70 protein-coding genes, 1 tRNA gene, 1 pseudogene and 1 CRISPR repeat array (1 of these 73 running past the window's edge) are annotated in these 115,343 nt (G+C 69.8%); of the genes and pseudogenes, 34 read left to right on the top strand and 38 right to left on the bottom strand.

What is annotated here, in order from left to right:
* Window positions 1-531, bottom strand: the 5' portion of a protein-coding gene (locus D4740_RS09735) for a TetR/AcrR family transcriptional regulator (RefSeq protein WP_119836755.1). Its footprint begins 84 nt before the window's first position; only the first 531 of its 615 coding nucleotides appear in the window; the start codon lies at window positions 529-531; the stop codon falls past the left edge of the window.
* Between the two features lie 38 nt (window positions 532-569).
* On the opposite strand from D4740_RS09735, the gene D4740_RS09730 reads away from it, so the two are divergent.
* From D4740_RS09730 to D4740_RS09690, 9 genes are all read left to right on the top strand, one after another.
* A complete protein-coding gene (locus D4740_RS09730) occupies window positions 570-1,886 on the top strand; it encodes an alpha-amylase family protein (protein WP_119836754.1) in 1,317 nt (438 codons plus the stop codon).
* 362 nt (window positions 1,887-2,248) lie between these two features.
* On the top strand, window positions 2,249-2,830 hold the full coding sequence (locus D4740_RS09725; protein ID WP_119836753.1) for a hypothetical protein: 582 nt from the start codon (window positions 2,249-2,251) through the stop codon (window positions 2,828-2,830).
* Between the two features lie 260 nt (window positions 2,831-3,090).
* Window positions 3,091-4,518 carry a PfaD family polyunsaturated fatty acid/polyketide biosynthesis protein gene (locus D4740_RS09720; protein WP_119836752.1) on the top strand — a complete coding sequence of 476 codons (1,428 nt, stop codon included), beginning with the start codon at window positions 3,091-3,093 and terminating at the stop codon, window positions 4,516-4,518.
* Entirely contained in the window at window positions 4,515-5,393 is an 879-nt protein-coding gene (gene fabD / locus D4740_RS09715; RefSeq protein WP_119836751.1) for an ACP S-malonyltransferase, read from the top strand. The genes D4740_RS09720 and fabD overlap by 4 nt, the downstream gene beginning before the upstream one ends.
* Complete coding sequence (locus D4740_RS09710) at window positions 5,393-18,709, top strand: SDR family NAD(P)-dependent oxidoreductase (protein ID WP_119836750.1); 13,317 nt, start codon at window positions 5,393-5,395, stop codon at window positions 18,707-18,709. Before fabD ends, D4740_RS09710 begins: the two co-directional genes overlap by 1 nt.
* Window positions 18,710-18,749: 40 nt before the next feature.
* On the top strand, window positions 18,750-25,910 hold the full coding sequence (locus D4740_RS09705; RefSeq protein ID WP_182911391.1) for a beta-ketoacyl synthase N-terminal-like domain-containing protein: 7,161 nt from the start codon (window positions 18,750-18,752) through the stop codon (window positions 25,908-25,910).
* Complete coding sequence (locus tag D4740_RS09700; protein ID WP_119836748.1) at window positions 25,907-34,009, top strand: SDR family NAD(P)-dependent oxidoreductase; 8,103 nt, start codon at window positions 25,907-25,909, stop codon at window positions 34,007-34,009. The genes D4740_RS09705 and D4740_RS09700 overlap by 4 nt, the downstream gene beginning before the upstream one ends.
* Window positions 34,006-47,733, top strand: a complete 13,728-nt coding sequence (locus D4740_RS09695) for an SDR family NAD(P)-dependent oxidoreductase (RefSeq protein ID WP_119836747.1) — start codon at window positions 34,006-34,008, stop codon at window positions 47,731-47,733. Before D4740_RS09700 ends, D4740_RS09695 begins: the two co-directional genes overlap by 4 nt.
* Before the next feature lie 50 nt (window positions 47,734-47,783).
* The gene (locus tag D4740_RS09690; RefSeq protein ID WP_119836746.1) at window positions 47,784-48,890 is read left to right on the top strand and encodes a MupA/Atu3671 family FMN-dependent luciferase-like monooxygenase; all 1,107 of its coding nucleotides are present in this window, start codon (window positions 47,784-47,786) and stop codon (window positions 48,888-48,890) included.
* 24 nt (window positions 48,891-48,914) lie between these two features.
* Here D4740_RS09690 and D4740_RS09685 read toward each other — a convergent pair whose 3' ends face one another.
* The 3 genes from D4740_RS09685 to D4740_RS09675 are packed head-to-tail and all read right to left on the bottom strand — an operon-like array spanning window position 48,915 to window position 51,489.
* Window positions 48,915-49,703, bottom strand: coding sequence for a thioesterase II family protein (locus D4740_RS09685; protein WP_119836745.1), 789 nt, complete (start codon window positions 49,701-49,703; stop codon window positions 48,915-48,917).
* A 35-nt stretch (window positions 49,704-49,738) separates the two neighbouring features.
* On the bottom strand, window positions 49,739-50,569 hold the full coding sequence (locus tag D4740_RS09680; protein ID WP_119836744.1) for an ABC transporter permease subunit: 831 nt from the start codon (window positions 50,567-50,569) through the stop codon (window positions 49,739-49,741).
* Window positions 50,566-51,489 (bottom strand): ABC transporter ATP-binding protein, encoded by a 924-nt coding sequence (locus D4740_RS09675; RefSeq protein WP_119836743.1) that lies wholly within the window; start codon window positions 51,487-51,489, stop codon window positions 50,566-50,568. The genes D4740_RS09680 and D4740_RS09675 overlap by 4 nt, the downstream gene beginning before the upstream one ends.
* A gap of 473 nt (window positions 51,490-51,962) precedes the next feature.
* Between D4740_RS09675 and D4740_RS12920 the strand changes: the two genes are divergently transcribed.
* Complete coding sequence (locus tag D4740_RS12920) at window positions 51,963-52,112, top strand: hypothetical protein (RefSeq protein ID WP_182911390.1); 150 nt, start codon at window positions 51,963-51,965, stop codon at window positions 52,110-52,112.
* Between the two features lie 271 nt (window positions 52,113-52,383).
* Here D4740_RS12920 and D4740_RS09670 read toward each other — a convergent pair whose 3' ends face one another.
* Window positions 52,384-52,872: an NUDIX domain-containing protein gene (locus tag D4740_RS09670; RefSeq protein ID WP_119836742.1), complete on the bottom strand. Its 489-nt coding sequence runs from the start codon at window positions 52,870-52,872 to the stop codon at window positions 52,384-52,386.
* Between the two features lie 126 nt (window positions 52,873-52,998).
* Window positions 52,999-53,670, bottom strand: a complete 672-nt coding sequence (locus D4740_RS09665) for a TetR/AcrR family transcriptional regulator (protein ID WP_119836741.1) — start codon at window positions 53,668-53,670, stop codon at window positions 52,999-53,001.
* Window positions 53,671-53,833: 163 nt separating this feature from the next.
* On the opposite strand from D4740_RS09665, the gene D4740_RS09660 reads away from it, so the two are divergent.
* Window positions 53,834-54,721: an alpha/beta hydrolase gene (locus D4740_RS09660; RefSeq protein WP_119836740.1), complete on the top strand. Its 888-nt coding sequence runs from the start codon at window positions 53,834-53,836 to the stop codon at window positions 54,719-54,721.
* 308 nt (window positions 54,722-55,029) lie between these two features.
* Here D4740_RS09660 and D4740_RS13550 read toward each other — a convergent pair.
* The 15 genes and pseudogenes from D4740_RS13550 to cas3u all read right to left on the bottom strand — a co-directional run.
* Window positions 55,030-55,113, bottom strand: a pseudogene (locus D4740_RS13550) (PspC family transcriptional regulator); the annotation flags it as partial.
* 133 nt (window positions 55,114-55,246) lie between these two features.
* Complete coding sequence (locus tag D4740_RS09650; RefSeq protein ID WP_119836739.1) at window positions 55,247-55,771, bottom strand: NifU family protein; 525 nt, start codon at window positions 55,769-55,771, stop codon at window positions 55,247-55,249.
* 98 nt (window positions 55,772-55,869) lie between these two features.
* The gene (locus D4740_RS09645; protein ID WP_119836738.1) at window positions 55,870-57,960 is read right to left on the bottom strand and encodes a ferrous iron transporter B; all 2,091 of its coding nucleotides are present in this window, start codon (window positions 57,958-57,960) and stop codon (window positions 55,870-55,872) included.
* On the bottom strand, window positions 57,960-58,292 hold the full coding sequence (locus D4740_RS09640; protein WP_243106862.1) for a FeoA family protein: 333 nt from the start codon (window positions 58,290-58,292) through the stop codon (window positions 57,960-57,962). Before D4740_RS09640 ends, D4740_RS09645 begins: the two co-directional genes overlap by 1 nt.
* A gap of 294 nt (window positions 58,293-58,586) precedes the next feature.
* Entirely contained in the window at window positions 58,587-59,354 is a 768-nt protein-coding gene (locus D4740_RS09635; RefSeq protein WP_119836736.1) for a type 1 glutamine amidotransferase, read from the bottom strand.
* The gene (locus D4740_RS09630) at window positions 59,351-60,733 is read right to left on the bottom strand and encodes a Mur ligase family protein (RefSeq protein WP_119836735.1); all 1,383 of its coding nucleotides are present in this window, start codon (window positions 60,731-60,733) and stop codon (window positions 59,351-59,353) included. The genes D4740_RS09635 and D4740_RS09630 overlap by 4 nt, the downstream gene beginning before the upstream one ends.
* Before the next feature lie 317 nt (window positions 60,734-61,050).
* On the bottom strand, window positions 61,051-62,637 hold the full coding sequence (locus D4740_RS09625; protein ID WP_396027244.1) for a YegS/Rv2252/BmrU family lipid kinase: 1,587 nt from the start codon (window positions 62,635-62,637) through the stop codon (window positions 61,051-61,053).
* Window positions 62,638-62,891: 254 nt separating this feature from the next.
* Entirely contained in the window at window positions 62,892-63,278 is a 387-nt protein-coding gene (locus D4740_RS09620) for a hypothetical protein (protein WP_119836734.1), read from the bottom strand.
* Between the two features lie 27 nt (window positions 63,279-63,305).
* Window positions 63,306-63,578 (bottom strand): hypothetical protein, encoded by a 273-nt coding sequence (locus tag D4740_RS09615; RefSeq protein WP_119836733.1) that lies wholly within the window; start codon window positions 63,576-63,578, stop codon window positions 63,306-63,308.
* A gap of 80 nt (window positions 63,579-63,658) precedes the next feature.
* Entirely contained in the window at window positions 63,659-64,432 is a 774-nt protein-coding gene (locus D4740_RS09610; protein ID WP_119836732.1) for an Abi family protein, read from the bottom strand.
* Window positions 64,433-64,503: 71 nt separating this feature from the next.
* Window positions 64,504-65,202: direct repeats of the CRISPR family, unit length 28 nt; unit sequence CCTCTACCCCCGCGCACGCGGGGCTGGC.
* Between the two features lie 15 nt (window positions 65,203-65,217).
* The gene (csb2, locus tag D4740_RS09605) at window positions 65,218-66,573 is read right to left on the bottom strand and encodes a type I-U CRISPR-associated protein Csb2 (RefSeq protein ID WP_119836731.1); all 1,356 of its coding nucleotides are present in this window, start codon (window positions 66,571-66,573) and stop codon (window positions 65,218-65,220) included.
* On the bottom strand, window positions 66,570-67,826 hold the full coding sequence (cas7u, locus tag D4740_RS09600; protein ID WP_119836730.1) for a type I-U CRISPR-associated RAMP protein Csb1/Cas7u: 1,257 nt from the start codon (window positions 67,824-67,826) through the stop codon (window positions 66,570-66,572). Before cas7u ends, csb2 begins: the two co-directional genes overlap by 4 nt.
* 145 nt (window positions 67,827-67,971) lie before the next feature.
* The gene (locus tag D4740_RS09595) at window positions 67,972-68,544 is read right to left on the bottom strand and encodes a type I-E CRISPR-associated protein Cas6/Cse3/CasE (RefSeq protein ID WP_119836729.1); all 573 of its coding nucleotides are present in this window, start codon (window positions 68,542-68,544) and stop codon (window positions 67,972-67,974) included.
* Complete coding sequence (locus tag D4740_RS09590; protein ID WP_182911389.1) at window positions 68,537-69,562, bottom strand: hypothetical protein; 1,026 nt, start codon at window positions 69,560-69,562, stop codon at window positions 68,537-68,539. Before D4740_RS09590 ends, D4740_RS09595 begins: the two co-directional genes overlap by 8 nt.
* Window positions 69,552-72,482 (bottom strand): type I-U CRISPR-associated helicase/endonuclease Cas3, encoded by a 2,931-nt coding sequence (gene cas3u / locus D4740_RS09585; RefSeq protein WP_119836728.1) that lies wholly within the window; start codon window positions 72,480-72,482, stop codon window positions 69,552-69,554. The genes D4740_RS09590 and cas3u overlap by 11 nt, the downstream gene beginning before the upstream one ends.
* Window positions 72,483-72,941: 459 nt before the next feature.
* Between cas3u and D4740_RS09580 the strand changes: the two genes are divergently transcribed.
* Window positions 72,942-74,273 (top strand): ATP-binding protein, encoded by a 1,332-nt coding sequence (locus D4740_RS09580; protein WP_119836727.1) that lies wholly within the window; start codon window positions 72,942-72,944, stop codon window positions 74,271-74,273.
* Window positions 74,274-74,428: 155 nt separating this feature from the next.
* A complete protein-coding gene (locus tag D4740_RS09575; RefSeq protein WP_310732080.1) occupies window positions 74,429-74,770 on the top strand; it encodes a YdeI/OmpD-associated family protein in 342 nt (113 codons plus the stop codon).
* Window positions 74,771-75,196: 426 nt separating this feature from the next.
* Here the strand turns inward: D4740_RS09575 and D4740_RS09570 are convergent.
* Window positions 75,197-75,273 (bottom strand) — tRNA-Pro (locus D4740_RS09570).
* Window positions 75,274-76,120: 847 nt separating this feature from the next.
* Here D4740_RS09570 and D4740_RS09565 point away from each other — a divergent pair.
* From D4740_RS09565 to D4740_RS09535, 7 genes are all read left to right on the top strand, one after another.
* On the top strand, window positions 76,121-76,681 hold the full coding sequence (locus tag D4740_RS09565) for a DUF4242 domain-containing protein (RefSeq protein ID WP_119836726.1): 561 nt from the start codon (window positions 76,121-76,123) through the stop codon (window positions 76,679-76,681).
* Between the two features lies 1 nt (window position 76,682).
* Window positions 76,683-77,846 (top strand): acyl-CoA dehydrogenase family protein, encoded by a 1,164-nt coding sequence (locus tag D4740_RS09560; protein ID WP_119836725.1) that lies wholly within the window; start codon window positions 76,683-76,685, stop codon window positions 77,844-77,846.
* Complete coding sequence (locus D4740_RS09555; protein ID WP_119836724.1) at window positions 77,822-78,661, top strand: ATP-binding cassette domain-containing protein; 840 nt, start codon at window positions 77,822-77,824, stop codon at window positions 78,659-78,661. The genes D4740_RS09560 and D4740_RS09555 overlap by 25 nt, the downstream gene beginning before the upstream one ends.
* Window positions 78,648-79,790 carry an ABC transporter substrate-binding protein gene (locus tag D4740_RS09550; RefSeq protein WP_182911388.1) on the top strand — a complete coding sequence of 381 codons (1,143 nt, stop codon included), beginning with the start codon at window positions 78,648-78,650 and terminating at the stop codon, window positions 79,788-79,790. The genes D4740_RS09555 and D4740_RS09550 overlap by 14 nt, the downstream gene beginning before the upstream one ends.
* Window positions 79,787-80,578 (top strand): ABC transporter permease, encoded by a 792-nt coding sequence (locus D4740_RS09545; RefSeq protein WP_119836722.1) that lies wholly within the window; start codon window positions 79,787-79,789, stop codon window positions 80,576-80,578. The genes D4740_RS09550 and D4740_RS09545 overlap by 4 nt, the downstream gene beginning before the upstream one ends.
* Window positions 80,575-81,123 (top strand): NAD(P)H-dependent oxidoreductase, encoded by a 549-nt coding sequence (locus D4740_RS09540; RefSeq protein WP_119836721.1) that lies wholly within the window; start codon window positions 80,575-80,577, stop codon window positions 81,121-81,123. Before D4740_RS09545 ends, D4740_RS09540 begins: the two co-directional genes overlap by 4 nt.
* 61 nt (window positions 81,124-81,184) lie before the next feature.
* A complete protein-coding gene (locus tag D4740_RS09535) occupies window positions 81,185-82,144 on the top strand; it encodes an SDR family oxidoreductase (protein WP_243106864.1) in 960 nt (319 codons plus the stop codon).
* A 113-nt stretch (window positions 82,145-82,257) separates the two neighbouring features.
* On the opposite strand, the gene D4740_RS09530 is transcribed toward D4740_RS09535, so the two are convergent.
* The gene (locus D4740_RS09530) at window positions 82,258-83,301 is read right to left on the bottom strand and encodes a metallophosphoesterase (protein WP_220475030.1); all 1,044 of its coding nucleotides are present in this window, start codon (window positions 83,299-83,301) and stop codon (window positions 82,258-82,260) included.
* Between the two features lie 3 nt (window positions 83,302-83,304).
* Entirely contained in the window at window positions 83,305-85,416 is a 2,112-nt protein-coding gene (locus D4740_RS09525; protein WP_119836720.1) for a transglycosylase domain-containing protein, read from the bottom strand.
* 678 nt (window positions 85,417-86,094) lie between these two features.
* On the opposite strand from D4740_RS09525, the gene D4740_RS09520 reads away from it, so the two are divergent.
* Both D4740_RS09520 and D4740_RS09515 read left to right on the top strand, forming a co-directional pair.
* Window positions 86,095-86,430, top strand: a complete 336-nt coding sequence (locus D4740_RS09520) for a WhiB family transcriptional regulator (protein ID WP_119836719.1) — start codon at window positions 86,095-86,097, stop codon at window positions 86,428-86,430.
* Between the two features lie 157 nt (window positions 86,431-86,587).
* Window positions 86,588-86,752, top strand: coding sequence for a DUF4177 domain-containing protein (locus tag D4740_RS09515; protein WP_119836718.1), 165 nt, complete (start codon window positions 86,588-86,590; stop codon window positions 86,750-86,752).
* Window positions 86,753-86,845: 93 nt separating this feature from the next.
* On the opposite strand, the gene D4740_RS09510 is transcribed toward D4740_RS09515, so the two are convergent.
* The gene (locus D4740_RS09510; protein ID WP_119836717.1) at window positions 86,846-87,523 is read right to left on the bottom strand and encodes a Crp/Fnr family transcriptional regulator; all 678 of its coding nucleotides are present in this window, start codon (window positions 87,521-87,523) and stop codon (window positions 86,846-86,848) included.
* 284 nt (window positions 87,524-87,807) lie between these two features.
* On the opposite strand from D4740_RS09510, the gene nth reads away from it, so the two are divergent.
* Window positions 87,808-88,452, top strand: coding sequence for an endonuclease III (nth, locus tag D4740_RS09505; protein WP_396027243.1), 645 nt, complete (start codon window positions 87,808-87,810; stop codon window positions 88,450-88,452).
* Between the two features lie 96 nt (window positions 88,453-88,548).
* Here the strand turns inward: nth and D4740_RS09500 are convergent, their stop codons facing one another.
* Window positions 88,549-89,445, bottom strand: coding sequence for an alpha/beta fold hydrolase (locus D4740_RS09500; protein WP_119836716.1), 897 nt, complete (start codon window positions 89,443-89,445; stop codon window positions 88,549-88,551).
* 385 nt (window positions 89,446-89,830) lie between these two features.
* A complete protein-coding gene (locus D4740_RS12915; RefSeq protein WP_162933749.1) occupies window positions 89,831-90,382 on the bottom strand; it encodes a hypothetical protein in 552 nt (183 codons plus the stop codon).
* Between the two features lie 90 nt (window positions 90,383-90,472).
* Here D4740_RS12915 and D4740_RS12910 point away from each other — a divergent pair, with 90 nt between their 5' ends.
* The 3 genes from D4740_RS12910 to D4740_RS09485 all read left to right on the top strand — a co-directional run bounded on the left by D4740_RS12910 (window position 90,473) and on the right by D4740_RS09485 (window position 92,816).
* Window positions 90,473-90,862, top strand: a complete 390-nt coding sequence (locus D4740_RS12910; protein WP_182911386.1) for a hypothetical protein — start codon at window positions 90,473-90,475, stop codon at window positions 90,860-90,862.
* A 196-nt stretch (window positions 90,863-91,058) separates the two neighbouring features.
* Window positions 91,059-92,207 (top strand): hypothetical protein, encoded by a 1,149-nt coding sequence (locus D4740_RS09490; RefSeq protein WP_119836714.1) that lies wholly within the window; start codon window positions 91,059-91,061, stop codon window positions 92,205-92,207.
* 87 nt (window positions 92,208-92,294) lie between these two features.
* The gene (locus D4740_RS09485; protein ID WP_147392897.1) at window positions 92,295-92,816 is read left to right on the top strand and encodes a DUF6301 family protein; all 522 of its coding nucleotides are present in this window, start codon (window positions 92,295-92,297) and stop codon (window positions 92,814-92,816) included.
* 7 nt (window positions 92,817-92,823) lie between these two features.
* Here the strand turns inward: D4740_RS09485 and D4740_RS09480 are convergent, their stop codons facing one another.
* From D4740_RS09480 to D4740_RS09460, 5 genes are all read right to left on the bottom strand, one after another.
* Window positions 92,824-93,567 (bottom strand): Fic family protein, encoded by a 744-nt coding sequence (locus tag D4740_RS09480; RefSeq protein ID WP_259390771.1) that lies wholly within the window; start codon window positions 93,565-93,567, stop codon window positions 92,824-92,826.
* Between the two features lie 81 nt (window positions 93,568-93,648).
* Window positions 93,649-93,972 carry a branched-chain amino acid transporter permease gene (locus tag D4740_RS09475; RefSeq protein ID WP_119836712.1) on the bottom strand — a complete coding sequence of 108 codons (324 nt, stop codon included), beginning with the start codon at window positions 93,970-93,972 and terminating at the stop codon, window positions 93,649-93,651.
* Window positions 93,966-94,889, bottom strand: coding sequence for an AzlC family ABC transporter permease (locus D4740_RS09470; RefSeq protein ID WP_396027242.1), 924 nt, complete (start codon window positions 94,887-94,889; stop codon window positions 93,966-93,968). Before D4740_RS09470 ends, D4740_RS09475 begins: the two co-directional genes overlap by 7 nt.
* 14 nt (window positions 94,890-94,903) lie before the next feature.
* Window positions 94,904-97,372, bottom strand: a complete 2,469-nt coding sequence (locus D4740_RS09465; RefSeq protein WP_119836711.1) for a hypothetical protein — start codon at window positions 97,370-97,372, stop codon at window positions 94,904-94,906.
* Between the two features lie 257 nt (window positions 97,373-97,629).
* Window positions 97,630-99,171, bottom strand: a complete 1,542-nt coding sequence (locus D4740_RS09460) for a replication-associated recombination protein A (protein ID WP_119836710.1) — start codon at window positions 99,169-99,171, stop codon at window positions 97,630-97,632.
* A gap of 277 nt (window positions 99,172-99,448) precedes the next feature.
* Between D4740_RS09460 and pulA the strand changes: the two genes are divergently transcribed.
* From pulA to D4740_RS09445, 3 genes are all read left to right on the top strand, one after another.
* On the top strand, window positions 99,449-102,517 hold the full coding sequence (gene pulA / locus D4740_RS09455) for a pullulanase-type alpha-1,6-glucosidase (protein ID WP_119836709.1): 3,069 nt from the start codon (window positions 99,449-99,451) through the stop codon (window positions 102,515-102,517).
* 266 nt (window positions 102,518-102,783) lie between these two features.
* Window positions 102,784-103,188: a RelA/SpoT domain-containing protein gene (locus tag D4740_RS09450; protein WP_396027241.1), complete on the top strand. Its 405-nt coding sequence runs from the start codon at window positions 102,784-102,786 to the stop codon at window positions 103,186-103,188.
* The gene (locus tag D4740_RS09445) at window positions 103,172-103,441 is read left to right on the top strand and encodes a hypothetical protein (RefSeq protein ID WP_119836707.1); all 270 of its coding nucleotides are present in this window, start codon (window positions 103,172-103,174) and stop codon (window positions 103,439-103,441) included. The genes D4740_RS09450 and D4740_RS09445 overlap by 17 nt, the downstream gene beginning before the upstream one ends.
* A 122-nt stretch (window positions 103,442-103,563) precedes the next feature.
* Here D4740_RS09445 and mmsB read toward each other — a convergent pair whose 3' ends face one another.
* The 4 genes from mmsB to D4740_RS09425 form a co-directional block, all read right to left on the bottom strand.
* The gene (mmsB, locus tag D4740_RS09440) at window positions 103,564-104,733 is read right to left on the bottom strand and encodes a multiple monosaccharide ABC transporter permease (RefSeq protein WP_119836706.1); all 1,170 of its coding nucleotides are present in this window, start codon (window positions 104,731-104,733) and stop codon (window positions 103,564-103,566) included.
* Complete coding sequence (locus D4740_RS13345) at window positions 104,730-106,436, bottom strand: sugar ABC transporter ATP-binding protein (RefSeq protein WP_259390770.1); 1,707 nt, start codon at window positions 106,434-106,436, stop codon at window positions 104,730-104,732. Before D4740_RS13345 ends, mmsB begins: the two co-directional genes overlap by 4 nt.
* Before the next feature lie 66 nt (window positions 106,437-106,502).
* Window positions 106,503-107,738: a sugar-binding protein gene (locus D4740_RS09430; RefSeq protein WP_119836705.1), complete on the bottom strand. Its 1,236-nt coding sequence runs from the start codon at window positions 107,736-107,738 to the stop codon at window positions 106,503-106,505.
* Window positions 107,739-107,888: 150 nt separating this feature from the next.
* Window positions 107,889-110,378, bottom strand: a complete 2,490-nt coding sequence (locus D4740_RS09425) for a (Fe-S)-binding protein (protein ID WP_119836704.1) — start codon at window positions 110,376-110,378, stop codon at window positions 107,889-107,891.
* Window positions 110,379-110,810: 432 nt separating this feature from the next.
* Here D4740_RS09425 and D4740_RS09420 point away from each other — a divergent pair, with 432 nt between their 5' ends.
* On the top strand, window positions 110,811-112,352 hold the full coding sequence (locus D4740_RS09420; RefSeq protein WP_147392896.1) for a hypothetical protein: 1,542 nt from the start codon (window positions 110,811-110,813) through the stop codon (window positions 112,350-112,352).
* 134 nt (window positions 112,353-112,486) lie between these two features.
* Here D4740_RS09420 and D4740_RS09415 read toward each other — a convergent pair whose 3' ends face one another.
* Together D4740_RS09415 and D4740_RS09410 are read right to left on the bottom strand one after the other, a co-directional pair.
* Window positions 112,487-112,798 (bottom strand): DUF4235 domain-containing protein, encoded by a 312-nt coding sequence (locus D4740_RS09415; protein WP_119836702.1) that lies wholly within the window; start codon window positions 112,796-112,798, stop codon window positions 112,487-112,489.
* Between the two features lie 150 nt (window positions 112,799-112,948).
* Window positions 112,949-113,230, bottom strand: a complete 282-nt coding sequence (locus D4740_RS09410; protein WP_120203299.1) for a hypothetical protein — start codon at window positions 113,228-113,230, stop codon at window positions 112,949-112,951.
* Window positions 113,231-113,919: 689 nt separating this feature from the next.
* Here D4740_RS09410 and D4740_RS09405 point away from each other — a divergent pair.
* The 4 genes from D4740_RS09405 to D4740_RS09390 all read left to right on the top strand — a co-directional run.
* Window positions 113,920-114,252 carry a WXG100 family type VII secretion target gene (locus D4740_RS09405; protein WP_119836700.1) on the top strand — a complete coding sequence of 111 codons (333 nt, stop codon included), beginning with the start codon at window positions 113,920-113,922 and terminating at the stop codon, window positions 114,250-114,252.
* 113 nt (window positions 114,253-114,365) lie between these two features.
* Complete coding sequence (locus D4740_RS09400) at window positions 114,366-114,677, top strand: pore-forming ESAT-6 family protein (protein ID WP_119836699.1); 312 nt, start codon at window positions 114,366-114,368, stop codon at window positions 114,675-114,677.
* Window positions 114,678-114,689: 12 nt separating this feature from the next.
* Window positions 114,690-115,025, top strand: a complete 336-nt coding sequence (locus D4740_RS09395) for a DUF6507 family protein (RefSeq protein ID WP_119836698.1) — start codon at window positions 114,690-114,692, stop codon at window positions 115,023-115,025.
* A 92-nt stretch (window positions 115,026-115,117) separates the two neighbouring features.
* Window positions 115,118-115,343 (top strand): hypothetical protein (locus tag D4740_RS09390; protein ID WP_147392895.1); only part of this gene is annotated, 226 nt, incomplete at its 3' end.

Here is a 115,343-nt window from a genome sequence, read left to right as displayed (position 1 = left end):
TGCCTGCGCCCAGCGCAGGCAGGCCGTGTCGAGGAAGCTGAGGTAGCCGTGGAAGGCGAAGTCGTCACGAGGGCCGTGGCTGCCACCGACTACCTCGGCCAGGGCAGTTACGGCCTGCTCGCGCGCCTGCTGGCGGACCTCGGTGGCGAGACCGGGCTCATGGCCGGCCAGGAGCTGGTAGGTGGTCCACCCCGGGGTGCGCTTGATGATGAAGTCAAGGTAGGTCAGGATCGAGGTGCGCACTCGGTCCCGGGCTGAGGAGCCGGTGGGCAGCGCCTTGTCGGCCTGGATAATCTGCGCGGCGATCTCCTGGACAGCCTGGGATACTACCTCCGCGTACAGGCGTGCCTTGGAGGTAAAGTACTTGTGCACCAGGGCCTCGGAGGCCTCGACCTGGTGGGCTATGGAGCTCAGAGACACGTCGTCGTAGGGCTGTGCGGCGAAGGCCTGGGCGGCGGCTGCGAGGATGAGGTCGCGACGCTCCTGGGGGTCCATCCGCCGACGGGGCCGCAGGTCAGTGCGCGGAGACATGTTGACATGGTACCGGCGACTGCGGGTATCCTCGGACCATGTCTAGTGAGCAATCTAGAATAAGTGCTCCCGGGCTCCCGACCTGGACGTCCACCTGTGTGTGGTGGCAGGTCTACCCTCTGGGGGCTACCGGGGCGCCGGTGCGGCCTGAGCCTGGCGCCCCGCTGGTCGAGCCTGGTGCCGCCCCTCGGCTGGACCGCCTGGAGCCGTGGCTCGACTACGCCGTGGAGCTCGGTGCCAACGGCCTGTCCCTGGGGCCGATCTTTGCCTCCTCCACCCACGGCTACGACACGACCGACCACTTCCAAATCGACCCGCGCCTGGGCGACGACGCCGCGTTTGACCGACTGGCCCGCTCCTGCCGGGACAGGGGGCTGGCCCTCATGCTCGACGGGGTCCTCAACCACGTGGGCGCCCAGCACCCGCTGCTGCGCGCCGCCCTGGAGGGCGGGCGTGAGCGGGAGATGTTCCGCCTTGAGGGTGCTGGGCAGGATGCTGTCGGTCCCGGCGCTGCTGAAGGTCCTGGCTACGTGACTTTTGAGGGGCACGAGTCCCTGGCGGTGCTCAACCACGACTCCCAGCAGGTCGTAGATCTCGCGGTGCGGGTTCTGTCGCACTGGCTGGACCGGGGGGCGAGCGCCTGGCGGCTGGACGCCGCCTACGCCGTGCCGCCCGCCTTCTGGGCACGCGTGCTGCCCCGAGTGCGCGAGAACCACCCCCAGGCGTGGTTCATGGGGGAGGTCATCCACGGCGACTACCCGGAGTTTGTCTCCCAGTCCACGATGGACTCCGTGACCCAGTACGAGCTGTGGAAGGCGGTGTGGAGCTCCATCAACGACGCCAACTTCTACGAGCTGGACTGGTGCCTGCGCCGTCACAACGAGATGCTGGACTCCTTCACCCCAGCCACCTTCGTGGGCAACCACGACGTCACCCGTATCGCCAGCCGGGTGGGTGAGGGCGGTGCGGCCCTGGCCGCCGTCATCCTCATGACCGTGGGTGGGGTGCCCAGTGTCTACTACGGTGACGAGCAGGCCTTCCGTGGGGTCAAGACCGAGACCCTGGGCGGGGACGACGCCGTGCGCCCGGCGCTGCCGGAGCAGCCCTCCGGGCTGTCCGCTGCGGGGCAGTGGATGTACCGGCTGCACCAGGACCTCATCGGCGTGCGGCGGCGCCACCCCTGGCTGGTTCGGGCCCGCACCGAGGTCACCTCCCTGGACAACCCGGTTCTGGCCTACGACGCCGTCGGGCAGGACGGGCAGCGCCTGGGCGTGAGCCTCGCCCTGGAGCCGCGGCCGCGGGCCGAGGTCCGTGCCCCCGGGGAGGAGGTGCTCGTGGTCGAGGCGCCGAGGTAGGTGGATTGGGTGACAGCAGCAGATAGCAGCAGATAACGGCATGGGTGTGCTGCGAGCGATGACTATTGATGGTTCCATCATCTTGAAGGTTCTTGTTCCGCAGGTGCCACCTGATCAAATGTGGAGTCCCCTGTAGCCGGGTGAAGGGTTTTCCAGTCGCTTGTCTTCTGGTAACGTAGATTGTGCTCACATCGTGATGCCGTGGGTGGGGTTAAGGTGCCCGTGGGGTCGGTCGGGGTGGGGGCGCGCACATGGTTCGGTGCCGTCCCTATCGTCGGTTCCAGCGGGAGGGGCCTCGTTAGCACTGTGGTCTGCCAATGGAGGGTAACGTGAAAAAAGCACAGAGCATCAGGAATGCGGCCATGCGGGTCTATGGGTCCCAGGGGCTCGGGGCGAGCCTGGAGGACGTCGCCGCTGACGCCGACGTCACCACCGAGGAGATTCTTGCGGAGTTCGGTTCCGTCGAGGGACTGCAGTCGGCGTGCACGAGCTACGTCTTCGAGGTTGTCGAGGAGACGCACGGGTCACTCAACCCCCAGGACGACATGTTCAAGCACCTGGTGACTGCTGACGAGTACGAGCCGGTCGTCCGCTACCTGGTGATGTGCCTGCGCGCCGGCGGCGACCTCGCCCGCCACGTCATCGAGCAGATGACTGCTGACGCCGAGCAGAACCTGGCTCGGCAGGCGCAGCACGGAGTCGTCGTCGAGAGCGCCGATCCGAAGGCCCGCGCGCGCTACCTGACGCTGAGCCAGGCCGGTGCCCTCGTCATGGAGTTCGCCATAGCCGAGCCGGGGGCCACCAGCATGGAGGTCTGGCAGAACCACGTGGCGACTACGACGCTGCCGGCTCTCGAGCTGTACTCCCACGGCATGCTTACTGACGGCGGCGCTATGCTCGAAGAGTACAAGAAGTCCGTGGTTGGCCAGGGTGCTACGCCGTAGTGGCTAGCTGAAGCCTGCGTAAGGACTTGATGAGCCCTGCGGTGTGCGGGCACTACGCTCCGTCAGGGTCTGCAGGCCGGGCTCTTCAGGGTGCGCCGATACCTCGGAGGGTAGAACGAGCCGCGCTGGTCGACGTCAAGTCCTGGCGCCCTCCCCAGGGAGGAGCCTGCGGGTGTACTGGTCCTACTGTCACGAGGCGGCTGTCCTGGGCCTGGCGGTCGGGTGGCGCGGGCCTCAAGAGAACCAGGGAGTAGAACAGCATGGATGTAGCGGTTGACGCCCATGCCCTCGGGAGCGAGGGTTTCCGGCGCCGGTACGGTGTAAGGCTCGCTTATGTCGCAGGGTCCATGTATCGCGGGATCTCTTCACCGGACATGGTCGTGCGGATGGGAGAGGCTGGCCTCCTGGCCTTCCTCGGAACTGGAGGTCTGGCGTCGGCGCGCCTCACCCGCGCGGTGGATGATGTCTGTCAACGACTCGGGGGGCGTGGAGTGTTTGGCCTGAACCTCCTGGCCGCGCCCTCCCGGCCCGTTGACGAGGAGGCCGTGGTGGACCTGTGTCTAGCACGAGACATCAGCGCTGTCGAGACGTCAGCTTTTGTTACGGTTACGCCGCCGATGGTGCGGTACCGGCTCCAGGGAGTCAGGGAGGGGCGGGACGGTGAGGTAGTAGCCCCTCGGCGGATCATGGCTAAGGTCTCCCGGCCGGAGGTCGCACGACTGTTTCTCGGGCCACCGCCCGAGCCGATCGTGCGCCAGCTGCGTGAGACCGGGCGGATCACTGAAGACGAGGCGAGGCTCGCGCGTCGGGTGACGATGGCCGACAGCATCACAGTTGAGGCGGACTCCGGCGGGCACACCGACCAGCGGTCGGCGCTGACCCTGCTCCCCGACATTCTCCGGCTCCGGGACGAGACGCAGTCGCAGGTGCCCTCCGGTCGGCGGGTGAGCATCGGCGCGGCCGGTGGTCTCGGGACGCCGGAGTCCGTGGCGGCGGTCTTCCTGATCGGTGCAGACTACGTCCTCACCGGAAGCGTCAACCAGTGCACTGTCGAGGCTGGTACCAGCGAGCTCGTCAAGGAGATGCTCCAGGGCGTCGGGACCGCCGACACGGCGATGGCTCCGGCCGGGGACATGTTCCAGGAGGGTGCCAAGGTGCAGGTTGTCGGCCGAGGCACCCTGTTCGCCCCCCGGGGACGTAAGCTCTACGAACTGTACCACCAGCACGCGTCATGGGAGGAGCTGGTCCGCAGCGACCCACGCGTCGCGCGCCAGATTGAGGAGCGGTACTTCGGCCGGGGCTTCGAGGAGGTATGGCAGGAGACCCGCGCCTACTACGGGGCTCGTTACCCGGAGGAGGTCGAGCGTGCTGAACGGCAGCCGCGTCGGAAGCTGGCGCTCGTGTTCCGACGCTACTTCTCCCTGTCCAGCCGCTGGGCACAGGAGGGGAAGGAGTCCCAGCGCGTCAACTTCCAGATCCAGTGCGGTCCTGCTCTCGGGGCCTGGAACCGGTGCGTGCGGGGCACGGCGCTCGAGCCGTGGCGGTCCCGCCACGTGGACCAGGTCGCTGACGTGCTCATGGGCGGGGCGGCAGATCTGCTGAGCGCGACCGTGGGCCGCTACGCGAGCCGCACCAGCCCACTGCCAGCGACTGTCCCGGCAGGCTCCAGCACGGGGAGGCAGTCATGACTCTGGTCCACGTGTTCCCAGGTCAAGGAGCGCAGCGTGTCGGGATGGGGGGCGAGGTCCTTGCGCGGTTCCCGCACCTGGTGGCCCAGGCCGAGTCCCAGCTCGGGTGGTCCATCCGTGAGCTGTGTGCCCAGGGTCCTACGGAAAGGCTGTCTGATACGCGCTTCACGCAACCTGCCGTCTATGTGGTCAGTGCGCTGAGCTATCTTGCGCACGTCCGAGACTCCGGCGAGGTTCCCACCCTGTTCGCGGGGCACAGCCTCGGTGAGTACACGGCGCTCTTCGCCGGGGGAGCCTACGACTTCCTGACCGGTCTGGAGATCGTCGCGCAACGGGGGCGCCTCATGGCGGAGGCGCCCCCGGGGGCCATGGCCGCTGTCATCGGCCTCAGCCACGAGGCGGTGCGGACAGCGCTGCTGGAGGCTGATGAAGGCGGTGTCACGCTGGCGAACCTGAACCTCGCCGACCAGGTTGTCGTCGCGGGCAGTCCTGAGGCGCTGGACCGTGTCACACCACCCCTGAAGACGGCCGGAGCAACGGCGGTCACTCGGCTCCGGGTGAGCGGTGCATTCCACTCCAGCCTCATGGCCGAGCCAGCCGAGCGGTTCCGGGCGTTCCTGGACGGATACCGGTTCAATCGGCTGAGGATCGCGACGTTGTCGAACGTGACTGCGGCGCCGCACGAGCAGGAGACGCTCCACGAACTGCTCGGCCGCCAGATGGTCGAGCCGGTCAACTGGGTCGGCTGCATGGACTACATGCTCAGGAAGCCTGATCCCGAGGTCGTGGACGTCGGGCCGGGGGCCGTCCTTGCCCGACTGGTCGAGAGGCACCGGGCTGCCAGGGCCGCAGGTGGCGGGCTGGGGCGATCGTGATGGCTTCTGTGACATCCGTCCGCATTAGTGCGGAGCAGGTGCGACGGTTCGCGGAGCTCAGCGGTGACGTCAACCCGCTGCACACCGACCAGGTCTATGCGCGAGCCACCCCCTTCGGACAGCCGGTGGTCCACGGGATGCTTGCAGTGCTCACCTGCCTTGCTGCGCTGCCGGAGCGCCCGGGCTGTCTCTCCTGGCTCACGGTCTCATTCGACTCGCCGGTACTGCCGGGGACCACCTACTCACTTGAAACCACGGTCGGCATGGACGACTCCGCTGAGCTCGTCCTTCTTGATGGGCGTCGTCGAGTCCTGGTTATCACGTGCGGATTCAGCTCCCGGCCAGCGAGGTGCCCCTCCGTCTCTGAGCTGGCGACCACGAGGACCGGGCGCCGGTCGACCAGCAGGGAGACGGACCCCATGCAGATGCCCCCCGGGACGAGGCACGTGAGCCCCTACAGCTGTCTGGCGACGGAGGTCGGCGACCTGAGCGAGGCACTTGACCTGCTGGGGCGCGGCGTCAACGACTTTCAGATCCAGGTGCTGGCCTGGTGCAGCTACTCAGCTGGGATGGAGATCCCCGGAACCGCTGCCCTGCTCGCCCGGCTGTCCGTCACCTTCACTGAGGACGCCCCTGAGCACGCCGTGGAGGTTCTGGGCCGCTGGGAGGTTGCTGACCATTACGTCGAGCGTGGTGTTATCGACCTCCACGGCCGACTCACCAGCCCTGCCGGATCCGGCGTCTGGGCGGTGGCTGAGGCCAGGGCCTGGGTCAGACCCACGCTGGCCGAGCCTCGGCCCGACAGCCTCGTGGACCTCCTCGACGACTCGGCCGCTCTCTGTGGCAGTGTGGCTGCCGTCATCGGCGGAAGTCGCGGGCTGGGTGCGGCGATGGTCATGGCCCTGGTGCTCCAGGGGGCGACTGTCTACCTGGTGCACCAGCACAGCACCGGCGCGGTGGCGCGGCTGCGGGAGAGCCTCGGCGCACGCAGTGACCAGGTGGTGGTGATGCAGGGTGACTGCGCCGACCCCCAGTTCTGCCGGGATCTGGCGGCCCGGATCACGGCAGAGCACGACCGCCTTGACGTGCTGGTGCTCAACGCGGCCCCCGCACTGGGGGAGCAGGATCCTGACGTTGACGACGGGCAGCGCCTCGTCGCCTATGTGCAGCGGGCGCTCTCCATGGTGCATACCCCGCTGGCAGCGCTCGGGGACCTGGTCGACAAGGCGGTCGGCTCGATCGTCTGGGTGTCCAGTTCCGCCGTGTCAGCGCCGGTAGAGGGCTGGAGCCACTACGTCACCGCGAAGACGGCAGTCGAGGGCCTGGCTCGGTCCGTGCGCACCCGCTACCCGGCATCCCGCTCCCTTGTGGTCCGGCCTCCCCGCCTCCTGACGACCCTGACGTCGCTTGGTCTGCATGATGACCCCCTCCCTCCAGGCAAGGTAGCCGCTGCGGTTGTGCGGTGGTTGGCCGAGCGTGGGCAGGGCGGGGGGACGACTGCTGTTCTGGAGGAGTTCCCGGGACAGCCTCAGGTACCGGAGGACGGGGAGCGGACAGGTGCCGCCACCCTGCCCGAGCCGGACTCCGTGGACGTCCCGACGTTGCAGATCGTGGCGACCTTCACTGCGGACCCGGTGCTCCCTGCGCTCGGCTTCTGGGCGGGCAGGCTGAACCTGGGGCTCAGGCCACGGCTGAGCCCGTACGCGCAGGTGCTCCAGGAGCTCCTTGACCCCGGCAGCGCGATGGCGGGCAACAAGGGCGGGGTTAACGTCGTCCTCCTGCGTCCCTCGGACTGGGCTCCACAGAGCCGTACCGGGTTGACCCGTGACCTGGCGGAGGCTGTTAGTACCTCGGCCGGTCGCTCAGGCATCCCGCACGTCGTCATTGTCTGCCCCTCCCCGGAGGGATCGGACCCTGCGGACACGGAGAGCCAGCACGCGCTCCTCAAGCAGCTCCAGGACCAGCTGTCCGCAGTGCCTGGCGCACACGTCCTGTCAACCGACCACTTCGGACCGCAGTACGTAGGGCCGGAGCACCATGACCCGATCCGGGACCGCCTCGGCCACATCCCGTACACCCGTGAGGGCTTTGCCGGGCTGGCGACCGCTGTCGCGCGCAGTGTCCGGGCGGTGCTGAGGCCCCCGGCCAAGGTTCTCGTGCTCGACGCGGACAACACGCTGTGGGACGGCGTGTGCGGCGAGGACGGGCCCCAGGGCGTCCGCTTGGACGCAGCGCACCTAGATCTGCAGCGCTGGGCGCTGGATCTGCGCGGGCGCGGCGTGCTGTTGGGGTTGGTCAGCAAGAACCACGATGCTGATGTGCGTGCGGTGCTGCAGCGTCCAGACATGCTGGTCACGTCTGAGCACCTGGCTGCCAGGCGCGTCAGTTGGTCACCGAAGTCCACCGCTATTCGCGAGATGGTGGCTGAGCTCGACCTCAGCCTGGACTCCGTGGTCTTCGTCGACGACAGCCCGGTAGAGATCGGGGAGGTCGCGGCCCGCCTCCCACAGGTGCTTGGTATTCGACTGCCGAGCAGTACCGCAGGAATCCGGTCGGTTGTCGACCACACCTGGGCATTTGACCAGCTAGAGGTGACGATTGAGGACCGCAGGCGCGCCGAGCGCTACCAGGAGGCCCGGGAGCGTCAGAGGTTCCAGACCTCCGCTCCCGACCTCGCCTCCTTCGTCGCCGGGCTGGACCTGCGCGTCGACATGCGCGAGGTCGACGAGGAGGATCACGCACGGGTCTCGCAGATGACCTACCGCACCACGCAGTTCAACACCACGGGCCTACGACTCTCGACCGGGGAGGTCGCCCGGCTCGTGGAACGAGGTACGGCCTGCTGGGTGGCCTCGGTGGCAGACCGTTTCGGCGACCACGGGATCACGTGCCTGGCTGTCGTCTCCCACGACGACGAGACCATGTTTGTGGAGAACCTGCTCATGAGCTGCCGGGTGCTCGGCAAGGGGGCGGAGCACGCGGTATTTGCCCGGCTGGGCCGTATCGCCCTGGACCTCGGGCTCACCACCGTCGAGCTTCCCGTCATCCCTACGGAGCGCAACCAGCCGGTGCGCGACTTCCTGCAGGCTGTGACGGGCCCGGCTACGCAGGCACAGCAGGCGGACGGGACGACCGTCCTGGTGCACAGGATGTCGGCGGAGGCTGCGGCATCCGTGAAGTTCGATCCCGACGTCGCCAGCGCTGCGGCAGCCACGGCGCGGCGGTCGCCGCCACCTGCTACCTCGTCGAGGGACCGCTTCACGGGGCTGTCGGACATCCCGGCTGATCTTGCCACGCCAGCGCAGGTGGATCTTGCGGTCAACGAGCCGCCGGACCAGGTCCCGGTGGAGCCCCGGCACGGCGCGGGGACGGCCCGGGCACAGTCGGTGGTCGAGGTCTTCTCCAAGGTGCTGCGTCGACCGGCCGCTCAGCTGGGGCCGTGGACGCGGTTGGAGGATCTCGGTCTAAGCTCGATGCTGCGTGTCGAGCTCATGGCTGAGTTGGAGAGGCAGAGCGGGCGTCTGCCCTCTACGTTGCTCTATGAGAGCGAGACCCTTGCGGATGTTGCCAGGGTGATCAGCGCCGGGTCCTCGCCGTCCCCGCCGGATCTGCCAGATCTCGAGCCGGTGGAGACCAGGTCCCGGCCTGTGACCGAGGAGCCCCGGCCGCCCGCTGAGCCTATGAGGGTCGACGCCGCCCGCGGTAGTGCGGTGGCCGTCGTGGGCCTGGCGGGCCGCTACCCTGGTGCCAGGACGCCAGACGAGCTCTGGGACGTGCTGTCCAGCGGCAGCACCCAGGTGCGTGAGATGCCTGCGGCCCGGCAGACCCAGGCCTTCCGGGATGCCTCCCCCGGGGCAGAGGGCCTCAGGCCGTGGCGGGGGTGCTTCCTCGACGACGTCATGGCCTTCGACTCGTTGTACTTCAAGATCTCACCGCTCGAGGCCGCGGCGATGGATCCCCAGCAGCGTCTCTTCCTCGAGACAGCCACCGAGGCGCTCCAGGACGCTGGCTACACCTCGGCGGGCCTGGGGCGGCACGTCGGAGTCTACGTCGGGGCCATGGCCTGCGACTATGCTGTTGCCTCCGCGCACGCGGCCGTGGAGGGGACCGCAGCGCTCCCGCACTCCGCGCTGTACCAGATCGCCAACCGAGTCTCGTACGTCCATGACTTCCACGGCCCCAGCATCACCGTGGACACGGCCTGCTCGAGCTCCGGGGTGGCTGTACACCTGGCGTGCCAGGATCTCCGCAGCGGCAAGGTGGAGGCGGCCGTCGTCGGCGGGGTCAACCTCATCCTGCATCCGGCCCGTTTCATCCAGTACTCGCACATGGGCATGCTGTCGCTGACGGGTGCGTGCCGACCTTTCGGCGCTGGGGCTGACGGTATGGTGCTGGGAGAAGGAGCCGGTGCTGCTCTTCTCAAGCCGCTGGAGGCTGCTGAGCGGGACGGGGACCACATCTACGGGGTGCTACGGGGAAGCGCTGTCAACACTGCCGGCCACACCCAGGGATTCACTGTCCCGAGCCCCTCCCGGCAGTCGGAGCTGGTGCGTGACGCTCTTGAGGACGCGGGCCTGTCGGCTGAGCGAGTGTCTGTGGTCGAGGCGCACGGGACGGGGACCCCTCTCGGCGACCCTATTGAGATCCGCGGCCTCGCCGAGGCGCTCGCCTCGCGTAGGGCTGTCGGGAAGACCTGCCTGGTCTCCAGCGTCAAGTCCGTGATCGGCCACCTCGAGCCTGCGGCAGGGATCGCCGGTCTCACCAAGGTGCTCCTCCAGCTGAGGCACCAGACCGTCCTGCCCTCGCTGGGGGCGGAGGAGACGAGCCCGGAGATCGACTTCGCTACCACTCCCTTCTCTGTCCCCACCGTCTCCTGCCCGTGGCCCGACGAGGGGGAGCCGCGCGTCGTGGGAGTGAGCTCGTTCGGTGCAGGCGGGGTGAACGCTCACCTGGTTGTTGAGGAGTACCGATCCCAGGCCGTCCCGCAGGCGGAAAGGGACGGCGAGGAGCTGGTGGTGCTGTCCGCACGTGCTGACGACCAGCTTGTGGCTAGCGCGCAGCGACTGCACGACCATCTCTGCGGAGTCGGAGCCGATCTTGCTCTGGCCGACGTAGCGTACACGCTGCGGGTGGGACGTCGGCCGATGGAGCGTCGGCTGGCGCTCGTGGTCGCAGATCGGGAGAGCCTTATACGTGCACTTGAGGAGTACGTCGAGGATGGTCCCGATACGGTCAGCAGCGCCGTCTGCCTCGTGGGCCAGCGGCCCGGGGGCCAGCAGGCGGAGGGGCTGACCCACGTGCTGGGCACGGGTTACGGGGTCGAGTTCCTGGCTCGGCTGGGTGGGGACGGCGAGCTGTCCTCGCTGGCGACGCTGTGGGTCCAGGGCGTAGAGATCCCGTGGCCGGAGGTACTGCCAGCACGTGGTGCCCACCGGGTCTCGCTGCCGACCTACCCCTTCGCGTCGCCGGTGCACGCGCTAGCCGGCACCGGACCGCAGGAGCAGCCTGTGCAGACGGGTCCGGACAGGCAGCCTGACCGGTCCGACGACACAGCCGACGGGCTCCCGCTGGGCGGGGGAGGAGTGCCTGACAACCTCGACGATACCGGCATCCAGGTCCACCTGGACGGGGCCGAGCCCTGGCTCCGGGACCACGTCATCTCTGGTGAGTACCTGGTGCCCGGCGTGATATGCCTGGACCTTGTCCTACGTCTTGCCGTGCGTACGGCATCACCCGCTGGGTCGTGGGACCGGGGCCCCTACCTCGTCAGCAACGTTGTCTGGGCGACTCCCCTGGCCGTGTCCGGCAGCGGACTGACGGTCTCCGTCCGCAGTGAGGACACTGACACCTCCTCGCGAGCCCTGGGTCTCTACCGGGATGAACCTGGAGCGCCTGCCGCCGTGCGGGCTGTGGTGACGCGGGCCGCACGGGCTGAGGTCTGCGAGCTGGCGGCGCAGGGCCCCGAGGTGGGAACCACCTGGTCAACGGAGGAGGTCTACGCGAACCTGGCCGGGCGCGGCATGGCCTACGGTCCCTCCCTGCAGGGCCTGCGCTCGGTGGAGGCCTGGGCTGACGGTGCCCGTTCGGTTGTCGCGCTCCCCGCCACGTCCGCGGACCACTCCAACCAGTCCAAGGATCACGTCATGCACCCGGCGATCCTTGACGGCGCCCTGCAGACGGTGCTGGTGGGCAGTGGCAGGAGCGGTGCCTACCTGCCGTACTCCCTGTCAGAGTGCTGGGTCAGTGCCCGGGGAGTGCAGGAAGAGGCCACGGTGCAGGTGAGCTACCGGCGCCGGGACGCCACGATGCTTCGCTGCGACCTGGACGTGGTCGCGGCGGATGGAACCCTGCTTACGGCACTGCGGGACCTTGTCCTCCTGCCGGCTGCCGACGAGCCGGCCCGGTCCGGGAATATCCGGGCTCTCCGGCCGGTGTGGCAGGAGGGCGACTCGGGTGGGCTGCCACCTGAGGCTGACGGTGCTGCCGGTCCCACGCACGTCGTCGTGCTCTCGCAGGAGCGTACCGACCACGAGGCGTGGTGCCGGGCGCAGGCGTCAGGCGACTGGACCCTGGTGGGGCCGGAGGACCTGGACGGCCTGCTGGCCGACGGGTCCGCCAGCACGATGGTGGTTGACTACCGCGGACTGCGCGGCGGGCCGACCTCGGCGGCGGAGCGGCTGTCTCAGGTCCGTGACGTGACGACGGCTGTGCTGCGTGCGCAGGGGGTCGCGACCCACCTGCTGCTGACTCCCCCGGCGGAGAGCGACCCGGCGGCCGTCGCCGCCGCCGGGTTCTCGCTCGCGGCGACCCGTGAGTCTGCGGGCCTGCGGTCAGTCCGGGTGGAGGTGCCACGTGCCGATGATGTGCCCGCCCCGCAAGCCCTGCTGGCGGAGTGGCGTCACAGCGACGTCGAGGTCCGTGCCCCGCATCCAGGCGCCGGTCGCCAGGTCCGTGGTTTCGAGGAGGTCGCCCCGACGCTCCAGGCGTCGAGGTTGCGGCAGGGCGCACACTACGTGGTCACCGGCGGAGGCGGTGGGATCGGCCGGAGGCTGGGCCACTGGTTGGCGCGGACCCTCGGGGCCAGCGTCCTGCTCCTGGGGCGCTCGCCCCAGGAGCCCTGGGCTGGTGAGCGCCCGCAAACCGCCCCCGGCGAGGTGCGCTACATGTCCTGTGACGTCACGGACCGCGACGCCCTGGCAGACGTCCTGGCGCAGGAGCGGGCCGCGTACGGTCCCCTGCACGGAGTCATCCACGCGGCCGGCGTGATCGACGACGCCCCGGCTGTGCAGAAGTCCTATGAACGCTGTGCACGGGTCCTGGCCCCCAAGGCCACCGGGGCGGCTCTGCTGGACGTGCTGACCTCGGAGGACCCGCTGGAGCTCTTCGTCATGATGTCCTCCACGTCTGGCACTCTTGGCAGCGCTGGCCAGTGCAGCTACTCGATGGCAAACCGTTTTCTTGATGCCTTCGCCGAGCACCGCCAGGCGCAGGTGAGACGTGGTGCTCGTCTGGGCCACACCGTCTCCCTCATCTGGCCCCTGTGGTCGGACGGGGGCATGAAGCCAGATCCCACGGTGGATCAAGCGCTGCGACAGGCCACAGGCTTCACCCCGGTCTCTTCTGAGGAGGCGTTCACGTTCTTCGAGCAGGCGCTGGCCCTGGACGAGCCCGTTGTCATGGCTGCTCACGGAGACACGGCGCGGATTCGCAGCACGCTCCTGCGTCGTCCGGCTCCACGGCCGACCCGTGCCACCGCCCACCGACGGGTGGAGGCGCCCGGCCCCTCCCGCATCGCAGTGGCCGCCGTGCTGCGCGAGCTCGCCGTCGCTCTGCTGCATATTGACGAGCACGACCTGGAAGGCGACGTCGAGTTCAGCGAGGTCGGCTTCGACTCCGTGCTCTACGCCGAGTTCGCCACCATGATCAACGAGCGTCTCGGGACCGACGTCTCACCCGTGGTGTTCTTCGACCACGCGACCGTTGACCTCCTTGCCGACCACCTCCTGGTGGCGCACACCCCGCGCCTGCCGGACGAGGCGGGCGCATCCACCGTCAACCACCCTGGCGGCTCCAGGACTGCCGAGCCGCAGGTACGGCTGGGCCGGGCTGAGACGACCGGCCCTGGCACGGCTCCTGCCGGGCCGGGCGCCCGGCAGGAGGCGGGTGACCAGGGTGAGGAGGTCCCGGTCTGGGCGAATGACGTCGCCGTGGTGGGGATGGCCGGGCGCTTCCCCGGTGCGGACGATCTTGAGACCTTCTGGCAGAACCTGGTCAGGGGGGTCGACTCGGTGCGCGAGGTGCCGACGGATCGCTGGGACTGGCGAGAGCAGGAGCCGAAGCGCCCTGGCGAGCCCGGGGCGACCCGGTGCCGGTGGGGTGGCTTCCTTTCCGACATCGAGGCCTTCGACCACGAGCTCTTCCACATCTCGGGCTGGGAGGCCGGACTGATGGACCCCCAGCAGCGCCTCTTCCTCGAGTCCTCCTGGGCCGCCCTGGAGGACTCGGGCCGCGACCCCTGGTCGCTGCGCGGATCCCGGACAGGCGTCTTCGCTGGTGTGAGCCTGCACGACCACCTGCACCGGCTCCTGAGCAGCGGGGCCGTACCGGTGGGACACCTGGCGACCGGCAACGTGCACGCCATTGTTGCCAACCGCGTCTCCCACCTGCTCGATCTGCGAGGTCCCAGTGAGGTGGTCGACACTGCGTGCTCGAGCTCCCTCACCGCGCTGCACCGGGCCGTGACAGCGCTGCGTGCCGGTGAGTGCGACCTGGCGGTCGTCGGCGGCGTGAACGCGCTGCTGACCCCCTTCTGGTTCGCCGCCTTCGACAACGCGGGCATGCTCTCCCCGCAGGGGCGGTGCGCGACCTTTGACGCCTCGGCGGACGGCTACGTGCGGGGCGAGGGAGTCGGCGTCGTCGTCCTGCGACGCCTCCGTGACGCCCTGGAAGACGGTGACACGGTACACGGAGTCGTCACAGGTACGGCGGTCGCGCACGGAGGGCGTGCGCACTCTCTTACTGCGCCGCGTCCTGCAGCGCAGGCGGAGGTCGTCGCTGCAGCCCACCACCAGGCGGGCGACCGCGCACCGGTCAGCTATGTCGAGACCCACGGGACAGGCACCCCCCTCGGTGACCCGATCGAGGTCGAGGGCCTGAGGCTGGCGGGCATCGGCACCGACGCCACAGGGGCGCCCCGCGCGGACCGCGTGTACCTCGGCTCCCTCAAGTCGGCGATCGGGCACCTGGAGTCGGCTTCCGGGGTCGCCGGACTCATCAAGGTCCTCCTGGCGATGCGCCACCGCTGGCTCCCGGGGAACCTCCACTACGAGACCCCCAACCCGCACCTGGGACTTGCAGGTACGACGCTGTGCCCCCTGGACCGTGGGCGCGCGTGGGAGCCCGTCGACGCGGCTGGTGACCCGGTCCCGCTGAGGGCTGGGCTGTCGGCCTTTGGGTTCGGAGGAACCAACGCCCACGTCGTCCTCGACGAGCCGCCCGCTCCCGCACGCCGTTGTCCTGCGTCGGGCTCCGGGCCGCTCGTCGCGACGCTGTCGGCGCCCGACCCGGATCGTCTGCAGGATTACGCGAGGAGCGTGGCCAAGGTCCTGAGCGCCGGATCTGACTGCCTGGATGCCGCAGACGTCGCCTGGACCCTGCGTGACGGCCGCCCAGCACTGGAGCACCGGGTCGCTGTCGTGGCGGAGAGCGTGCCGGAGATGGCTCGCGGCCTCCGCGACTTCGCTGACCGTGTTGAGCGGGTCAACGTGTTCTCCAGTCGCGTCGCCCGCGAGGACGGTGCCAGTGCCAACGGTGACGAGGGACCCGTGCCCTCGGCCCGGGAGACCAGGGCCGAGGTGGCGCAGCGGCAGGCCCGGGAGTGGGTGCGCGGGGGGCCTCCGCCCGACTTGCCGAGCAGCGGCGGTCCCCGCCGCAGGGTGTCCCTGCCGACCCACCCCTTCGCGCGGGTTCCGATCCCCTTCGGCACCGCCCTGCCGGGGGCCGGTGCCGTCAACGACCCGGCTGGTGAGCGGCTGGTCCTGCTGCGTCCCTCGTGGGTCCCTGTGAAGGCCCCGCCTGCCGTGGTGCCGCAGACCAGGCCCACCGTGGTCGTCCTTGCCGGCTCCGGGGCCGCGCTGGACCTTGCCGCTGCTGCCCATGCGGTGCCGGGCGCGCGCTGGGTACTTCTTCGCGAGGACACCGGGCTCCCGCAGGTCGCGCGGGAGGAGTACGTCCTGGGAAAGACGGCGGCGGAGGCGGAGGCCACCCTCGAGTCTGTCCTCACCGACCACGAGATCGACGCGGTGATCGATCTGACCGGAGTGGACCCAGGCGGGGGACCGGTGCCGGAGGAGCGGCTTGAGGACCAGCTGCTGCCCCTGATCGGGCGGCGCCTGCGCTCGGCCCCTGATGCTCAGCTTCGCGTCCTGGTGGTCGGGAGGCAGACCTGGGAGCGCCCGGACCAGGCGCGCCGGATGGCAGTGGTGCGCGCGCTGGGCGCCGAGTACCAGCGAGTGGTTGCTGGCGCACTGGAGCTGGACCCAGTCCCGGATGATCCCGCCGAGCTCCTGACGCAGGCCCTCACGGAGCTCTGTCGGCTCGACGAGCAGGACCCGGGCTGGACGCTTCTTCAGGGGCAGGACCGCTGGGCCAGGTCCTTCGAGGAGATCTCGGCCCCGACGCCCGCGCTGGTGCCGGGTCGCTTCGGGCCCTTTGGCATCGACCCGGAGGACACCTATGTCATCACCGGCGGCACGAGCGGACTCGGGCTCGCGGTGGCCGAGCGCCTTGTCGAGCGTGGCGCCCGGCGCCTGGCGCTGCTCGGGCGACGTCCTCTCCCCGCTGCTGAGACCTGGGACAGCATCGGGCCCGACCACCCGAGGTCGGCGTCAGTGGCAGCCCTACGGAGGCTCCGTCACCGTGGCGCGGCGATCGCGACCCACACCGGGTCCCTGGCCGACCAGGCTGACGTGGCGGACTTCCTCAGGCGGTGCACCGGTGCCCGGGGACGGATCGCCGGCGTCGTCCACTGCGCCGGAGACGTCCCTCGGGCTCCCGTTCCCTTCCTCCACCAGTCGCCGGACGAGGTGCGCCAGAGTTGGCAGGCGAAGGACTCCGGGTGGGATGTAGTCGCTGGGTGCCTCCAGCAGGCGCGTCCTGACTTCATCGTGCTCTTCTCTTCGGTCTCCGCAGCCCTTCCAGCGCTGAGCGCGGGATGGGCCTCCTACGCCGGGGCCAACGCCTATCTGGACGCTGAGGCGATGCGGTGCTGGGGCCAGGACGGAGGCACGGCCCTTCGATCTATCGGCTGGGCGAGCTGGCAGGGCGCAGGTACCGGGGTCGTGACGACGCCGGAGGCGGAGAGGTCCGGCCTGCGGCCCCTGTCCGTGACCGAGGGCCTAGACCTCCTCGAGCGCGCGCTGATGGTGGACGAGCCGCATCTGCTCGCGGTGAAGATCGACCCGCAGCACTCGACGCCTGTCGCAGGTCCTGCCCAGAGCACCTCGCAGGAGCAGGGCCGGGCAGAGGCGGCCAGTACCCCGGCTCCGCCAGGCCTCGGAGCGCCGCTTCCTGCCGCTGCTGGTACCGAGGCTTTTCTCCTCGGCCTGTTCGAGGAGCACCTGAAGGTCTCGCGCGAGGCCCTGGCTGCTGGCGCGACCTTTGGCGAGCTGGGAGTCGACTCCATCTTCATTGCTGGGCTCGTCCCCATGCTTGAGCAGTACCTGGGCCGCCCGGTGCAGCCCACGACGGTCCTTGAGCACGACACGGTGCACGCTCTCGCGGCCGCGCTAGGAGCCCCGGAGGGTGCTGCCCCGACGTCGGGGCAGCACCCTCCGGGGCCTCCGGATCTGCTGGCCGCCCCACGGCCTGTCTCGTCCCAGGCTGAGGAGCCGGCAGCAGGCTGCGGGCCGGTCGCGATCATCGGCATGGCGGGACGCTACCCAGGCGCGCCGGACCTTGAGGCCTTCTGGGAGGTACTGTCCGCTGGCAGGTGCACGGTGAGGGAGGTTCCTCGTCGGCGATGGGACGTGGACGCCCTGTACCGTCGGGACTGGCAGCCTGGTGCCATCACAAGCCGTTGGGGCGGGTTCCTGGAGGACGTGGACCAGTTCGACCCGGAGTACTTCGGGATCGACCCTGAGGTAGCCACAGAGATGCACCCCAGTATCCGTGTCTTTCTGGAGGTCGGTGACGCGACCTTGCGCTCGGCTGGCTACGACCGCTCCGAGCTGGACGGACGGCGGGTCGGGGTCTACGTCGGCGGCGGGACGGAGGGGCACGGCAGCGTCGTGCGCGAGCCCGGACCCCACAGCGCTACCGCGCAGAACCAGAGCTTCTTGGCGGCCCAGCTTGCGCAGTGGCTGAACCTCCGCGGGCCCCACCTCGTGGTCGACACGGCCTGCTCGTCGTCTCTGGCCGCCCTCCACCTGGGTCTCCAGGCGGTGCGGGCAGGAGACTGCGACCTCTGCCTGGTCGGCGGGGTGGATCTGCTCCTGGACGAGATGCCCTACCTGAGGCTGAGCGCTGCTCGGGCGCTTTCCCCCGACGGCCTGTGCCGTGCCTTCGACGCCGGGGCCAACGGGCTGGTCCTGGGCGAGGGAGCGGGTGCGGTCCTGCTCAAGCCGCTCAAGAAGGCCGTGGCGGACGGGGACCAGGTCATGGCGGTGGTCGAGGGGACGGCCATGAACAACGACGGCCGGACGATGGGCCTGACGACCCCCAACCCGCAGGCGCAGCAGGAGGTCGTGGAGGAGGCGCTCTCGGCAGCAGGCGTTGCCGCGTCATCGGTCAGCTACGTGGAGGCGCACGGTACCGGCACGCTAATCGGCGACCCGATCGAGATGCAGGCGCTGTCCGCCGTCTTCGACGCAGCAACCGCCGTACACCGAAGTTGCGGTATCGGGAGCGTGAAGTCGAACATCGGCCACCTTCTTCGGGCTGCTGGTATGGCGTCCCTGCACAAGGTGCTGCTCGCGCTGGCGCATGGGCAGCTCCCCCCGACCCTGCACTGCCAGGAGCCGAACCCGCGCTTCAACCTTGCCGACTCTGCCCTTGAGCCGGTGACCTCGTTGACGCCGTGGCCTGAGCGGGACGGTGTCCGTCGCGCAGGTGTGAGCGCCTTCGGCTTCGGCGGCACCAATGTGCATGTTGTCCTCCGGGGTGCCCAGCCCAGTGAGCGTAGCGCCCAGGCCCGTCAGCCTCTTCCGGACGCGCCTGTCAGACGACGCAGCCTCTGGGCGGGCGGCACGGGCAGGCAGCGGTCTCGGCCTGCGACCCGGCGCCGGGAGCCGCTGCTCGTTCTCCAGGAAGGCGAGTGACGAGATGGACAAGCTGATGGGCGGCCCAGGGGAGCCAGACGTGACGGACCAGATTAGCAATCGGTGTTTCTCTGCCGTCCTGCCGTGCGACTCGGCACCGTTCCGGGACCACCAGGTGCACGGGGCCAGGGTGCTGCCAGGCGTCTTCCTCATCGACATGGTGCTGCGGTCCCTGCGTGGCTGCGGCGTGGACACCGCCCGGGTCGAGCTGCGCCGCTGCCGCTTCCGCAGTCCTGTGGTCGCCGAGGAGCGCGACACCCACCTCCGGGTCGAGCTCTTCGCCCTGGGGGCTGAGCCTGCGCGCGCTGTCGTGGCAACCCGTGACCTCCAGGACGGTACCTGGACTACGCGCATGGAGTGCGCCATCCTCCCAGCGTCCCCCTGGCCTGAGGCTGAGGGGGCCTGGAACGCCGAGGCGCCGAGCGGCACCGAGGACCTCGGCGAGGTGTACGCCTTCGCACGGAGCCTGGGAATCCAGCACGGTCCTTTTATGCGCCCCGGTGGGTGGGTAGCGGCGAACGGTAAGAGGGCCTGGGCAGAGCTTCGGCTCACGGGAGCGGCCGCGGACGCCCAGGAGGACTTCTACATCCACCCGGTGCTCCTGGACTCGGCTACTCTCATGCCCTTCTGGGCCCTGGGCCCGGCACGGCGCAGCGAGCTCTCGGAGCCGTTGGTCCCCCTCTTCGTCGACAGGGTCGTGGCGCGTGCTCCCCTGCCGGGCCGGGTACGCGTCCTCGTCCCCGAGGTCCGTAGCCCTGCGAAGGGTCTCGAGACGTTTGAGTCAAGCATCCTGCTGGGACCGCTGGCCGGGCAGGAGTGGAGCGTGGGCCTGTTCGGGTTTGTCGCCAAGCGCGTTCGTTCTGCCGCGCACCTGGGGCTGTCGCTAGGCGGGAGCCAGGCCGGGACGTGTCCGGCTTCTGCTACCGGGGACAGGGAGGGGGCGTTGTGCCAGGGTGAGGAGAAGGCCACCGCCCTCCGACTGGTTGAGCGCCTTGTCCAGGACCGGCTGGGTCCCGGGGACGGAGAGGTAGGGCCGGACCGAGGCTTCTACGAGCTGGGACTCGACTCTGGCGACCTGCTGTCCATGACCGACAGGCTCGAGGAGCTGCTGGGGCAGCAGCTGTACCCGACGCTGCTTTTCGACCACCCGACCCCTGCTGCGCTCGCCGCCCACCTGGAGTCCGAGCACGCTCAGGCCGTGGACAGCCTGCCAGCCGAGGTGACCGTGGACGATCCGGCGACCGGGCCGCAGAGGATCCTCTCCGGCGCCCTGGCTGCGCCAGGCACACGGACTGAGGCGCCCACGCTCGGGCCTGTCGCGATCGTAGGACTTGCTGGCAGGTTCCCGGGGGCGGAGACGGTCGAGGAGCTCTGGGAGGTGCTTGCATCAGGCGCAGACTGTGTGACGGAGGTGCCAGCCGACCGGTGGGACTGGCGTGACCACTTCGACGCTGCACCCGGTGCAGCGGGCAAGAGCTACAGCCGGTGGGGTGGATTCCTTGATCGGCCGGACTGCTTCGACCCGCTCTTCTTCGCGATCTCACCGCGCGACGCTGCACGGATGGACCCGCAGGAACGCCTGTTCCTGGAGACCTCCTGGGCGGTCCTGGAGGATGCGGGGTACTCGCCTGACCGTGTGCAGGACGAGCTGGGCGGCAGCGTGGGCGTGTTCGTCGGTGCGATGTGGAGCGACTACCAGCTCTTCGGGCTGGAGGAGTCCCTGCGCGGGAACCCCCAGGTGGCGGGGTCCTGGTTCTCCTCTATCCCCAACCGGGTCTCGTTCGCTCTAGACCTGCACGGACCGAGCGTGGCCGTGGACACGGCCTGCTCCTCATCTCTCCAGGCCATCCATCTCGCGTGCCAGAGCATCCGCTCAGGAGAGTGCCGGGCGGCCCTCGTCGGCGGCGTGAACCTCAGCCTGCACCCCTCAAAGTACGCCACGCTCAGTGAACTGAGAATGCTCTCCCCGACCGGCCGCTGCCGCGCCTTCGGTGACGAGGCCGACGGGTACGTCCCTGGTGAGGGCGTCGGCTGCGTCCTGCTGCGACCCCTGCAGGACGCCCTTCGTGCTGGTGACCAGATCCTGGCGGTCATCCGGGGGTCGGCCGTCCGGCACGGGGGGCATACCGGAGGGTTCTCCGTGCCCAGCGCCAGCTCGCAGGCGGCCCTCCTCCGCGACGCGCTTGCGGCATCGAGTACCGATGCGGGCTCAGTCGCAGCGATCGAGGCACACGGGACGGGGACCGCGCTTGGTGACCCTATCGAGGTCGCTGCGCTCACGGAGGTCTTCGGATCCGCTCGTGAGCCGGGAAGCTGCGTCCTGGGGAGCGTGAAGTCGAACATCGGCCACCTGGAGTCGGCGTCAGGGATCGCGGCCCTCACCAAGATGGTCCTCAGCCTCCGCCACCGAACGCATCTGCCTACCCTGCACGCTGAGCCGGCCAACCCACGCCTCGACCTGGCGAACACCCCGTTCCGGCTGCTCCGGCAGGCCGAGCCGTGGGAGGAGGCGGAGTACCCGCGACGGGCAGGGATCAGCTCTTTCGGTGCAGGCGGGAACAACGTGCACGTTATCCTGGAGGAGCATGCTGAGGCCGTCCCAAGAGTCCCCCGGCCAGCGGTGGAGGACCACCCGGTGGTCGTCCCGCTGTCCGCCCGCTCGCAGGACCGGCTGGGTGCTGTCGCGCGCAGGCTCCGGGCGCATCTTGAGAGCCACCCGGATGTCGCGCTGCCCGACGTCGCCCTCACCCTGCAGCGGGGACGTGAGGCCATGGAGCACCGCTGCGCCTTCGTGGTCCGCAGTGTTCTGGAGTTGGTGCGGCTCCTGCCCCGGCCAGAGGGGGAGGACGGCGCCGCAGAGCCGCCCCAGGGCATCCAGGGGCGTAGCCGGGAGCTGGAGCCACAAGCCCTGGAGCGTGTCGAGCGCTGGGTCGACGGGCAGCGGATCGAGTGGTCCCAGGTGTGGTACCCGGCGACGCAGGTTGAGCGTGCCAGGACCGTCACCCTGCCCACCTACCCCTTCCTCCGTCGACGCTGCTGGGTGGATGAGGCCCCGCCTGCCGTCACGTCCTCGGCCGGTCGTCGCCTCGACCGGCTGCGGATCCGTCTGGTCCCGCCACAGGAGGAGTCCCTGGCCCGTGTGCTCGTCCCCGTGGACGCGCCATGGCTCACTGACCACTCGTTCAAAGGCCAGCCTCTGGTCCCAGGCAGCGTGCTCCTGGGCATCCTCGACGACGCGGTCAGGTCTCTGGGCGAGGCGTCGAGGAGCGGACCAGGTCTCACAGGCCTCACAGGCCTCAGCCGGGTGACGCTGCTCGCGCCAGTGCGGACGACCGCCCCCGACCAGGACCTGCACCTGGAGGTGCGGAGGCAGGGGAGCGGCCCGGGTGCCGACTACGAGCTCGTGTGGGCGGACGACCTCAGCGGAGCGCCATTGGGCACCGCCGTGGTCGGAGACGTAGCGCCCCTGAAGGACGAGGACACTGCGACCGTGCGGGCTGGTCGCACTGTGCCTGCGGCCGAGGTCTACCGACGCCTCGGGCAGCAAGGGTGGGAGTACGGCGCCTGCCTGCGTCTCATCTCGTCGGTCGAGGTGGAGGAGGCACGGCTCAGCGTGCGCCTGGCCGACGCGGCAGGTCCCACGCCGGACGTGCTGCTCCTTGACGCGGCGCTGCAGTCTACCGTGCTGCTGCTCCCCGAGACCGGTGCTCCTCTCCCGAGCGTGTTCACCGGTGTCTACCTGTCCGGCCACCAGGCCGAGACCGCAGTCGCGACTGTGCGGCGACTGCGCACAGGCGGCGGCAGCCACACCTTCGCGGTGGTCGTCCGTGGGAGCGACGGCCAGGTCCTCGCCTCCGTCAGGGAGGTGACGTTGATGGAGCAGACCTCCTCAGAGGTGCACGTCTACGCCCCCCGCTGGGTCGCCGAGCCGCTTCACAAGGGCTCCGACCACGGGGAACGCGTGGCTGGCTGCGTCCTTCTTGTCGGCACCGAGGCGTGGCGAGCACGGCGAGAGGCAGTGACGGTGGCCCAGGAGCTCGGCACGCCGGTGGTCGTGGTACACGAGGGAGACACCTACCAGCGGCTGGGGACGACAGAGTTCACTGTGCGTCACAACCACCCGGAGGACCAGGAGGAGGTCTTGGAGAGCCTGGTCGCGGAGGGGGTGACCCTGCGGGGGATACTCTGCACGGTCTTCCTTGACACGGCCAGCGACGCAGAAGCGGGGATCGAGCAGGTCCTCGGCTTGTGCACCGTACTGGTGAGACGAGCCTATGAGCTGCGGACAGGGCTCCCGGTAGTGGTGGCGGTGCGCTCAGGTGCGGCTGCAGCCCTGGCTGGGCTCGCGCAGACGGTGCGGCTTGAGCAGCCGGCGGTACGGCTGCGCACGGTCAGGGTCGACGACGCGCCCCAGGCGGATCTGCTCCCGATGCTTGCTGCGGAGCTGGACAACGCTCGCGTCACGGATCATCGTGAGACGCGTCTCGAGCCTGAGCGGGGTCGGCAGGTGCGGGCCTACACGCCGGTCGCCCTCAGTACTGCCCCGGACAACGAGGTGCCACTCGTACGTGAGTCGGCCTCGTACCTGATCACCGGTGGCGCGGGGAGGCTCGGGCTCATTACGGCCCGGTGGCTGCTCGCCCAGCGTGCTGCAGGCAGCCCGATCGGCCTGGTCCTCGTCGGCCGGTCGGAGCTCGGTGCCAGGCGGCAGGCCGATCTTGACGGGCTGAGCACCGGTCCCGAGGTGCAGGTTCGCTACGTGCGCGGCGACGTTGCCGACCCTGCGGTAGCCCAGAAGGCGGTGCGCACCGCTGCCGGGCTGGGCACGCTGCGCGGTGTGATCCACGCCGCAGGAAGTGTTGAGGACGGCCTGATGGCCAGCAGGCCGAGCCCTGCTCTTGGCGCTGTCTGGCGTACTAAGGTGGGCGGGGCACTGGCACTGGTTGAGGCGGTTGGGGACTGTGACTTGGACTACTTCATCTGCTACGGCTCAGCCTCCTCGAGCCTCGGCAGCGTCGGTCAGGCGGAGTACGCCCTGGCCAACCGCTTCCTGACAGAGCTGGCGCTGCACGCACCCCGAGGCGCACGCCTCGGCCGGGTGCTGACAGTGGACTGGCCGCTGTGGCGCGATGGAGGGATGGAGATCCCCTCCGGGCGCGCCGAGAAGGTCCTGGCCTCGGCGGGCCTCCGCCTGCTGGAGACCCAGGAGGCCCTCGGCCTTCTCCCGCAGCTCATGGCCTGCGGGGAGAGCAGCGTGGCGGTGCTCCCCGGTGACGCGGTCCGCCTGGAGAAGCGTCTCGGCCTCGTCGTGTCAGAGGAGCGCCAGGCGGCCGTGGAGGACTCCCGCACTGAGCTGGGTACTGAGCCCGACCCTGCCGCCAGCCCCCCGCCAGCCCCTCGGCCGCAGGGCTGGGAGGACGAGTCGGGTGGCGTCCTCGCCGGGCTGAGGGTCGTGATGGCCCGTCTGCTCAAGATCGACGTGGACGAGCTCGAGCCAGACCTGCGGCTCGACCAGTTCGGCATCGACTCGGTGGTGGTCATGCAGGCTCTTGACGAGGTGGAGGCCCGCTTCGGGGTCACGGCGTCCCCCAGCACGATCCAGGCGCACATGACGCTGCTCGACGTGGCGCAGGAGCTGAGGGGTCTGGGGGCGACCGCCCCTGCGGGCCTGTCCGCGCCTGTGCCGGCACCGCCACCGGACGAGCCGCGGGAGGATCCGGCCGAGCGGCCCTCCTGGCAGACCAGCGGAGACAGCTCGCCCAGGGGGGAGGAGTGTGGGATCGCCGTGATTGCGGTGGCCGGCTGTGCTGGGAGGGCCGGGTCGGTGGCCCGGCTCTGGGACGCTCTGGTCAGTGGCAGCGACGTGCTGGCGCCGGCTCCTGCAGGACACTGGTCCAGGAGCGGCAGCACGAGTTCCTCAGTCGTGCCCGACGGACCAGTGCGTGGAGCGTTCCTGCAGGAGTCAGCGTTCCGCCGCCCGACTCCCTTCGTCGGGCTGCCGGCTGTGATCGACCCGCAGCAGGAGGTGCTGCTGGGGGTGCTGGCTGACCTTGTCGCAGCGTCCGGGTACACGGTGGAGGAGCTGCAGGGCGCACGTACCGGGGTGTTCGTCGGCGCCACGGGAAGCGGCTACGTACGTGAGCAGATACGTGCTGGGGCCACGGCCTCGGCTGACCTCCTTGCGAGTGCGCTGACCAGCATGACCGCCTCCCGGGTCAGCAAGGTGCTGGACCTGCACGGGCCGTGCCAGGTGGTGGACACTGCCTGCTCGTCCTCGCTGGTCGCCGTGCACCACGCCTGCCACAGCATCCTCGCCGGTGAGTGCGACTCGGCGGTGGCGGGAGGGGTGACCCTGCTGCCCGACCCGCTTACCTACGAGCTCATGGGCGCGGCGGGCCTGCTCTCGCGTGCAGGAAGGACGCGGGTCTTCGACCAGGCGGCAGACGGGTACACCCTGGGTGAGGGCGCCGGGCTGGTCATGCTCAAGCGTGCTGACCAGGCCTACGCCGAGGGGGACCAGGTCCTTGCCGTCATCCGCGGGACCGCAGTCAACCACGATGGTCGGTCGCTCGGAGTGAGCGCCCCGAACGCAGAGGTCCAGCGAGCACTCTTCGACCAGGCGCTGGTTGCGGCGTCGGTGAGCGGCGGCTCGATCGGGCACTTGGAGATCAGCGGCAGCGCCAACAGCTTCGCTGACCCCTTGGAGGTCCACGCCGCAGCGCAGGCGCTGGCTCGCACCGACAGCCGACAGCCCTCCTGCGCGATCAGCTGTCTGAAGTCCAGCACAGGGGCGCTGCTGCACGCCAGCGGGGTCCTGGCCCTGATCAAGACGGTGCTGGCGCTGCACACGACCTACCTGCCCGCGAGCATCGGTGTTGAGACGTCGCACCCTCGGTTCGTGTTCGACAGGACACCGTTCCGGCTGCTGACCGAGGGCGAGGACTGGGCGGCAGCGGAGTCCGGACCCCGGCGAGGTGCAGTGTCATCGTTCGGGATCGGTGGGACCAACGCGCTGGCCGTCGTCGAGGAGGCAGACCGGGGGCACCGCCCCCGGCGCGGAGACCCCTGGCTGACGTGGGCGGGGGACGACAGCCGGCCGACGGGCACCTCGGCAGGCCTGCTGGCACAGGTCCTCGACCGCCTTGACCGTGGAGAGCTCTCCGCCCTGCAGGCGGCGCGCGCACTGACGGAGGAACGATGAGCCCGGCACAGTCTTCCAGCAAGGCTCTGCAGTCGATCCTGTCGGCCTACCAGGACGGAGCCCTCGACCGCTCCACGGCCGAGCTGGTCCTCCGACGGCTGCTGGACGACGAGACAGCACGCGTTCCGGCCGGTCGTGGGGCGTCATCCGCAGAGCTCGCTGAGCGTGTCTGGTCTGCCCTCTCCCAGCTGTGTGATCTGCCTCTTATGACCAGTGAGGCCCTTGACGCCCGCTATACGGATCTCGGCGTCTCCTCTGGCGACCTGGTGCACCTGGTCGAGCGGCTGGAGGCGGAGCTGGGCGTGGCCCTGCCCCCTACCGTGCTGTTCGACCACCCGACACCGCGCCGGACAGCGGCCTTCCTCGCGGCCCAGCGAACCCCGCCTGCCGCACGGCAGGAGCCCGGCCAGGACCGTTGGCAGGCCCTGCCGCCGACGTCACTCCCGCCCGGGGCCCAGACCGCCCGGAGCGAGGGCCGAGGCGATGTCGCCGTCATCGGCATGGCGGGACGGTTCCCCGGGGCGGACTCCGTCGACGCGCTGTGGACGGCCCTGCTCTCGGGCACCGACCTCCTCTCGTCCGTGCCGACTGAGCGTTGGGACCACACACGGTTGTGTGAGCAGGCTGCGGCTCAGGGGCAGGCTATGAGCCCACGTGGAGGGTTTCTTCGTGACGTGGACCTGTTTGCGGCTCGTGAGTTCGCTATCTCTCCTCGAGAGGCTGCCACCATGGACCCGCAGGTCAGGCTGCTGCTGGAGGTGACTCGGGCAGCTGCCGAGGACGCTGGTGTCGAGCCCCGCCTCGAAGGGTCGGCCACCGGGATCTTCGCGGGGATTTCCTTCCACGACTACGAGGCGCTCATGGCTCAGGCAGCACGGCCCGTGGGCCCGCACGACGCGACGGGAACGGCGGCCACGATGGCGGCGAACCGTGTGTCCTTCGTGCTCGACCTGCACGGACCCAGCACGACGGTCGACACCGCCTGCTCCTCCTCGTTGGTCGCCGTGCACCACGCGGTCCAGGCCCTGCGGGCTGGCGAGTGCGAGATGGCCTTCGCCGCAGGTACGAACCTGATCCTTGCTCCCCGCCACTACGAGTACCTGGCGACCATGGGGGCGATGTCAGGGAGCGGACGCTGCGACGCGTTCGGGCCTCAGGCAGACGGCTATGTCCCTGCGGAGGCGGTGGCGGCCGTACTGCTCAAGCCTCTGGCTGCGGCGCTGGCTGACGGGGACCCGATCCACGCGGTCATCAAGGGCAGCGCAACCCTCCACGGCGGACGAACTACGTCCCTCACAGCCCCGGCCCCTCAGGCACAGGCTGACCTCCTCCTCCGTGCCTGGGACGACGCGGGGACCGGACCACGGCGGCTCGGCTTCATCGAGGCGCACGGGACAGGGACCGCGCTTGGGGACCCCGTCGAGGTGGACGGGATCCTGGCAGCCTTCGAGGCGCGCGGCGTGGCCGCCACCGACGAGGTGGAGCACACCGGACGTTGCGTGCTGAGCTCGGCCAAGGCGCACCTTGGGCACGCGGAGGCTGCGGCGGGGATCGTAGGCCTGGTCAAGGCGGTCCTGACTCTTGAGCGCGCGCACCTCCCTGCCATGCCCAGCTACCAGGAGGCCAACCCGCTGTGCCGTGTGGACTCCGGCCCCCTCCGTATTGACCGCAGAACCGAGCCCTGGCTCCGTACCGGCCCCAGGCCGAGGCAGGGCGCTGTCAGCGCCTTCGGCTTCGGAGGTACGGGTGCCCACGTCGTGCTCGAGGAGGCGCCCGACCGGCTCCGAGCGTCCGGAGACCGGCCATGGCCCGCTCCGCTCTCGGCTGAGGACCCCGGGACGCTGACTGCCTGGGCGGGCGCCATCCTTGAGCGGCTGGGAGGTGCGGCGGCACCGGTGCCGGTGGAGGAGGTGGCTGCCCAGCTGTGCCTCGGGTTCGAGCCACAGGCCCACCGTGCGGTGATCGTGGCGTCGGAGCCCGCAGAGCTTCTTGAAGGCCTTGAGCGCATCGCCTGCGGTGAGCTCGAGGCACCTGAGCCGGACGACCAGGTGCTGCGGGAGACTTGCCAGCAGTGGCTGTCAGGAGAGTCCCCCGACTGGGCGGCTCTGTGGCCAGGGCGGGTCCCGCCCCGGACAGCGCTGCCGGGAAGGCCGATGCGCCGTGAGCGGTACTGGTTCGAGCCTGTGCGCCCTGCTGGGCCTGCCGCCCTGGACGAGGCCGGGAGGCCCGCCGACACGGTGCCTGCAGCCGCTGCCACTGCCGCTGGTGCGAAGGCCCCGGTGAGGCTGCACCATCTCCCGACCTGGGCTGACGCCCCTGTCAGGGAGGACGCGGACCTGCCCGACGGCCTTGTGGTCCTGGCAGGCGGGAGGGCCTCGCTGGCGCAGGCTGACGCGCTGGCCGCCCGGAGCGTCGGGGGCAGGCGTGTTCTCTGGGACGACGGAGATGCTCGCGGGGAGGCGGCGCTGGCCGAGCTCAGGACGGTCCTGGGCTCGGCCAGCGTGGTCTGCCTGGCGGCGCCAGTGGGCACGGGCCTCCGGACGCCGCAGGAGGTCCGGGAGGCGCTGGGCCTGCACGGCGACTTTCTGGCGGGTGCTGTCACCGCCTGGCGGGCTGTGGCGTCGGCGCCGAGCAGCACCCTGCGCGTGGTCTCGCTCGCCGAGCCGCACGACCCGGTCGCTGCGGCGACGGCGGGGATGGCACGCTCCAGTGTTGCCTGGGACCACCGGATCGGCTGGTCCTGTGTCCGGCTCCCCGAGGACCTGGTGGACACTGCACTGCCCGGGCTGGTCGCGGCCGAGCTGGCGGCGGTGGACCTGGGGACCGTGCACGAGGTGCGGCACGGCCTCAACGGTCGGCAGCGTCTGACGTGGGCGCTCTCTGCGGCCTCCGACAACGTCCAGGGCTTCCGCGTCGGCGGCCGGTACCTGGTCACCGGGGGGGCGGGCAGGATCGGCCGAGCCCTGGGCGAGCACCTCGCGGCTCGTTACGGTGCCCGACTGGTCCTCACTGGACGCAGCGCCAAGTCAGCGGGGCTGGAGGAGCACCTGCGTGCCGTCGAACGGTGCGGAGGAGAAGCCGTCTACCTGCGTGCCGACGTGGCGAGCCGAGAGGACATGACAGGAGCCGTGGCGCTGGCCCGGGCACGGTTCGGCGGCCTTGACGGTGTCATCCACCTGGCTGGTGGGCTTGTTGAGGCCTCGCTTGATCGGCGAGCGGAGCACGATCTCGACCCTGTGGTCCTTCCCAAGGTCGTCGGTGTCATGGTCCTCGACGAGGTGACCCGGGAGGAGCCGCTCGAGCTCTTCGTGGCGGCAGGCTCGATGGCTGGTGTGATCGGTACCCCGCTGCTCGCCGACTACTCCACGGCTAACAGGTTCCTGGACGCCTTCATGGACGAGCGCTGCCAGCAGGTGGCCACCGGCACGCGCTCGGGCGCGTCACTGGTTCTTGACCTGCCCTTCTGGCGCGACGGCGGGCTGCCGATGCCAGCATCGACAGCCCGGACGATCATGGACGCCACGGGGATGGTTCCTCTCAGTCGTGCCGACGGGGCGGAGTTGTTCGACGAGGCGGTCGGTGTCGCGGCAGCAGCCGGGGCGAACCGGGTTGCCAGCGCGCTGGGGGACCCGGTGAGGACTCCCGTGGCGATCGGGGCAGAGCCTGCTGACGGACTAGCGAGGGTGCCAGAGGCCTTAGGTACGGGTCCCGACGACCCCACCGGGTTCCTGATGGCTGGTCTTCGCCAACGAGTGGCCTCCGTGCTGTGTCTTCCGGTCCCTCCGGGCCCCGACGAGAACCTGACCCTGCTCGGGTTTGACTCCGTCACGGTGCACGAGCTGGTCCGTGACGTGGGCACATGGCTGGGGGTCGAGCTCGATACTGCGACCTTCTTCGAGCACCAGACCCTCGGCTCGCTCGTAGAGCACCTGGAGGAGGCATATCCGGCCAAGGTCAGCCAGGTGGCCGAGGAGCTGCTCACGCCGGTGGCTGCGTCCTCGCCCGCGCAGGCACCGTCACAGGCGCCGGGCGCCGAGAGCCCCACCAGCCAGGTGGTCCCGCCCAGCGGGTCCGCCACGCACGTGACTGATGCTGCGGCCACGCTGGCCCCGGCAGCGATTATCGGCATGGCGGGCCACCTGCCTGGCGCGGACTCGTTGCAGGAGTTCTGGGACGGCCTGCTCCTCGGCCGCGACGCGGTGGGAAGTTTTCCCACGGATCGACTGCCCTGGCCTGAGGAGTTCGGTCCGGCGCCGCAAGGCGCGTTCCTACGGTCGGTGAGCGACTTCGACCCAGACTTCTTCCAGGTGACGCGGCATGAGGCTGCAGTGATGGACCCGCAGCAGCGGCTCGTGCTGATGACTGCCCACGAGGCGCTCGTTGACGCCGCAGTACCGTACGGTGCCCTGGCAGGGACCCGCACCGGGGTGTTCGTCGGAATGTCAAACGTGGACCACGCTGACGTGCTGCGTGAGGCGGGCCTTGCTGGGGACGCGCAGTCCGTGGCCGGTCTTGCACATGGCATGTTGGCTAACCGACTCTCCTATCACCTGGACCTGTGCGGTCCGAGCGAGACGGTTGACACCGCCTGCTCGAGCTCGCTTGTCGCCCTGCACCGCGCGGTCCAGGCGCTGCGCGTCGGCGAGTGCGACACGGCGATCGTAGCCGGTGTCAACGTCCTGACGAGCCCGTTTCCCTTCCGGGCCTGCGCGCAGGCGGGGATGCTCTCGCCCACCGGCCACTGCCACACGTTCGGCGCTGACGCTGACGGCTATGTGCGTGGTGAGGGCGTGGTGGTCATGGTCCTGCGGCTCCAGGACTTCGCTGCTGCGGCAGGTGACCCGGTCCGTGCCCTGATCCGGCAGGTCGAGACCCGCCATCACGGGCACTCCCACGGTCTTACCGTGCCGGACCCCGTCTCCCAGGCCGAGCTCATCACCTCGGTGTACCGCAGCGCAGGGGTCGATCCACGCACGGTAGGACTGGTGGAGGCGCACGGGACGGGAACACCGGTTGGGGATCCCATTGAGGTCAACGGGCTGCTGCGTGCCTTTGCCGAGCTGGGTGCGTCCGAGGGAGCACCATGGTGCGGGCTGGGGTCGGTTAAGTCAGCCATCGGTCACCTGGAGGCGGCCGCTGGCCTGGTCGGGGTGGCCAAGGCTGTGCTGGCGACAGAGGCAGGGGTGCGACCAGCCACGCTGCACGCTGACCCGCTGAACCAGCAGGTGCACCTGGACAGCTCGCCGTTCTTCCTCCTGCGCGAGGCCTCTCCGTGGCCCCGGCCGGTTGTCGGTAGCGGCTCTGCGCCGCGCCGGGCGGCTGTGAGCGCCTTTGGGTTCGGCGGTGTCAACGCCCACGTCCTGGTGGAGGAGGCGGCACCTTGTGCTGAGGCGGCGGTCCCGGCTGCCGGGCAGCCTTCGGCTCTGCTCGTCTCCGCCCGCTCGGTGGCGAGGCTCAAGGCCTACGCCGAGCGGCTGGCGAGGTGTCTCGAGGGGCGCCCTGAGACCAGCCTCCTGGATGTGGCTGCCACCCTGGCCGCTGGGCGGACCCACGAGGCGCAGCGACGCGTGGTGCTGGCGACGAGCCTGGCCCAGGCCTGCACCAGGCTGCGCGAGCTGGCCGCCAGCGGGGAGCAGCACGAGCTCGACGGCCCGGAGGAGCTTCTTCGGGACCTGCGTCGCTGGGAGGCCGGGGGGCCAGCCGCTGACAGGATCGCAGGGCCTGGTAGACGTGTCGCTCTGCCTGGCTGCCCGTTCGAGCTGGAGCGGTGCTGGCCCGAGACTGCGACCCCGCCGTCTTCGGACAGGTCCCTCGTAGTGCCAGGCGGGCAGCCAGGAGCGGTGTCCTGCGAGCGCCGTGACCGGGTGCGCCAGGCTCTGCGCGCCCTGTTTGCGGGCTACCTCCGGCTGCCGGTCACGCGTGTGGCGACCGACCGGCAGTTCGACCACCTGAATCTGGACTCACTCGGAGTACGGCAGGTGACGAGGCTCCTGGAGCACCACCTAGGGCCACTGCCGTCCACTCTGCTGTATGAGCGGGGGACCATTGACGCCCTGGCGGAGGCCCTGAGCGAGCTTCGCCCCCAGGAGGTCGACGTGTGGGCCAGCCAGCAGGAGGCGTCTCCTGCTGCCGACACGCTCACGCCCATGGAGGTGGAGCCCGACATGACTCCGCCTCCGGTCTCAGACGGTCCTGGGTGCGCGAGCGGTCGGGAGCCGGTCGCCGTCGTGGGAATGGCAGGTATGTTTCCGGGAGCGCCGGATACCAGTGCCCTCTGGCAGCGCCTTATGGAGGGGGCGGACCTGGTGACGCGTCGCTCCACCCCGCTGGACCGGTCCGAGCCGGGTCTGGTGGAGGGGAAGGCGACTCGAGGCGGCGGGTTCGTCGACGACATCGACGCCTTCGATGCCAGGTACTTTGGCATCAGCCCGCTTGAGGCTGAGCTGATGGACCCCCAGCACCGCCTCTTCCTGCAGGTGGCGGCGAGCAGCATCGAGGACGCCGGGTACGCGCTGTCTGCCCTTCGTGGCTCACGGACAGGGGTGTTTGCCGGTGTCTCTGTCGCGGAGTACCACGCTCTGGTCGTTCAGGCCGGGAGGAGCCACGACCCCTACGCCGCGACCGGCAGCTCCCACGCGGTACTGGCTAACCGTGTATCCTTCCTGCTGGACCTCCACGGACCCAGCGAGTCCGTGGACACCGCGTGCTCGAGCTCACTGACGGCTGTCCACCGAGCGGTCCGGTGCCTGCAGGCGGGGGACTGCGACGCGGCGATCGCAGGAGGCGTGAACCTCCTCCTCTCCGATGACCTCTTTGCGGCGTTCGAGAACAGCGGGTTTCTCTCGCCGACCGCCCGCTGCCAGTCCTTCGGCGCTGGTGCAGACGGCTATGTGCGCAGCGAGGGGGCGGTGGCCGTCCTGCTCAAGAGACTGTGCCGCGCCGAACAGGATGGTGACAACATCGTCGGTGTGATCCGAGGCTCCGGGGTCAACCACGGAGGGCGCGTTCGGTCCCTCTCCGTGCCGAGTCCCCGTGCGCAGGCGGCACTGATTACTGAGGTGTACCAGCGGGCTGACGTCTCGCCCAGTACCGTCACCTACGTCGAGGCGCACGGAACGGGGACCCAGATGGGTGACCCGATCGAGTTGGCGGGACTGCGGGAGGCCTTTGCCCGAGGAGCTGGCGGGGAGGAGGAGAAAGGCGTGCCCTGGTGCGGTCTCGGCTCTGTGAAGTCCAACCTCGGTCACATGGAGTCGGCTGCTGGGGCCGCCGGGCTGGTCAAGGTGCTGCTGGCCATGCGCCACGGAGTCCTCCCCGCGTCGCTGCACCTGTCGGAGGTCAACCCGCAGCTGGACCTGGAGGGAGGCCCGTTCTGGCTGGTAGATCGCCGCCGACCGTGGACCCGTCTGGTCGACTCCTCGGGACATCTGCTTCCACGGCGCGCAGGGCTGAGCTCCTTCGGGTTCGGCGGATCGAACGCGCACCTCCTGCTTGAGGAGTACATGACGCAGTCCAGGTGCGAGCCAGGCCCGGACGATCCCCATGACCTGCGGGACGAGCTGCTTGTCCTGTCGGCAGCATCCGAGGAGCAGCTCCAGCGCCTGGTGACCGCGCTGCTGGACCGGCTTGACGCAATGATGGCCAACCCGGAGGAGAAAGGGGTCCCGTTGAGGGACGTCGCCTACACCCTCCAGGTCGGCCGGGACGCGCACCGGCACCGGCTGGCGCTGAGGGCGAGCGACGTTCGTGCGGGGGCGGACCTGCTCAGGGCCTATCTCACCGGCGACGCAGAAGGGCTTCCAGTCTGGTCTGGGACAGCGGCGCCCGGCTCAGGCCCGGTTATCGGCCCCGATGAGAGTGTGGCCGCTGTGGCCCGCGGATGGGTGGCGGGTGCTGAGGTCTCCTGGGAGCGCCCGCAGGGCACGGTACGGCGCCGTGTCTCCCTGCCGACCTATCCCTTCGCCAGGGACCGCTACTGGGTGTCCGTGGACGAGGACGACGACGAGGTCGTGCAGCTGCTGGCACGGCTCGAGTCGGGCGAGATGAGCATCGCCGAGGTCGAGGAACAGCTCGAGCAGGGGCAGGAGGACGGACGATGACTGGAGAAGCAGTGGCAGACACAGCAGGAGTCGGGAGACAGCGGCAGATCCTGCAGGCGGTGCGAGACGGCAGGATGTCCAGCCGTGCGGCCGCAGCCGCTCTGAAGGCGCTCTACTCGGACGCGCCAGCACGACAGGACGTGTTGCACAGCACGACGTCGGTGGGATGGTTCTCGCCCCGGTGGCAGGCCAGCCCGCCAGCCCCTGCTGCCCCGGGGAACCGGACCAGCGTGATCGTTGCCGGGCTCGACCACCGCCCGGAGAGGCTGGGGGGTGGGTACCACGTTGTGGATCCTCCCCTGCTGGACACGGGGTCGGGCGGAGGCTACGGCGTCCTGGCCTGGGCCCGGTGGTGGTCCGAGGCGCTTGGCGCGGCGCCGCTCACGGACCCCGGGCACCGGTGCCTGGTTGTGCTGGATGGTAGTCGCCTGCACGGGAGCGAGAGCATTGCCTGTGCTGCTGGACTGGTCCGCACGCTCTGCGTAGACGGAGGGCAGGCTGACAACCAGGTGGTCTGGGTCTGCTCAGGGCCGGGCTGGTCGGTGCGTGCGTGCGCGGTGGCCGCCTACGGGCAGATCGCCCGGGCGGAGGAGGGTCGACTGTCCTGGACCTCAGTCGGCGTGGGTGAGCACGTGGGGGACGACGAGGCGGTGCGAGTCGCGGAGCGCGAGCTCGGCACAGCCTCTCCGGGCAGTGCCGAGGTCCGCTACGTCGACGGCCACCGAACTGTGAAGGTACTGGAGGAGACTGCCTGCCCTGAGCCGCGTCCTGCCGAGGAGGTGTTCCGCGATGAGAGCACCTGGCTGGTCTCCGGGGGCGCAGGAGGCCTGGGACGCTTGGTGTCCGCCGACCTGGCACGCCGGTGCCGAGCACGTCTGGTGCTGGTAGGACGGCGGCCGGCTGACCAGGGCGTCCTGGACTTCTGCCAGGATCTGGAGGCACTCGGCGGGCGGGCCTTCTATGCCCGCGCGGACATGACTGACCCGGACGCCGTGCGTTGCGCTGTCGAGGAGGCGGTCCAGCGGTTCGGGCCGCTGCGCAACGTGCTCCACCTGGCAGGAAGTTCGTCGGCCAGCCTCGTCCGCAGCGTGGATGACGACGTGCTCCGGAGGAGCTGGGCGGCCAAGGCCGAGGGCGCGGTCACGCTCGACGAGGCGACGCGGGACCAGCCCCTTGAGCGGTTCGTGCTCTTCTCCTCCTCGAGCGCCTACCTTGGCGCACCAGGCCAGGCGCCCTACGCTGCCGTGAGTCGGGCGCTGGGTGAACTCGCCCACCTGCGGGAGGAGGAGGTGCGTGCCGGGCGCCGCCAGGGCAGGACGCAGTCCCTCATCTGGCCCTTCTGGGAGGACGGCGGGATGCCCCTTGACGACTGGAACCGCGACCACCTCCGGGAGGTTACCGGGCTGGTCCCGCTGAGGACGCAGAGCGGGCTGGACGCCATGGAGGCCGCTCTCGCCTCACCCGTGGTGGAGCCCTGCCCTGTGGTGGGGGACCTGACACGTTTCCGCGAGTTCCTGCACACCCACCTGGGGACGGCGGTGACGACGGCCCCCAGCCCCAGGGGCAGTGGTGTTCCCCAGGAAGGGGCTGGCAGTGGCGATGCGGTCTCCTGGCTGGTGGGGCTCGTCGAGCAGACTGGGCGGTTCCCCAAGGGTGCGGTGGACCCGGACACGCCATTTGAGCTACTGGGAGTCGACTCGCTCATGGTGCGCCGCCTCGGGGCGGCCATGGAACCACGCCTGGGGCCCCAGCCTGCCTCCCTGTTCTACGAGCACCGGAGCATCAGGTCGCTGGCGGAGCAGCTGTCCGCAGACCATCCGGATGCCTTCGGCGGTGTCTCCTCTCCGGGCACGCTCGCCGACACGGCGACGGTACAGGAGCAGAGGCACGGGGCCAGTGAGGAGGGCATCGCAATCATCGGTATGGCCGGTCGTTTTCCCGGTGCTCAGGATATCGACGAGCTGTGGGCGCACCTGCTGGCTGGGAGCGACCTTGTCACGGAAGTGCCTGATGACAGGTGGGACGCCGACCGATGGTACTCACCGCGACCGGGGACCCCTGGCAGGACTAATAGCAGGTGGGGCGGGTTCCTGGAGGGCGTGGCTGACTTCGACCCACTGTTCTTCGGGATGTCGCCGCGTGAGGCCACGCTCATCGACCCGCAGGAGCGTCTCTTTCTTGAGACTGCCTGGCACGCCCTTGAGGACGCCGCCTGCTCACCGAGCATGCTGCGGAGCTGCTCCCGCGTGGAGGGCGAGCACCGGGTCGGGGTCTTCGCCGCAGTCACGTCGGGACAGTACCAGCTGCTCGGGATCGAGCAGTGGGGCCGGGGACAGATGACCTCACCGACGTCGTCCTACTGGTCGGTGGCCAACCGGGTCTCCTACCTGCTGGACCTGCACGGGCCGAGCATGACTATCGACACCGCGTGCTCCTCCTCGCTGGTCGCGCTGCACGAGGCCTGCGAGAGCATCCGTCGTGGAGAGTCCATGGTGGCTATCACGGGTGGCGTCAACCTGTCGCTGCACCCGGCGAAGTATGTCGCCCTGGCCCAGCACAGGTTCCTGTCCTCCGACGGACGGTGCCGGGCCTTCGGTGAGGGCGGGGACGGGTACGTGCCCGGGGAGGGGGCCGTGGTCCTGGTTCTCAAGCCGCTCGCCGCCGCACGGCGTGACGGCGACCCCGTCCGGGCGGTCATCAGGTCGACTGCGGTTAACCACGGCGGTCGGACCAACGGTTACACCGTGCCGGGGCCCGGGGCGCAGAGCGCTGTGGTGTCGCAGGCGCTCGACCGTGCGGGGGTCGACCGGGCGGCCGTGTCGTACGTGGAGGCTCACGGCACGGGAACTGCCCTCGGCGATCCCATCGAGATCGAGGGCCTGGAACGAGCCTTCGCTCGCGAGGCTGGTCCCCACGGCTGTGCCATCGGGTCTGTCAAGTCGAATATCGGGCACCTTGAGGCGGCTGCGGGGGTGGCCGGGGTTGTCAAGTGTGTGCTCCAGATGCAGCACTGCACGCTGGTGCCCACGCTCCACTGCGAGCCAGCCAGCACCAGCATCGACTGGGCCCGCTCACCGTTCCGCCCGCAGCGCGGTGTGGAGCCATGGCGCTCGCCCGACGATGGGCCGCTCCTGGCCACTGTGAGTTCTTTCGGCGCTGGCGGAACGAACGCCTGCCTGGTCCTGGAGTCCCCCGAGGAGGACGCTGAACCTGGGAGTGAGTCGCCGCAGGGTGCGGAGGTGGTCCTGCTATCGGCCCGCACCGAGACTGACCTGCGGCGCCTGGCCCTCAGGCTGCGCGACAACCTGGCCGGACGAGCGGCACGGCTACGCCTTCCGGACGTCGCCTGGACCCTGGGTGCCGGGCGGGAGTCTCTTGCGGTACGGGCTGCTGTCCGGGCGGAGACGATCAGTGTGCTCCTTGACCGGCTCGCCCAGCTGGCTGACGGCGCTGAGCTAGGCAGGGAGCACCAGGTACGTGCACTGGCAGGCGACCCCAGGGCGGCTGCCGTGGACTCCTGGCTGGGCGGCGCCACGCCGGACCTGAGCTCCTTGTTCGATGACGGTGCCCGTGCCCGCCGGATCCACCTGCCAGGCTACCCCTTCCAGGGGGAACGCTACTGGGTCGGGGAGGACCTGCCTGTCAGGGGGACTGCGACGCCAGGCCCGGGTGAGGGAAGAAGGGTCACCTACCATCCTGAGGACACGCTGGTGGCTCAGCACCGGGTCAGGGGGCAGCGTGTCGTCCCAGCCGCAGCCCACCTCCTTGCGATGGTTGACACGGCGGGGACGGGAGCGTGGGCCGTTGAGCGCCTGCAGCTGCGCAGCCCCCTGCTACTTGCTGAGGACGGGCCGAGCCAGGTCATGGTGGCTGCCATGGACGATGGCCGACTCCAGATCACCTCGGCAGCCACCAGTGGGGCTGCCACGGTGCACGCCGTCGGCCGGGTCGTTCCTGCCGCACTCCCACAGGGCGATGTGCCTGACCTTCTGGACCGCGCCCGGGGTCGCTGCAGCCGGGTACTTGAACCAGAGACGATCTACGCCCAGGCAGATCGGCAGGGGCTGCACCTGGGCCCCGTGTACCAGGGAGTAACAGAGTTCCGGGTCTCGGAGGATGGGGACGAGGCCCTGGCTACCGTCATGCCGCGCGTCGGCTCCGACCCGGCGGGGCCGGACAGCACCTGGTGGATGCCAGCACCGTGGCTGGACAGCATGATGCATCCTCTGCTCGCACTGGCCCAGGACGGGGCGGCTCCCCTGGTCCCCCAGGCGGTCGAGCGCGTCACGTTGTCGCGCAGGCCGCACGGCGCCGCATCGGTGCACGCCCGTGTGCGGTCCAGGCTCCACGGGGACCGCGGCGCCTTGTGCGACGTCACGGTCTCCGACTCAGAGGGTCTGTGTGTCGCCTTCGAGGGTCTTCTGGCGGTGCGGATCCCGGAAGTCTCAGGCGGTGGCGGTCGCGGGTGGGAGGACTCCGGTGACGTGGCGTCGGACCAGTGCAGCCGGAGCGCTCCGGGACCGTCGACCTCCAGACTGCTGGTGCCGTGTCTTTTCCCCCGCTGGGTGGTGTGCGACGCGACGGGCGCCGAGCCGGCGGGACGGGCAGTCGTCCTCACGGTGGAGGAGGACTTCGGGCTTGGAGACGTGTTGACGCGGCATCACCGTGCGGGCCTGGCAGCGCGCCTCGTGCTGCGAGAGTCAGAGTCGCTGGGCCGTGCTGACCTCGACCAGCTTGTAGCCGGGGTGCGGCCGGGCGACACGGTCTACCTCCTCACCGGCCTGGCCCGACGCCGCTACGCCGGGGATGATCCTGAGGACGCCATGGCCTGCCAGGACCACACGGTCCTGCTCATGGTGCGGCTCTGCCAGGCGCTCACGGAGATGCCGGGAAGAGGCCGGGGAATCCGGCTGGTGGTCGTGACCAACGACGTGCAGCAGCTGGATGCCGAGACGGCGTGGAATCCCTTTGCCGGGGGCCTGCTCGGCCTCACCCGCGTGGCAGCCTCGGAGCTTCCCGGGGTGGTGTTCGCCTCCGTGGACGTGAGCGCCACCGACTTGTCGAGCGCCGGGGGTGCTGCCTCTGTCGCCAGTACAGTGGCGCGGTTGTCACCCGTGGCCTCGGGTGATGAGCACGTCGTCTGTGCGGGCGTGCTACTGCGCAAGCAGTATGACGCAGCGGTGATGCCAGCGGGCTACCGCGCCTCCGAGGTCTTCTCCACTGGGGGGACCTACCTGGTGGTCGGCGGTGCCGGCGGCCTGGGTATGGCCGTGGCACAGATGCTGGTCGAGCAGTGTCTGGCGCAGGTGTACCTGGTTGGACGCCGCCCTGTCGAGGCTCTGGCGCCCGCTGTGCGTGCCGCGCTGGACGCGAGTCCCCGGCTCGTCTACGTGCAGGGCGATGTCACCAACGAGTCTGACATGCGCTCGGCGGTGGAACTGGCAGCCGGTGCTGGCCGACGGCTCGATGGTGTCATCCACGCCGCTTTCGTCATGGGTGACGGCGTGATCGCTGGCCTGACCCAGAAGGATCTGTCCAAGGTGATGGCTCCCAAGGTGGCGGGGGCGGTGGCGCTGCACCGCGCGCTGTGGGACGTCGAGGTCGACCGGCTTGTGTTCTTCTCCTCGGCGGTCTCCTTCACCGGAGCCCGTGGGCAGGGAGCGTACGCGGCGGCGTCGAGCTTTATGGACACCTATGCGCGCTACCTGGCGGCCCGGTGGGGCCGCCAGGTGTCCGTGCTCGACTGGGGATTCTGGGGGGAGGTCGGAGCCGTGGCGACCGAGGAGTACCGTGCTCGCATGGCGGACCAGGGGGTAGCCGGTCTCACGACTGCCGAGGGTCTTGCCGCCCTGACGGCAGCCGTGGGCACACGGCTGCGACAGGTCGCGCCCTTCCGCGCAGCCTCGCTCACGCCGCGGTGGCAGGTGGGACTGGGGTCCGACAGCGGCTCGCGGTCCGCGCTCAGTAAGGATCTTGCCCGCTTCATGCATGAGGTAGAGCCGCTTGATGACGCTGACGCGCTCGACGAGCTGGAGGAGGTGGCCCACCGTGCCCTGGTGGTGCACACAGACCTGCTGGGCATACCCGACGAGGGGGAGGAGCCGGAGCAGACCGCTCAGCGTCTGAGGGTGGTGGCCGCGTACCGCCCGCTGCTTGACGCCGTGATCGACATCCTGGTCCGCCGAGGCTACGTCGAGGCAGGTGCCGATGGTGTCCTGCGCGTGACTGACCGAGGCCGACGGACCCGCTCAGCAGCGGAGCCGCTCCAGCTGGCGCTGGACAGGCTGCAGAGCCGACGTCCCGGGACCGCAGCCTACGTGACCCTGGTTGACCGGTGTACCCGGGCGCTGCTGGACGTGCTGGCCGGCACGGTGCGCGGCAACGCGGTGCTCTTCCCCGCAGGATCTGACCGGCTTGTCGCGGCGGTCTACCAGGGGAACCGACGGGCAGACTACTTCAGCTCGGTGGTGGTGGAGGCGGTACGGTCGCTCGTCACCCGTACGCGACGTCCCCTGCGCCTGATCGAGGTGGGTGCGGGCACGGGAGGGACGACGGACCATCTCCTTGACGGGCTTGTCGACGTGGCAGCCTCGGTTGAGCGGTACGACGTCACCGACATCTCACCGGCCCTGGCGCGTGGTGCCGCCTCGCGCTATCGGAACCACCTCGTCGACGTGACCACGGGTGTGCTGGACATTGAGCGCCCGCCTGCTGATCAGGGCTACTCGTCGGGCAGCTACGACGTGGTCGTGGCTACGAACGTCTTGCACGCCACGCGGGACATGGCGACCACGCTGGCGCATACGGCTGAGCTCCTCCGTCCTGGCGGGATCCTCCTCGTCAACGAGGCCACTCGGGTCCGAGACTTCATGACCCTGGTCTTCGGCCTGACCGACGGCTGGTGGCTCGCCACGGACCGCGAGCTGCGCATCCCCTACTCACCGCTGCTGGAACCAGGCGCCTGGCGTGCTGCGGCGGTCGGAGCCGGGTTTGCCCGCATCGAGCTGGTCGGTGTGCAGGACAAGGTGGGGACCATGGAAGAGGCGATGGGCCAGATGGTCCTGGTCGCTGAGCGTGGTCCGTGGCTGGCTCTCGACCCGGAGCACCCGGCGAGGCTGCTGGGCGGAGGAGACCCGTCCTGGGAGGAGGACATGTCTGGCTCGGATCGGCTGACGGACGAGCCCGCGTCGGACCGCACCGCTTCTCCGCCGGTCCCCGTGCCGGCCTCCGCACCCTCACAGGCTGCCCCTCAGGCTCTCGTGGACGAGCTGGGGGAGGTCTACGCCGTGGTCCTCGGGCTTCGCGGGGAAAAGATTGATCCTCACCAGCGGCTCTCGGCGTACGGATGTGACTCGGTCGCTTCTCTTGAGGTGCTCGACCGGCTGGAGGAGCGGTTCGGGGCCATTGCGCCGGAGGCGGTGCTCGGCGCTGAGACCCTTGCCGGGCTGGCCACCGCCCTGTCCGCTGAGTTCGCGCCCAGCGCCCTGGACGAGGACCGGCCTGGGGACGACACCCTGGGCGACGCCGATGGTCCTGGACCGGGCTTGGGGAGCCTCGTGCTCGGGAGCGCGGACACGCGAGCGGTTCCTTCGCCCGTGCCGGGGAAGAGGCGTCCCGCCCTGGGGAGCGAGGCGGGCACTGGCGACGTCGTCTCCGAGATCGCCGTCATTGGGATGGCCGGACGCTACCCGGCGGCGAAGGGGCTGTCGCAGTGGTGGCAGAACCTGCTGGCCGGGCGACGGACCATCGGCCCGGTTCCGGCGTCCCGGTGGTCGGCCGACGTGCTGTCTGAGCACCCGTCGGCGCGGTGGGGCGGCTTCTTGGAGGGCATCGACCAGTTCGACTCGCTGCTGCTAGGGATATCCCCCCGCGAGGCGGCGGCGATGGACCCCCAGGCGCGGCTCCTCCTGGAGAACGTGTGGGAGTTGCTTGACGACGCCGGGTATCCCCGGAGCCGTGCCAACGCGGTGTCCCACGCTGCTCGGGCAGCCGGTGTCGGGACGTTTGTCGGCGCCATGGACAACCCCTACGAGGCGCTCGTAGCGCAGGAGTGGGGTCGGGGGAACCAGGTGCTCGCTGGGTCAGGATCGTGGGGCATCGCTAACCGCGTATCCTTCGCCTTCGGTTTTGACGGTCCGAGCATCACCGTGGACTCGGCCTGCTCCTCCTCGGCGACGGCCATCCACCTCGCTTGCGAGAGCCTGCGGAGGGGCGAGTGCGGCATGGCGGTGGTGGGAGGAGTCAACCTCATCCTCCATCCCGGGCACCACCTCGGGCTGGCCCAGGGGGGCATGCTGTCCGAGGACGGGCGGCCGCAGCCCTTCTCCGAGACCGCTGACGGGACGGTTACCTCCGAAGGGGTGGGGTCGCTGCTGCTGCGTCCGCTGGCGGACGCCCTGAGGGACGGGGACCGCGTGCTCGGTTGTGTCCTGGCGTCGACGATGGCAAGCAACGGTGCTCGCGAGAGCTACCTCTCCCCGAGCGCCGCTGCTGAGGCGGCCCAGCTCCGGGCCACGCTTCGTGCCGCTGGTGCCAGTCCCCGTGACATCGGGTACGTGGAGGCCCAGGCGATGGGCTCCAGGCTCGGGGACGAGGCCGAGGCCAGCGCCCTGCGTGCTGTCATCGGTGGTGCCTCGGACGCGGACTGCCGTGTGGGCACTATGAAGGGGCTGCTCGGCCACCTCGAGGCCGCCTCAGGGGTCGCCCAGGTGACCAAGGTCCTCCTCCAGATGCAGCACGGGACCATCGCGCCATCGGTGGAGGCTCATGATCCGTTCCTGCACGATCCTGATGCGCGCCTTCGTGTCGTCACGGAGCAAGAACCGTGGAGCAGGCCGCGCCCCGGCCGGTGCCTGGCCCTCGTAGACTCCTTTGGGGCGGGCGGAGCAAATACGCAGCTTCTCCTGTCCGAGCCTCCAGCACGCCCGGTGACCACTGCTACGCGCTTGCAGGTCGGACAGCTGCCGTTTCTCCTCTCGGCGCGACGGCCCGCCCAGCTCCAGCAGGTTGTCGAGCGCCTGGTTGATGCCCTGGCCGATCCCGCAGCCGAGCACGAGCCCCAGGACGTGGCCTACACGCTGTTCTGTGGGCGCGAGCCGTTGAGCCACCGTCTGGCCGTGGTCGCCACAGGCCTGCGAGAGCTGCAGACTGCCCTGCGCAGCTGGCTGGCTGAGCCGGCTCAAGAAGTCCCTGGTCTGTACTCGGCCGCAGCCCCTGGGCCGCCGGGCGCTTTGCTGAGCCCGGCCGAGGAGGCCGCCTCCTTGTGGATCCGGGGTGAGACCCCGCAGTGGGAGAGCCTGGGCGTCACGGGTGCCCGGATGACCACGTTGCCCAGTTACCCGTTCGCCCCGGTGCGGCACTGGTTTCAGGCCGTGGCCGCGTCTGCGCCCGAGTCTGTCAGCCTGGATCAGCCAGAGGAGGCCGAGGCTGTGTCGCACCCGGTGCCTTCCCCTCCCGTTGCGAGCGAGTCCTCCGACGGCCCCACTGACAAGGACTGGAGCCGACCGGTGCGTGCAGCTCTGGCCGACGTGCTGCAGATCGGCCTTGACGAGATCGAGGACACGGACTCGATCAGCGACTTTGGGCTCGACTCGGTGTCGGTCGTCGCGCTGACTGATCTCCTGCGCTCCGAGCACGGTGCCAGCCTGATGGCCTCGGACTTCTACGAGGCGCGTACCGTGGCAGACCTCGCGGACCTCGTCCGGGGGTGGCGCGAGCGGCCAGACGAGGCTCGCCGCGACAGGCCTGGGCCCGCTCAGACGCACGTTGCCGCGCGGGTCGCAGGCTGCTCCTCTGCCCAGCCTGAGGAGGGCCTCGTGGCGATCATCGGTATGTCCGCCCGCCTCCCCGGTGGACGGGATGTCGCAGGGTACTGGCGCGCGACCCTGGCCGGCAGGGTAGAGACCCAGTCGCTGCCCGCCTGGCGCTGCGGGGCAGCACCAGGCGGCAGTCCAGGTGCGGGGCTTCACCTGGGTACTTTCATCGACGCGGTTGATGAGTTTGACGCACGGTTCTTCGGCATCTCCCCGCGTGAGGCGCGGCTGATGGATCCGCAGCACCGCCTCTTCCTCCAGACCGTCTGGCACACTATCGAGGATGCTGGCTACGATCCGGCGGGGCTGGCCGGGAGCCCAACCGGCATCTTCGTCGGGGTGGCTGGCACGGAGTACGGGCAGCTCCTTCAGTCCCAGGGCGCGGACAGCGACGGCCAGCTGGTCACGGGCAACGTTCACAGCGTGCTGGCGAACCGCATCTCCTTCCTGCTTGACCTTCGAGGGCCGTCCGAGCCAGTGGACACCGCCTGCTCGAGCTCGCTGGTGGCTGTGCACCGGGCGGTGCGGGCGATCCGCTCGGGCGAGTGCGCCATGGCAGTCGCCGGCGGGGTGAACGTGCTGCTGACCACATCCGGTTTTGAGGCGTTCGCTTCCTCAGGGATGCTCGCGCCTGACGGGAGGTGCAAGACCTTCGACAGTCGTGCCGACGGCTATGTCCGGGGTGAGGGCGTGGGAGCGGTGCTGCTCAAGCCGCTGCGCGCCGCGCAGGAGGACGGCGACCACGTCTACGCCGTCATCCGTGGAACTGCAGTCGGGCACGGGGGGCGCGCTGCCTCGCTCAGCGCCCCGCAGCCCGCGTCACAGGCTGACGTCATTGTGCGGGCCTGGGAGGAGGCGGGTGTCCAGGAGGGGCCGCAGTACATTGAGGCCCACGGTACCGGTACCCGACTTGGGGACCCGGTCGAGGTGTCTGGCCTGACGATGGCGGCTGAACGGCTGCGCGCAGGAGGCATGCGCATGGGACGGTGCGGGCTGAGCACGGGGAAGACCGGTATCGGCCACCTAGAGACGGCGGCGGGCATCGCTGGCCTGGTCCGCGCGGTCCTTGCCCTTCAGCACAGGATCATTCCTCCGCTAGCGGGGCTGCAGCGGGTCAACGAGCTCATTGACCTGAGCGGGACCCCGTTCACTCTGGTGGCAGAGCCCCAGTGCTGGGAGGCGCCGACCGGGCAGGACCGTTCCCCTGCTCCCCGGCGTGCCGGGGTCAGCTCTTTCGGTTTCGGGGGCGTCAACGCCCACGTCGCCCTGGAGGAGGCTCCGCTGGCCCCGGCCCTAGGGCCTGTGTCTGCGGGGCCCTCGGACAACGTGGTGGTCATCTCCGGACGTGACGAGCGTGAGCTGCGTGAGACGGTGCTGGCGCTGGCGGATCTGCTTGGGCCAGTGGGCTCGGGCCGCGACCTGGCTCTTCACGACGTGGCGTTCACTCTGCAGGAGGGACGTGCTGAGTACGACCACCGGCTCGCCGTGGTGGCAGCGGACGTTTCCAGCCTGGCCCGCAGGCTGTACGGCTGGCTCGAGGGACAGACTCACGAGTCGGTGCGTCACGGCACGCTTGAGACCGTGAGAGCCGACGGTGAGGAAAACGGTGAGGAAGCCGGCCAGGCCCCGTCTGAGGAGCCTCTGACCTCCAGCGTCCTTGCAGACCGCTGGGTCTGCGGACGGCACGTCAACTGGGACCTGGGCAGGCGTGCCGGGAGCAGACGGGTCAGCCTTCCCGGACACGCTTTCGCCCGGGACTCCCACTGGCTGGTTCAGGGGGCGGCAGCCCTGCCAGCGCCTGTAGCGCCGTCGGATCAGGGCACTGGCGCGTCCGCAACGCTGTCTCGCGGCGATGGGGGGCAGGGTCCTGCCCCTGTGCTGGTGGAAGAATCTCCTGTCCTAGCCAGGGACGCCTCCGACCCGCAGTCGGCCGGGGAGGTGGAGTCCCCGGCAGGAGGGAGGGCCGACCTGGTCCGGCAGTTCCGCCGGATCATCGTGGACCACCTCGAGACACCCCTTGAGGCTGTCAGCGAGGCTGACGACCTTCGGGACCTCGGCCTCGACTCGATCGCAGGGCTTCGGATCATGCAGGTGGTACAGGCGCAGTTCGGGAAGGACATCTCGATGCTGTCCATCATCGAGCACCCGACCATCGAGGGCTTCGTGGACATGGTGCTCCTGCCCCGGTGTGAGGACACGACCATCCCACCCGGTGTCACGGTGCCGGTTCCGGAAGCGGCAGCCGTGGGCAGCGGGCCCCGGTCGGCCGACACCACGAAGGAGCCCGTGGCCCCGGTGTACCGTCTGGCCGCCGGGCAGGACCCCGACGGGCCACGACTGTTCTGCCTCCCAGGCGAGACCGGCGAGCTGACCTGGGCACTGGCTCTGCTTGAGGACGAGTCAGGGCGCATGCTCTCGGGGGGCTCTGTTCTCGGGGTCGAGTCCTCGACCTTCCGATCAGGCCCTGACGACGCCCAGCCGTCCCGGACCATCGCGGTGCGTGCGGACGAGTGCGTCCGCAGCATCATCACTGAGACGGGAGAGGCACCGGTTCGCCTGATGGCCTCGGGGCGGGCGGCTGTACTGGGTATCGAGGTCACACGGCGGCTTGCGGACGCAGGGGTTCAGGTAGCGGAGCTCGTGCTGGCCGAGCCGCTGGTGGAGCCGGAGGCCGAGACGACGGGTGAGAACGATCTGGCCGCAGTGGTGCGCAGCCTCGCGCGCGACTGGCAGGTCGACCTCGGACGTCTGGCCGAGGGCCAGGTGGCCGACATCAGCCAGGCGCTTTCTACGGGGCGTTGTGGTATGGGACCTGAGTCCATCGCCCTCTGGGTGGAGCGGGCAGCGTGGGAGCGAGGCTCTCTTGTCACCGCCGTGGCCAACTGGCCGATCCCTCCTCTGGTCGGTGCGGCAGCCACGGTCACAGTCTGGGGCAGTGCCACGGGGCTCGAGCGGCTGGTGGTGCCACCGCCGCGCGAGGAGCCCGCACCGCGCAGGTCGCGGGTGAGCTCTTTGCCCACCGCACCACCGGTCAGCGCGGTCCCTATCAACCCACGTGGCGAGCTCAGGCCGAGCTTCTGGTGCCACAGCCTGCTCGGTGACGTCAGCTACGCGCTGCACCTGTCCCAGAACCTGGGGGGTGCGCACCCGCTGTTCGGCCTCGAGCAGTTCCACCTGGACGGCAGCGCCCGGACATTCGACTGCCTGGAGGACCTGGCAGCCTCACACATCCTGGCGATGCGGGAGGTAGACCCCACTGGGCCCTACCGGATCGGTGGCTATTCAATGGGCGGCATCCTCGCCTTCGAGTGCGCCCGGCAGCTTGTCGAGACCGGAGCCGAGGTGCGTTCCCTGGCTCTGATCGATCCGATCATGCCGAACACTGCCGCGTGGCACGCCATTGAGACGGAGAACATTGAGGACTATGACTTCGACCTGGTGGCACTGGTGCTGATCGCGAACGCGCTCGGTGAGCGCTGGGAGGTGCAGGGGCGTATCTCCCACGGGCAGCTTACCGGTATGGAGCCGCAGGCCAGGACTGAGATCGTCTCCCGTTATCTTCACGCTGGTGCCTCGAAGGAGCGCACCCTGGAGGAGGTCAGGGACCTCGTGAAGGCCAATCACAGGGTTATCACGCAGAACAACGCCGCGCTCGAGAGGTATCTACCGCGTGCGCTGGGGACACGTGTGCCGACCCTCATGTTACGCGCGTCACAGGGCCAGGTCGGGCCGGACAATCCCAATCAGATGCCCGTCGTCGGACGCCTACGCGAGGACCCGTCCAATGGGCTCGCCCCTTATCTGGGCGGAGCCCTGACCATCAAGGACGTGGATGCTGACCACTTCACCATCTGTGATCAGCAGCATATTGCCGAGGTCGCGCGAGCCGTCAAGAGTTTTTGGCTCCGTTGAGCCGCTGGCGACCACGTCCCTGTCTGTCGGCTCTACCCGAAAGGAGCGCCATGAAGCTGTCAATCTATTTCTTCTCGACTGATGACAGTATTCCCGGCGAGGAGCGCTACGAGTTCCTCTTCACTGTAGCCGAGCACGCGGACCGTGCTGGCTACCACGCGTTGTGGACTCCGGAACGGCACTTCCAGGAGTTCGGAAGCAGCTATCCGAACCCTGCTGTTCTTAGTGCCGCCCTGAGCCGGGTGACCCGCCGTATAGCGCTGCGGGCGGGGTGCGTCGTCCTGCCGCACCACCACCCCGCGCGCCTGGTTGAGGACTGGTCCCTGGTCGACCAGCTCTCCGGCGGCCGAGCTGGCGTGTGCCTGGCCACCGGGTGGCACAAGGGAGACTTCGTCTTCTATCCTGAGCACTACCAGGACCGTAGGCAGTATACCTTCGACCAGGTCAGGACGTTGCGCGATCTGTGGAGAGGGGAGAGCGTCACCTTCCCAGGCCCGCAGGGCGAGACTCTGACGGTGCGGACGTTCCCGCGCCCGCTCCAGCGGGAGATGCCGCTGTGGGTGGTCCACAGCACCAACCCAGATACGTGGGTCACGGCTGGGACTCTCGGTCTCAACGTTCTCACGCTGCTCGACGGCTGGGACCGCCTCGAGCAGAACATCCAGGCTTATCGGGCTGCCCGGGAGGAGTCCGGTCATGATCCGCAGGCAGGTGTAGTCACGGTCGGTCTCCACACCTTCGTCGGCCTGGATGACGAGGCGGTTCGCGCGCTGGTCCGGGAACCGCTCACCGGATACCTGTCCTCCTTCCTCAGGCAACGGGATGGAGACGCCGCTGTGCACGGTGAGTCGAAGCTGCTCAGCGAGGAGGAGCAGCAGTTGCTCGTAGACAGCGCCTTCGAGGACATGGTCGAGAACCGGGCGCTGCTGGGTACCCCGCAACGGTGCGTCGCGATGATCGAGAGGGCGGGGTCGATCGGCGTGAACGAGGTAGCCTGCCTCCTCGACTTCGGCCTGCCGTTCACCACGGTGCTTGAGGGCCTTCCACTGCTGGACGAGGTCCTTGCTGAGGTCAGCGACACTGATGACACGCCCGGCTTCATACAGCAAGGCCTTGCGGCGGGTGCGATGGGGTACTACGCGACGCGGAGGCGATAGCAGGCCTAGAGCTGTCAGGACGCCTCACCAGGGAGTCGTGCGGGCAACGATCGCGTTGACGACCGCCTCGGTGACCTGCAGGGCGCGGGTCTGGGCGTAGAAGTGCCCGCCATCAGGAAAGACTTTTATCGTCGTGCTGCCACTGGTCAGTTCGCTCCAGGCGTGCAGCCCGTCGGTGGTGGTGGTCGGGTCGTCCTGTGCTCCCAGGACGAGCAGCTCCGTCCCTGCAGGGAGTATGTGGCCGGACTGGTAGTACCGCGCAAGGATCGACATGTCGCCCCGCAACGACGGAAGAAAGATGTCACGCAGCTCGGGGTTGTCCAGGAGAGCCTCTGGAATCCCCCCGTACCGCTCGTGCATGGCGATGAGAAAGGCCTCGTCGTCAAGCGCGTGGATCTCGGTGGGTCTACTGGCGTGGTGGGGCGCGGTGCGGCCCGAGACGACGAGGATCTCGGGCCGCACCGCGCCGTTGTGGGTTCCCAGCCAGCAGGCCAGCTCGTAGCCAATGAGCGCGCCCAGGCTGTGGCCGAAGAGGACGAACGGCTCCTGCACGCGGGCGGACACGGCTGGTCCCAGGTGCTCGACCACCTCATCTACGGACGTCAGCAGAGGTTCGCTGATCCTGGATTCGCGTCCGGGCAGAGTGACTCCAACAAGCCTGACCCACGGGGGGAGCAGCGGGGCCCAGCGTGCGTAGACCGAGGCTCCCGCACCGGCGTGGGGCAGGCACACAAGGGTGACCGCCCCCGCCTGGTCGGTGACACCGTGCCACCCTGTGAACCAGACGTCGTCGACCTGGTCTGCTGGCCGCATGCCGACGTGGACTCCAGAAGGGCTGCCCTTGGTGGTCAGCCGTGGAGGTCTCGGCGGGAGAACAACAGGTACCCGATGACGAAGAGGACGGTTGAGACTCCGCAGAGCAGCGCAATACCACCCCAGCCGTTTCCGGTGGCCAGCGGCTCAGAGCCAAACGCCCAGTGGTAGGGCGACAAACGTGACAGCCAGTCCAGAGAGGTGCTGGACCTGCCGACCGCGTCGAAGGCGTAGGCGGCTGCGGTGACGGTTGCACCTGCGGCAATGGCCCAGCTCTGCCGACCAGTCGCGGCCCCCACAGCCAGAGCGGTGGTTCCGCACAGGAGAGCGAGAGCACCCCACGCAAGTGTGGCGGTGACGGTGTTGCCCAGCGACAGGGAGAGCTCTGCGGGGCCGTTGAGCGCCAGGATGCCCACAAGAGTCACACCGCACAAGACCAGGACGCGGGCTACCAGTGTGCCCAGGCTCTCCAAGGCGTACTGGCCTCGCTCCACAGCGTGGGACAGGGTCAGTTCCAGTCGTCCGGACTCCTCCGACCCGGCAATGAAATGTGAGCCCCAGATGATGCAGGCCATGGCGGAAAGCAGGAAGCCGAGCAGGCCGAAGTAGGTTGCCTGGGCGTACCCAGCACCTGTCGCAATGCTGTCCAGTCCCATGGTCTCCGACATCCCCTGAGGCAGGGAGTCGATCATGTCACTGACCTCAGGCGTCTGAAGGCTGGGGAAGACAGGCAGATAGAGGACGATTACCACAAAGAGGCCGATGGACCACCCGATCAGCCCACGGGTACCGCTGCGCAGCTGCCAGCGCAGGATCGGGAATACGGTGGAGCGGTTGTCGGCGGCTCGTGCAGTCGAGGTTGTCATGAGGAGGTCCTCGTGCTTTCGTATAGTTCCAGGACGGACTCCTCGAGGTCTGGCTCCTCGAGGGCGAAGTCGCGAATCGTGTGGTGGGAGAGGATCTTGATCAGGGAGTCCGGGTCGCCGCGCAGCAGGCCAGAGGCCTGGACCGTGGAGTTGCCGATGTCACGGACCTCCAGCGCGGTCAGCCCGGGATGCTTCTCCAGCTGGGAACGAAGGAGCTGGGCGTCGGTACCGGTCACCACCGTACGGAGGTGCGAGGTGCCAGTGATGCGGAGCGAGGCGATGTCTCCCTCTGCCACGATCGTGCCGTGCGCCAGCACCGCTGCTGCGTCCGCGGTGTGCTGGATCTCGCTGAGGATGTGGGAGCTGAGGAGCACGGTCTGGCCGCTGTCTCGTGCTTCACGGATGAGGGAGAGGAACTCGCGCTGCATCAAGGGGTCAAGGCCGCTGGTGGGCTCATCAAGGATCAACAGCTCGGGCTGGTGCATGAAGGCCTGGACCAGCCCGAGCTTCTGGCGGTTCCCCTTCGACAAGGTGCGTACGGGCCTGCTGAGGTCAAGATCCAGGCGCTCGGCAAGCGACTCGACCGTGCCGGCTGCGACAGGACCGCTGATGGTCTTGAAGTGGTCCAGCACCGACTTCCCGCTGCTCCGCTCCGTTAGCCTGACCTCTCCTGGGAGATAGCCGATGCGGCGGCGCAGCTCGGGCTTGGCCTTCTGTGGGGCCTGGCCGAGGACGGTGACTGTTCCGTCGCTAGGGCGGACGATGTCAACAAGCATGCGCAGCGTCGTGGACTTACCGGCACCGTTGGGGCCGATCAGGCCGTAGATGACTCCGCGCTCCACGGTGAGGTCTATGCCGCGGACGGCGTGGACCTTGCTGAAGCGCTTGTGCAGCCTTCGTGCTTTGATCATCGTTTCCATGGGACTCTCCTCCGGGTCTGAGCTATAGTGGTGTCCCAGCAGTTACAATATCAAGTTGTAGAGCCGTGGTAAAGAGGGGGCGAGCCGGAGGACGGTCAGAGTTCTTGTTCTGCTGGAGCCAAAACAGCGCCGGTGCACCGGGACGCGGTATTCCCGCTAACGGGGCTGCGGGCCGCCGTGTCGTTCAGGCGAGGGAGGCCTCGTGCGCCTCCGGGGCGCCTGTCCCGGAGAGACCCTCGCCCGGTCGCTACCGAGCGGTGTGAGGTCGGGCTGCACGGCGTCCGGCTCGACGTGCTTTACCGGGGACCCGGGAGGTATCGGCTGCACGGCTGACTCCTGCTGGGAGTGTGAGAGCTGCCGGGACGGGCAGGAGCAGGCACTGCCCAACGGGTACGTGCCCGTCTTCAGCAGCCTCGACCGAGACGACGGCTGTCCCCAGGCGGCTTCTCCCCGGCGGTGTCCGTGAGGACTTCGTGCTTCAGGTGCCTCAGAGCCTGGACCAGGGGCTGCCGCTCAGCAGGGGGCTGAGGACTAGGTGGCCACCGGTGACGGCAGTCGCCCGGGTGCTGGCCTCGGAGGTGGGCTACCGGTTCGTGACTGACGCCGCCCCTGTCACTGGTTAGGGGCCTTCGGTGGCGGCAAGTTGGCGGTGCTGCACATCTTCAACTCCGTCTGTGGTGCTCCGGGCAGTCCCGTATCCGCGCAACGGCGCCAGATCTGCCAGTGCCCGGCGCGGGCGACGGCCTGAGGATGTGCAACGGGTAGCGCGCTGCACATCCTCAGCCCCACTGTGCTGCCCGGGAGGTCCGGCACTCGTGCAATGACGCCACTTTGCCTGCGACCTGTCGGCGGAGGCGGCCTCAAGATGCGCAACAACAGGTTGCGTGCTGAGACCTACTGAAACCGCGCCCCCGAGGCGGGGTCTGCCAGCCACTCCAGTGCTGCCTGTAGCCGCCCCGGGGTGGTCCCCAGCAGGGGGCTGGGCAGGGCGTCGGGGGCGAACCAGCCGACCTGCGTGGACTCGTCGTCGGCCACGCGGGCGGGTGCCGAGCCGGGCGCTGGTCGCGCCACAAAGGTCATGTCCATGAACGCGCACCGGTCCCCGTTGGGGAAGGCCATGGGTGCACCTGCGCTGACGCTGGCCACCCCGAGGATCTCCGCCTCCACGCCCGTCTCCTCCAGACACTCACGGCGGGCGGCAGCCCCGGGCTGCTCGCCGGGGTCGGGAATCCCTGAGACCACCGCCCAGTGGCCGTTGTCGCTGCGGCGGCCCAGCAGCACGCGCTCGTCGTCGTCAACGACGACGATGCTCACCCCCGGCAGCCACAGCAGGTCATGTCCGATCTTCTCGCGCAGGGCCAGGATGAAGTCTGGGGTCGCCATGAGGCGATCCTAGGTGCTGGGACGGCGTGGACGCGGACCGGGGTCGCGCTCAGCCTGCACCAGCCCGCACTGCGCCTGCGGGGGTCCCGCCCTGGGCTGCGCCGACGGCCGGGGGGCAGCAGGCGTCTACTGTGGTAGCAGCTGGGTGAGGCCGGTCAGGTAGGTCTCGACGAAGTCGGCGAGCTCGCCAGCAAGGCCGCCCTTGGGCAGGGGGGTGCCAGCCGCCTCCATGGCCTGTAGCTGGGTTGGTGCGCCGTGGAGGTGGCTGTGGAGGGCGGCGGCGTGGTAGAGGAGTGCCCGGTAGGCTGCGGACGCGGCCTCGGGTCCCAGCCCGGGCACCTGGCGACGGACCACGGCGACGGCCCCCTGGACCTCCTCCTCAAGGTCGCGCTTGAAGGCGGTGAGGACGTCGACCGGCACATTGGTCTCAATGACGGAGGTGAGCAGGGCCTGGTAGCGCAGGTAGCCGTGGTGGCGGTCGGTGACCTCGGCCCACCGGTGTGCGAAGACGGCGACGGGCAGCGGCAGGGCGTAGGTGCGGGACTGCTGGGCGAAGGCGTCGGCGAGCGCGTGGACGTAGGCGGCGCTGTGGTCGCGGTAGAGGGCGAGGAAGATCTCCTCCTTGGTCTGCGCGTAGCGGTAGAGGTTGCCGCGGGACCAGCCCAGCTCCTTGGCGACGGCGGCCAGGGTCACCTGGTGGAGGCCCCGGGTGGTGAGGAGGTGGTCGGCTGCTGCCTTGATCTCCTCGAGGCGCTCGGCCTTGTGCTCGGCGCTGTAGGCGCGCTGGTAGCCGACCATGCCTCCTCCTCACGGTCTTGCTTGGGGATCACTGCTCAGGCCACGCTACCCGGGCACGCCGAAGGTTGACAAGTGACGGACATCACCTACGGTTCTCGTGCTTCAAGTGACAGACCGTCACTTGTCAAGTGGACACAACTCATCGAGCGAGACGGAGGCCATCATGGGCACACAGGGGACGCAGACACAGAAGGTCGTCTTCACCAACAAAGAGTTGGGCCTGCGCCTGGCGGGGCTGCTCCGCCTGCCTGCGGGCTTCGACCTCAGCCGGGACTACCCGGCCGTCGTCGTCACCGGGCCGATGCTCTCCGTCAAGGAGCAGGCACAGAGTGTCTACGCCGAGCGCCTGACCGAGCTCGGCTACGCCACCCTCGTCTTCGACGGCGCCTACTTCGGTGAGAGCGAGGGCACCCCGCGTCAGCTCGAGCTGCCCGAGGTCAAGGAGACCGACATCGAGGGCGCGGTCGACTTCCTCCAGTCCCTGCCCTTCGTCGACGACGACCGCATCGGCGGCCTGGGTATCTGCGGCTCCGGCTCCTACATGTCGGTGGCTGGCCTCAAGGAGCCGCGGCTGAAGGCAGTCACCGCCGTCGTGCCTGCGATCTCCGACATCTCCACCTCCGCCATGGCCGGGTTCTTCCGGCCCGAGGAGGAGGTGCGCGCCGCCAAGGCCGCCTACGAGACGGGCGAGGGCGGCCTGGAGCACCTCAACTTCATGCCACGTGCCTTCGACGAGGGTGCCGCCTACTACTACTCCGCCCGCGGCACGCACCCGCGCTGGAGCAACGAGGTCGTCGCCTGGATCCAGCTCGAGCTCGTCTCCTACAACGTCCCCGAGATCATGAAGGGCATGACCAGGCCCTACCTGGTCATCACCGGAGAGAACGCCTGGAGCCGCCAGGCCTCCACCGAGGTCTTCGACGCGGTGCCCGGCACTAACAAGCAGATGCACGTCATCGGCGAGGCCGGCCACTTCGACATGTACGACCTGGCCCCCTACGTCTCCAAGGCCTTCGAGCACATCGTGCCCTTCTTCGCCGAGAACCTGTGAGCACCGTCCGCTGATCTGGGAGACGCGGGCAGGGCGGTGCCATGGCCGCCCTGACGCTGCTGCGCTCCCGCTGGGCAGCGGGTGGTAACCACTGACCAGTGGGAACGAGCCCTGAGGAAGGGCAGGTCGCTGCCGCGCAGCAACCTCGTCACCTCAGTCGTGCTCCCCTGCCTGCCGTGACCGGCATAGGGCAGGGACGGCACTGAGGAGATGACGTGGCCCGGGGCGCAGCCGCGCTCCGGGCCTGGGTGGTACGGGGACTGAGGGAGACGTGTTCCGGCCAGAAAGAACCGACCGGGCTTTTGTGGTCAGCGGGCCGAGGGCTCCGGCATGTTCTGCGCGCCCAGATAGTAGACGAGTCCCAGGGGGACAACGAATAGGAAGAAAAGAATAGGGAGGTAGATAAAGGTGAGTGATCAGGGTCTCCGGGAATGGAAAGGGCGTGGTGGCTCAAGGGGGCCGAACTCCGTGACGGACCCCTGCTTCCTTCGTGACCGCCGTTCCTTGACAGCCCTGCGTCTGCTCTCAGGAGCCCTGGCGGACCTCGACCAGCCAGGGGCAGCGGCGCCGCAGCATGCGCTCGAAACGAACGTGCATGGTCATGACCGCGGCCGGGCAGTCGTGGCACGCCCCCTGCAGGTCGACCTCGACGACGCCGTCACGCACCACACGTACCGTGAAGGACCCCCCGTGGCTGCGCGCCAGGTCGTTGACAGTCTCCTCGGCGACCTCCTGCGCGGCAGCCTCCAGCACGTCGTCGCGGCCGAGGGCGCGGGCGCCCGCGGCGGGGATCCAGCCTCCCGGTGAGTCCAGGGCGGCCACCAGGGCGCTGCGCACGCTCCCACCCTCCTCGTCCCAGGAGCGCTCGGCCCCCAGCATGGTGACGACGCCTCCCGGGACGACGTGGACGGCGGTGAGGGTGCCGTCGTCAAGAAGCCTCTGCAAGGGGGCCGGGACCTCCGACACCTGTCCTGAGAAGGGCAGCAGGCCGTGAGGGACCACCCACCGCAGGACACTGGGGTCGGGCGTGGAGACGGGGTGCGTGGGCACGGCACGTCGTGGGACGGCCCGTCGACCCGTCGTGCCCGCACCGCCTGTCTCACGGCTGCGGCGCAGACGGCGTCTCCCCAGTGCGCTCACGGCATCCCTCACACCACTGCCGCGACGATCATCCGGGCCGCTGCGGCCATGACCCAGGCGGTGGCGAACATGTAGCCGTAGGCGACCAGCGGCCACCTCCACGTGCCGGTCTCCCGGCGCATCGCGCCCGCAGTGGCCATGCACTGGAGGGCGTAGACGAAGAAGACGAGGATAGCGGCCACCGTGTCGGGGCTGAACAGCCTGTCACCAGCGCGGTGCGTGAGGGTGTCCTCCTGGTAGGTGAGGGACTCCAGGCGGGCGCCGGGGTCCTCCGGGTCACCGGCGGCAGCGATCTGGCCCAGGGTGGCGACAAAGGTCTCCCGGGCCGCCAGGGAGGACAGCACGGCCACGTTAATCCGCCAGTCGAAGCCCAGCGGCTCGAAGACTGGTTCCACGGCACGGCCCACGGCGGCCGCCCAGGAGCTGTTCATGGTGTAGGAGGTTCGCTCGGCCTCCAGAAGAGCCTCCAGCTCGGCGGCGTCGGTGACCGGGGCCCCGTCGTCATCGGCAACCGTTGAGGACGCGGGGTTCTCGACGGCGGACGCCACGGCGGCGCACTGTGCGTCGGCGGCGCAGTGGGCGTCGAACTGGGCCTGGGAGCGCAAGGGCACGTTGAGCAGCACCCACAGGACCACGGTGGTCAGGGTGATGATGGTGCCAGCCTTCTTCAGGAAGCCCTTGCAGGCGTCCCACACCATGAGCACCACCGTGCGCGGCCGCGGCAGACGGTAGGGCGGCATCTCCATGTAGAAGGGCAGCAGCACGCCGTCGCGGTCGCTCAGGCGCTTGACCACCCACGCCGCCGTCATGGCGGACACGGCCCCCAGCAGGTAGAGGCCGAACATGATGGTGCCCCGGGCGCCGAAGGGCCCCACGGTGGCGTCCGCGTCCACCAGCAGGGAGATCATGATGACGTAGACGGGCAGGCGCGCTGAGCAGGTCATGAGCGGCGCCGCAAGCATCGTAGCCAGGCGGTCCTTGGCGCTGGGCAGGGTGCGGGTCGCCATGATCCCCGGGATGGCGCAGGCGAAGGAGGACAGCAGCGCTACGAAGGCGCGCCCCTCCAGCCCGGCGCGGCTCATCACCTTGTCCATGAGGAAGGCGGCGCGGGACATGTAGCCCACCCCCTCCAGGAGGGCGATGATGAGGAACATGATGGCGATCTGCGGAAGGAACACGATGACCTCGCCGACGCCGCCGATGAGGCCGTCGGCCAGGAGGCCGGCCAGGAGGGGGTGGGGGCCGTCCAGACGGGTGCGAACGGCGTCCGCCAGGAGGTCGCGGCCCGCCTCAATGGCGTCCTGGAAGGGGACGGCCCAGGTGAAGACAGCCTGGAAGAAGGTGTACATGACGGCGAGGAACACCAGGGTCCCGGCAACGGGGTGGAGCAGCACGCGGTCCACGGCGGTGGTGACCCGGTCGGCGGCGGGGGAGGAGAAGTCGGCCGCCGCCAGGACGGAGTCGCTCCAGGAGGCGAGCTCGGCGGGGTCCGTGGGCGGCGCTACCGGGGTGCGGGGCCAGGAGGCGACCGTGCCCAGCAGCGCCCGCAGCTCGGGCACCCCCGTCCCCCGGTGCCCCAGGACCCGCACCACCGGGACGCCCAGGGCCTGCCCCAGGGCCGAGGTGTCGAGCCGTCCTCCGCGGCGGGTCAGCTCGTCGGACATGGTGACTACCAGGCAGGTAGGCAGGCCCAGCCGGAGGGCCTGCGCCACGAAGGTCATCCCGCGGCGCATGGTGGTGGCGTCGACGACGACGACGAGTGCGTCGGGGACGTCAACCTGCTCGCAGCGTCCGGTCAGTACGTCGTGCACGATCTGCTCGTCGGGGCTGATGGGCTCCAGGGAGTAGGAGCCGGGCAGGTCCTCAATGGTCAGGGTGGTTGTGCCGGTCTGGCAGGTGCCCAGGGAGCGGGAGACGGTGACACCCGGGTAGTTGCCGGTCCTGGCCCGCAGCCCGGTCAAGGCGTTGTAGATGGAGGTCTTGCCCGCGTTGGGGGCTCCTGCCAGGGCGATGCGTCTCGCTCCTGCTACCAGCGCGGTGGCGGAACCTGGTCCGCAGTGGCAGCCACCGTCACCGGTGCCGCAGTGCTCGGTGCTCATCAGGCCCCTTCTCCAGCGCTGGTGCCTGCGGTGACAGCGGCGATCTGGACGTGGGCGACGTCCCGCCTGCGCAGGCACAGCTCGTAGTCGGCCACGCGGAAGACGACCGGGTCCCCCATGGGTGCTCGTCGCAGCGCCTGGATCACACGTCCAGGTCTCAGGCCCAGGTCCTGCAGCCGACGCTCCAGGCGTGCGTGTCCGGTGCCCTCCGTGGTCCGCCCGCCGACGGAGGTGATGACGGCGCGGGAGCCGGGCTGGAGCTCCGACAGCGGGCGTGTCCGCTGGGCCGACCCTGACCGTGTTTCCGGCGGTTCCTGCGGTTCTGACTGCACGTCACATGTCTGAGGTGAGGTTGCCACGATGCTGCTCTGATCCTCTAGCCGTGGCCCTGCGGTTGCGGGCACGAGTTGCTTCCAGTAGTCACTGGAAGTGATGGTAGCCTTCCCTGACACACCTGTCATGTAACGGGGGATCCCGTGCAAAGACGATGCCAGGTCCTGGGCTGGCCTCCGCCCGGGTCGGGGTAAGGGTGTGCGTCTGGGACACAGTACAGGCGCTGCCGACGCGGCCGCGGTTGGGGAGCCATTGGAGAGCAGGCCCTGTCGCTGGCGGGGCTGGCGGACGTCTCAGCGCGGCCGGGAGACGGCTACCGCCCGGGCGTTGTGTGCCCAGGTGTCGTCCAGGGGCTCGGGCTCCCACGTCCCCCCGGCGTGCTCGACGGCGCGCGCCAGCAGCCAGTCCGCCACCACCGGGTTCTTGGGCAGCAGCGACCCGTGCAGGTAGGTGCCGATGACGTGGTGGACGCGGGCGCCCTCTGTCCCGTCCCTCCCGTTGTTGCCGTCTCCCACGCGCACGGTGCCCAAGGGCCTGGCCCCGGGCCCCAGGGTGGTCAGCCCGGAGTGGTTCTCATAGCCCACCACGTCCCCGAAGTCCTCAGTAGCCAGGGTGATGTTGCCGATGAGCCGACTCTGCCCTGCACGGGTCTCGGCGTCGATGAGGCCGATGCCCGGAATCTGGGAGCCCTCACCGGTAAGGAACCGGTGCCCGAGGAGCTGGTAGAGGCCGCAGATCGCCAGCACGGGCACGCCGTCAGCCGCCCAGGCCCGCAGGGTGGGGCCTGAGCGGGCCAGGTCCTCCTTGATGCGTTCCTGGCCGGAGTCCTGCCCGCCCCCGCCTACTAGCAGGTCCACGTGCGACGGCAGCTCGTCGCCGACGTCGTAGGAGGACAGCTCGACGTCGTAGCCGTGCCACTGCGCCCGGCGGGCCAGGACCAGCGTGTTGCCCCAGTCGCCGTAGATGTTCATGTCCCGGGGGTAGAGCTGGACCAGGCGCAGGCGCCCACGGGCGGGAGCCTCGGTGGTGTGCTCGTAGAGGCGGGTGCCGACGGTACTCATGACATGACCTCCTCGACGTCGGTGAGCTCGCCCAGGATGGCGCGCAGGGACAGCATGGCGGTGTAGGTGGTGAAGATCCGCACGGGTCGGTCGGCCTGGGAGGCCGCCTGGCGCATGCGGGCCACGGCCTGGCGCAGGTCGGGCTCCACCACCTCCACGGCGACCTCGTCGTAGCGCAGGCGCAGGGCCATGTCCCAGGCCCGCACGCCGGTGACGACCGCCACCCCGCCGGGGCGCAGCACGTCGAGCTCCACGTCCCACAGCCAGGACATGTCGCGGCCGTCGGCGTACTCGTCGTTGATGGCGATCATGACCACCTCGCCGTCGTGCGCCTGGGCCGCGGCGGAGAGCAGCCCCATGCGGAAGCCGGCGGGGTTCTTGACCAGGGACAGCTGGACGGGGCGTCCGTCCAGGGTGAGGACCTCGCCGCGACCGAAGGCGGCCTCCACCCGGCCCAGGGTGGTCAGCAGGCCCGTCAGGTCGGCGTCGTCCCCGAGCACCTCCAGGACCACCTCCAGGGCGGCACAGGCGTTGAGAAGGTTGTGCACGCCGGGGATGGTGAAGGTGACTTCGTGGTCCGCTCCATCCACCCGGACGGTGGCACGCTGCCCCGTGATGGCCTCCAGCGTGACCCGGGGGGCGACAGGCGTCCCGGCTGTTCTGGCGGCCCCGTCCTCGCTCGCAGCGGCGCCGTTGGCGGACCCGTGGGTCGCGGTGCCGACCCCTTGGGCGGGTCCCGGTGCCAGCCCGGTACGCAGGTCGTCGTCGGACAGGAACAGGTGGCGCAACCCGGCGCCAGCGCCGAAGGCTGCGGTACGGGCTGTGACCGGCTCCAGGAAGGCGGGGGAGGACAGTCTGGGGTCGTCGGCGTTGACCACCACCACCTCACGCGTGGCCGAGGCGATCTGGGCCAGGAGCGAGGCGGTGTAGTCGATCTCCCCGAAACGGTCCAGCTGGTCGCGCATGACGTTGAGCAGGAGGCAGGCCCGCGGCCGTACCTGGGCGACGAAGTGGACGGCGTGAGCCTCGTCGAGCTCCAGGACGGCGATGTCGGCGTCCAGGCGGCCGGCCGCGTCCACCTCGGTGAGCAGGGCCGCGAGCACGCCACGCACGAAGTTGGAGCCCGTCCGGTTGGTAAAGACTTTCAGCCCCTGCTCGCGCAGGAGCTGGACCACCATCTTGGTGGTCGTGGTCTTCCCGTTGGTGCCGGAGACCACGACGACGCCGTAGGGCAGGCGGCCCAGGGTGCGGGCCAGGAATCCCGGGTCCGTGCGCTCCATGACGAGTCCGGGGAAGGCAGTACCGCCGCGGCCGCCGCCACGTAGCCGGGCCGCCAGCCGGGCCGCGTGCCCGAGCGTGACCGTAAGTCGTGAACGCATGAGGCTCCTGGAGGTCTGGGATAGCAGGTGGTAGCAGACGCAGTGCCCGTCCGGGGCACTGAGACGTGCAGGTCCGCACGGTGCCTGGGACAGGGTGGGTGCACGGACCTGGCACCCCTGGCACCGTGGTGGTACGGCCAGGCTGCCGCGACCCGCGCCAGTCTAGGGCAGACCCGGTAGTGATGGCGTGGCTGTCTGCTCACGGTCAGGGTCGAGGTGTGGCGCCACGCCGCGGGGCTGCACGCCGCGGGGCTGTACGCTGGCGGTGCCGTTGGTGACGAGTGGGGTCCCCGGTATGGCCGGGGTACCGGGGCGGCTCAGCGGGTCGGTGCCGACCGGGCGGGTGCGACGACGCGCAGTGCCCCGGGCTCGACGGTGGCTCTCAGGGTGCGGGTCGGCTCGGTGGTGTCGCCGTCCAGCTCGAAGGCCACGGGTTCCACGGTCTCGATGGTGATCCGCCTGGCCTGGGCGAAGGTGAATCCCTTCACGTTCTGCCCGGTGTACTGGCCGGTGAGGGACTGTGCCCCCAGCCTGGCCCAGTCAGTGACCCTGTCGGGGTTGGCTAGCAGCAGGTCTACGTACCCGTCATCAGGCTGGGCGTCGGGAAACAGGGCGATCCCTCCCGTGATTGTCCCCACGTTACCTACCAGGGCCATGACTGCCTGCTGCTGGGTGGGCTCGCCGTCGTCGAGGGTCACGGTGGCGGTAAACGGGGCGGGGAAGGCGTTGTGGACCGCTGCCAGCGCATATGCCCCGGAGCGGATGACTCTCTTGAGGTGCTCGTCCACGTCCCCCATGATCCGCGCATCCAGGCCCACGCCTGCCATGACTACGAAGCGCTGCGCCCCGCCGTCGTGTCGGCAGTGCACGACGTCGATCGGACGGGGCTGGCCGTGCAGAGCCAGCTGCAGGGCCTGGTCGGTGTCCAGGGGGACGGCGAGGTTGCGGGCCAAGAGGTTGCCGGTACCTGCGGGGATGAGCGCCATGGGTGGTGGTGCTGCCGCCTCCGCGAGCTCGGCGCTGACGGCCCGTACGGTGCCGTCACCCCCGGCCACCATGACCAGGTCCACCCCGGCGTCCAGCGCGCGGCGGGTCATCTCCCGGCCGGGGTCGTCGGGGCTGGTCTCCAGCCACAGGGTGGGCAGCCACCCTGCGTTGAGCACGTCGGCCTCCACACGGCGACGCAGCAGGGACAGGTCGTCAAACTTGGTGGGGTTGTAGATGAGGGCGGCACGCTTGCCGGTGCTGCCCCGAGGCAGGCCCCGGCGCGCCCAGGCGGCCACGATGGAGTCGATACCTCCCGCCCACAGCGCTGTGTTGGCTACTGTCGCCCCCAGGAGGAACCCGCCGACGACGTCGGAGGCGGTGGCCAGTCCCATGACCCACTGCCCGGCGGCAGCCAGGCAGACTACCGTGTAGCCCACGACGGTACCGACCAGTACCCTGGACGAGCCCCGCCGGTGTGCCCGTGCGAGGGTGACCAGGACCCAGGCGCCCAGGGTGGTGGCCGTGACGTGGCCTGCCGGGTAGGCGCCGCCGAGGGCGGAGATCGAGTCGGCGAAGAACGACGCCGGGGCGGGGCGGTCCAGGCGCCAGGCAATGACCTGCTGGAGAGGGATGCCCAGGGCGGCCACCCCCAGGGCCAGGCTGAGGCGCCTCATCCGGTTCTTGTAGGACACAAGACCGAGGACCGTGGTGCCGATGAGCACGGCGACCGGGTGCGTGACCAGGGCGAGGGCCTCGGCGACCTGTCCGACAGCCGAGCGTGAGCCGATGTCCGGGGGGTGGAGGGCCTGGTCCAGGCCGGTGAGCGCTGCGGAGTGCAGAAGGCGGGTCCACGCGAGGAAGGCCAGGGCAAAGCCGATAGCGAGGACGCTCTCCAGGCGGCCGCGGGTGGGGCTGATGCTGGGGCCGGGTCCGCTCAGGTGCTGCTCCTGGCTACGGGACCGGTGGCGTGCCTGCTCCGAGGGCCTGCTGGCCACAGCAACCTCCTGGGACTCGCCGAGAGAAGATTCTACGAGCAGCACCTTAGCGGCGGTGGCGGCTGGGGAGAAGAGGGCGCGGGGTGGGTGGGGGGCGGCTCGCCCGGCGAGGCGAGCACACCGTGCTGCTTGTGGTCAGTAGCGTGGCCATGGCCCTGGCCTACGACGCTGTCCGGTCACACGTGAGGTGAACGACGCTGCCAGGCGTCTGGTGGGGTGTCCGGGTCGACGGCGAACCGGGCGTCGTCAGAGAGTGTCAGGGTGAGAGCGGCGTTCCTGACGCGCTCCAGGTGGATCAGCACCTCGCTGGTCTGCCACACCAGGTCCACAAGGACGACTTCCTGGGTGTGGCGAGGGGCGGGGTGCAGCATCATGGAGTGGACGTGGTACTCCTCCCGCTGCGGCATGACCAGGTTGTCGTCCACGACCTGGTGGTGCTTGATCCGCTGGAGGACCTTGCCGAAGCAGAACACGCGGTGGCGCTCCTCCTCGGGCGTGTCCTGCCACTGCACGGCCCGGTCCGGGTCGTGTGCCCACTCCTGGAGAAGCACCTCGATCTCCATGAGTACCCTGGCGACGTCGTTGATGGTCTACTGGTCGTCGGCGAGCACTCCTTCGGTGCCCCTGAGGGCCTCCCTGCTCGCGCGGTCAAGGAGGACGTCGAGGGCCTGGCTCGGTGTCTCACGGGCGAGGAAGGTAAGCAGGCTGGTGATGGTGTCGATCCCGGGCAGGAGCAGTGGCATGCGTGTGTGGAGCTGGAGCAGCCTTGCTGAGTGTGCCTGGTGGGTGCGCAGCAGGGCACCTGCCGTTGAGGAGGCGCCTACGGCACGTAGGACGGCCTCGTAAGACTCCGTCACTGTCATGACTCACCCAGCCAGGCTACAGGTAGGTGTCTAGAAGGCGGCAGGCCTGCCCGGACTCCGCGCGTCATCGCTTGGGTCGTCTAGCCTCGCCAGAGGTCGAGGGACTCCCAGTTGCTGGGGGCTCCCAGTGACGCGGTTGTCAGGGCGTGCGAGGTCGGGAACTGCCGCATCAGTGCGGCCAGGTGCCTCGGCCAGTCAGCACCCGGGTCGATGGAGCGCAGTAGGTAGGCGATGACGGCGAGGGCGTTGTAGGTCCCGAAGACCCCTTTCGCTGTCGGGTTGTCCCGCAGGTGGTCGAGGACTGGGATCTGCCCGGCCTTGGGGCGGGCTGGTGCGTGCTGGAGTTTCCTGTTGAACAGTCGGGAGTGGTGGGCCGCGACGTTGCGGACGTAGTTCAGGCTCGCGAGCCAGCTGGTCATGACCTTCTTCGTGGGAACTCCGAGCGCCAGGGCGATCTCCTCAGCGTCCTGCTGGCGCATGCCCCGGTAGAGGAGGGACAGGTGACCCAGCTCGAGGATCTCGGTCAGCGCCCAGACCGGCATCCGGTTGTCGTACTTCTGCTGGAAGTGCTTGACGAACTGCTCGTCGGAACTGCTCTTCCTCTCGTTGACCCGCTGGAGCCACTGCACGTGCCTGCTCGGTGCGGGGTCCCGGACGTCGGTGCCCTCGGCGGTGAAGGCCTTGGTGAAACAGTCCGGGTCCTCGTAGGCGAAGGGCGACCTCCTACCGAGCACGTAGCCGATCTGCATGCGGATGGCGACCTCAATGCGCTCGACGCCGTCCATGACGAGCATGCGCAGACGCCGGTCGATCTGCTCGTCGACGGACAGCCACGGCTTCGCGTACTCCGCCATGGTCCTCCCTGGGACAAGGAAAATCAGCCCGCGCCTGGCGGCAACGGGCTGATCATGATGGCACCAGTATACCTCTACCCCCGCGCACGCGGGGCTGGCCGGGCCGTGGCCCGGTTCGCGATCCTGCGCTTGCCTCTACCCCCGCGCACGCGGGGCTGGCCAGGCCGCCGACCCGGACAGCCCCTACCCCAGCCCTCTACCCCCGCGCACGCGGGGCTGGCCTGTCCCCGGCTACCGTCCTGGAGTGGATCCGGCCTCTACCCCCGCGCACGCGGGGCTGGCCAGGCCGCCGACCCGGACAGCCCCTACCCCAGCCCTCTACCCCCGCGCACGCGGGGCTGGCTTTGGTACCACCGGTGTGCCCTACTGCGCGATGCCTCTACCCCCGCGCACGCGGGGCTGGCGTAGGCGGATCCCTTCCTCCGGTGTTGTGCCAACCTCTACCCCCGCGCACGCGGGGCTGGCCCGAGACAGCAAAACCGCCGCCGGTTAGCCATCCCTCTACCCCCGCGCACGCGGGGCTGGCCAGACGTCGGGCACACTATCGGCACCGCCTGGACCTCTACCCCCGCGCACGCGGGGCTGGCTTTCTAGATCCAGAGGAGGATGGTAGGCGTGTGCCTCTACCCCCGCGCACGCGGGGCTGGCGAACGCCTACGGGCCGCGACAGACCACAGCGGCCCTCTACCCCCGCGCACGCGGGGCTGGCGTCGTGTCCATGGTGCGTTCCTCCCGGTCCGAGCCTCTACCCCCGCGCACGCGGGGCTGGCACTTGCGAACCACTGTTATGACGCGGATCCGGTGCGACGGTGAGGCCGTTTTGCATTCACCGCCAACCCTGTCGCGCCTGCGGGCACCATCCAGGTGTGGTTGAGCACTACCGGTCCAGGAACGGTGTCCCGAAAACGTACCGTCACGTGCCGCGCCACGTCGGGCTCGTGCACGTCGCTTCCTACCTCGGGCCTGGCCTCAGAATGCAGGCCAGCCCAGCAGACCCGGGTCCTGAGACTAGCAGCGAGATCACTCAGGCTGCGCTCCACGGCGTCACGGGTGGCCGTCACCGGAACCACTGACGTCCACTCGTGGGACGGCTGGGTCGCTGCGCGCACGACACGAGGGAGAGAGGACAGCGCGCGCGGCTCGGTGGGTCGCGCCTCCACGACACCGCTGCGGACAGCGAGCTGGAGCGGGCGCGGGACCGACGTCGCCCAGACCGCGACTCCTCGGAGTACCGGGACCTCCCGCTGCCCACTACCGGAGACCCACCCGAACAGTGGCAGCACTGAAACCAACTCTGGGACCTGCTCCCGGATCTGGTCAACGACCATGGCGGCGTCGGCTGCGTACACCGCCACTCCCCCCAGGCGACCGCCGGGGAACCGGTAGAGCGCAGCGTCTACTGGGTTTCCCCTAGGACGCCCTGCTGCCCACGTGCCTTCCTCGGAGCAGTACAGCCGATACCCCCACGTGGGGCGCACGTCAAGCCCAGGATGGGTGCCGGTGACGCGGCTCTGGCGCCTGCGCTCCTCCCTGGCGTCAAGCGCAGCCAGGTACTCCATAGTGGCCACGCGCAGCCTGAGCGGACCGTCCTCGTCCGGTTCCCACCGGTCGTGGTTGCCGGGCGCCTTGTCGTCGCCAGCAACGACGTCAAGCAGCACCGGTGATGTTGGACGTCCCAGGTAGGTGACGGCGCGAGCCACTGCGGTCAACGTACCCAGGTCAGCGCCTGCGACAGGAGCGTCCTCGAAGAACCACCGCACGACGTCGTCGTGGCCATGGCCTACTAGCATCCCCCGCTCCGAGTCCTTCTCACTCTTCTCGCCGAATCGCTTGTTCGCGTCCACGATGCCAACAGGCTTCCCTGCATTCTTCCCAGTCCTGCCCAGGCTGACCTCGTTGTTCACAGGTACCCACCGCCGGTACCTCACGTCGCGGGCGCCAGCAGCGGGAGCAGTGACCCGCGGCGGCGCAGCGGCAAAGAACCTCTCGACGACGTCGACCCCGGTGCCCGAGGAGTGGGCCGCCGCTAGCAGGGCTGCCGCCAGCCGTGCCGGGGCCGGTGGCCACTCAGGCCACCCCTCAGCGTCGTGGGCGTTGAACTGCCCCGTGGGGAAGCGTGCCGTCACAGTGAGGCTGGTCATGACTTCTGCCCGTCAACGGCGAGAATGATCTTGCCCAGCGGCGAGTCGTGGCCGATGCGGACGACTCGCGGCCCCTCCCAGCCCACCTCCGCCCCGAGGTCACGGACCAGCCCTGCCAGCTCGTCGACGTCGGGCAGCCGGATCGCCTCAGGCGCCGCGCCGTGCCGCTGCACCTGGACATCCAGCCCGGGCTCGCACAGACGCAGTTCCGTGCCAGCGCGCAGGGAGAGGTTGTGCTGCAGCAGGCTGTACAGCAGGAGGGTCAGCGCGACCGTCAGTACCCGTGCGGGCTCGGGATCAGGAAGGAAACGGAAGGTACGCAGGCCGGTCAGCGAGAAGAAGGCGTGGCTCTCGATGGCACGGTAGGTGAGGTCGTACGGCCCGGGACGGCTCGCGCTGGTAGTCAGGTCGGTGGGGGGAATAGACCCCAGGCCCACCGTTGACAGCTTGTTGCCACCGATCTTGGTGTCCTCACTGACTGCGGCGAACAAGGCGTCAACCTTGGCGGCCGCACGTCGCCGCTCCTTTACCCCCAGCGCCAGGAACTCGGCGGTGAACAGGCGGGCTGAGCGGGAGTCTGCCGGGTTCATCGCGTAGTAGCCGAGATACTTGTCCCTTCCCTCTTCCAGTTCGGAGCCGTTCTTCTTTGTGGAACGAGACTTCTCGTTCGCCTTGTCCGCCGCCTTCTGGGACCGCTTGGTCTGTGAGTGCCACCAGCCGAAGGGGATAGCCGTGGGGAAGCCGGTAAGCAGGGCGGTCGGCTCCTTGCGGCTCGCCTGCTGGATGGCGTCAAAGTCCACCCCCGCCTCAATGAGCTCGTCATGCGCCAGCCGCCACGTGGCGTCAGCCTGACGGTGGGAGAGCTCTACCGAAGTGGTCAGCACCGTGCCCTCGTCATCGACAAAGACGACCAGTGGGAAACCCAGGTAGTCAGCGAGCGACCCCTCTCCGAAGGGCCCGGCGAGCAGTGCCTCGCACCGGGAGACCACCGAGCCCCAGGAGTCGATGGTAGCCATGGTCTCGCCATGTGAGCCGTTCTCCTCTGGGCCACGGAAGATGCCGACTTCCTCACCTTTCTGGCGAATAGTCCCAGCGGGCGGCGTCACAGTATGCCCGGTGAGGGACTCATAGCCTCCGGTCAGAGTGATCCCAGCGACGCTGGTATCTGCGGCCAGTTCTGCAACCAGGTGACGGAACTCGTCCGCGCTGACCTTGGTGGCGGCCGTGGTGGGATCGGCAGATGGAGTAGTCATGGTCTCGCCCTCCTCTGAGGCTCAGCGTGCGTGTATGGACAGGTGGGTACGCGGGGTGCGGGTGCCGGGGTGAGCGGCAGGCCAGCCCGGTCAGCAGGCAGGTCGGGACGCGGGTGCGGGTGCTGCCTGGGGCCAGGTCGTCACCTCATAGGACTAGGGGCATGCCGTAGCCAAAGCTCTTGCCCCGGCCGAGCCCCCGGGTGAAGGCTGTGCAGTCGGCCGTGAGCCCGGTGACCGTGGCGGTGAGGTCCCGCACCGTGAAGGACCTCGCGCCGGGCCGCCCGACCTTCCATCGAGGCGACACGACGAGGTCGTCAGCCTTGATGCCGTGGCGGTGCAGTAGCGCCTGGCACCAGCTCTCAGCCTCCTCGTCGCGGACCGGGCGGGCGTGGGTGCGCCCGCCAGAGTCCTCGTGCCGCTTCTCCGCCACGAGTCGGACCGTGAAGCGCTGTCCCACCGCAAGGTCCTCAGGCCCCTCGACCGCTACGGCGCCAGTGATCGTGAGCGGGGCCCGGTAGCGGATCGCCACCTTGCCGCTCTGCCCGCCGTGCTCGGTGGGCAGGGACACCCGGTACAGGATGCCGAGGTCTGCCCGGATCGCGCGGGAGGCTCCCGCGAGGTCAGGCAGGGGTGACATGGCCAGGCGGTGGACGCCGTCGGGGGAGCCGAGTGATGGCAGGGCGTCGGCAAGAGCGTGGGTGATCACCTGGTCAGGCACGGTCTGCTCCTTGTGTGGCCGTTGGCGTGGTCCTCGTGGACGACGGTTCAGGTCGCGAGTACGTCAGGAAGCTGATCTTCGCGGAGCCCTCGGTGGAGCGGATCTGGGAGGTCCATCTGGGCCAGGAAAGGTTCTCCGGCGGGCTCTCATGGATGGCGACGACGGCCTCGATGTCCAGCGGGACAGGGTTGAGGACCCAGGAGAAGGCTTTGCCTGAGCTGTTTGCCGCCTCGGGCTCGGAACGGTCAGGTCTGCCAGTGACGGCGTGCTGCCGGGGCTGGAGGAGGAGCTGGCCGCAGAAGGCCAGGAGGTCCACCAGGGGGAGGACGTCGCATTCCTCGGATCCGCTGGTCAGCCGGGGAGTCGGCTGGTTGGCGGAGAAGCGCAGACCAGGCTTGGCCTGGGCAAGGGTGGTCTCGCCGTCCAGCAGGCGGCGGATCTCGGTGGTGGCACGGGAGTGTGCCTGCTCAGCCGTCCTGGCTCCTAGAAGCTCCCAGGTGTCCTGGACCGACTTGGCCGTGTAGCTCCTCCCGCTGAGCAGCGTGAGGTCGGCTGCCCGCACCGGAAGGTCCGCCTTCTTGCCGGGAGACCCAGCGGCAGCAGACATGTCGACTCCCTGGAGGACACCAGCGGCCACCAGGGCGCCCCGCTGGACGCTCTCTTTCCAGGCGTTTGTGGACATCCTGTTTGCCGCGGAGCGCGGCGGCACGGTCGTCGTGATTGACCACAGCGCCCGGCGCTCAAGGTCCCAGGTGGTTTCCACCAGGGCGTTCCCGGCCGTCTCGGCAAGCCGGGAGGGCCCGCCCTGCAGGCGGATCACAGGGACCTTCCACGTGCCCACGAAGTGCACGGTACTTCCGGGAAGCAGCGAGGTGAGGCCCCAGGCTGCCAGCACGTGGTCGGCCCGACGGCCTGAGAAGGCCGCCAGCACGTGGTCGACCCAGTCCTGTCCGTCCTGGTCCTGGGCGGAACCATGAGTCCTACCGGGTGCAGGGCTCTCGGTGGTCTCAGCGGTCATCAGCCTGCTCCCTCCTGGACGCGCTGGGGTCTTGTGTGTCGTGCCGTGGAGCCGCGTGCGCGGCAGTGTCGCTCTGCTCCCTCCTGGAGACCTCCCAGTCCGCAAGCCGGAGCACAGCCTCGGCCAGGGCGAGGCTGTAGGGACCGTACCGGGCGCTGAGACGGTGAACGGCAGTGACCTGGCGCCTCCACCGGGTGGAGCCAGGATCCTGGTAGGGCTCGTGCGCGACCGGGCCCGCGCCGCTGCGGGTCCCGGAGTCCGGGTACACCGGGCCGGGGCCCCGGAAGAACCCGTGGTGGGTGAGGATCAGGTGGCGCACCAGGTCGGCGTCATGGGGGGTGGCTCTTCCGGCCTGGATCGCCACGTCCAGCAGGCGTGTCGAGGCGGCCTCGTGCCGCCACGCATCGGGTACGCCCGCCAGCCGGGTGGAGCGCCTCCACAGTCGACGGGGAAGCGCGGACTTGGCGAGCGGCCTGGTTGGTTGCGAGTCGGCGGGAACCAGCCAGCCGTCCATGTCCTCCCGCATGGCCAGGGCGGCTTGAAAGGACTCTGACGCTCCCTTTCCCTCGTCGTGCCAGCGTCCGGCCAGGGCGACGTCCTCCACGACCTCTGGAGGCAGGCCGATGGCACGTGCCCACCGCTCTGCCAGGGCTCCGACCGCCTCGTTATGGCCAGCCAGTGCGACAGCCCGGGGGCGTGGCTCCTTCTCAGGTGGGCGTATGAGGGAGATCCTCAGCCACGGGTGGTCGAGGCTCTTGCCCAGCACCTCGGTCTCCAGGAGCCACCCCGGGGGTGTCTTCAGCTCATCTGCGAGCTCGGGCAGCACCTCGGCCCTGGCCTGCTCGACAGCGGTGGAGTGGTCAGGGAGACGTCCAGCCTGTCCCGCGAGGTCAGCGAGGACCACGGAGGGGCTGGCGGCCGTCGTCGGTCCGGTGACCTCGGATCCTGCCCGCCTGGCCAGCTGTTCCAGCCGCATGCTGACCTCCTCAAGGGTGGCCTGAGGCAGGAGGTGACGTTGGGACAGGTCCAGTTTCTTGTCGGTGCTGCCCACGCCGAGCGCCTTGGGAGCAGCGTTCGCGTCGATGACCACGACGCTGCCAGAGGTGACGAAGCGGGCATCCTGGGTGCCGTGGAGCACACGGGGGGAGGATGAGGCCGGATCCAGGAGGACGAAGGGCGACGTCCCGAGCTCGCCCACCAGGTCGGGCAGGTCGGCAAGACGGATGGTCCACCCCTCGGCACGCAGGTCCGGCGGCGCGAGCTCCAGGTCCTCCAGCAGCGCCTCTCCCTCCGGCTTGTCCATGAGGGCGACGCCATGGCGCACAACCACCGTCACCTCGGCGCGGGGGTCGGCGATCTCGTGGATCCACGGAGCCACCGGAGGGTCGTTGCGTGAGCCCGCGGTGCGCAGGTACGCGGCCAGGACGGAGGGGGGCAGGAGGGTGGGCACCTGCTGGGGGCGGCGCAGCGCGGCGGGATCCGGCGCCTGCCTCAGCAGGGTGGCCACCTCGCCGAGCGTGCCCGCGTCCTTGATGGCGTCGATGACGGCCTCGGCGGCGGCACCGTGGACGGGGTCGGGTTTTCCTGGTGTATGGACGATGGTCACTGACCCGTCCTCGCGGGCGCCGACCCGGTTGACACGGCCGAGGCGCTGGATGAGGGAGTCGGCGCTGCAGGCCTCGGTCACCAGGTGGGTGAGGTCCAGGTCCGCGCCGACCTCGAGCGTGGAGGTCGCGACGATGACGGTGGGTGGCGCCTGCTCCCGGCGTCGGCTGCCGGTCCGGTAGGGGGCGAGCCGCTCGGTGACCTGCCCGGTCAGGCGCTCGGGCATGCCCCCGATGAGCAGTTCCAGGTCGACGTCATGCTCGGCGTGGGACGTGCTCGGCGCGGTCCGCGTCTTCTTGTCCGGTGCTGCTGTGCCTAGTGTCCTGCCCAGCGTGGTCCGCACTTTCTTCGCGGTGGCAACCGTGGTGCAGAAGACGACGACAGACTGCCCCGTGGTCAGGCTGGGAACCAGCTGCCTGGCTGCATCGGCCAGGCCGTCGGCGCTGCTCCCCTTCTCAGCCCGCAACGTCACGGGCACGGCTGCGCGTGCGGCCCTGCGACGTGCCAGGCCCGGGTCGCGCCGCTCCTCCTCGCCCGCGTCCCAGGTGAGGACGTCATGACCTGCTGCTGCCGCAGCGCTGGCGGGGGCGGAGGAGCCCGGGGTAGCAGTCATGGCCATGACCTGCAGGCCGGGGACGGTCCCGCTGAACCGCCCCTCGAGCGCCGACTCGTGGGTGCGCAGGACGTCCAGGGTGGCCTGGGCCTGTGAGGCGAGGTGTGCCTCATCAAGCACCCACCAGGAGTCGGCCCCCGTCAGGGCGGCGTCAATGCTGCGGCGTCGGGGTGGGAGCTGGTAGCCCCGGAACAGCAGGCGGGAGCACAGCATGTCAAGAGTGCCCACGACGATCGCCGGGCGGCTGGGGTAGCGGGTGTGCTCGGTGGGGCCGTTCTCAGGGCCGAGACCGCCCCGCAGGCGGCGCACCTCCAGTACCGGCTCCCGGGGCTCCAGGCTGAGCCCGTTGCGCAAGGAGGCGGCCATCTCTGCCAGTGCGCCCGTGGTCGCCGCGTTAACGAGCTCTGCGAGTTCCTCGGCACAGCGGGCGGTGTCATCGACGATCACGCGACGCACGGTCGCCACGTGCAGGCGCAGGGCAACCTTTCGAGGGCGCTGTTGCGTCCGTGCCGAGGCGGCGTCGGCCGCGAGGGCGTACAGCCACCCTACGAGGGCGGCAGCGGTCTTTCCCGTGCCGGTGGGGACGTCAAGAGTCGTGGGGACGTCGCCCGTGACGAGGCGTGCCGCGAGACGCGCCTGGTACTCCCGGGGCGCATGGCCCGTGGCTGCGTGAAAGACGTCGGAGAACGCGGGAACGGCCACTGCACACCTTCTTGCAGATTAACATTGGAACGTTGAGTAAACCCCCGATCACTCGGGGCGAGGGCTCGGACGTGACCATGTGGAACATGGGAACCCCTCAACCCGCACCTACTTGATCGTCTGATCGGTGCTGCTGTGCGGCTAGTTCCTAACATAGCAGCGGTCTCGTTGCAGATATACGTACAATAAATAACGTATTTATTGGGTGATGGTGTGTCGACTCGTGGTCCTGGCTGACGGACCAGGCATGCGTCAGATGCATTGCACTGCGCATTGCACTGCGCATTGCACTGACGCCCTGCGACCATGCATGGCCTCACCTGCGTGACCGAGAGGGGTGACTGACCCGACCAAAGCGAGTCTGATAAGCGGACCAAAGTGAGTCTGGTAGTCCGACCAAAGTGATTCGGTTGGGGGTTGCCGGCTTTCGCTCGGGAGCCTGGAGCCTACGATTGGAGCATGGCCGCGCCGTCCTCGCACTATGCCCGCCTCGTCGACCGTCGGCTGGGCGCGCTGCTGGGCGGTCTTGCGGCGATCAGCATTGAGGGCGCACGTGGTGTGGGCAAGACCTGGACCGCTAGGCAGCACGGGCGGACCTTCGTGGCTATCGACGACCCCGATGAGCGTGAGCAGCTGGCCCGCCTGGGGGCACGGTTCGTCGAGGGGCTTGAGCCGCCAGTGGTCCTTGACGAGTGGCAGCGTCTGCCTGAGGTCTGGGACCGCGTGCGCCGGGCAGTCGACAGCGACCTGACTCCCGGCCGCTTCATCCTGACCGGCTTGGCGTCACCCGCCACATCGCCTGTCCACACCGGCGCCGGGCGCATCCTCACCCTCCGGATGCGCCCGCTCAGCCTGGCGGAGCGGGCGCTGGACGAGCCCACGGTCTCGCTGGCTGCACTGCTGGTCGGTGAGGGGAGGGCTGCCGTTGAGGGCAGGACCGCTGTCGGCCTTGAGCGCTATGTCGAGGAGATCCTGCGCTCCGGTTTCCCGGGGATCCGAGATCTGCCGCGGGCGGCACGAGAGGCTCAGCTTGACGCCTATATTGAGCAGACCGTCCGGCACGACCTTGCTGAGGAGTCCCTTCGGCCTGCTCGCGCTACCCGGCGCACACGTGCCGCTCGCCGTGCCCGCACCCTCCTGGACTGGTTACGAGCCTACGCCGCCGCGGTGTCCACCCCCACTACCTACGACAGCCTTAGCAGGAACACGTCCCGGGTACTGGGCAGTGTTCCCGCTCAGTCCACGACCCGTCAGTACCGGGACCTTCTGGAAGCCATGTGGATCCTCGACCCGGTGCCGGGGTGGACGCCGGGCCAGGGCGGGCTGGCCCGGGTCAACCGGAGTGACAAGCACCACCTGTGCGATCCTGCGCTGGCCGCTCGGCTTCTCAACATCGGAAGCGCCGGCTTGCTCGGCGTGGGCTACAAGGTGCAGGACGTCCCCTCAGGTGTTCCCAGGCGCCAGCGGCTGCTCGGCCCTCTCTACGAGTCCCTGGTGACCCAGAGCATCCAGGTCTATGCGAGCCTGGCCGACGCCAAGGTCAGCCACCTGCGCACCAAGGGAGGGGCGCAGGAGGTCGACCTTATCGTTGAGGGGCCCGACCGGCGCGTCGTCGCCATTGAGGTCAAGGCCACTGCTGCCCCCCGCAGTGGGGACACCAGGCACCTGTTGTGGCTGCGTGAACGCCTGGGGCCGACGCTGGCCGACGCCGTGGTCATCACCACGGGTACCTATGCTTATCGGGACGAGGACGGTGTCGCCGTTGTCCCTGCCGCGCTGCTGGGTCCGTGAGAGGGGGTGTGGCTCTGGGAGTGCTGGCGCTGCTCTCCCGGGCCTGTGAGGAAGGCTGCTGAGGCTCGATGGGGTAGAGCGGCCCCCAGAGGCTCTGGCCAGGACAGGCGGGTACGGGGTGCGGGTGCCCGGCAGCGGGGTGGCCAGGACGGTTAGTGGCTCTGCCTGGCTGCCGACATGGTGATTGCCCAGGCCAGCGTGCGCTTCCGCGACGCCATCGAGCACGCGCTGTGCTTCGGCTGGGTCGACAGCAAGGCCGTGAGGCGCGACCGCGACAGCTGCTACCTGAAGTTCCACCAGCGCAGCCCCAGGAGCAGCTGGGGGCGGGCCAGCAGGCGCTGGCCCGCTTCTCGGCCTTCCCCTCGTCCTCACCACGACTCATCCTGCTGTGGATGTCCAGCGCAAAGAAGCTGGAGACACGTCAGCGCCGGATCACCAGGACCGTCGAGCTGGCGGCACACAACATCCGCGCCAACCACCCCAGCCATAGGTCGTGAGGCGGTGTCATCCCAGCGTGCGTTGTGCCATCCTGGCTCACGTGGATCGGGCTGAGGCGAACGACGTCGTAGGGGCCTGGAGCTGTGTCAGCCAGGAGCGACAGAATTCGGCGGCGCTTGCATCGCGTGAGACAGGCTGTCACCGTTCTAGCGCGGCTCACATCGCCATAACGCATATACCCGTCGTCCTCCCCCGCCTCCCCCGCGCCCTGGTGTCCGTCACGCCGGGGCGGGACCGCCGTGTCACTTGCCGAGCTCCTCGCTGGCGATGGCACGGTGTCCGTCAAGGGCAGGACGCTATCGTCCCTGCCGCACTCTGGTGCCGTGTTCCTAGCGGCTGCCTGCTGGAGCCTGGGCCTGAGCCGTGACTTCTTCCCGCGTAGTTCCAACGAAAAAGGGCCGCCGCCCGGCTGGCGGTGGCCCTGGTGGTCGGGGTGGCGGGATTTGAACCCACGACCTCTTCGTCCCGAACGAAGCGCGCTACCAAGCTGCGCCACACCCCGAGTGCGGCGGGGACAACTATAGCGGTGCGTCTGGTACGGACGGAAATCAGGTGTCCTGAGTGCTCGGTCACGTGATCTGGCTGTGGGGCCGGGGCGGGCTGGTGGTCGTCTCTATCCGGTGCCCAGCCCCACTGCTGCCGACCTGGCACGGCAGCCCGGCTGCTGCCGCACGCCGTCGGCCGCTCACCGCGTTCGCAGTCGGTGAATTATCTGGGGTGGGCCTGGTTTTCCTCTGGCGGCTGTGGCTAGCGTGTGCTCACGCCAGTGCAGCCCACTGGCAGACCACTGACGCAAAGGAACCACGATGTCGGTTACCCCCTCGCTGAACTCGCCACTGACACCTCTGTCGGCTGCGGCTCAGATGCAGGTTGCCGCTTCCTGCGTCATGTGTTGTCCGTGCGCGTCGTGTATGTGAGGTGCCTGTCCGCCGGAGCGGGTGCGGGATAGCGCTGCTGCGCGCCCCTGCCAGGTACGCCCGAAGGCGTGCCCGAGCCCAGGGTGGGACAGGGCGATGTCATCTACGGCGTCCTTCGCGCGCGGCCTCCTGCTTCTAGCCGTCACACTCTGCTCTGGCTAGCAGAGTAAGGAGGACGGGCCTGCGCCTGCGGGCGGGACTCAGCCGGATGCGGCTCCTGCCGCTTACCAGAGTGACTGTCGTGCATCCGGCTGGCCTTCTTGCGGGACGAAGGAGCCGAGGGGCGCCACAGCCGCCCAGGGCGCCAGACGTGCCTACGTCCCTGCGACGTCGACCCGCTCCGCCTCCTCCCTGCACGTCTCTGTTGCCTGCCCAGCCCGGGACCTTACCCACACCACGCGTCACTGTATTCACCACCAGAAAGGAACCACTATGTCCACGCTCTTCCTTGTCGAGCTCACGCCCTCGTCGGCCCTGGCTGGCAGCGACGGCTCGGCCCAGACCCGCCCGGACGTCTCCGGGCTGCTCAGCCGCCTCTCCCAGGAGGCTCCCGCCCACTCGGTGGAGCTGATCGAGGCCCAGGTGACCGCCGACCTGGCCACTGTCTTCGTCATCCTGGAGGCCGAGGACGCTGCGTCCGCGGCTGCTGCCGCGGCCACCCTGCCCGCCACCGCCTCCGAGCCCGCCCAGGTCCGCCTGGTGGGCGCCGAGCTGGACCAGGTCAAGGCCTCCCGGCCGGAGGCAGGCTACCTGGTGGAATGGGACATCCCGGCAGGTATCGACATGGACACCTACCTCACCCGCAAGGCGGAGAAGTCGCCCCTGTACGCCCAGGTGCCGGAGGTCAGCTTCCTGCGCACCTACGTGCGTGAGGACATGGAGAAGTGCCTGTGCCTCTACAACGCTCCGGACGAGGACGCCGTCCGTCGGGCACGTGATGCCGTGTCCACCCCGATTGACCGCCTGCACGCCCTAGAGAAGGTCGAGCCCTGACATGACAGCCGCCACCTCTGCTACAGCCACCGTGTCCGCTCCTGCTGACACGGCCTGCTCCGCTCCCACCCCCGGTTCCCCTCTCTGGGCCACGGGCACCGACACCGGGCAGGAGGCTCTGCGCGACGCCGCCGCTCCCTTTGTCCGTGAGGCGGCGGCCCTGGCCAGCCAGGTCGACTCCGGCCAGGCCAGCCCCCGCCCCCTGCTCAGCAGACTGGGCGAGGCGGGGCTGCTTGACCTGGGAGTCCAGGAGCTCCTTGGCGAGGACCCCAGGGCTGCCGACGTGCGCGCACCCGCCTGGCTCATTGCCGCCCTGGCGAGGGAGTGCATGTCGACCGCCTTCGGCCTGTGGGCGCACCGCATGGTCCTGGACTACCTCGCCAGAGGCGTGCGCAGCCAGGCCACGCAGACGGTGCTCGGCGAGCTGCGTGCTGGCAGGCGTCTGGGCAGCACGGCGATGGCCTCCGGTCTCAAGTGGCTGGCGGGGGTGGGGGACCTGGCCGTCCGGGCGGTGCCGGACGGCCAGGGGTGGCGGCTCACCGGGTTTATTCCCTGGGCCTCCAACCTGTGTGACGACTCCGTCGTGGTCCTGCCTGCCAGCACCCCCCAGGGCACGGTTGTGGTCTGGGTGGAGGCCCGGGCGCTGGAGGTCCGGCCTGTGACCGGACTTCTCGCCCTCAACGCCACGGCCTCAGGCACGATCCGCCTGCACGACGTCGCGGTGGGTCCCAGCCAGGTGGTCAGCACCGAGCTGGCCAGTCTGGCTCAGGGCTTCAAGCCGACAATGCTCATCCTCCAGTCCGCCTTCTGCCTGGGCCTGGCGCAGCGCTCCCTGGAGGAGGCCCGCAGCACCCAGGACCGGAGCGCCAACACGGTCTTCCACGAGGACGTCGCCATACTGGCCCACGAGCTGCAGCGGTTCTGTGAGCGCTGGGAGGCAGCGGCTGCCGACACCGGCAGTGCCAGCATGGCCGAGGTCCTGCGGCTGCGCCTGGAGGCAGCCTCCCTGGCAGGTCGGGCCACCCGGCTGGAGGCCACCCTGGCGGGCGGGCGCGGCTACCAGGAGAGGACCGACGCCTCACGCCGCTTCCGTGAGGCCGCCTTCCTCCCCGTCCAGTCTCCCTCGGAAGGACACCTGCGGTGGGAACTGTCCTCGCTCGCCTGAGACGCGCCCGGGTCCGCTACGGCGACGTGGACGCGCTGAACGACGTCAGCCTCGATCTTGCCGCAGGACGCCAGCTGGCGGTCCTGGGACCCAGTGGTGCGGGGAAGTCGACGCTGCTGCGGCTGCTCACCCGGGAACTGGCCCCCGACTCAGGCAGCATCGAGTGGTCCTCCTCAGGCCTGCGTGAGGGGGTCGTGCGCCAGCAGCCCCTGTTGTTCGACTGGCTGACGATCAGGGAGAACGTCGCCCTGGGGCAGCAGTTCCGAGCCAACCACGTGGACCAGGACCTGGTGGGAGAGCTGATGGACCTGCTGGGGATAACCCCGGTGGCGCACTCCTACCCGGACCAGGTCTCGGGTGGCCAGGCCCAGCGGGCCTCCTTCGCCCGGGCGCTGGCCATCCGTCCCGACCTACTCATCCTGGACGAGCCCTTCAGCGCGCTCGACCCGGCTGCGCGCGCCGACCTCCAGCTGTGGCTGCGCCGAGAGCTGACCGGGCGGGGTCTCAGCAGCGTCCTGGTCACCCATGACCTGGACGAGGCCCTTGTGCTGGCTGACGACATCGTCATGATCGCCGCCGGGCGGGTGACGCGCCGCTGGGCCAACCCGGAGCCCGCCGCCGACCAGGCGGCGGCCCTGCACCACCCGCTGCGGCGCAGCCTGCGCGAGGCCTACGCCTGCCTCGCCCCAGCGACCCAGGACCAGGAGGACCCGAGGACCGCCCAGGCCACCAAGGACCGGGCCGGGGGTCAGGCTGAGGACCAGGCCGGGACGGCTGCGGGCCGGACTGCGGAGAACCACCGTGCGGCGCCGTGACCTGCTGGGAACCGCCGGGCACCTGGCCTCGCTCGGCGTGGTGGCTTCCCTGGCGGGCCGGGGCGCGTGGCAGGCGGCAGGCGCGCCCGGAGACGGCGGTCAGGGACTGCTGGGCCGTCCTCTGAGAGTGGGGTACCTGCCCGTCACCGACGCCGCCGCACTGCTGGTGGCTCACCATCGGGGCCTGTGGGAGGCCGCCGGGGTTGCCTCGGCCCCGCCGGTGCTCTTCCGATCCTGGGACGCCGTGGGCCAGGCGCTCGTCGTCGGTGAGGTGGACGTGGTCCATATGCTGCTGCCCATGGCCCTGCAGCTGCGGCTGGCCCAGGAGGCCCCGGTCCGCGTGGTGGCCTGGGGACACACCAACGGCTCGGCGATGGTGACCTCCACCTCCGTCACCGAGACTGCCCGGCTGGCGGGTCGCAGGCTGGCCGTGCCCTACTGGTGGTCGATCCACTCCGTCCTCTCCCAGCACCTGGTCGCCGCCTGCGGCCTGCGTCCCGTCATCGGGGTCTCACCGGGGCCGCAGGAGGTCGAGCTGGTGGTCATGCCTCCGGCGGAGATGGTCTCCGCCCTGGCCAGCGGGTCGATTGCGGGCATGACGGTGGCTGACCCCTTCGGTGCCGTCGCCGAGCTGGAAGGGGCCGGCCGGGTCCACCGTCTCCTGGGTGACGTGTGGCGTGACCACGCCTGCTGCGGCGTCGTCGTGCGCCAGGAGCTTATCGACACCGCTCCGGACGCGGTCCACGCCCTTCTTGACGGCCTCGTCATGGCACAGGACTGGCTGGAGGCCCACCGCCAGGAGGCCGCCGAGTTGCTGACAGGAGGCGGGTGGCTGCCCCAGTCCCAGACCGCCGTCGCCCGGGCGCTGCAACGCCCTGAGCCCGGTGGGGTGAGTCACCCGGACTGGCACGGGGAGCGTCTGGGCTTCTCTGCCTTTCCGCACCCGTCCTGCACTGAGCAGCTGGTGAGGCTGCTGGGCGACACGGCCGTGGACGGTGACCGCTCCTTCCTTGAGCGTCTGGACCCCGTGCAGGCCCACGACCTTGTTGTCGACGACCGGTTCGTGCGCGCGGCTCTGGAACGTGTCGGGCGCACGGTGCCACCGCGCCGTGAGGAGGTGTCACTATGAGCGTGCTCGCCAGGTCAGGTCGGCGGGTGGGAGCCTGGCGCCCGGTGCTGCCAGCCCTGGGTGTGCTGGCAGCCGTCAGCCTGTGGTGGCTGCTCACCGACGTCCTGCTCGTCAGTCGGCCCCTGGTGGCACAGTTCTCACCTGTGCGCACCCCGGCCGGACTGGGGGAGCTGGCCGGGGACGGCGCGCTCCTGGACGCGGCCTCGGCCAGCGTCTTCAGGCTGGTGGGAGGGCTGACCCTGGCAGTGGTCGTGGGTACCCTCGCGGGACTGGTCACCGGCTCCTGGCGCAGCCTGGACCGTGCCGCCTCGCCCGTGCTGCTGTTCCTGCGGATGGTCTCCCCGCTGTCCTGGGCGCCGGTGGTCATCATCGCCCTGGGCGTCGGCGACCGTCCAGTCGTGGCGCTCGTGGCCGCGGCTGCGGTGTGGCCGGTTCTCAGCGGTGTCGCCGACGGCGTGCGACGCGTGGACCCGGGCCACCTCGCTGTGGCCCGCTCCCTGGGGGCGACGCGTGGGGAGACGCTGCACCGCGTGGTCTGGCCCACCATACGGCCCGCGCTGCTGGCCGGGGTCCGCCAGGCCCTGGGGATCGCCTGGGTAGTCCTGGTTCCTGCCGAGATGCTGGGAGTCAGCAGCGGTCTGGGCTACCAGATCATGAACGCCAAGGACCAGCTCGCCTACCACCACGTCACTGCCCTCATCCTAGTAATCGGGAGCCTGGGCTACCTCGTTGACACCGTTGCCCGCTGGGCGCTGTCCACCCGACGCGATAGACAGGAGAAGAGATGAATCTGGTCGTGGTCTCTGCCGGCCACTCGCCTGCCTCCGGGACGAGCCGCCTGGGGAGGCTCGTGGCCCGCACGGTGTCCGAGTGCGGAGGAGCTGCCGTGGCTGCCGACCATGTCGAGCTGCGTGGCTTCGCCGGGGAGGTGGCCCAGGCCCTGGTCACTGGTACCCTTACCGCCCCGGTGCAGCGGGCCGTGGAGGCGGTAGGAGGCGCCGACGGCGTCGTCCTGCTCACGCCGACGGTCAATGCCTCCTTCTCCGGGCTGCTCAAGTCCTTTCTTGACGTGCTCCCGCGCGATGCCCTGCGGGGCGTCCCGGTGCTGGTGGGGGCCACGGGAGGCACGACGCGCCACACCCTGGTGGTGGACCAGAGCCTGCGGCCCATGCTGGCCAGCCTGCGGGCGGTGGTGCTGCCCACTGCCCTGTTTGTCACGGCCGACCAGTGGCAGGGGCAGCAGCCGGGTGCTGAGCTGCTGGCGCGAGTAGTCTCCGCCGCCGAGGAGCTGGTCCGCTTCCAGGCCGTGGCCCGCCAGCCGGTGTTCTCTTGAGGCGGCGCACGTCCTTGCCCCGGCCCTTGTCCCGGCCGCCCGCGTGTGGTTGACTGCAGATGTGGCTGGTGACACTCTTCCAGGTGGCTTCCTTACCCGCGACCCCCTGCCCTTGGAGGGACGTACCGTACTTGTCACGGGGGTAAGCCGCCGTCGCGGTATCGGGCACGCCATCGCCTGCCGCGCGGCCGCCTACGGGGCCAGCGTCGTGGCGCACCACTACGCGCCCCACGACGCGGCCCAGCCCTGGGGAGCCGACGACATCGGTGCCGTCATGGACTCTGTGCGCTCCCACCTGAGGCCAGGGGCGGTCCTGGTTGACGTGCCGGGTGACCTGGCAGTCCCCGGCGAGCCCCAGCGGGTCTTCGACACGGCGCTGCGGGCCCGGGGAAAGGTGGACGCCCTGGTGTGCAACCAGGCGATGAGCGGGCCGGACGGGGCGCTGGGGGCACTAACGGAGGAGGTCCTGGACGCCCACTGGGCGGTGGACGCCCGCGCCTCCCTCCTGCTGGCCCAGGCTTTTGCCACCCAGCCGGGCCTGGGGGCTGCGCCCCGTGCCCGGGCGCAGCCCGGCACTGGTGCGGGCACTGCCTGCGGACCTGCCGATCCGGCTGGGCCCGGAGGTGCTTCGGGTGGCAGCGGGAGCGCGACCTCAGCCGAGGGGAGCTCCTGGCGTGGTGGCGCCATCGTCTTCCTTACCTCCGGGCAGGGCCTGGGACCCATGCCTGGGGAGGTGGCTTACGCCGCGGCCAAGGCGGCCCTGGCCGGCGTCACCCTCACTGTTGCCGACCAGCTCGCCGACCAGCATATCCGGGTCAACACGGTCAACCCCGGTCCGGTAGACAGCGGCTACGCCACGCGGGAGGACATGGCGCAGACAGCACCGATGTTTCCCTTCGGCCGTTGGGGCGAGCCCGATGATGCTGCCCGGCTCATCACCTGGCTGCTGACTGACGAGGCACGGTGGGTGACAGGTCAGGTCATCAGCTCTGAGGGCGGGTTCGCACGCTGGCGGCACTGACACCGCAAGCCCGGCCTGCTGCGCCTGGGCACTTCCCGTCTGAGGAGCAGTGCCACCAGGAGCGGAGCCGCCTGGCCTAGGGCCCGGGATCTGCTGACTGGAGCGGGGCTGGGTCAGTCGGCTGGGCGTAGGGTCAGCAGCGTGGCCTGCGGCGGGCAGGCCAGGCGTACCGGCGTGTACGGGCTGGTTCCCAGGCCTGCGCAGACGTGCAGGTACATGCCTGACGGCCGTGGTGAGCCTGCCTGCCCCTGCGACGCTGCTGCGGTGACCCGGGGCGGCGAGGATGTCCGCCCCGCCTGCCCTGTCTGCCACCAGGACAGGCCGGAGGCACGGCTCCTGTCCAGGTCGCAGTTGGTGACCAGCGCCCCGTAGCCGGGTACGCACAGCTGGCCTCCGTGGGTGTGGCCTGCTAGGGCCAGGCTGACGCCGTCAGCCTCCATCGCCTCCAGCACCCTGCGGTAGGGGGCGTGGAGGAGGCCCAGGCGCAGCCTGCGTCCCCAGGTGTCGGTGAGGGGCACGGGCGGGTCCCCCGGGGAGCCCACCGGGTGCGCGGACGGTGCGGGTGCCGGGAAGACGTCGCGATCCACGTGGGGGTCGTCCACGCCCACGAGCTCGATGCCGTACCCGCCCACGTGCAGCAGGCCGCGCCGGTTTGTCAGGTCCACCCAGCCGCCACAGGACTGGAGGTCGCGGACCTTCTCCCACGGCAGCGCGTCCGGGTCGCTCCCGGGCCGGTCCGCGGTGCGCGGGTCGTGACGCAGGTAGCGGGTCGGGAGCTTGAAGACTGTGCTGCGGTAGTCGTGATCGCCCATGACAAAGGCTCCGGGCAGTCTCAGGAAGGGCTCCAGGGCACGTGAGAGCGGCTCCAGGCCGGAGGCCAGGGACAGGTTGTCACCTGTATTGACCACGACGTCAGGCGAGAGACGGGCCAGGCCTCGCACCCAGGACACCAGGGCCTCGGTATGGGCTGTCAGGTGCAGGTCAGACAGATGCAGGATCGTCACAGGCGGCTGCCCCGGTGCCAGGACCGGGACCTCCAGGCGGCGCAGGACAGGACGTCGCGCCTCCAGCAGGCTGTAGGCCAGGACCCCGCCGCCCAGGGCGAGAGTCCCGCCGATAGCGCGTACCGCCGTCCGCAGGGGAGAGCCGGGGGCCACGGATCAGCCGGCCAGGTTGACTGAGGGGAAGTCCTGCACCGGCTCGCCGTCCAGGGCGGCCTCCATGTAACCCTTCCAGATCGGGATGGCCAGCGTGGAGCCGTAGATCGTGCCGTAGAAGCGTCCGCCGATGTACTGGTTGTTCAGGGTCCGGTAGCCGTCAGAGTGGCCCACCCAGGTGGCGGTTGACAGCTGGGGCGTGAAGCCCACGAACCAGACGTTGTCGTTGTTGTCGGTGGTACCGGTCTTTCCGGCCGTAGGCCGCCCGGAGAGCTTGGCTGTCTGGGCGGTTCCCCCCGACTGAGAGGTGGCAGTCAGGGTCTGGGCGGTCTTGTCGGCGGCGGTGGCGTCCATGACCTGGTTGCAGTCGGCGCTGGGCACTGCCATCTCAGCCCCGTCAGTGTCCAGGATTGAGTCGATGGCGATCGGCTTGCAGTAGACGCCGTGCGCGGCGAAGGTTGCGAAGGCGTTGGCCATGGCCAGAGGAGGAGTCTCCTGGGACCCCAGCACGATGGAGGGTCGCGGCTCCATGGGGGACCCGTCAGTCTTGGTCACTCCCAGGGAGGCTGCCAGGTCCGTCACCGCGCAGACGTCCATCTGGTTGAGCATCTCCGCGTAACCGACGTTGATGGAGTGCTTGGTGGAGTCAATGACGTTGTGGGAGCCGTCCAGCCCGGAGTCCACGTTCTTGGGGGTCCAGCTGTCCGCCAGCTCGGGGGCGCAGGAGATGTTCCACGAGCTGGCGGAGAACATCCGCGGCTTGGTGTTGAGGGTCGTGTAGCCGGACCTGCCCTCCTGGTACCACTGGGCCAGGATGAAGGCCTTGAAGGAGGATCCTGGCTGGAACCCGGAGACTCCCCCCTCTGCCGACTGCACGCCTCCGTGCTGGGAGTCCGCCGCGAAGACCACCTGGGTCGCCTCCGTGTCGCTCTCACTAGGGTCACCGAAGTTCGTGTTCTGCGCCATGGACACGATCCGGCCGGTTCCCGGCTCGACGGAGACGACCGCCGTCTTGGCCTGGGAGGGGTCCCCGGTGGGGATGACGCCCTGGATGGAGTCGTAGGCGGCGTCCTGCTTGGCTCGGTCCAGCGTGGTGGTGATGGTCAGCCCACCGCGCAGCAGCAGCTGGCGGCGCGCGGCCTGGTCCTCGCCGTAGAGGTCCGAGCCGAGGATCTCGTTGACCACGTAGGTGCAGAAGTAGGCGGCGTTGCCCGCCGCCCCGCAGCCGGCGACGTCGTCGGTCACGTCAAGCATGTCCTCGACGCTGGTGGCGTTGGCCTCGTCGTACTCCTCCTGGGTGATGAACTCCTCCTCCAGCATCTTGTTGAGCACCCACTCCATACGGTTCTTGGCCACGTCCGGCTTGGTGACCGGGTCATAGACGCTGGGCGCGTTGGTCAGACCTGCCATGAGGGCGGCCTCGGCCAGGGTCATCTCCTTGGCCGAGTGGGAGAAGTAGTGCTGGGCCGAGGCCTCCACCCCGTAGGTGGAGGGACTGAACGCTGCAATGTTGAGGTAGCCCTCAAGGATCTGCTGCTTGGAGTACTTCTGCTCCAGGCTCAGGGCGTACTTGATCTCGCGCAGCTTGCGGGGGATGGTGCCCTCCGTCGCCTCCTGGATCAGCGCGGGGTCGTCCTCCTGGATGCCGGCCTCGACCAGGACGTTGCGCACATACTGCTGGGTGAGGGTGGAACCACCCTGGGTGGCGTCAGACTGGGCGTTGGACACCAGCGCGCGCACGATTCCGGTGGGGTCCACCCCCGTGTGCTGGTAGAAGCGCTGGTCCTCCACGGCCACGATCGCGTTCTGCAGGTTGACGGAGACGTCCTCCAGGGGGACCACGATACGGTTCTCCGCGTAGAACTGGGCGATATCGCTGCCGTCAGCAGCCTTGATGACGGAGACCTCGCTGGGCTCCTGGACGTTGAAGTCGCTGGGAAGCTCGTCGAACAGCTGGGCCGCGGCACTGGTCAGCGCCGAGGACGCCCCGACCAGGGGGGCCGCAAATCCCGCGGTGAGGATGCCGCCTGCGCTGGAGAAGAGCAGAAGCACCAGGAGCATCGACACGGCCTGGGCCGGGCTCAGTGATCGGCTGCGCACGGAGGACTTCGACATGCCTCCAGCCTACGTGGAAGAGCGCCGCTTGTGCGGGGCGGTCCAGGTGCTGTTCACCCAGAGGGGCAATGAGGGGCGATATCGCCGTGGTGAGCGGTGTCTCACCACGGCAAGTGGCGGCCACCCTGTCCTTGCTCCCTGCCCCGACGGGCGTCGGCACCCATCCTCCCCTGGCCGGCCGGGGGCCGCCTGCCCGTGCCCGCCAGGCGTCGGCGCCTATGGTGGTCTCGCTGTCAGAGGAATCGAGGGTGGGGACGCTGGTGTGCGGGTAGGGGGTGCTCCCGGTGCTGGGCGTTTGGTGCCCCGGAATGGCCTGGGTTGCGTCTGCCGGGGTGGCGTGGAGGGCGCGACGGCGGCCCGGGACGTGCGCGATCGGCGCAGCGGCGCCTGTATCCAGGTGTGGCGCCAAGGGCGAGCCGTCCCCGGCACGCACCTGGGTACAGGTGCAGTCGCGGTGTCGATGAAGAGGTCTCTGGGCGGAAGCCTTCCGCTGTCGGGTTCCTGTCGAAAAGAAGGCTGACAAGAGGCTGGGCGGGGCGGGGTGGGGTGCTCGGGGCGTCGAGCGAGGCAGGGGCGAGACGGTTTTGCGTGTGACGCTCGGTTGTCATACCGTAACAGTTGTGATGTGGTTGACACCGAGGTCAGTTGCAACTGATTGCACAGGTGACTGGGGGAGTTATGTCAGTAGATGACCAGACCTGGGCCACGCGGGCGGCGTGCACGGCGATCGACCCCGATCGCCTTTTTGGCAAGGGCGCGGAGCAGCGTGACATCAGGTCGGTGTGCTTCTCCTGCCCCGTGCGGATGGAGTGCCTGGCCGAGGCTCTGAACTCCGGGTCCAGCTTTGGTGTCTGGGGAGGGCTGACGGAGCGGGAGCGCCGGGCGCTCCTGCGTCGCTTCCCCGAGGTGGACGACTGGGGCCTGTGGCTGCAGCGTGAGGACGACGACCTTGTTGCCGAGATCCACGCCCGGCGTGCGCCGCGTATCCTGACGCGGGTGCGCTGTGCCTCCTAAGTCCCTGCCTCGCAGGTCTCCAGGGCTTGCGGCCGGTCTGACCCTGCCCTCCCTGCCATTGTTTCCGCCATTGTCTCCTCCCCGGGGTTCCGTCCGTGCCGTGCCTCCCTGGTTGTAGTGTTGTGGCGGGGGGCTGCTCGCGCCTAGGCTGGGAGCCATGACTGCCACGACCTGGGAATATGCCACAGTGCCGCTCATTACCCACGCGACCAAGCAGATCCTCGACCAATGGGGCGCTGACGGGTGGGAGCTCGTCCAGGTGGTTCCGGGGCCTGCGGGCTCGGACAACCTGGTTGCCTACCTCAAGCGCGCGACCTCCTGAGCGGCTTGTGCCGGGCGGACCCGGGCTGGTGCAGCCGGGACGCCGGAGCCAAGGCGCCCTCGGTTGCGCGGCGCCGAGGTGCGCCCTGGCTGCTCAGCGGGCGCGACGGCGCAGCCGGTCGATGTCAAGCAGGGTGACGGCGCGCCCCTCCAGGCGGATCCACCCGCGGGAGACGAACTCGGCCAGGGACTTGTTGACGGTTTCGCGCGAGGCACCCACGAGCTGGGCCAGCTCCTCCTGGGTGAGGTCGTGAGGCACGTGGATGCCGTCCTCCGTGTTGGAGCCGAACCGGTCGGCCAGGTCGAGCAGGGCCTTGGCGACGCGGCCGGGCACGTCGGAGAAGACGAGGTCTGCCAGGGCGGTGTTGGTGCGGCGCAGGCGCTGGGCGAGCGAGCGCAGCATGTCCTTGGCCAGCTGGGGGTGGGACTCCACGAAGTCCATGAGCTGGTTATGGTCCAGGGTGAGCAGCTCGGTGGGCGCTACGGCGCTGGCGGTGGTGGAGCGCGGTCCTGGGTCAAACAGGGTGAGCTCGCCGACGATCTCACCCGGGCCGAGCACGGCGAGAAGGTTCTCGCGCCCGTCCACGCTGGCGTGACCGAGCTTTACCTTGCCTGAGAGCAGGATGTAGAGGCGGTCGCCTGCGTCGCCCTCGTTGAACAGGGTCTCGCCACGGCGCAGGGTGGTCTGCGTCATCATGGCGCGCAGTTCCTCCTGCTCTTGCGGAGCCAGTCCCTCGAAGAGAGGGATCCTTGCGATGATGTTGTCTTCCACGGGGTCCTCCTGGTGGTGCTGGGGCTGGCCTCCCGTGAGACGGGAGCCCTCGGGTCTATCCTGCCACGGGCTTGTGACCTGAGGCACGCCGTCGAGCATTGTAGTCTGTGCGTGTCGCACGTCAAGCGGGATATCGTGTCTGCACCCACGATTGTGCCGGAGATTGTGACTGAGGGCGTAGGCTGCGTGTCGGCGCCACCAGGGTCCGGGGTCCTGGGGCAGGAGCCGGGAACGCTGTCAGGAACGAGGAGCAGGGAGGAGCCCGGGTGCTGACGGAGGCTGCGGTGTCGCGAACGACTTCACGGGACCGCGCGGCGGTGGTGGACGAGGAGCTGGGTCGTGTCTACCCGCAGGCGCGTTGCTCCCTGGACCACGACGGGCCCTTCCAGCTGCTGGTGGCCACGGTGCTGTCCGCCCAGACGACTGACGCCCGCGTCAACACGGTCACTCCGGCCCTGTTTCGGCGCTGTCCTGACGCGGCCGCCCTGGCCGGCTCCCGGCGTGAGGAGCTGGAGGACCTGCTGCGCCCCCTGGGGTTCCAGCGGGCCAAGGCGGGGCACCTGCTGGGGCTCGGGGCCGGCCTGTGCGAGCGGTTTGGGGGAGAGGTGCCTCGTGACCGTGAGGCCCTGATGTCCCTGCCCGGTGTCGGGCGCAAGACAGCCAACGTCGTCCTGGGCAACGCCTTCGGCGTCCCTGCGATTACGGTAGACACCCACGTCGGCCGCCTGTCGCGTCGGCTGGGGTGGACGACGTCGAAGAACCCGCTTCGGGTGGAGAAGGATATTGCTGACCTGTGGGAGCCGACGCGGTGGACCGACGGCTGCCATCGCCTCATCGCACACGGCCGGTCCGTGTGCGCCGCCCGCTTGCCGCGCTGCTCGGAGTGCGTGCTGCTGGAGGCGGGTCTGTGCCCGCAGGTGGGCGTGTGACTCGGCAGTGGGCAGCGGCCTGTCACCACCCTTGTGCCCGCAGCCACCCTCGCACCCGCAGCTCGGATATGCCCCTGGCTGCCTACCGGGTGCGCCTCAGGCGTGCTCGGACAAAAAGGGCAGCAGCACCCTGACCAGGTCCTCGGGGGCCTCCTCCTGGGGGAAGTGCCCCACGCCGCGGATCGTAACTTGCTGGAGGCGGCCGGCCACCCGGTGGGTGTCCCGGGCGTAGGCCTGGGCGGGCTGGACCGGGTCGAGCTCGCCCTGGACGGACAGGACCGGCACGTCTACCGGCTGTCCCAGGGTGGTGGCCTCGGCGCGTGAGACAAGGAGGCGGCGTGCGGGCTGCAGTGCGGTGTGCGCGGCGCCAGGGCGGGCCATGAGCTGGGCGTAGTAGTCGGCCGCCTGGCCCAGGGCGTCGCGGGTCGCGGGGGCGGCCCAGGAGCGCAGGAGCCGCTCCATCCTGGCTGGCGTGCTCAGGCGGCGCTCCGCCAGGCCACGGACCTGCAGCCCCAGGTACTGCAGCGAGCGGCCGGAGACGGCACGGCCGCGCAGGGAGCGTGTTGCCAGGGGGTGGGGGGCGCCCACCGGCACGATGGCTGCGGTCAGGTCCGGTGCCAGCCGGGGCAGCGTCCATGCGGCCTGGCCTCCTAGCCCCGAGCCGACGACGACGACCCGCTCGTGGCCCAGGCTGCGTACGACCCCCGCCAGGTCGGTGCCGAGGGTGGCCAGGTCGTAGTCCGAGGGCGGCCGGTCGGAGCCGCCGAAGCCGCGCAGGTCCACGGCGGCCACACGGTGCCCCTCCCGGGCCAGGGCGGGCAGGACGTGGCGCCAGGTCCACCAGCACTCGGGGAAGCCGTGGACCAGCAGGACCAGCGTCCCTGCTGCGCCGGTCGTGGTCTCCGGCCCGGCCAGGGCGGCGTGGAAGCGGGTGCCGCCTGCGGTGAGGTCGCGGTGGGTCCAGGGGCCGGGGCGGTTGACGATGACAGGCACTCCGGAAGCCTACTGGTACGGCGGGGCTCGCGGGAGCCGCCAGAGTCCCGTCCCTGCTTTCCGAGGAGTGGTTCTGAGGTGGTAGTCACATGATCGTCATCGACGCTTGTGACCCGATTGTCTGATGATGCAGTCTCGTGACAACAGGCTGCCGACCTGGTGGCTGCAGGACTGGTTTGAGCGGCTGCTGGCTGGCCTGACCGGGCGCGTTGGCACCACGAGCGGAAGGGGCTCCGTGAGCACCTCCTGACGAGTCGGACCCCGGTGGAGGCGCCGGGGTCCAGGGGCGTAGCGGCTACGGGACAGTGCCGGGGCAGGGCGTTCCCGCAGGGGCGGAACCCTCCACGGGGGGTGCTTCTCCTGTGGGGACTGCTGGCCCGTCGGGCTACGGCATCATGCCGGGAACCCACCGCGCGGCGGTGCCGGAGGGTGTGGCGCAGAAGGAGCCCCCTGAGGTCTGGGAGCGGGCGGTGGCCGCCTTCCAGGCGTGGATGAGACGCCGTCCCGGGCTGGTGCGCGCGCTGGCGCGTCTGACCCGGGTGATCCAGGTGGTGACACTGGTGCTGCTGGTGGCGGCGCTGCTCCTGGTGCCGCGTCTGGCCGTCGCGATGGTGCCTGCGGTCTTCATGATGGGCTGCCTGCTGGTCATGGGGCTGCTGGCACGCACCCGGACGGTGGGCGTGCGCCTGCTGTCCCTGGTGCTGGGGCTGAGCACCGCCTGGGCGCTGGTGGTGGCGCTGGCCACCCGGGAGGTGGCGCAGGCCGTGGGCCTCACGGTCCAGGACGACGGGGCCAGGATCGCTCTGGCCGCCTTTGTGGAGGAGCCGGGCAAGCTGGTGCCCCTGCTCGTGGTCGCGCTCGTGGCGCCAGGGTGGGTGCGTCGCCTGGCGGCGGTGGACTGGGGCCTTCTGGGGTTCGCGGCCGGTGCGGGTTTCACGGCGGCTGAGGATGCGGTACGCCGCCTGGCGCCTCCGACCCTCCTGGAGCAGGTCGTCGGGGAGCAGCGGCTGGAGTACCCGCTCAACCCGTGGACGGCGGGCTCCTCACCGTCCCGGAGTCGGGGCTGCTCGGCTACGTGCTGGGCCCGGAGCTGGACCCGGGAACGGGACCGATGGCGGTGGGCCACCAGGTGTGGACAATGGGCGTGGCCATGGCTGTGGGCTTGGGGCTGGTGCTGTGGCGGACCCGAAGGCCGTGGTGGCGGGTCCTGGCGTGGGTGCTGCCTGCGGCGGTCCTGGCGCTGGCCATGGTGGACCACGCGGGCTACAACGCTGCGGTCCAGTGGCTGGATTGGGCTGAAGAGGGCTCCGGCATGCCAGGCTGGATCGGCTGGCTGTGGCTGAGGACCGGCCGGGGACATGCCCAGGTGACGCTCAGCGTGGTCCTGCTGGTGGTGTGCCTGCTGGTGGACGCCTAGCGCCGCCACCAGGCGGGTGCGGTGGGGACCACGGTGGCACGGGCGCCCCGGGTGGTGGTACCGCCCATGGGGGGGCGTGCCCGCCCTGGTGCGGCTTCCGGTCCAGTCGCTGGTCGCGCTGGCGGCCTTCTCCTGGAGCGACCTTGTGCTGGTGCGCTCCGCCTACGGGGCGGTGGGGCTCACGCGCAGGTAGCGCATGGCTGAGGGGCGGGCCACGGCCAACCAGGTGCGCGGGGTGCGCGGTGACGCCATGGCCGCCACGGTGCCCGGCCGCGAGCCGCTGGCCCGCAACGTCTTCCGCGTGGTGGCCCTGGTGGTGGGGGCCACCGTGGTGCTGGGGTGCCTGTGGTACGGCACTACGGTGGCCCGTGAGATCGGGGCCTCGCTGCGTAGTGCCGACGACTGGTTCTTCTTTGCCGGACTGCTGGAGGTCCTGGGGGACTTCTGGGACGGGCTGGGGCCGGGAGGGCAGATCCTGCTGACAGCCGTCGCGGTGGGTCTGCTGGGCATGGCGGGCATGTCGCTGGCCCTGGGGGTGACCGGCGTGGCCACGTGGGCGATGTCCCACGGCCGGGGCCTGTCCGCCTTTGTGCGCGACCCGATGGAGGCCACCCGCTCCTACGCGCGCGCCTTCACCCTGGAGCAGCTGGCTCTGGACGCCCTGGACTTTGGCCTGACCTTCATGCCGGGCTCGGCGCTGAGCGCGGGCACGCGCAGCGCGGCACGCAGCCTGGCCTCATCGCGCGCCGCAATGGCCAGGGCGGAGGACCTGGGGGAGATGTTCACCCACTTCCAGCGCCACGCCGAGCTGGACGCGACCCTGCGCGCCGCCCAGGCCAGGCTGGGCTCCATAATGCCGCCGGGGTACACCGCGAGGGACTTCGGGAAGAAGAATCTCAAGGACTCAGTTAAGCAGTTGAAGGACGCGGGCTACACCGATAAACAGATCACGGCTCTGAAAGACGCGGTGAGGGACGTACGGAATCTGCGTGGGGCGCGCAACCGGGCGGCGGAGTACGTGGGCGAGCGTGGTGGGGAGCAGGTCCTCACCCGTGAGGGCTACTACATCCCGCAGTCCTTCCGCTCCACCGGCCCCCACCAGGCAGGGCCTGGTAACTATGCCGTAGACAGCATGGCCGTCTCGCCCTCGGGTGACCATATCGTCATCCCTGAGATCAAGGGTGGTAGCGCCACCGTGAGCACCAAGCCGGTTCAGACTCTTCATGAGGGCTATGCCTCCCAGGCCACTCCGCCCTACGTGCGCGACCGCATGCTGCGCGACCAGCGGATGGTTCAGTTCTTCCGCGACAACCCTGCCCTGTGGGAGTCGGTCAAGATGCGGTGAGGCTGCCTGGCAGGTTGCGCAGTCCAGCCGCAAGAACAGTCAGGACAGAGTGAGACGGGCACAGGGCTGGTGGGCCAGAAGGGGAGTGTGGTTGTGGTGGAGATGAGGGTGCTGCCTGTGGTGTGGGTCCGGGCGTGGACCGAGCTGGAGTGGCCGGTGTCGTGGGAGACGGCGTTCGCGGTGCGTGACCGCCTGGGCTGGGAGCCCAAGCCTCACGATGGTGAGATGTTTTGGACTGAATTGTCGGTTGGTGACGAGGGTGGTGTGATCTCTAACTTCCACGGCCGGGTTGATGATGTGACTATCCCGTTGACGACGCGGGTGGTACGTGGGCAGGAGGACGAGCACACCGCCCCGAGGGCGTGGGCTGCCTACCGGGCCTACGTGGAGGCGCTGACGGGCTTGTACGGCCCGGGGAGGCAGACGGCTGACCGAGGGATTGCGAAGACGGAGTGGGTGCTGCCCAACCGGGTGACCTTGACCATCATCAGCTCGGACCTTGGGGGGGGGGGGGACGCTGTCGTGGAGTCGCCTGAGCTGACTGCGCTTGGTGAGTATGAGGAGTACTACATTGAGAAGTATGGGGAGGACGCCTGGTTCAACGGGTGAGCGCCTCTCAGCGCCCGGGAAGGATCTCCACGAACCGTGAGAAGCGGGCGTAGTAGTCGTCCTGCAGGGAGCGGAACGTGCCGTGCAGGAATCCTGGCTCCTCCTCGTAGCGGCTCAGGCCACGGTAGTAGAATGCTTTCTTCTCCTCCAGCACGATGAACGGCATGACTCCGTGGCGCAGGCACTGCTGGAACATCAGCACCCGCCCCACCCGGCCGTTGCCGTCCTGGAAGGGGTGGATCGACTCAAAGTGGTAGTGGAACGCAGCAATGTCCTCAAAGGACATCTGTGACGGCGTGCGGGCCAGCAGGTCCTGGACTGCGGTCTCCACCTGCTCTGGCGGCGTCGTGTCCTGCCCGCCGACCACGTTGGCCTGGCGCTTCCAGTCGCCCACAGCGAAGGACTGGCGACGGGCGTCCGCCGTGCCACGCTTGAGGATGCGGTGGTAGTCCTTCATCGTCTCGGCGGTGACTGGCTCGTCCACCCGGCCCAGCATCTCGTCAAACAGGTCGAAGCTGTTGACCGTCTCGACCACATCATCGACCGGAACGCCGTCTCCTGTGATCGTACGGGTCTCGTAGATGTAGCGGGTCTGCTCCTGGTCGAGTCGGCTACCCTCGATCCGGTTGGTGTTGTAGGCCATGAGCACCTGGGTCAGGTGGTACAGCCCGCCCTTCATCCGCGTGCGACACTGGTCCAGGAGCGTACGCCGGAACTGAGACGCGTCGATGGCGTACTCCTCCTCGCGCACGGTGGCTCCTTCCTCCGCAGCGGCCTGTGGCTGAGCCTCATCCTACGACCCACACGCCAGGGCAGGCTCCGCCAGGCCCTCTCAGGCCATGGCCAGGCTCAGGGCGACATAGGCCGCCGTGCCACCCACCAGGGACAGGGCGATCGACCTGCGCCACAGGTGCAGCACCGCGGTCCCAGCGATCCCCACGGCCGCAGGTACCCACGTGGCAGGCTCCAGGGTGACCCCCTCAAGGGTGTAGGCCACGAGCACCACCATGACGCCCAGGGGCATCGCCTGTGACAGGAAGTCCAGCAGGGCGCTGTTCCCCCGCCCGCGCAGCAGCACAAAAGGCAGGATCCGGCAGCCAAAGGTGATGACCGCGACCACGAGGACAGCCACGGCGACCTGCGTGGTGCTCAGCACTGCGCTCCCTCCTGCCGGGTGTCCCGCTGGCTGCGGGCCGGGTCGTCGCGGGAGTCGCCCTGGGAGTCGCCGCGGGAGTTACCGTGGGAGTCGCCGCAAGAGTCGGCGTGGCGGCCGCCCCTGGGGCCTGGCTGGCCGCGTCCGTTCTTTCGACCAGGCCGTGGGCCACGGCGCCGCCAGGCGAACAGGGCCACCAGGCCCGCCGCCAGCACCGTCAGGGCCACCAGCAGTGCTGCGGACCCGCCCACGAGCAGGCCCGTGCCGCCCGCCAGCATCCCCAGGCACAGGACAGCCACGTCCGGGTGCGTCCTCCAGTTCTCGATAGCCAGCACCACGAACAGCGCAGTCAGGACGAAGCCCAGCAGCCCAATGCGCTCCCCGACCACGGCGGCCAGCCCCGTTCCGGCCAGGGCGCCCGCTGTCGTACCGGCCGTCCAGGCGGCGTGACTGAGGGCCTGGACGGTCAGGACGTAGCGTCCGCTCATGAGGCGGTGGTCCTTGGAGGCCAGCAGCGCGTAGACCTCGTCGGTGATGGCGTGGACCGAGTACAGGCGGGCGGCCAGGCGGCCTCGGACCCGCTCTAGGGGGAAGCCCAGACCGTAGAAGACGTGCCTGCCGGAGACGAAGACGGTGGACACCGCGATAGTGGCTAGCGGCTCCCCCGCACCAGCCAGCGGCACCAGCAGCATCTGCATGGTCCCGGAGTAGATGAGGAGGCTCCACAGCGGCGCCCACCACCAGGACAGCCCCTGGGCGACGAGCAGCACGCCTGCTGCCAGCCCTAGCGTCACGTAGCCGACGACGACAGGCACTGCGTCACGGGCCGCAGCACGGGTGCTGGTGGGCGGCTGACCCGGTGTCTCGGGTCCCGGCGCTACCGAGGAGGCCGGGTCGTCACGTGCGGGCAGGTCGGTCACCGCTCAGAGGCCGGTCAGTCGTCAGTCGGTTGCCGGTCGGTCGTGGAGTCACGGTCGGGCTCGTGCGGCGCGGTGCGCTCGCGTCGCCCCGCGCGCCTGGCCGAGTCGGAAACGACCCCCACCATGACCATGAGCAGCCCCATGAGGACGAAGCGCCCGGTCAGCCCGTCGGCCATGACGTAGGAGGTCAGGGCCTCACCCAGCGAGGAGTGGGCCTGTAGCCGCTCGACGGTGGGGCCGACAAGTGAGGCCACCGCTGCGGGTGCCACAAGGAAGGGCAGGCCGAAGAAAAGGCCGAGGCCTCCGACCACGTAGGTTCCCAGTGAGGAGCGGTGCGCCATGAACAGGGCCACGACGAAGGCCGCCGCACCGCAGACCAGCTCGGTGGCACCCCTGACGCTGACCGAGTCGGGCCACACGGAGGCGTCCCCGCCGGTCATGAGGACGGCGCCGTCGTGCACCAGGAACCAGGCCAGTGGGAGCAGCGCCACGGCGACCAGCACCCCGGTCCAGTGGGAGGCGGTCCGGGAGCCCGGGCGCCGGGCGGCACGGCTCTCCTCCCGGGGCGTCTCCCTCCTGTGGGAGCCGCGGGAGCGTGACCGCCGGGAGGAGGCAGGGGGCGCAGAGGCTGCGGAGTCCGGCGTACCCGTGGACGTGGCGGCCGACAGGGGGCTGGGCGGCACGTCCGCAGCCGTGGTGTCTGGGGAGGCGGTGTCCGGCGCGGTCGTCGTGGACACTGCGGTCACCGAGCCGGACGGGACTGAGGCGGTGGCGGGTGGCTCAGCGGGTGAGGCCGTGGGGAGCCCTGCGGCCGAGGGCTCTGCCGCAGGGGGTTCTGCGGAGGAGCTCGTCAGGGAGGAGGCCTGACGGTCCGGCCCGCTCCGGGGGGCCTCCGGGGCCCCGGGAGCGGGAACCTGGTGCCCGGGGTGGTCGGCGGCCCCGTCCTGGCGGTCCGGGGACTTCAGGGACTCCGCGGGCTCCGCAGGCTCCGGGGACAAGGACGTCCCCGGCAGGTCGCGCAGAAGGCTCGCCGCAGCCGCAGACTCCTCCAGCCTGGCCGGGGCTGGGTCCGTGTCGGCTGACGGGGAAGGCGGCTGGGAGCCCCGGTCGATCGGCTGAGGGTCGGTCGTGTCCCTGCCGTCCTTGCTTGCTGGTAGGTGCTGGGCGACCGCGGGCGGTGCGCCCTCACCGGGCTGGGGGTCCAGCGACAGCAGGGCGCGTCGTCGAACCGCAGTGTCCTCAAGGGCGGCCTCACCCGTCGGGGGCTGGTAGCGCCGTAGGCGGGGTGCATTCGGTCTGGTTGCGGGTGGCGTGGCAGGGGACGGGGACTGCTCGGGGGTGCCAGCGGCACGCGGGGGCGGGCCGTCGGTACTGGTCGCCGATAGCCTCTCTGGCACCTCCTGGGCACCCGCCCGAGTCTCTGCGGCCTGTGCTGCTGGGGTGTCGGGCAGTGCGGCGGATGCCTGGGCTGGCGGGGCGGTATCAGACGCTGCGTCCGGAGTCGCAGGTGCATCCTCGGCAGAAGCGGCGGTGCCGGGCGTGCGGCTTTCTCCTGGGCTGCCGCTGGCGGTCGCAGTAGCGGTGGCAGCACCCGTGGAGGTGGTGGACAGGGTGGCGGTCGGCTGCGCCTCCTCGCGGTCCTGCTGGGAGCTCTCGCCGCCCTGCCGCTCACCGCTCTGCTGCTCCTTGACGCTCTCAGCGGGCGCGACGGCAGGACCGCTGGTGGCAGGGGCGGCACCGGGAGCGGCAGGGGTGTTACTGCCCGAGTCGTCACCGGTGCCGGGCGTGTCAGTGCCGGAGGCGGTGGCACTGTCTCGGCCGGACAGCTCCTCCAGGTGCCGACGCACCTCCGCCTCGGTGATCGGCTTGCCGATGTCGCTGGGCAGCTCTGTGATGGGCTCAAGCTCTGGTGGAGTAGCAGTGGAGGGCTTAGGCAAGGGCAGGAGAGGGGCGTCAAGCCCTGGTTGGTCATCCTTGGCAGCCTCAGGCGGGGTGGGGCTGCTCTGGGGCTGCGGCTGGGTCTGCGACGCGTCGCCAGCCTGGGGCACGTCGGCCTGCGCAGGTGCCTCAGCCCGGGCAGGAGCGGTGTCGGCTGACGGAGCGGACCCGGACGACGCAGGTGTCACGTCAGTGGCTGGGGAAGGCGTGGCTGGGGAAGGCTCGGAGGCGGCAAGGGTGTCGGAGGCTGCGGAAAGATCGGAGACCGGGGAAAAGGTGGGGGGTGCGGAGGAGTCGGGAGTCGCGGTGGAGGCAAGCATCGTGGAGGCGATGGCAACGTCCTGCGCCAGGTCGGGGGTGCTGGCAGTCAGGGAGGACTCCTCGGCCTGCTTCCTGGCCTGGTCCCCGGCCGACCGGGCCCGTGCCGGAGGCGCCAGGACGTCCTGGTGAGGTGGCACCTGGCCGTCGTCGTCCGGCTCGGGTGTGAGCCGGGGGTCTGCCGGGCTCGGGACGTCGTCGGGACGGCGGGAACTGTCGGTACTCACGAGGACCTCCTTGCTGCTGGCACACGGTAACGGTCCGGGGGCCTGCGGGGGAGCAGGCGTGCCGGTGCTGGGTGGGCCGTACTGTCTGGGGCATACCGTACTCGCGGGTGGCTCGCGGGTACTGTGCGCTGCCTGCCCGCGTAACTGCCCTGCTCCCGTGCGCCGCTGCGGCCTGGTTGCGCTGCGGTGTGGTGGCACCGCGCGTCGCCTGCCTGCCACAGCCTGACCCTTCCTGCTCGTCTGCCTGACCTGCCTGGTCACCCGCCCCGTTGCTCGCGCAGTCCCTGCCAGTAGTCCAGGCGCTGGCGGATGCTGCGCTCGTGCCCGTGGTCGGTGGGCTCGTAGAGCTGCTGACGCTGCTGGCGCGGCGGGAGGGCCTGGGGCATGTAGTCGGCTCCGGAGAAGCCGTCCTCGGCGTCAGGGTCGTACTGGTAGCCCTCGCCGTAGCCGAGCTCCTTCATGAGACGGGTGGGGGCGTTGAGGATGTGGGCGGGCGGGGCCAGCGAGCCGGTCTGGCGGGCCAGGGCCGTGGCCCGCCCCAGCCCCCGGTAGACCGCTACGGACTTCGGGGCGGTAGCCAGGTAGACCACGGCCTGGGCGACAGCCAGCTCACCCTCGGGGGACCCCAACCGCTCGTAGGCGTCCCAGGCGGCCAGGGCGGTCGTGAGGGCACCGGGGTCGGCCAGCCCGACGTCCTCGCTGGCGAAGCGCACCAGGCGCCGCGCCACGTACAGCGGGTCCTCCCCGCCCGCCAGCATGCGGGCCAGCCAGTACAGGGCGGCGTCGGGGTCGGAGCCGCGCATGGACTTGTGCAGGGCCGAGATAAGGTTGTAGTGCTCCTCGCTGGACTTGTCGTACAGGGGCGCCCTGGAGGCGACGACGGCGGTCAGCTCCTCGACGTCGAGGACACCCGTCCTGCCGGTTCCAGGCCCGTCGGCGTTCGTCCCGGGACTGCCGGGCTGGCCTGCGGGCTCGGGCTCACTGGTGCCGTCCACAGTGTCCGGGCTGGCGGCGGGTCCTGGTGGGGCGGTCGCGGCGAGCACCTGCTCCACCATGCCCAGCAGGTAGCGGCCGTCGCCATCGGCCATGGACAGCAATGCCGCCCGGGCTGCGGGAGTCAGCGGCAGCGGCCCTCCGGTCAGGGACTCGGCGCGCCCCAGCAGGAGCTCCAGCGCGGGCTCGTCCAGGCGCCGCAGGACCAGGACCTGGCAGCGTGACAGCAGCGCCCCGTTGAGCTCGAAGCTGGGATTCTCCGTGGTGGCCCCCACCAGCACCACGGTCCCGTCCTCCACGTAGGGGAGGAACGAGTCCTGCTGGGCGCGGTTGAACCGGTGGACCTCATCGACGAAGAGCAGAGTCCCCTGGCCGTGCTGGCGGCGGCGGGTGGCCGCCGTGAACACCTTGCGCAGGTCCGCGACCCCGCAGAACGTCGCTGACAGCGGCTCGAAGGCCAGGTCGGCGCGCTCGGCCAGAAGGCGGGCGACCGTGGTCTTGCCGCAGCCGGGAGGCCCCCACAGGATGGTTGAGGACAGGCTGCCCGCCTCCAGCATCCTGCCCAGGGGTGCGTCGGGGGCCAGGAGGTGGTCCTGTCCGACGACGTCCTCCAGGCACTGGGGGCGGAGCCGGTCCGCCAGTGGCTGGGGGGCGGTGCGAGGCGACTTGGCTGGGTGCCTGCTCGCACCTGGTTGCGGCCCGGCGGGGCGGCCGGAACCAACGTCGGACTTCTTCGCAGTGGTGGCGTCCGGCTCGGCGACGTGCGGCGCGGCGTCGAAGAGGGACGGAGGCTCCATAGCGGTCATACCACCAGCCTAGGTCGCAGGTGGGTGGTCCTGGCCGGGTGGTCGCTCGGGGTGGAGGGGCTTCCTTTCGGGTGCGCCTCGCCCCATCCTGGTGTGGTACCGGGAGACGGGAGTAGCCCGAGAGTTCGTCAGGGGCTGGACGCGCTGGCGTGTCGTCCGCGTGAGGGGGACACTACGAGTCCGGGGGGCAGCGGCTGGGGGACTGGAGGCTCAGGCTCCGTCCGTGTGTGCCCATGCCCTAGCCGTGCAGGAATGTCGTGCAGGAAGAGGGAAGACGGTGACCTTCACACCTACGGCCACGTCCACGGCGACGTCCACGGCGACGTCCACGGCGACACTGCCGACGCCGTCCCAGGTCTCTGTCACCGGTCCGTGCGACCCTCCTGTGGCAGGCTCTGCCGAGCTGCGTGCCTACTGGGTGGAGCCCGACACCCTGGCCTGGCCCGTGTCGCTGCTGCCACGGGGTACGGGGCGCGAGGACGTTGTGGACGACGACGGCAGTCCTAGTGCCGGGGCGGGACTGTCGCTGAGCCTCGTGGTGGCCTCCCGGGGCGGCGCGCGGGTGGTCAGTGGCGCGGTGCGCGGCACCGACGGCCTGCCTGACCCGGTGGTCCTGCCGCTGAGGGTCGCGGGGGACCTGCCCCGCAGGGTCCTGGAGAACCGTCCCAACCTGGAGGGCTACATCGCCCTGACCCTGGTGGACGACGAGGGCGCTTCCAGGCTTGAGGAGGCTGCTGTTCGGGAGGCCCTGACCGGGCAGCTCCTCGTGGTGCAGCGGGTGCAGGTCCCTGCCGGTAATGCCAGTACTAGCGCTAGCGGCTCCAGCGGCTCCAGCAGAACCGGAAGCGGCTCCAGCAGAACCGGAAGCAGCTCCGGCAGCGGCGGCTTCGACAGCGCCGAAGAGGTTTCTAGCCTCGGTGAGGAGGCCGCAGGCCCCCCAGGTCCTGGCGAGGGCGTCGTCGACGCAGTCACCGGTGTCCAGACAGCCATCGTCCTCGACCACCTCTACGCCGACGCCGCCCGGCGCGCCGAGCTGGGCGTCTCCTTCTCCCAGGGGCGCCCCTCCTTCTCCCTGTGGGCGCCCACCGCTAAGTCGGTGACCCTCCTCAGCTGGCCGACCGGCGACCCCACCGGCTCTGTGCCCCAGGTAGCCGGGCCAGCGGTGCGTACCCCCGCCGAGCGGAGTGAGGACGGGTGCTGGCGCGTGCCCAACCGCGACGCCGCGATCCCGGCTGGCAGCCAGTACCTGTGGGAGGTGGAGGTCTACGTCCCCGTGACCGGGCGGGTGGAGACCAACCTGGTGACCGACCCCTACTCCGTCGCCCTGACCGTGGACTCCGCCAGGTCTGTGGCCGCTGACCTGTCCGACCCCCGGCTGGCCCCCCGCCGGTGGACCGATGCCCCCGCGCCGGTGGTGCCCAATGACGCCTCCCGCAGCATCTACGAGCTGCACGTGCGCGACTTCTCCGCCGCAGACACCACTGTCCCGGCCAGCAGGCGCGGAACCTACAAGGCCTTCACCCTTCCCGACTCCGCTGGCATGAGGCACCTGAGCAGGCTGGCCCGCGCCGGGCTGAGCACCGTCCACCTCTTGCCCGTTTTTGACATCGCCACGATCCCGGAGCGGCGCACCGGGCAGGCAGTCCCCGACGTCCCCGTTCACGCCGGCCCCGCCTCCACCGACCAGCAGGCCGCGATCACCGCCGTCGCCGACACCGACGCCTACAACTGGGGCTACGACCCCTTCCACTGGATGGTCCCGGAGGGCTCCTACGCCACGGACGGGCACCAGGACGGGGGTGCGCGCACGGTCGAGTTCCGGGAGATGGTCGGCGCGCTGCACGCCGTGGGACTGCAGGTGGTGCTTGACCAGGTCTACAACCACACCTCGGCCTCGGGGCAGGCGCCCACCAGCGTCCTGGACAAGGTGGTGCCGGGGTACTACCACCGCCTGGATGCCGTCGGGAAGGTCACCACCTCCACCTGCTGCGCCAATACCGCCACCGAGAACGCCATGGCGGAGCGGCTCATGGTCGACTCCGTCCTGTGGTGGGCCAGGCACTACAGGGTGGACGGGTTCCGCTTCGACCTCATGGGCCACCACTCCCGCGACACCATGGTGCGGCTGCGTGAGGCGCTGGACCGCCTCACCCTGGCTGACGACGGCGTGGACGGGCGTGCCCTCTACCTCTACGGTGAGGGGTGGAGCTTCGGGGAGGTTGCCAGCAACGCCCTGTTCACCCAGGCCAGTCAGGGCCAGCTGGACGGCACCGGGATCGGCACCTTCAACGATCGCCTGCGCGACGCGGTCCACGGGGGCAGCCCCTTCGACGTCGACCACCGTGCCCGCCAGGGGTTCGGCAGCGGGCTTGTCACCGACCCCAACGGGCACGACCACCGCAGCCCGGCCGAGCAGGCAGCGGACCTCGCCTACCGCACCGACCTGGTCAGGCTGGGGCTGGCGGGCAACCTGAGGACCTACGGGCTGACCACCGCGGAGGGGGCGGTCAGGCGGGGCGAGGAGCTGGGGTTCAACGGGTCGGTAGCGGCCTACGCCAGCGCCCCGCAGGAGAGCGTCAGCTACGTGGAGGCCCATGACAACGAGACGCTCTACGACCTGCTGGCCTACAAGCTGCCGCGCAGGACGACCATGGCCGACCGGGTACGCATGCACATCCTCTGCCTGGCCACGGTGACCCTGGGGCAGTCGCCCGCCTTCTGGGCGGCCGGTACCGAGCTGCTGCGCTCGAAGTCCCTGGACCGGGACTCCTACAACTCCGGGGACTGGTTCAACGCGGTGGACTGGACCGGGCGGGACAACGGCTTTGGCCGGGGGCTGCCGCCTGGGGAGCGCAACCGTGAGCGCTGGGGGGTGCAGTCCGAGCTGCTGGGTGAGCCGTCCCTGGTCCCCTCACCTGCCTATATCGCCACGGCGCGCGACCAGGCCCTGGACCTGCTGCGCCTGCGCGCCTCCACCCCCCTGTTCTGGCTGGGGGACCCCGGCCTGGTCCGCGAGCGGGTCAGCTTCCCGGGGGCGGGGCCGGGGGCGCTTCCCGGCGTGGTTGCCATGCTTATTGACGATCTTATTGACGATACTGGCTCTCACGGCTCCAGCGGCTTCCAGGACATCGACCCTGCGCTGGACGGGGTCCTGGTGGTGTTCAACGCCTCGGCAGCCAGGGTCGCCCAGCCGCTGCCCGCCCTGGCGGGGCGTGACTTCCGGCTCTCCCGCATCCAGGAGGAGGGCGCGGACGGGGTGGTCCGCACGACTCGCTTCGACCCGGTCTCAGGCACGGTGAGCGTCCCGGCGCGCACGGTGGCGGTGCTGACCCAGGCTCAGGTGTGAGTGTGGGGTGGCAGTGCCCTGCGTGGCGTGAGCAGCCGCCTGAAACCCGCCTGTAGGAGGCTCGATGGCACAGACTCTGTTCCTTCCAGGAGCAGCGCCCGCAAGGCGGGCTCTGTCCTGCGCCGGTACCAGCGGGGCAAGGCCACGCAGGCAGAGGCGGAGCAGGCGCGGGAGGTGGTCCCGCGTACCGCGGCGGTCGTTCTCCGGTCCCCTGAAGGCCGTCTACAGCACCCTGGCAGCCAGGCTGAAGGAGTACGCCGTTGACGGTGAGGTCTCCCAGCGCCTCAAGCGCATGCAGACCATCGTGGACAAGATCACTGTGCGCGAGAGCGGGATCGACCTGTCGCGCCATGCAGGACATCGGCGGGTGCCGTGTCGTCCTGGGCTCGGACAGCCTTGAGGAGCTGCGCCGCCTGGAGAGCCTGGTCTGTGAGCGGTGGGAGGTGAAGGACCGCGACGACTACGTGTCCAGGCCGCGTGAGTCCGGCTACCGGGCCGTGCACGTCATCGCATCGTCATGCAGGACTACGCGCGCGTGCTCTCCAGGGTTGTACATTGCTCTTGAGCGCAACGAGCCCCCAGGCAGCGAGGACCAGCAGGCGCTGGATGACCTGAGCAGCCAGATAGCGGCTCTTGCGGAGAAGGAGGAGGGCCGTGGCATCCAGGACTGACCATATGAAGCAGTTCCTGCTCATCGATGACCGTGACCGTGACGAGCTCATCCACCAGGAGTTCGGCCAGGACGTCGATGCTGCGACCACCGCGTACCGGGCCGCCGAGATCGAGTACCACGACCAGCCGCAGATGAACATCGTGCTGGTGGGGGCTGACTCCCTGGAGACCGTCAAGGTCACCCACAGCACCTACTTCCCCGGAGCCAGGAAGAGGATGCTCGACCAGATCCGCCAGTTCAGCACCCTCTGACTGACACCTGATTCCTCTGATACCTGATTACTGAGCGGTCCTGTCACGTGGGGCGCCCTGCTGCCCGTCTGGGTGGTAGGAGCCTGCTTGCTTACGCAGTGGGCGGTACCACCCGGTACGGCTCAGGCGGTGCCGCGCCGCTTGCCGACGACGTCAACAGCCACGGCCACCAGCAGCACCAGGCCCTTGATCGCCTGCTGCCAGGCGGAGTCCACCGCCATGATGGACAGCCCCATGTTGAGCACCCCCATGATGAGGGCGCCGATGATTGCCCCCGAGACCCGGCCGACCCCTCCGCTGACGGCCGCCCCGCCGATGTAGGCCGCGGCGATGGCGTCCATCTCGTAGAGGTTGCCTGCCGTTGACACCGCCGCCCCGGCCCGTGAGGTGGTCACGACCGCTGCCAGCGCCGCCAGGAACCCCATGTTGACGAAGACCAGGAAGTCGACGCGCCGCGTGCTGATCCCGCTGAGCCGGGCGGCCTTGAGGTTGCCACCCACGGCGTAGACGTGGCGTCCCAGCACTGTGTGGTTCATGACGAAGGAGTAGACCAGCACCACGACCCCCACGATGACCAGGACGGTGGGCGTGCCCCCGGCTGAGTAGGCCAGCAGCGCGGTGAGGAGGCCGACCGCCACGGTGAGCACGGCCAGGCGCACAGCCAGTGTCCTGACCGGCTCGACATCGCGCCCCGCCTCCCGGCTGCGCCGTCGGGCGCGCAGCCGGGAGTAGATGAACCCAGCCACGGCCAGCACGCCGATGAGGATCGTTACCCCGTCAAAGTTCCTGAGGTAGCCCAGCCACGGCGGCAGGGAGCCGTTGGCGATCGCCACCAGGCCCGGCGGCAGGCCGGAGACGGTGCGCTGGACCAGGACCACGGTCAGGCCCCGGAAGATGAGCATCCCCGCCAGGGTCACGATAAAGGCCGGGACTCCTACGAAGGCAACCCAGAACCCCTGCCAGCACCCGATGAGCAGGCCCAGGGCGACGGCGGCCAGCACCGCCGCCGGCCACGGCACGCCCGCACTGACCACCAGTAGGCCGATGACGCCGCCGATGAACCCCACCTGGGAGCCCACGGACAGGTCGATGTGGCGGGCGATGATGACCATGACCATGCCCACGGCCAGGATCATGACGTAGGCGTTCTGCTGGATGAGGCTGGCCACGTTGTTGGGGGAGAGCAGCAGCCCGTCCGTCAGCACCTGGAAGAAGGCGATGATGGCGACCAGGGCGGCGAGGATCCCGTACTGGCGCAGGTTGTGTCCCAGGTATGCTCCCACGGTGCTCATCGCGTCTCCTTGCGCTGGGTGGTGGTCCCTGTGGGGGTGGTGGCTCCGGGGCTGGTGGTCTCGGCGGTCATGAGCCGCATGAGGCCCTCCTGGTCCGCCTGGGCCCGGGGCAGCTGCCCGGTGACACGGCCCTGGCTCATGGCGTAGATGCGGTCGCAGGTCCCCAGCAGCTCGGGCAGCTCGGAGGAGATGACCAGGACAGCCTTGCCCGCCTGCGCTAGCTCGTTGATGATCTGGTAGATCTCATACTTGGCGCCGACGTCGATGCCCCGGGTCGGCTCGTCGAGGATGAGGACGTCGGGGTCAGTGAGCATCCAGCGGGCCAGGACCACCTTCTGCTGGTTCCCGCCGGACAGGGAGCCCACCGGGTCCTCCAGGGAGCCCGTCTTGATCCGCAGGCTGGTGCGGTACTCCTCAGCCACCTTCCGCTCCCTGCCGGAGTCGACGACGCCGTGGCGCGACACCCGGCCCAGGGCCGCTGCCGTGGTGTTGGTCTTGACGTCCTGGATGAGGTTGAGACCCAGGTCCTTGCGGTCCTCAGGGACGTAGGCCAGCCCGTGGCGGATGGCAGCCGCCACGGTGGAGGTGGACACGGGCCTGCCCTCCTTGAGCACGGTCCCGGAGATCCTCGTCCCCCAGGAGCGGCCGAACAGGCTCATGGCCAGCTCGGTGCGTCCGGCCCCCATGAGCCCAGCCAGCCCGACGACCTCTCCCCGGGCCAGAGTCAGCGCGGCGCCGTTGACGACCGTGCGGGAGGGGTCGGCGGGGTGGTGGACGGTCCAGTCACGTACCTCCAGGAGGGGCGCGTCCGCGCGGGGGCGCGGCACAGCGCTCCCGCTGCCGTCCCCGCTGCCACCGGGGCCTGAGCCCTGAGCGGCGGGGTCGGCCTGGGCGGTGGTACCTGTCTGGGCGAGGCCGGTGCCGTCCCGGGGGCGGGTGCGCTCGGGGTAGCGGCTGGACAGAGGACGGCCCACCATGAGGCGGATGATCTCCTCCTCGTCGATGCCTCCTGGTCCCTCCAGGGGCGCGGTCCGCACAGTGCGCCCGTCGCGGATGACGGTGGCGCGCTGCGCGACCCGGCTCACCTCCCCGAGCTTGTGGGAGATCAGCACCATCGTCATCCCCTGGTCGCGCAGCCCTGTCATGAGCCCGAGCAGGTGGGCGGAGTCCTCGTCGTTGAGCGCCGCGGTGGGCTCGTCCAGGATGAGCAGGCGCACCTGCCTGGACAGGGCCTTGGCGATCTCGACAAGCTGCTGGCTACCCACGCCGAGGTCGCCGACCCGCGTGCGGGGCGGGACCGACAGCCCCACCTGCTCCAGCAGGGCTGCGGCGGCCTGGCTGGTGGCCTCCCAGTCGATGACGCCGTGGCGGGCGCGCTCATGACCCAGGAAGATGTTCTCTGCCACGGACAGGTGGGGGCTCAGGGCCAGCTCCTGGTGGATGATGACGATTCCGGCCGACTCGGAGTCGCGCACGGAACGGAACTGGCGCACCTGGCCGTCGTAGACGATGTCGCCGTCGTAGGTGCCTCGCGGCCACACCCCCGACAGGACGTTCATGAGCGTGGACTTTCCCGCCCCGTTCTCCCCGCACACGGCGTGGATCTCGGCGCGGCGCACCTCAAGGCTGACGTCGTCAAGCGCCTTGCGAGCGCCGAAGGACTTGGTGATATGGCGCATCTGGAGGATGGTCTCAGCAGTCATGACAGGCTCCTTCCTGGGTGCCTGCCCGGGCGGCCGCCGACCTGGCGGCGGCGTGGCGCCGGCGGTTCACAGCCCCACCTCCTCGGCGGTGTAGTAGCCGGAGTCGACGAGTACCTCGGTCACGTTGTCGGCGTCCACGGCCACCGGGTCCAGCAGGTAGGAGGGAACCACGGTGACGCCGTTGTCGTAGGAGCTGGTGTCGTTGACCTCTACCGTGGACCCGGTGGCGACCTGGTCCACCATGACAGCGCAGCGCTCGCCCAGCAGCCGGGTGTCCTTGAAGATGGTCATGGACTGGCGCCCGGAGACGATGCGGGCGACGTTGGCCTGGTCGGCGTCCTGGCCGGTCAGCACCGGCCAGTCAGCCTCCCCGTAGCCCGCCCCGCCCAGGGCCTGGCTCACTCCCAGGGCGATGGCGTCGTTGGGGCACAGGACCACCTCTACGCGGGTGGTGGTGCTGTAGAAGGAGTTGAGCCGGTTCTCCATCTCCGACTGGGCGGTGGTGTTGGACCAAGCCTGGATACCGATGGACTGCCAGGCCTCCACCGAGGAGGGCATCTTGCCCGAGGGGCAGACCAGCTGGCCGGAGCGGATGTAGGGGTCCAGCTCGTCCCAGGCGCCCTCGAAGAAGAACCGGGCGTTGTTGTCGTCCGGACTGCCGGCGAAGGGCTCGAAGTTGAAGGGGCCCTGGCCGTCGTCGAGCCCCAGGGCCTCGATGATGTAGCGGCCCTGCATGGCGCCGACGTTGTAGTTGTCGAAGGTGACGTAGTAGTCCACCGACTCGGTGTCACGGATGAGGCGGTCGTAGGCGATGACGGTCACGCCTAGGCTCGCTGCCGAGGTCAGGACCGGGCTCAGCGCGGAGCCGTCGATCGCCCCGACGACGACAGCGGCGGGGGCCTTGTTGACCATGGTCTGGATCTGGGAGCTCTGCTGCTCCACCTTGTTGTCGGCAAACTGCAGCTCGACGGTGTAGCCCTTCTCCTCCAGGAGCGTCTTGAGGTTGGCACCGTCGCGGCTCCACCGCTCCAGGTTCTTGGTCGGCATCGAGATGCCGATGAGGGCGCCCTGACCACCTGCTGCGTCGCCGCCGTAGCCTGCCGTGCGCTCGGCGGTGCAGGCAGCCAGCGTGGGCAGGCCGGGCAGCGCCAGCAGGCCCAGTGTCGTGGCGCAGGTCGCCAGGAGCGTCCTGCGGGTGGTGCCGGGTGAGGCCTGCCGGGCACGGTACGGCGGGCGGGATGTGGTGGTGGGGACTGTCGTCGTGCTGACAGGGGGTGGTCTGTGAGTGGTGGTGCGTGGCATCGAGGCCTCCTTGCCTTGAGTGCCTGAGGCAGCGTGACAGCGGTGTCGCTCAATATGTTTTATGATAAGTCTAATTGGGGCGTGGCGCAAGGGGAGCGTGGCGCAAGGGGAGTGCAGGGTGGGGTGCGGGGAGGCCGCCGCGTGCTTGGCCTACGCCCTGGAGGCCTGGCCGCGTCGCACGGCCTCCAGCGTCAGGGTGGCCACGTCGGTCACCCTGACGTCAGCGCCCTCGCTGGCCACGCCGTCAGACAGCATCGTGGTGCAGAAGGGGCAGGCGGTAGCGACCACCTGAGCCCCGGTGGCAACAGCCTCCCGGGAACGTTCCACGGCGACGCGTGTCCCGATGGTCTCCTCCATGAAGGCGCGCGCCCCGCCACCCCCGCAGCACAAGCCCCGCTCCTGGCTGCGGGGCATCTCCACGGTGGTCGCTCCGGTGGCCTGGAGGAGCTCGCGGGGAGGCGAGTAGACCTGGTTGTGCCGCCCCAGGTAGCAGGCGTCGTGGTAGGTGACCAGGGGCGTGGCCGCCCCGGTGCTCGCGGCCGCAGTGGTGACCTGTTCAGTGTCCTGCCCGGTGGCCCCCCCGGTTCCGGCGGCGCCTGCCGCCGCACCAGTCTGGGGTGGTGCCGGACGCAGCCGCCCCTCGCGGACCAGGCGGCTCAGCAGCTGGGTGTAGTGCAGGACCTCGTAGCGGCCCCCGACCTGCGGGTACTCCCGGGCGATCGTGTTGAAGCAGTGAGCACAGCTGACCACGATCCGCTGGGCCCCCGCCTCCCGCAGGGTCTCCACGTTCTGGGCGGCCAGCACCTGGTAGAGGATCTCGTTGCCTGCGCGACGGGCCGGGTCGCCGGTGCAGGTCTCCCCCTCACCCAGGACCGCGAAGCTGACCCCGGCGGTGTGGAGCAGCTCGGCCACGGCCCGGGTGGTCCGCCTGGCCCGGTCCTCGTAGGCGCCCGCGCAGCCCACCCAGAACAGGTAGTCCACCTCGGAGGCGTCCTCCACGTCCACACCCACCACCGGCACCTCGAAGTCCAGGCCCTTGGCCCAATCCATCCGCTTGCGCGCAGGCAGTCCCCAGGGGTTGCCCCGCGACTCCAGCCTGCGGAACATCTGGCCCAGCTCCTTGGGGAAGGCCGACTCCATGAGGACCTGCTGGCGACGCACGTCAACGACGTGGTCCACGTGCTCAATGTCCACCGGGCACTGGTCCACACAGGCCCCGCACATGGTGCACGACCACAGCACGTCCCCAGGGATGACTGCACCTGCCAGCGGGGCGGGCCGGGTCGCCACCCCTGTCTCGCTGGGTGCGGCCCTGGCCGCCAGCAGGGCGCCCAGGACGTCGCCGGTGTGGGCGGTCCCGGGCTCCAGGCCCAGACTGGTCTGGCGGGCCAGGCCGTCGCGCATCCCCGCCACGCGACCCACCAGACCGCCGGAGACCGGGCGCGAGGCCAGCGCCTCCTCGGTGACCTCGTCGGGGGCTACCCCCAGGGAGGCGGCCGCACGCAGGTAGGGGGCCGCCGCTGCGTGGTGGTCGCGCAGCGCCATGACGAACAGCTTGGGGCTCAGCGGCTTGCCGGTGTTCCAGGCCGGGCACAGGTCCTGGCAGCGTCCGCACTCGGTACAGGTGGAGAAGTCCAGCAGCCCCTTCCACGTGAAGTCCTCGATCCGCCCCACGCCCAGGCGCAGCTCCTGGCCGGAGTCCTCGGCCGCCTCCATCGCCTCCTCAAGCTGGTCCAGCGTGTCCGCGCTCAGGGGCTGGCCGTCGACCTCTATGGGCTGGAGGGGGCCCAGGGCCTTGGAGCCGTCCGTCTCACGCCGGGCGTAGATGTTGACAAAGGCCAGGAAGCGGTGCCAGGCCACGCCCATGGAGGGCTGCAGGCCGACCACCACGAACCAGCTCATGGACAGCACCACCTTGACGGTGGCCACCACCATGACCGACGTCTCCAGCGCCGAGGTCCCCAGGGGTGTCAGGAGCGGTCCGCTCCAGGCGGTCAGGGGGAAGTGCGTCCAGGTGGCCAGGGCGCGCTGGGAGGCCTCGGGGGACAGGGCCAGCAGGGCGTGCTCCAGCATGCGCAGCACGATGACGCAGGCCACCACACCGATGATCGTGGCCTCCACGAACCGTGCCTGGGAGGATGTCGAGCCGGAGAAGCGGGGGGTGCGGGGGCGTCGGCCGCCCTGGGAGTCGGCCGCGTAGGGAGGGGCGGCACGACCGGCGCGCGTCAGGCGCCAGCGCAAGACGCTCAGGCCCGTGATGCCCGCCAGGGACAGCCAGCCGATGCCCTCCGTCACCCACCCCCACCAGGCGGTGTGGCCGATCAGCGGCAGGGCGAAGGACGCCCCGCCCAGCACCTGTCCGTAGCCGCTGACCAGGGTGAGGAAGAGCAGGGGGAAAGAGACCATGACCAGCCAGTGGGCCGCCCTGATGAGGGGGCGTCCTCGGAAGGCACGGTGGTTGAGGGCAGCCGACAGCGACAGCCACATCCGTCGTCGTAGCGGTCGCAGGCGCTGGGACCCGACCGGGCGGCCCACTGCCATCCGGGCCGCAATAGTGAAGCAGGCGCGCGCGAAAACCGTGGTACCGACTACCGTGGCGAGGACGACGATGACGGCACACACGACCTGGACGGTGCTCATGCGTGGTGTCCTCCTCGGGTGGGCGGGTGCTGACGGCAGCGGGAGGCCGCGCGGTAGGGGTTCCTGCCCCTGCTGGGGTGGTTGCCGGGGCTGGTGCCGCGTCAGGCCGACGACGCTGGTGACAGCCTACTCGGCGGGCGGGGAGCGCCTCGCGTGGGGCGAGTGCTCGCGTGAGGAGCACCACTGGTGGGCGGGGCGGTCATGGTCGGCGACAGCGGCGTCGGCTCCCGATGACGGCCCGCCCCCTGGGAGTGCTGGGCACCCCTGTAACGGCCAGGCCCCTTGACCTGGAGGGCTTCTCCCTGTTGCCTGTGCCTGGAGAGCCGGTGAAGGCCTGCCTGCCCGGCTCTTGGACCTCAGCCAGCACTGCCACCGTGCCCGGCCACCGACCCAGAGACCAGAACCAGCGACCCACGACCCCAGGAGCAGCCGATGGCATCACGATCAGCACGCCGCAAGTCCACGCCCAGGGGCGGCGTGCGCCGCAGGCCCTCCTCCCGGGGCGCCGCGCCTACCGCGCAGTTGACGCGTGTCACCCCCAGGCGTCTGGAGCGCGCTGTGGCCTCCCTCCACCTCCCCTACTCCCTGACCCCCGACAAGGAGGTCCGGGTCATGGCGGACTCCGGGGTCGTCAGCCTGGTGGCAGAGGCGAGCATGCTGAAGGTGGGGGCGTGGTGGCTCCCGCAGGCCCCGCTGAGCCTGGAGGTGCCGCTGGTGGTCGTTGCCAACGGCTGGAATCTCCGCCGGGGTGTGCCGGTGGCGGGTGTGACCGAGGTGGGTACCGGCGGGGCGCTGCTCATGACCGCCAGCGCGGTGGTTCCCGTGGGTGCGGGTCTGAGCGACGCCCAGCTCCTCCACGTGGTGGAGGACGCCACCGAGGACTGTGTGGGCTTTCTCAGCCACCTGGAGGAGGTGTTTCCGCAGACGCGCTTCAACGCGATGGCTGCCTCCGTGGGCCTTCTTGACCAGGAGCGCGACGCCGTCAGGCTCTCCCCGGAGGAGTCTGCCCACCAGGCCCGCGAGCTGGTGGAGCGGGCCAGGGCGGCGGCCGACTCTGACCTGGACCGCGCGGGCACCCTGCTGGTCGGAGCCATGGAGCACGCCGGCCGTGCTGGCCTGACCGCCCGGGACATAGGGGCCGACGAGCTCCTCGTCCAGCTGCTGGAGCGCTCGGTGAGAGGCCGCAAGCCGGAGGAGGGGCGGCAGGCCGCCGTCGGCCGGAGGCTGCTGGAGGGGCTGCGTTCCGGTGGTGCGTCCCACGGTGCGTCATCTGGCGGCGCGTCGCCTGACGGCGCCGAGGCAGACGGCGCCGAGGCAGACGGTGCCGCCCCTGGCCACGGACCAGGTGGGGGCGCCCACAGCGGTGCTGACGGTGCGCGCCCGGAGGACGACGACCAGGGTGCGGGGCCGCACTGGGCTGTGACCATCGCCCGTGTCAGCGCCGTCTTGTCCGCAGCGGGCCGCAAGGTCGCTCACGACGACGCCGGAGTCCGGGAGCCCGGTCCGCAGGGCGGCCAGGTCCAGGAGGCCCAGGAGCAGGGTTCCCAGGCTGACTCGGGGAGCAGCCTGGTGGTCGAGGTCGGCGAGCACCAGGTCCAGGTCAGCCTGGAGGGAGACGACCTGGTGGTGCGCAGCCGCTGGGACGCCTCCGTGACAGGGCCGGTGGGTGAGGCTCTCCTGGAGCGCGCGCTCATGGTTGCTGCCGGGTGGAACGGGGCTGGGCAGGTCCTGGGGGCTCGCGTCGTCGCACCACAGGACGGCGCCGCGCTGGCGGACGACACTGCTGGAGGCGGGCTGGTCGTGGAGGGCTACGTGCGCTGGTGCGTTGCCTCCGGGGCCAGCGACAGCCAGCTGTCCCACATGCTGGAGGCGGCCCTGGTCGAGGTGGACTACCTGGCCCGATTCTGCGACCAGCACGTCACGACCCCGGAGACGGAGCACGAGGCAGACAGGCAGGCGGCGGGGCAGGACTGAGAGCCGGGCTGAGGCAGCGGGCGGGCTCGCCCGCCCGGTCGTTGGGAGGTCGTTGATGGGCCGGTCGTTGGGAGGGACTGGTGTGGCAGGGATAGCCGCTGGTTCAGGCCATGAGGTCTCAGGCCGTGGATGTCCTAGGCCTCGAGCGCCCGCTGCCCCTTGAGCGGGTCAACTGTCTTGCCGCCGTACCACTTGGCTGCCTGGCGCAGGCTCAGCTCGCGCACCAGGGTGGCGGCTGCACCGGAGATGACGGCGAAGGCGACGACCTCCGCCAGCCGGTAGTCCAGCAGCCGGTCGTCCTCCTGCGGGGCGGGCTTGCCGGTGGCTGCCCGCCAGCCGACGGAGATCAGCCTGTCCACGACAAAGCCTGAGGCGAGGGTGGCGACCGCGGCGGTCGCCCGCCACGCGATGTCGGTGGAGCGGGTCGTCGTGCTCTTCCTGGCCATGGGGTCCTCCTTAGGCGGCTGGCGGTGGGTCGGCAGCGGGCCGGTCTTGTCGTGTCCGATCATGCCCCAACGCGGGCCGACCGCGCACCGTCACGCACCGACAGCCGGACCGTCCCGCGACACATGCTCGCCAAGCCGTACCCGCCGGTCCTACCGGGAGGCGGTCCCCGGACCGGGGGTGGGCAGCGGCGGCATCGGTACCCAGCGTCCGTCTGTCCCGAGGCGCCACGGCCACTGCCGTGGCGTGGGCACCACCCGGCCCTGACGCACCAGGAGGCCGCCGGTCATAATCGAGACGTCCTGGACGACGTCGAGCATCGGGTCGCACTCCTTCTCGAAGGGGACGAGGCACTGGGTGAGGACCGCAAGGTCCCAGGAGGCAGGCGGCTCCACCTGGAGCACCCGGGCCACCTCGCGCCGGTCCATGACCATGGTGGGGCGCGCCAGGCTGAGGGCGGGACGAGTGGGCAGGGCGTCGATGAAGAAGGCGAGGGTGGAGACGGTGGGGTGGGTGCGGCGGCCGTGGTGGCCGTGACTGCCCTAGGGGCCGCCGCCCGGGGTCCCTGTCTCTGAGCAGATGCTGGGTGACGTACCCAGGGCTGTGCCTGGTCTGCTGGGAGCACGGGGCCTCCTCTCGCGGCTAGCTCACGGTGGGCTTGGGTGACGGGTCTGGGTCAGGGCAGGCGGGCTCGCTGGGCGGGTCCAGGTGGTGCGCCCGCTCTGCTACCTGCGCTCTGCTACCTGGCGGCGGCCCGGCCGCCTGGCTCAGGTCGGGCCGCCGGACGGGGCCACTGTAACCACAGCGTGACAGCCCGCAAGCACGGGAGGGTGGAAAGTGACCTGTCTCGCTGCTTGCAGCCGTCTTCTGACCGAGTTTGACACGGTTTCTACAACTGAACTGAGCAGGGGAGATGCTGGAGGGGTGGGGAGAAGCCACGGCATTCTGCCGCCAGGGTGACCTGCGGTGCCCTCCCGGTGTGGAGAGTGGAGTAACTGGAGGCGACCGGAGTTGTGGGAATCCTCAGATTTCATTTTAGTCTCCCAGGTTCCCTTCCCTGGTGCCAGGTGGGTCGGTAGCGTGCGCCGGGCACAGGTTCCGTGAGCCGACTTGAGGAGACATCGTGAAGTTCGGCATGGGCGTGTCCACCCTGGGGACGCTGACGAGGCAGACCTCGACCTCCAACGAGGACCTTGGCGGCCTGGTCAAGGAGCTGGTCGCCTCCGCCGAGCCCCTGGAGGGGCGGTTCAACGGGGTGGCTCGGGCCTCCTTCGACCAGTTCAAGAGCCGTACCGACGAGGTGGCCGCCGAGCTCAACAGCGCCCTGAGCGGCATCCTGGAGGGTATCGCGGGGATGGACACGGCCTTTGTCCAGGGGGAGCAGGACATGGCGGAGTCCACCCGTGCGGCGGAGTCCTCCGTCAGCTTTGACGCAGCACGGTTCGGCGGCCGCTAGCCGCAGGAGGGCGCGTGCGGTGCGGACCTGTGGCGGTCCACCACCAGCGGGGCCCAGACTGGGAGCCACTGGAAGCGATCAGGGACTGACGGACAACCAGAAAGGGATATGTCATGGCAAACAACACGGAGCAGCGCTCCTACGACACCGGGGCCTCCCAGGAGGCGCAGTCCAACTTTGAGCGAGTGGCCTCCCGTCTGGAGGCTCTCATCGGGCAGCGCGACGCCGACGTCAAGGCCGCGATGGCCCAGTACCAGGCCGACGGGGTGTCGGAGGAGTACCGGGGCAAGGAGCAGCGGTGGAGCTCGGCGGCCGGTGAGGTGCGCGGGATCATCACCACGATCCGCACCTCCCTCCAGACCACGGACGACGGGGCGCAGGCTGCGATCCAGCGCGCCAAGCAGTCCGTGGACAACATGGGCTGAGGGTGCTGGGCCGTGAGCTCCTGGGACATCGACCCCACCACGGTCTCCTCCATCCTGAACTCGGAGAAGGACCTGGCGGAGAACGACCTCACCGACGCGCTCAACGACGTCTCCACCGAGGCGGACAGTGCGATGGACACCTGCCTGGCGGCGACCACCCTCAACCCCGGGGGTGAGGCGCAGCTGGTGGCCTCCGCGATTTACGACTGGTTCTCCATGCACCAGGAGGAGCTGACGGGACTGGGAACCACCGTCGTGAACGTGACAACCAACACGGCTGACGCGGTGCAGTCCTACCTGGACCACGATGAGGACTCCGCGCTGGAGTTCCAGCGCGCCGCCACGTAGCGAGGGCGGAAGGCGGCGCGCGTAGCCGCAGCAGTGCCTGCTGACCAGGCGCCTGACCATGGGATGGCTGACAGAGGAGACGGAGGGGCGTCGTGGCTGGGGCACCGTTTGACGAGACGAGGATCCCGTGTCTGGAGTTTGACGTGGAGTCGCTGGACACGGCTGCGAGCAACCTTGAGACGAGGGCGGGGGACCTGCGGGCGGCGGGGGAGTCGGTCAAGTCGACGTGGGCGGGGATGCAGGTGTGCTACAGGGCTCCTGAGCAGGAGGTCTTGTACGCGGCGATGGACCCGGTGGCTGAGGACTCCGACACCCTGG

The organism is Actinomyces sp. 2119, from assembly GCF_003591215.1.
Classification (GTDB): Bacteria; Actinomycetota; Actinomycetes; order Actinomycetales; family Actinomycetaceae; genus Actinomyces; species Actinomyces lilanjuaniae.
This window is presented reverse-complemented; position numbering and strand designations above follow the sequence as displayed.

What these genes read in the sequence shown, in the direction of transcription:
- D4740_RS09730 (WP_119836754.1), top strand. Translation starts at nt 570, where the DNA reads ATGTCTAGTGAGCAATCTAGAATAAGTGCTCCCGGGCTCCCGACCTGG.
- D4740_RS09725 (WP_119836753.1), top strand. Translation starts at nt 2,249, where the DNA reads ATGCGGGTCTATGGGTCCCAGGGGCTCGGGGCGAGCCTGGAGGACGTC.
- D4740_RS09720 (WP_119836752.1), top strand. Translation starts at nt 3,091, where the DNA reads ATGGATGTAGCGGTTGACGCCCATGCCCTCGGGAGCGAGGGTTTCCGG.
- fabD (WP_119836751.1), top strand. Translation starts at nt 4,515, where the DNA reads ATGACTCTGGTCCACGTGTTCCCAGGTCAAGGAGCGCAGCGTGTCGGG.
- D4740_RS09710 (WP_119836750.1), top strand. Translation starts at nt 5,393, where the DNA reads ATGGCTTCTGTGACATCCGTCCGCATTAGTGCGGAGCAGGTGCGACGG.
- D4740_RS09700 (WP_119836748.1), top strand. Translation starts at nt 25,907, where the DNA reads ATGAGCCCGGCACAGTCTTCCAGCAAGGCTCTGCAGTCGATCCTGTCG.
- D4740_RS09695 (WP_119836747.1), top strand. Translation starts at nt 34,006, where the DNA reads ATGACTGGAGAAGCAGTGGCAGACACAGCAGGAGTCGGGAGACAGCGG.
- D4740_RS09690 (WP_119836746.1), top strand. Translation starts at nt 47,784, where the DNA reads ATGAAGCTGTCAATCTATTTCTTCTCGACTGATGACAGTATTCCCGGC.
- D4740_RS09685 (WP_119836745.1), bottom strand. Translation starts at nt 49,703, where the DNA reads ATGCGGCCAGCAGACCAGGTCGACGACGTCTGGTTCACAGGGTGGCAC.
- D4740_RS09680 (WP_119836744.1), bottom strand. Translation starts at nt 50,569, where the DNA reads ATGACAACCTCGACTGCACGAGCCGCCGACAACCGCTCCACCGTATTC.
- D4740_RS09675 (WP_119836743.1), bottom strand. Translation starts at nt 51,489, where the DNA reads ATGGAAACGATGATCAAAGCACGAAGGCTGCACAAGCGCTTCAGCAAG.
- D4740_RS09670 (WP_119836742.1), bottom strand. Translation starts at nt 52,872, where the DNA reads ATGGCGACCCCAGACTTCATCCTGGCCCTGCGCGAGAAGATCGGACAT.
- D4740_RS09665 (WP_119836741.1), bottom strand. Translation starts at nt 53,670, where the DNA reads ATGGTCGGCTACCAGCGCGCCTACAGCGCCGAGCACAAGGCCGAGCGC.
- D4740_RS09660 (WP_119836740.1), top strand. Translation starts at nt 53,834, where the DNA reads ATGGGCACACAGGGGACGCAGACACAGAAGGTCGTCTTCACCAACAAA.
- D4740_RS09645 (WP_119836738.1), bottom strand. Translation starts at nt 57,960, where the DNA reads ATGAGCACCGAGCACTGCGGCACCGGTGACGGTGGCTGCCACTGCGGA.
- D4740_RS09635 (WP_119836736.1), bottom strand. Translation starts at nt 59,354, where the DNA reads ATGAGTACCGTCGGCACCCGCCTCTACGAGCACACCACCGAGGCTCCC.
- D4740_RS09630 (WP_119836735.1), bottom strand. Translation starts at nt 60,733, where the DNA reads ATGCGTTCACGACTTACGGTCACGCTCGGGCACGCGGCCCGGCTGGCG.
- D4740_RS09620 (WP_119836734.1), bottom strand. Translation starts at nt 63,278, where the DNA reads ATGGAGATCGAGGTGCTTCTCCAGGAGTGGGCACACGACCCGGACCGG.
- D4740_RS09615 (WP_119836733.1), bottom strand. Translation starts at nt 63,578, where the DNA reads ATGACAGTGACGGAGTCTTACGAGGCCGTCCTACGTGCCGTAGGCGCC.
- D4740_RS09610 (WP_119836732.1), bottom strand. Translation starts at nt 64,432, where the DNA reads ATGGCGGAGTACGCGAAGCCGTGGCTGTCCGTCGACGAGCAGATCGAC.
- csb2 (WP_119836731.1), bottom strand. Translation starts at nt 66,573, where the DNA reads ATGACCAGCCTCACTGTGACGGCACGCTTCCCCACGGGGCAGTTCAAC.
- cas7u (WP_119836730.1), bottom strand. Translation starts at nt 67,826, where the DNA reads ATGACTACTCCATCTGCCGATCCCACCACGGCCGCCACCAAGGTCAGC.
- D4740_RS09590 (WP_182911389.1), bottom strand. Translation starts at nt 69,562, where the DNA reads ATGACCGCTGAGACCACCGAGAGCCCTGCACCCGGTAGGACTCATGGT.
- D4740_RS09580 (WP_119836727.1), top strand. Translation starts at nt 72,942, where the DNA reads ATGGCCGCGCCGTCCTCGCACTATGCCCGCCTCGTCGACCGTCGGCTG.
- D4740_RS09565 (WP_119836726.1), top strand. Translation starts at nt 76,121, where the DNA reads ATGTCCACGCTCTTCCTTGTCGAGCTCACGCCCTCGTCGGCCCTGGCT.
- D4740_RS09560 (WP_119836725.1), top strand. Translation starts at nt 76,683, where the DNA reads ATGACAGCCGCCACCTCTGCTACAGCCACCGTGTCCGCTCCTGCTGAC.
- D4740_RS09545 (WP_119836722.1), top strand. Translation starts at nt 79,787, where the DNA reads ATGAGCGTGCTCGCCAGGTCAGGTCGGCGGGTGGGAGCCTGGCGCCCG.
- D4740_RS09540 (WP_119836721.1), top strand. Translation starts at nt 80,575, where the DNA reads ATGAATCTGGTCGTGGTCTCTGCCGGCCACTCGCCTGCCTCCGGGACG.
- D4740_RS09525 (WP_119836720.1), bottom strand. Translation starts at nt 85,416, where the DNA reads ATGTCGAAGTCCTCCGTGCGCAGCCGATCACTGAGCCCGGCCCAGGCC.
- D4740_RS09520 (WP_119836719.1), top strand. Translation starts at nt 86,095, where the DNA reads ATGTCAGTAGATGACCAGACCTGGGCCACGCGGGCGGCGTGCACGGCG.
- D4740_RS09515 (WP_119836718.1), top strand. Translation starts at nt 86,588, where the DNA reads ATGACTGCCACGACCTGGGAATATGCCACAGTGCCGCTCATTACCCAC.
- D4740_RS09490 (WP_119836714.1), top strand. Translation starts at nt 91,059, where the DNA reads ATGGCTGAGGGGCGGGCCACGGCCAACCAGGTGCGCGGGGTGCGCGGT.
- D4740_RS09460 (WP_119836710.1), bottom strand. Translation starts at nt 99,171, where the DNA reads ATGACCGCTATGGAGCCTCCGTCCCTCTTCGACGCCGCGCCGCACGTC.
- mmsB (WP_119836706.1), bottom strand. Translation starts at nt 104,733, where the DNA reads ATGAGCACCGTGGGAGCATACCTGGGACACAACCTGCGCCAGTACGGG.
- D4740_RS13345 (WP_259390770.1), bottom strand. Translation starts at nt 106,436, where the DNA reads ATGACTGCTGAGACCATCCTCCAGATGCGCCATATCACCAAGTCCTTC.
- D4740_RS09430 (WP_119836705.1), bottom strand. Translation starts at nt 107,738, where the DNA reads ATGCCACGCACCACCACTCACAGACCACCCCCTGTCAGCACGACGACA.
- D4740_RS09425 (WP_119836704.1), bottom strand. Translation starts at nt 110,378, where the DNA reads ATGAGCACCGTCCAGGTCGTGTGTGCCGTCATCGTCGTCCTCGCCACG.
- D4740_RS09420 (WP_147392896.1), top strand. Translation starts at nt 110,811, where the DNA reads ATGGCATCACGATCAGCACGCCGCAAGTCCACGCCCAGGGGCGGCGTG.
- D4740_RS09415 (WP_119836702.1), bottom strand. Translation starts at nt 112,798, where the DNA reads ATGGCCAGGAAGAGCACGACGACCCGCTCCACCGACATCGCGTGGCGG.
- D4740_RS09410 (WP_120203299.1), bottom strand. Translation starts at nt 113,230, where the DNA reads ATGGTCATGGACCGGCGCGAGGTGGCCCGGGTGCTCCAGGTGGAGCCG.
- D4740_RS09400 (WP_119836699.1), top strand. Translation starts at nt 114,366, where the DNA reads ATGGCAAACAACACGGAGCAGCGCTCCTACGACACCGGGGCCTCCCAG.